Annotated in this window: 102 protein-coding genes, 3 pseudogenes and 1 riboswitch; of the genes and pseudogenes, 53 read left to right on the forward strand and 52 right to left on the reverse strand. The window is 69.4% G+C overall.

All coding sequences use genetic code 11. From position 1 onward, the window contains the following. Positions 1-208: 208 nt before the first annotated feature. The 3 genes from MKK58_RS17915 to MKK58_RS17925 all read right to left on the reverse strand — a co-directional run bounded on the left by MKK58_RS17915 (position 209) and on the right by MKK58_RS17925 (position 5,018). Positions 209-3,649 (reverse strand): PAS domain S-box protein, encoded by a 3,441-nt coding sequence (locus MKK58_RS17915; protein ID WP_243913478.1) that lies wholly within the window; start codon positions 3,647-3,649, stop codon positions 209-211. Next, the gene (locus MKK58_RS17920) at positions 3,636-3,830 is read right to left on the reverse strand and encodes a type II toxin-antitoxin system ParD family antitoxin (protein ID WP_056093467.1); all 195 of its coding nucleotides are present in this window, start codon (positions 3,828-3,830) and stop codon (positions 3,636-3,638) included. The genes MKK58_RS17915 and MKK58_RS17920 overlap by 14 nt, the downstream gene beginning before the upstream one ends. A gap of 324 nt (positions 3,831-4,154) precedes the next feature. Next, positions 4,155-5,018: a helix-turn-helix transcriptional regulator gene (locus MKK58_RS17925; protein ID WP_243913479.1), complete on the reverse strand. Its 864-nt coding sequence runs from the start codon at positions 5,016-5,018 to the stop codon at positions 4,155-4,157. A gap of 98 nt (positions 5,019-5,116) precedes the next feature. Between MKK58_RS17925 and MKK58_RS17930 the strand changes: the two genes are divergently transcribed. The 6 genes from MKK58_RS17930 (at position 5,117) to MKK58_RS17955 (ending at position 13,631) form a co-directional block, all read left to right on the forward strand. Then, positions 5,117-6,019, forward strand: a complete 903-nt coding sequence (locus MKK58_RS17930; RefSeq protein WP_243913480.1) for an SDR family oxidoreductase — start codon at positions 5,117-5,119, stop codon at positions 6,017-6,019. Positions 6,020-6,301: 282 nt separating this feature from the next. Further along, positions 6,302-6,904: a TetR/AcrR family transcriptional regulator gene (locus tag MKK58_RS17935; protein WP_243913629.1), complete on the forward strand. Its 603-nt coding sequence runs from the start codon at positions 6,302-6,304 to the stop codon at positions 6,902-6,904. Positions 6,905-7,081: 177 nt separating this feature from the next. Next, positions 7,082-7,765 (forward strand): type 1 glutamine amidotransferase domain-containing protein, encoded by a 684-nt coding sequence (locus tag MKK58_RS17940; RefSeq protein WP_243913481.1) that lies wholly within the window; start codon positions 7,082-7,084, stop codon positions 7,763-7,765. 102 nt (positions 7,766-7,867) lie between these two features. Next, on the forward strand, positions 7,868-9,277 hold the full coding sequence (locus tag MKK58_RS17945) for an amidase (protein WP_243913482.1): 1,410 nt from the start codon (positions 7,868-7,870) through the stop codon (positions 9,275-9,277). Positions 9,278-10,080: 803 nt separating this feature from the next. Continuing rightward, entirely contained in the window at positions 10,081-11,586 is a 1,506-nt protein-coding gene (locus MKK58_RS17950; protein ID WP_243913483.1) for an ATPase domain-containing protein, read from the forward strand. Then, entirely contained in the window at positions 11,583-13,631 is a 2,049-nt protein-coding gene (locus tag MKK58_RS17955) for an ATP-binding protein (RefSeq protein WP_243913485.1), read from the forward strand. Before MKK58_RS17950 ends, MKK58_RS17955 begins: the two co-directional genes overlap by 4 nt. A 468-nt stretch (positions 13,632-14,099) precedes the next feature. Here MKK58_RS17955 and MKK58_RS17960 read toward each other — a convergent pair whose 3' ends face one another. The 3 genes from MKK58_RS17960 to MKK58_RS17970 all read right to left on the reverse strand — a co-directional run bounded on the left by MKK58_RS17960 (position 14,100) and on the right by MKK58_RS17970 (position 16,549). Continuing rightward, positions 14,100-14,978, reverse strand: coding sequence for an isocitrate lyase/phosphoenolpyruvate mutase family protein (locus MKK58_RS17960; protein ID WP_243913486.1), 879 nt, complete (start codon positions 14,976-14,978; stop codon positions 14,100-14,102). Continuing rightward, positions 14,879-15,547, reverse strand: a complete 669-nt coding sequence (locus MKK58_RS17965; protein WP_243913487.1) for a GNAT family N-acetyltransferase — start codon at positions 15,545-15,547, stop codon at positions 14,879-14,881. Before MKK58_RS17965 ends, MKK58_RS17960 begins: the two co-directional genes overlap by 100 nt. 84 nt (positions 15,548-15,631) lie before the next feature. After that, complete coding sequence (locus MKK58_RS17970; RefSeq protein ID WP_243913488.1) at positions 15,632-16,549, reverse strand: DMT family transporter; 918 nt, start codon at positions 16,547-16,549, stop codon at positions 15,632-15,634. A 90-nt stretch (positions 16,550-16,639) separates the two neighbouring features. On the opposite strand from MKK58_RS17970, the gene MKK58_RS17975 reads away from it, so the two are divergent. Further along, positions 16,640-18,121 (forward strand): PLP-dependent aminotransferase family protein, encoded by a 1,482-nt coding sequence (locus MKK58_RS17975; RefSeq protein WP_243913489.1) that lies wholly within the window; start codon positions 16,640-16,642, stop codon positions 18,119-18,121. Positions 18,122-18,205: 84 nt separating this feature from the next. Here the strand turns inward: MKK58_RS17975 and MKK58_RS17980 are convergent, their stop codons facing one another. Beyond that, on the reverse strand, positions 18,206-19,078 hold the full coding sequence (locus tag MKK58_RS17980; RefSeq protein ID WP_243913490.1) for an NmrA/HSCARG family protein: 873 nt from the start codon (positions 19,076-19,078) through the stop codon (positions 18,206-18,208). Positions 19,079-19,182: 104 nt separating this feature from the next. Between MKK58_RS17980 and MKK58_RS17985 the strand changes: the two genes are divergently transcribed. Next, positions 19,183-20,076 carry a LysR family transcriptional regulator gene (locus MKK58_RS17985; RefSeq protein WP_243913491.1) on the forward strand — a complete coding sequence of 298 codons (894 nt, stop codon included), beginning with the start codon at positions 19,183-19,185 and terminating at the stop codon, positions 20,074-20,076. 30 nt (positions 20,077-20,106) lie between these two features. On the opposite strand, the gene MKK58_RS17990 is transcribed toward MKK58_RS17985, so the two are convergent. The 3 genes from MKK58_RS17990 to MKK58_RS18000 form a co-directional block, all read right to left on the reverse strand. Then, positions 20,107-20,487 (reverse strand): glutathione S-transferase N-terminal domain-containing protein, encoded by a 381-nt coding sequence (locus MKK58_RS17990; protein WP_243913493.1) that lies wholly within the window; start codon positions 20,485-20,487, stop codon positions 20,107-20,109. Between the two features lie 67 nt (positions 20,488-20,554). Next, positions 20,555-21,601, reverse strand: a complete 1,047-nt coding sequence (locus MKK58_RS17995; protein ID WP_243913495.1) for an LLM class flavin-dependent oxidoreductase — start codon at positions 21,599-21,601, stop codon at positions 20,555-20,557. Between the two features lie 111 nt (positions 21,602-21,712). Further along, positions 21,713-22,111 (reverse strand): DoxX family protein, encoded by a 399-nt coding sequence (locus tag MKK58_RS18000; RefSeq protein ID WP_243913497.1) that lies wholly within the window; start codon positions 22,109-22,111, stop codon positions 21,713-21,715. A gap of 124 nt (positions 22,112-22,235) precedes the next feature. Here MKK58_RS18000 and MKK58_RS18005 point away from each other — a divergent pair, with 124 nt between their 5' ends. Further along, the gene (locus MKK58_RS18005; protein WP_243913499.1) at positions 22,236-23,126 is read left to right on the forward strand and encodes a LysR family transcriptional regulator; all 891 of its coding nucleotides are present in this window, start codon (positions 22,236-22,238) and stop codon (positions 23,124-23,126) included. 458 nt (positions 23,127-23,584) lie between these two features. Here MKK58_RS18005 and MKK58_RS18010 read toward each other — a convergent pair whose 3' ends face one another. Then, positions 23,585-24,169: an NAD-binding protein gene (locus MKK58_RS18010; protein ID WP_243913501.1), complete on the reverse strand. Its 585-nt coding sequence runs from the start codon at positions 24,167-24,169 to the stop codon at positions 23,585-23,587. A 16-nt stretch (positions 24,170-24,185) separates the two neighbouring features. On the opposite strand from MKK58_RS18010, the pseudogene MKK58_RS18015 reads away from it, so the two are divergent. Further along, positions 24,186-25,247 (forward strand): annotated as a pseudogene (locus tag MKK58_RS18015) (IS1380 family transposase); the annotation flags it as partial. Positions 25,248-25,288: 41 nt separating this feature from the next. On the opposite strand, the gene MKK58_RS18020 reads toward MKK58_RS18015, so the two are convergent. Both MKK58_RS18020 and MKK58_RS18025 read right to left on the reverse strand, forming a co-directional pair. Continuing rightward, positions 25,289-25,480 carry a hypothetical protein gene (locus tag MKK58_RS18020; RefSeq protein WP_243913503.1) on the reverse strand — a complete coding sequence of 64 codons (192 nt, stop codon included), beginning with the start codon at positions 25,478-25,480 and terminating at the stop codon, positions 25,289-25,291. A 179-nt stretch (positions 25,481-25,659) separates the two neighbouring features. Next, positions 25,660-25,974 carry a hypothetical protein gene (locus tag MKK58_RS18025; protein WP_243913505.1) on the reverse strand — a complete coding sequence of 105 codons (315 nt, stop codon included), beginning with the start codon at positions 25,972-25,974 and terminating at the stop codon, positions 25,660-25,662. A gap of 247 nt (positions 25,975-26,221) precedes the next feature. On the opposite strand from MKK58_RS18025, the gene MKK58_RS18030 reads away from it, so the two are divergent. The 5 genes and pseudogenes from MKK58_RS18030 (at position 26,222) to MKK58_RS18050 (ending at position 31,335) form a co-directional block, all read left to right on the forward strand. Then, entirely contained in the window at positions 26,222-27,046 is an 825-nt protein-coding gene (locus MKK58_RS18030) for a hypothetical protein (protein WP_243913507.1), read from the forward strand. Between the two features lie 223 nt (positions 27,047-27,269). Further along, positions 27,270-28,109, forward strand: coding sequence for a hypothetical protein (locus MKK58_RS18035; RefSeq protein WP_243913509.1), 840 nt, complete (start codon positions 27,270-27,272; stop codon positions 28,107-28,109). A 249-nt stretch (positions 28,110-28,358) separates the two neighbouring features. Continuing rightward, positions 28,359-30,062, forward strand: coding sequence for a DUF927 domain-containing protein (locus tag MKK58_RS18040; RefSeq protein ID WP_243913511.1), 1,704 nt, complete (start codon positions 28,359-28,361; stop codon positions 30,060-30,062). 705 nt (positions 30,063-30,767) lie between these two features. Beyond that, positions 30,768-30,944, forward strand: coding sequence for a hypothetical protein (locus MKK58_RS18045; RefSeq protein WP_243913513.1), 177 nt, complete (start codon positions 30,768-30,770; stop codon positions 30,942-30,944). Between the two features lie 164 nt (positions 30,945-31,108). Next, a pseudogene (locus MKK58_RS18050) lies at positions 31,109-31,335 on the forward strand (hypothetical protein). A 337-nt stretch (positions 31,336-31,672) separates the two neighbouring features. Here the strand turns inward: MKK58_RS18050 and MKK58_RS18055 are convergent. After that, positions 31,673-31,924, reverse strand: coding sequence for a hypothetical protein (locus MKK58_RS18055; RefSeq protein WP_243913515.1), 252 nt, complete (start codon positions 31,922-31,924; stop codon positions 31,673-31,675). Between the two features lie 320 nt (positions 31,925-32,244). On the opposite strand from MKK58_RS18055, the gene MKK58_RS18060 reads away from it, so the two are divergent. After that, positions 32,245-32,472 (forward strand): hypothetical protein, encoded by a 228-nt coding sequence (locus tag MKK58_RS18060; protein WP_243913517.1) that lies wholly within the window; start codon positions 32,245-32,247, stop codon positions 32,470-32,472. A 15-nt stretch (positions 32,473-32,487) separates the two neighbouring features. Here the strand turns inward: MKK58_RS18060 and MKK58_RS18065 are convergent, their stop codons facing one another. Beyond that, positions 32,488-33,336 carry a DUF4336 domain-containing protein gene (locus tag MKK58_RS18065; protein WP_243913518.1) on the reverse strand — a complete coding sequence of 283 codons (849 nt, stop codon included), beginning with the start codon at positions 33,334-33,336 and terminating at the stop codon, positions 32,488-32,490. 259 nt (positions 33,337-33,595) lie between these two features. Beyond that, positions 33,596-34,018 carry a hypothetical protein gene (locus MKK58_RS18070; protein WP_243913520.1) on the reverse strand — a complete coding sequence of 141 codons (423 nt, stop codon included), beginning with the start codon at positions 34,016-34,018 and terminating at the stop codon, positions 33,596-33,598. A 193-nt stretch (positions 34,019-34,211) separates the two neighbouring features. On the opposite strand from MKK58_RS18070, the gene MKK58_RS18075 reads away from it, so the two are divergent. Both MKK58_RS18075 and MKK58_RS18080 read left to right on the forward strand, forming a co-directional pair. Then, complete coding sequence (locus MKK58_RS18075; RefSeq protein ID WP_243913523.1) at positions 34,212-35,138, forward strand: histone deacetylase family protein; 927 nt, start codon at positions 34,212-34,214, stop codon at positions 35,136-35,138. Between the two features lie 61 nt (positions 35,139-35,199). Further along, positions 35,200-36,009 (forward strand): endonuclease/exonuclease/phosphatase family protein, encoded by an 810-nt coding sequence (locus tag MKK58_RS18080; protein ID WP_243913525.1) that lies wholly within the window; start codon positions 35,200-35,202, stop codon positions 36,007-36,009. On the opposite strand, the gene MKK58_RS18085 is transcribed toward MKK58_RS18080, so the two are convergent. From MKK58_RS18085 to MKK58_RS18095, 3 genes are all read right to left on the reverse strand, one after another. Next, positions 35,927-37,372, reverse strand: coding sequence for a phospholipase D-like domain-containing protein (locus tag MKK58_RS18085; RefSeq protein WP_243913527.1), 1,446 nt, complete (start codon positions 37,370-37,372; stop codon positions 35,927-35,929). The two genes, MKK58_RS18080 and MKK58_RS18085, sit on opposite strands and share 83 nt — an antisense overlap. Positions 37,373-37,604: 232 nt before the next feature. Next, complete coding sequence (locus tag MKK58_RS18090; protein WP_243913529.1) at positions 37,605-38,630, reverse strand: catalase family peroxidase; 1,026 nt, start codon at positions 38,628-38,630, stop codon at positions 37,605-37,607. 234 nt (positions 38,631-38,864) lie between these two features. Then, positions 38,865-40,214, reverse strand: coding sequence for a dicarboxylate/amino acid:cation symporter (locus tag MKK58_RS18095; protein ID WP_243913531.1), 1,350 nt, complete (start codon positions 40,212-40,214; stop codon positions 38,865-38,867). Between the two features lie 361 nt (positions 40,215-40,575). On the opposite strand from MKK58_RS18095, the gene MKK58_RS18100 reads away from it, so the two are divergent. After that, positions 40,576-42,474, forward strand: coding sequence for an ATP-binding protein (locus MKK58_RS18100; protein ID WP_243913533.1), 1,899 nt, complete (start codon positions 40,576-40,578; stop codon positions 42,472-42,474). Then, on the forward strand, positions 42,471-43,829 hold the full coding sequence (locus tag MKK58_RS18105) for a sigma-54-dependent transcriptional regulator (RefSeq protein WP_243913535.1): 1,359 nt from the start codon (positions 42,471-42,473) through the stop codon (positions 43,827-43,829). The genes MKK58_RS18100 and MKK58_RS18105 overlap by 4 nt, the downstream gene beginning before the upstream one ends. A gap of 25 nt (positions 43,830-43,854) precedes the next feature. Here the strand turns inward: MKK58_RS18105 and MKK58_RS18110 are convergent, their stop codons facing one another. Both MKK58_RS18110 and MKK58_RS18115 read right to left on the reverse strand, forming a co-directional pair. Then, complete coding sequence (locus MKK58_RS18110) at positions 43,855-44,493, reverse strand: DNA-3-methyladenine glycosylase family protein (protein WP_243913536.1); 639 nt, start codon at positions 44,491-44,493, stop codon at positions 43,855-43,857. A gap of 62 nt (positions 44,494-44,555) precedes the next feature. Further along, positions 44,556-44,825, reverse strand: a complete 270-nt coding sequence (locus MKK58_RS18115) for a hypothetical protein (protein ID WP_243913537.1) — start codon at positions 44,823-44,825, stop codon at positions 44,556-44,558. A gap of 190 nt (positions 44,826-45,015) precedes the next feature. On the opposite strand from MKK58_RS18115, the gene MKK58_RS18120 reads away from it, so the two are divergent. The 4 genes from MKK58_RS18120 (at position 45,016) to MKK58_RS18135 (ending at position 47,874) form a co-directional block, all read left to right on the forward strand. Beyond that, on the forward strand, positions 45,016-45,456 hold the full coding sequence (locus MKK58_RS18120; protein WP_243913538.1) for a hypothetical protein: 441 nt from the start codon (positions 45,016-45,018) through the stop codon (positions 45,454-45,456). A 111-nt stretch (positions 45,457-45,567) separates the two neighbouring features. Beyond that, complete coding sequence (locus MKK58_RS18125; RefSeq protein WP_243913539.1) at positions 45,568-46,845, forward strand: MFS transporter; 1,278 nt, start codon at positions 45,568-45,570, stop codon at positions 46,843-46,845. Continuing rightward, entirely contained in the window at positions 46,842-47,591 is a 750-nt protein-coding gene (fhuF, locus tag MKK58_RS18130; RefSeq protein WP_243913540.1) for a siderophore-iron reductase FhuF, read from the forward strand. Before MKK58_RS18125 ends, fhuF begins: the two co-directional genes overlap by 4 nt. A gap of 73 nt (positions 47,592-47,664) precedes the next feature. Beyond that, a complete protein-coding gene (locus MKK58_RS18135; protein WP_243913541.1) occupies positions 47,665-47,874 on the forward strand; it encodes a hypothetical protein in 210 nt (69 codons plus the stop codon). A 39-nt stretch (positions 47,875-47,913) separates the two neighbouring features. Here MKK58_RS18135 and msrA read toward each other — a convergent pair whose 3' ends face one another. The 4 genes from msrA to MKK58_RS18155 all read right to left on the reverse strand — a co-directional run bounded on the left by msrA (position 47,914) and on the right by MKK58_RS18155 (position 50,891). After that, positions 47,914-48,432: a peptide-methionine (S)-S-oxide reductase MsrA gene (gene msrA, locus MKK58_RS18140; RefSeq protein ID WP_243913542.1), complete on the reverse strand. Its 519-nt coding sequence runs from the start codon at positions 48,430-48,432 to the stop codon at positions 47,914-47,916. 308 nt (positions 48,433-48,740) lie between these two features. Further along, a complete protein-coding gene (locus MKK58_RS18145) occupies positions 48,741-50,036 on the reverse strand; it encodes an arsenic transporter (protein ID WP_243913544.1) in 1,296 nt (431 codons plus the stop codon). A gap of 35 nt (positions 50,037-50,071) precedes the next feature. Beyond that, positions 50,072-50,530 (reverse strand): arsenate reductase (glutaredoxin), encoded by a 459-nt coding sequence (arsC, locus tag MKK58_RS18150; protein WP_243913546.1) that lies wholly within the window; start codon positions 50,528-50,530, stop codon positions 50,072-50,074. After that, positions 50,523-50,891, reverse strand: coding sequence for an ArsR/SmtB family transcription factor (locus MKK58_RS18155; protein ID WP_243913548.1), 369 nt, complete (start codon positions 50,889-50,891; stop codon positions 50,523-50,525). The genes arsC and MKK58_RS18155 overlap by 8 nt, the downstream gene beginning before the upstream one ends. 47 nt (positions 50,892-50,938) lie before the next feature. Between MKK58_RS18155 and arsH the strand changes: the two genes are divergently transcribed. Next, positions 50,939-51,766, forward strand: coding sequence for an arsenical resistance protein ArsH (gene arsH, locus MKK58_RS18160; protein ID WP_313899295.1), 828 nt, complete (start codon positions 50,939-50,941; stop codon positions 51,764-51,766). Here the strand turns inward: arsH and MKK58_RS18165 are convergent. After that, positions 51,697-52,746, reverse strand: coding sequence for a hypothetical protein (locus MKK58_RS18165; RefSeq protein ID WP_243913549.1), 1,050 nt, complete (start codon positions 52,744-52,746; stop codon positions 51,697-51,699). The two genes, arsH and MKK58_RS18165, sit on opposite strands and share 70 nt — an antisense overlap. Before the next feature lie 25 nt (positions 52,747-52,771). Then, on the reverse strand, positions 52,772-53,125 hold the full coding sequence (locus tag MKK58_RS18170; RefSeq protein ID WP_243913550.1) for an ArsR/SmtB family transcription factor: 354 nt from the start codon (positions 53,123-53,125) through the stop codon (positions 52,772-52,774). A gap of 107 nt (positions 53,126-53,232) precedes the next feature. On the opposite strand from MKK58_RS18170, the gene MKK58_RS18175 reads away from it, so the two are divergent. Beyond that, positions 53,233-53,979, forward strand: coding sequence for a glucose 1-dehydrogenase (locus MKK58_RS18175; RefSeq protein ID WP_243913551.1), 747 nt, complete (start codon positions 53,233-53,235; stop codon positions 53,977-53,979). 16 nt (positions 53,980-53,995) lie between these two features. On the opposite strand, the gene MKK58_RS18180 is transcribed toward MKK58_RS18175, so the two are convergent. The 5 genes from MKK58_RS18180 to MKK58_RS18200 all read right to left on the reverse strand — a co-directional run bounded on the left by MKK58_RS18180 (position 53,996) and on the right by MKK58_RS18200 (position 59,639). Then, positions 53,996-54,523, reverse strand: a complete 528-nt coding sequence (locus MKK58_RS18180) for a gamma carbonic anhydrase family protein (RefSeq protein ID WP_243913552.1) — start codon at positions 54,521-54,523, stop codon at positions 53,996-53,998. A gap of 34 nt (positions 54,524-54,557) precedes the next feature. Further along, entirely contained in the window at positions 54,558-55,343 is a 786-nt protein-coding gene (locus MKK58_RS18185) for an enoyl-CoA hydratase (RefSeq protein ID WP_243913553.1), read from the reverse strand. Beyond that, on the reverse strand, positions 55,340-56,563 hold the full coding sequence (locus MKK58_RS18190) for a CaiB/BaiF CoA transferase family protein (RefSeq protein WP_243913555.1): 1,224 nt from the start codon (positions 56,561-56,563) through the stop codon (positions 55,340-55,342). Before MKK58_RS18190 ends, MKK58_RS18185 begins: the two co-directional genes overlap by 4 nt. Positions 56,564-56,882: 319 nt before the next feature. After that, positions 56,883-58,175 (reverse strand): MFS transporter, encoded by a 1,293-nt coding sequence (locus MKK58_RS18195; RefSeq protein WP_243913557.1) that lies wholly within the window; start codon positions 58,173-58,175, stop codon positions 56,883-56,885. A gap of 288 nt (positions 58,176-58,463) precedes the next feature. Further along, complete coding sequence (locus MKK58_RS18200) at positions 58,464-59,639, reverse strand: pyridoxal-phosphate-dependent aminotransferase family protein (RefSeq protein WP_243913559.1); 1,176 nt, start codon at positions 59,637-59,639, stop codon at positions 58,464-58,466. 182 nt (positions 59,640-59,821) lie between these two features. On the opposite strand from MKK58_RS18200, the gene MKK58_RS18205 reads away from it, so the two are divergent. Continuing rightward, positions 59,822-60,559 (forward strand): GntR family transcriptional regulator, encoded by a 738-nt coding sequence (locus tag MKK58_RS18205; RefSeq protein WP_409565269.1) that lies wholly within the window; start codon positions 59,822-59,824, stop codon positions 60,557-60,559. 24 nt (positions 60,560-60,583) lie between these two features. On the opposite strand, the gene MKK58_RS18210 is transcribed toward MKK58_RS18205, so the two are convergent. Then, positions 60,584-61,627 (reverse strand): threonine aldolase family protein, encoded by a 1,044-nt coding sequence (locus MKK58_RS18210; protein WP_243913561.1) that lies wholly within the window; start codon positions 61,625-61,627, stop codon positions 60,584-60,586. 107 nt (positions 61,628-61,734) lie between these two features. Here MKK58_RS18210 and MKK58_RS18215 point away from each other — a divergent pair, with 107 nt between their 5' ends. After that, on the forward strand, positions 61,735-64,707 hold the full coding sequence (locus tag MKK58_RS18215; RefSeq protein ID WP_243913563.1) for an FAD-binding and (Fe-S)-binding domain-containing protein: 2,973 nt from the start codon (positions 61,735-61,737) through the stop codon (positions 64,705-64,707). 97 nt (positions 64,708-64,804) lie between these two features. Here MKK58_RS18215 and MKK58_RS18220 read toward each other — a convergent pair whose 3' ends face one another. After that, entirely contained in the window at positions 64,805-65,143 is a 339-nt protein-coding gene (locus MKK58_RS18220) for a hypothetical protein (RefSeq protein ID WP_243913565.1), read from the reverse strand. A 456-nt stretch (positions 65,144-65,599) separates the two neighbouring features. On the opposite strand from MKK58_RS18220, the gene MKK58_RS18225 reads away from it, so the two are divergent. The 9 genes from MKK58_RS18225 to MKK58_RS18265 all read left to right on the forward strand — a co-directional run bounded on the left by MKK58_RS18225 (position 65,600) and on the right by MKK58_RS18265 (position 74,685). After that, a complete protein-coding gene (locus tag MKK58_RS18225; RefSeq protein ID WP_243913567.1) occupies positions 65,600-65,923 on the forward strand; it encodes a hypothetical protein in 324 nt (107 codons plus the stop codon). A gap of 114 nt (positions 65,924-66,037) precedes the next feature. Next, on the forward strand, positions 66,038-67,351 hold the full coding sequence (locus MKK58_RS18230) for an NAD(P)/FAD-dependent oxidoreductase (RefSeq protein WP_243913568.1): 1,314 nt from the start codon (positions 66,038-66,040) through the stop codon (positions 67,349-67,351). 101 nt (positions 67,352-67,452) lie between these two features. Next, complete coding sequence (locus tag MKK58_RS18235) at positions 67,453-68,991, forward strand: formyl transferase (protein WP_243913569.1); 1,539 nt, start codon at positions 67,453-67,455, stop codon at positions 68,989-68,991. 132 nt (positions 68,992-69,123) lie between these two features. Continuing rightward, positions 69,124-70,449, forward strand: a complete 1,326-nt coding sequence (locus MKK58_RS18240) for an MFS transporter (RefSeq protein ID WP_243913570.1) — start codon at positions 69,124-69,126, stop codon at positions 70,447-70,449. A 5-nt stretch (positions 70,450-70,454) separates the two neighbouring features. After that, positions 70,455-71,570 (forward strand): metallophosphoesterase family protein, encoded by a 1,116-nt coding sequence (locus MKK58_RS18245; RefSeq protein WP_243913571.1) that lies wholly within the window; start codon positions 70,455-70,457, stop codon positions 71,568-71,570. Between the two features lie 50 nt (positions 71,571-71,620). Next, positions 71,621-72,889 (forward strand): arsenic transporter, encoded by a 1,269-nt coding sequence (locus MKK58_RS18250; protein WP_243913572.1) that lies wholly within the window; start codon positions 71,621-71,623, stop codon positions 72,887-72,889. 56 nt (positions 72,890-72,945) lie between these two features. After that, a complete protein-coding gene (locus tag MKK58_RS18255) occupies positions 72,946-73,875 on the forward strand; it encodes a DMT family transporter (RefSeq protein WP_238281882.1) in 930 nt (309 codons plus the stop codon). 304 nt (positions 73,876-74,179) lie between these two features. After that, positions 74,180-74,404 (forward strand): hypothetical protein, encoded by a 225-nt coding sequence (locus MKK58_RS18260; protein WP_055956977.1) that lies wholly within the window; start codon positions 74,180-74,182, stop codon positions 74,402-74,404. A gap of 23 nt (positions 74,405-74,427) precedes the next feature. Further along, positions 74,428-74,685 carry a BrnA antitoxin family protein gene (locus tag MKK58_RS18265; protein WP_243913573.1) on the forward strand — a complete coding sequence of 86 codons (258 nt, stop codon included), beginning with the start codon at positions 74,428-74,430 and terminating at the stop codon, positions 74,683-74,685. A gap of 46 nt (positions 74,686-74,731) precedes the next feature. Here the strand turns inward: MKK58_RS18265 and MKK58_RS18270 are convergent, their stop codons facing one another. Beyond that, a complete protein-coding gene (locus MKK58_RS18270) occupies positions 74,732-75,214 on the reverse strand; it encodes a YaiI/YqxD family protein (protein ID WP_243913575.1) in 483 nt (160 codons plus the stop codon). After that, positions 75,211-76,275 carry an adenylate/guanylate cyclase domain-containing protein gene (locus MKK58_RS18275; protein ID WP_243913578.1) on the reverse strand — a complete coding sequence of 355 codons (1,065 nt, stop codon included), beginning with the start codon at positions 76,273-76,275 and terminating at the stop codon, positions 75,211-75,213. The genes MKK58_RS18270 and MKK58_RS18275 overlap by 4 nt, the downstream gene beginning before the upstream one ends. A 273-nt stretch (positions 76,276-76,548) precedes the next feature. On the opposite strand from MKK58_RS18275, the gene MKK58_RS18280 reads away from it, so the two are divergent. Together MKK58_RS18280 and MKK58_RS18285 are read left to right on the forward strand one after the other, a co-directional pair. After that, positions 76,549-77,388, forward strand: a complete 840-nt coding sequence (locus MKK58_RS18280) for an aldo/keto reductase (protein ID WP_243913580.1) — start codon at positions 76,549-76,551, stop codon at positions 77,386-77,388. Positions 77,389-77,472: 84 nt separating this feature from the next. Next, the gene (locus tag MKK58_RS18285) at positions 77,473-78,735 is read left to right on the forward strand and encodes an OprO/OprP family phosphate-selective porin (RefSeq protein ID WP_243913582.1); all 1,263 of its coding nucleotides are present in this window, start codon (positions 77,473-77,475) and stop codon (positions 78,733-78,735) included. A gap of 36 nt (positions 78,736-78,771) precedes the next feature. On the opposite strand, the gene MKK58_RS18290 is transcribed toward MKK58_RS18285, so the two are convergent. Next, positions 78,772-80,982: a transglycosylase domain-containing protein gene (locus tag MKK58_RS18290; RefSeq protein WP_243913584.1), complete on the reverse strand. Its 2,211-nt coding sequence runs from the start codon at positions 80,980-80,982 to the stop codon at positions 78,772-78,774. Between the two features lie 323 nt (positions 80,983-81,305). Between MKK58_RS18290 and MKK58_RS18295 the strand changes: the two genes are divergently transcribed. After that, positions 81,306-81,677 carry a hypothetical protein gene (locus MKK58_RS18295; RefSeq protein ID WP_243913586.1) on the forward strand — a complete coding sequence of 124 codons (372 nt, stop codon included), beginning with the start codon at positions 81,306-81,308 and terminating at the stop codon, positions 81,675-81,677. A gap of 162 nt (positions 81,678-81,839) precedes the next feature. Here the strand turns inward: MKK58_RS18295 and MKK58_RS18300 are convergent, their stop codons facing one another. Beyond that, positions 81,840-82,022, reverse strand: a complete 183-nt coding sequence (locus MKK58_RS18300) for a hypothetical protein (RefSeq protein ID WP_243913588.1) — start codon at positions 82,020-82,022, stop codon at positions 81,840-81,842. Between the two features lie 359 nt (positions 82,023-82,381). Here MKK58_RS18300 and MKK58_RS26870 point away from each other — a divergent pair, with 359 nt between their 5' ends. Then, positions 82,382-85,471, forward strand: coding sequence for an autotransporter domain-containing protein (locus tag MKK58_RS26870; RefSeq protein ID WP_279578442.1), 3,090 nt, complete (start codon positions 82,382-82,384; stop codon positions 85,469-85,471). Between the two features lie 265 nt (positions 85,472-85,736). Here the strand turns inward: MKK58_RS26870 and MKK58_RS18315 are convergent, their stop codons facing one another. Together MKK58_RS18315 and MKK58_RS18320 are read right to left on the reverse strand one after the other, a co-directional pair. After that, positions 85,737-86,186 (reverse strand): GNAT family N-acetyltransferase, encoded by a 450-nt coding sequence (locus MKK58_RS18315; protein ID WP_243913589.1) that lies wholly within the window; start codon positions 86,184-86,186, stop codon positions 85,737-85,739. Positions 86,187-86,249: 63 nt separating this feature from the next. Next, positions 86,250-86,573 carry a hypothetical protein gene (locus MKK58_RS18320; RefSeq protein WP_243913590.1) on the reverse strand — a complete coding sequence of 108 codons (324 nt, stop codon included), beginning with the start codon at positions 86,571-86,573 and terminating at the stop codon, positions 86,250-86,252. Between the two features lie 176 nt (positions 86,574-86,749). Here MKK58_RS18320 and MKK58_RS18325 point away from each other — a divergent pair, with 176 nt between their 5' ends. After that, positions 86,750-86,959, forward strand: a complete 210-nt coding sequence (locus tag MKK58_RS18325; RefSeq protein ID WP_243913591.1) for a hypothetical protein — start codon at positions 86,750-86,752, stop codon at positions 86,957-86,959. 41 nt (positions 86,960-87,000) lie between these two features. On the opposite strand, the gene MKK58_RS18330 is transcribed toward MKK58_RS18325, so the two are convergent. Further along, entirely contained in the window at positions 87,001-87,294 is a 294-nt protein-coding gene (locus tag MKK58_RS18330; protein ID WP_243913592.1) for a hypothetical protein, read from the reverse strand. A gap of 120 nt (positions 87,295-87,414) precedes the next feature. On the opposite strand from MKK58_RS18330, the gene MKK58_RS18335 reads away from it, so the two are divergent. Next, complete coding sequence (locus MKK58_RS18335) at positions 87,415-88,272, forward strand: type 1 glutamine amidotransferase (protein ID WP_243913594.1); 858 nt, start codon at positions 87,415-87,417, stop codon at positions 88,270-88,272. Positions 88,273-88,275: 3 nt separating this feature from the next. On the opposite strand, the gene MKK58_RS18340 is transcribed toward MKK58_RS18335, so the two are convergent. From MKK58_RS18340 to MKK58_RS18350, 3 genes are all read right to left on the reverse strand, one after another. Beyond that, positions 88,276-89,361, reverse strand: a complete 1,086-nt coding sequence (locus MKK58_RS18340; RefSeq protein ID WP_243913637.1) for an acyltransferase family protein — start codon at positions 89,359-89,361, stop codon at positions 88,276-88,278. A 162-nt stretch (positions 89,362-89,523) separates the two neighbouring features. Then, on the reverse strand, positions 89,524-89,898 hold the full coding sequence (locus tag MKK58_RS18345; RefSeq protein WP_243913596.1) for an HNH endonuclease: 375 nt from the start codon (positions 89,896-89,898) through the stop codon (positions 89,524-89,526). Positions 89,899-89,908: 10 nt separating this feature from the next. Further along, on the reverse strand, positions 89,909-90,763 hold the full coding sequence (locus MKK58_RS18350; protein ID WP_243913597.1) for an alpha/beta hydrolase: 855 nt from the start codon (positions 90,761-90,763) through the stop codon (positions 89,909-89,911). Between the two features lie 314 nt (positions 90,764-91,077). Between MKK58_RS18350 and MKK58_RS18355 the strand changes: the two genes are divergently transcribed. The 3 genes from MKK58_RS18355 (at position 91,078) to MKK58_RS18365 (ending at position 92,605) form a co-directional block, all read left to right on the forward strand. Then, positions 91,078-91,836 (forward strand): site-2 protease family protein, encoded by a 759-nt coding sequence (locus MKK58_RS18355; RefSeq protein ID WP_243913598.1) that lies wholly within the window; start codon positions 91,078-91,080, stop codon positions 91,834-91,836. 150 nt (positions 91,837-91,986) lie between these two features. Further along, positions 91,987-92,220: a hypothetical protein gene (locus MKK58_RS18360; protein WP_243913600.1), complete on the forward strand. Its 234-nt coding sequence runs from the start codon at positions 91,987-91,989 to the stop codon at positions 92,218-92,220. 130 nt (positions 92,221-92,350) lie between these two features. After that, positions 92,351-92,605 (forward strand): hypothetical protein, encoded by a 255-nt coding sequence (locus tag MKK58_RS18365; RefSeq protein ID WP_243913602.1) that lies wholly within the window; start codon positions 92,351-92,353, stop codon positions 92,603-92,605. A gap of 111 nt (positions 92,606-92,716) precedes the next feature. On the opposite strand, the gene MKK58_RS18370 is transcribed toward MKK58_RS18365, so the two are convergent. Then, positions 92,717-93,445, reverse strand: coding sequence for a BA14K family protein (locus MKK58_RS18370; RefSeq protein ID WP_243913604.1), 729 nt, complete (start codon positions 93,443-93,445; stop codon positions 92,717-92,719). 149 nt (positions 93,446-93,594) lie between these two features. Next, positions 93,595-93,703: riboswitch (TPP riboswitch) on the forward strand. A gap of 78 nt (positions 93,704-93,781) precedes the next feature. On the opposite strand from MKK58_RS18370, the gene thiC reads away from it, so the two are divergent. Beyond that, a complete protein-coding gene (gene thiC, locus MKK58_RS18375) occupies positions 93,782-95,674 on the forward strand; it encodes a phosphomethylpyrimidine synthase ThiC (RefSeq protein WP_279578443.1) in 1,893 nt (630 codons plus the stop codon). 37 nt (positions 95,675-95,711) lie between these two features. Here the strand turns inward: thiC and MKK58_RS18380 are convergent, their stop codons facing one another. After that, on the reverse strand, positions 95,712-97,235 hold the full coding sequence (locus MKK58_RS18380; protein WP_243913606.1) for a Y-family DNA polymerase: 1,524 nt from the start codon (positions 97,233-97,235) through the stop codon (positions 95,712-95,714). Further along, on the reverse strand, positions 97,153-97,854 hold the full coding sequence (locus tag MKK58_RS18385; RefSeq protein ID WP_243913608.1) for an ImuA family protein: 702 nt from the start codon (positions 97,852-97,854) through the stop codon (positions 97,153-97,155). Before MKK58_RS18385 ends, MKK58_RS18380 begins: the two co-directional genes overlap by 83 nt. Before the next feature lie 370 nt (positions 97,855-98,224). On the opposite strand from MKK58_RS18385, the gene MKK58_RS18390 reads away from it, so the two are divergent. From MKK58_RS18390 to MKK58_RS18400, 3 genes are all read left to right on the forward strand, one after another. Next, positions 98,225-99,103 (forward strand): collagen-like protein, encoded by an 879-nt coding sequence (locus tag MKK58_RS18390; RefSeq protein WP_243913610.1) that lies wholly within the window; start codon positions 98,225-98,227, stop codon positions 99,101-99,103. Positions 99,104-99,246: 143 nt separating this feature from the next. Continuing rightward, a complete protein-coding gene (locus MKK58_RS18395; protein ID WP_243913612.1) occupies positions 99,247-99,972 on the forward strand; it encodes a molecular chaperone DjiA in 726 nt (241 codons plus the stop codon). Continuing rightward, the gene (locus MKK58_RS18400) at positions 99,969-100,745 is read left to right on the forward strand and encodes an N-acetylmuramoyl-L-alanine amidase (RefSeq protein WP_243913614.1); all 777 of its coding nucleotides are present in this window, start codon (positions 99,969-99,971) and stop codon (positions 100,743-100,745) included. The genes MKK58_RS18395 and MKK58_RS18400 overlap by 4 nt, the downstream gene beginning before the upstream one ends. Positions 100,746-100,894: 149 nt before the next feature. Here MKK58_RS18400 and MKK58_RS18405 read toward each other — a convergent pair whose 3' ends face one another. Next, positions 100,895-101,920 (reverse strand): TerC family protein, encoded by a 1,026-nt coding sequence (locus MKK58_RS18405; protein ID WP_243913616.1) that lies wholly within the window; start codon positions 101,918-101,920, stop codon positions 100,895-100,897. A 187-nt stretch (positions 101,921-102,107) separates the two neighbouring features. Between MKK58_RS18405 and MKK58_RS18410 the strand changes: the two genes are divergently transcribed. Continuing rightward, the gene (locus tag MKK58_RS18410) at positions 102,108-103,370 is read left to right on the forward strand and encodes a TIGR03862 family flavoprotein (RefSeq protein ID WP_243913618.1); all 1,263 of its coding nucleotides are present in this window, start codon (positions 102,108-102,110) and stop codon (positions 103,368-103,370) included. A gap of 88 nt (positions 103,371-103,458) precedes the next feature. Here the strand turns inward: MKK58_RS18410 and MKK58_RS18415 are convergent, their stop codons facing one another. Then, entirely contained in the window at positions 103,459-103,728 is a 270-nt protein-coding gene (locus tag MKK58_RS18415; protein ID WP_243913620.1) for a hypothetical protein, read from the reverse strand. Between the two features lie 205 nt (positions 103,729-103,933). On the opposite strand from MKK58_RS18415, the gene MKK58_RS18420 reads away from it, so the two are divergent. Beyond that, positions 103,934-104,572, forward strand: a complete 639-nt coding sequence (locus MKK58_RS18420; protein WP_243913622.1) for an urease accessory protein UreE — start codon at positions 103,934-103,936, stop codon at positions 104,570-104,572. A 66-nt stretch (positions 104,573-104,638) separates the two neighbouring features. On the opposite strand, the gene MKK58_RS18425 is transcribed toward MKK58_RS18420, so the two are convergent. Then, positions 104,639-104,932 carry a hypothetical protein gene (locus tag MKK58_RS18425; protein ID WP_243913624.1) on the reverse strand — a complete coding sequence of 98 codons (294 nt, stop codon included), beginning with the start codon at positions 104,930-104,932 and terminating at the stop codon, positions 104,639-104,641. A gap of 446 nt (positions 104,933-105,378) precedes the next feature. Between MKK58_RS18425 and MKK58_RS18430 the strand changes: the two genes are divergently transcribed. Beyond that, complete coding sequence (locus MKK58_RS18430) at positions 105,379-106,200, forward strand: outer membrane protein (protein WP_243913626.1); 822 nt, start codon at positions 105,379-105,381, stop codon at positions 106,198-106,200. A gap of 167 nt (positions 106,201-106,367) precedes the next feature. Here MKK58_RS18430 and MKK58_RS18435 read toward each other — a convergent pair whose 3' ends face one another. Continuing rightward, positions 106,368-107,510 carry a hypothetical protein gene (locus tag MKK58_RS18435; protein ID WP_243913628.1) on the reverse strand — a complete coding sequence of 381 codons (1,143 nt, stop codon included), beginning with the start codon at positions 107,508-107,510 and terminating at the stop codon, positions 106,368-106,370. 50 nt (positions 107,511-107,560) lie between these two features. Next, positions 107,561-107,685, reverse strand: a pseudogene (locus MKK58_RS18440) (IS630 family transposase); the annotation flags it as partial.

The following is a 107,685-nucleotide window of genomic DNA, read 5'->3' on the forward strand; positions in this document are numbered from 1 at the left end:
GGGCGGGATCGATCGCCGGCGATCGCGGCAAGCGCTGACTGGGTGGCGGCGTCGAGGAGCACGCAGACGGTCTGAGCCATTGCCCAGACTCGCATGCATCGCCCGCCTCGTGAATCCTCTGACCGCGTCAGTGCACTAGCCGTAGAGCAGGCTGGCGGACGTTGACCCCGAGCGGTCGGTACCAAGCGTTAGGTTTCAACTACTCGTTTCAGGGCTGCTCGTAATGATCGGGCGCCGCCCGGCGTCGCCGACGTTTGGAGGCGGCCCGGCGGAGGATGCGCGACAACGCCTCGACCGAATACGGTTTCTGAAGGAGCTCGAAGCCGTGGTCGGTTTCCTCGGCCAGCACGTGACTGTAGCCGCTGGTCAGCACCACCGGCAGGCCGGGATACAGCCGTCGCACCTCGCGTCCGAGTTCGACGCCGTTCATGCCCGGCATGACCACGTCGGAGAACACGACATCGTAGCCGCCGGGGCTTGCTGCCAACGCCGCCAGGGCGTCGTCGGCGTTTGTTACCCAATGGGTGCCGTAGCCGAGTTCCTGGAGGGTCTGGGTCGAGAAAGTCCCGACCTCGCGGTTGTCCTCGACCACGAGGACGTGGGTCCCGCGTCCGTCGACGACCTTGTCAACGGACGCGGTTTCTTCAGGTACGCCGGAATCGGTGTCCGCACGCGGGAGGTAGAGCGAGAAGGTGGTGCCGCGTCCGACCTCGCTCTCGACCACGACCTCGCCGCCCGACTGCTTGGCGAAGCCGAACACCTGGGATAGGCCGAGGCCGGTGCCCTGGCCGACGCCCTTGGTCGTATAGAACGGCTCGAAGATCCGGTCGATCTGGTCGGCCGGGATGCCGGAACCGGTGTCGGTCAGCGCGATCCGGACAAAGTTACCGGTCCGCTCGGAATGAGACCGCATCGCCGGCACGAGGCTTGCCGCCTCCACGACGATGTCGAGTCTCCCTTCCCCCTCCATCGCGTCACGGGCGTTGACCGCCATGTTGACGAGGGCGGTGTCGAGTTGGCTCGGGTCCGCGTTGATATGGCAGGGCTCGTCGCCGACGCAGATCGCGACTGCGATCCGAGCGCCGGTGAGGGTGCCGACCATCTCACCGATGGCCCTCACGCTGCGGCCGGCATCGAACACCTCAGGCCGCAGCGCCTGTCGGCGGGCGAAGGCGAGGAGCTGACCCGTGAGCTTGGCCGCCCGGTCGACGGTGTCGGAGATCGCGCCGACGTACCGGGCCCGCCGATCCTCGGAAAGGTTGGGGCGCTTGAGCAGGTCGGTCGATGACTTGATGACCGTGAGCAGATTGTTGAAATCGTGCGCGACGCCCCCGGTCAACTGACCGACGGCCTCCAGCTTCTGAGACTGCCGCAACGCCTCCTCGGCCTGCAGCAGGCTGGCGGCGCGCTCCTTCTCCAGGGTGACGTCGCGGGAGACGCAGTAGAGCAGCCCTTCCACTGGAACGGCCGTCCAGGACAGGGTTCGATACCCTCCGTCGCGCGCCCGGAAACGGTTCTCGAATGCCAGCGTGAGCGCACCGTCGGCGAGGCGCTCGACCTCAGCCCGCGTCCTCTCCCGATCCTCGGGATGTTCGAGCCACTCCGACGTCTTTCCGACGATGTCGTGGTAGTCCCATCCCAGGATACGGTGCCAGGCTGGGTTGATGCTCACCCAGATCCCGTTCGCGTCGGCGACGCCGAGCATGTCCTGGCTTACGTGCCAGATGCGGTCTCGCTCCTTGGTACGCTCGGCGACCTGGGCCGCCAGCGTCTCGTTCAGAGCCCGCAGCGCGCCCTGGGCGCGGACGCGCTCGACGGCGTCCCAGATCCGGGCCGAGACCTCCTCGACCAGCGAGACCTCGTCGGGCGTCCAGGCCCGCGGCTCGCGTTGGTTCACGTAGACGATGGACCGGAGGCGTCCCTCGTGGACCTGGGGTACGGCGACGATGGCGCCGATGCCGAAGGCTTCCATCCCCAGGCCGGCCGTGTCCGCATCCGCCTCGACGTCGGGATAGACCGACGTCCGACCCTTCTTGAGGTTGGCGATGTTGCCAGGCCCGAACGCTTCGAGGGGGTAGGTGTCGGCGAGCGTCGCGACGCCGTCGACGTACTCGGTGCCTAGGGTGACGGATACGCCGTCCCCCTCGACGAAGCCGTAGCCGACCCGGCTCGCGCCGAGGTGGCGTCCGAGGGCGTCCACCGCCGCCTGCATCCGCCCACGCGGGCCGCCCTGGTCGCGAAGGGTATCGGTCAGGTCGAGCAGGAAGCGTTGCCGCGTCTCGGATGCGTGCTGCTCCGCGACCCGCCGCTCCAGTTCGGCGTTGACCTCCCTGAGGCGACGCTCGTCCAGGCGCCGGCCGGTGACGTCGGAGACGGTGAGCACGGCTCCGACCACCGTCCCGCCCTGGAGGACGGGGGCGTTTGAGCAAACGACCTCGATGGGCGTCCCATCGCGATGGAAGAACGTGGCGTCGCGCTGCCGGAGGGTCTTCCCCTCTCGGATGGCGTGCACGAAGCCGCATTCCGACGCCGGAAACGGGCGCCCGTCCGGATGGTGGTGGTGGGCGGCCTCGTGCAGGTCCTGCCCGACCAGGGTACCGGCGTCCCATCCGAGCAGGACATGCGCCGTCGGGTTGGCAAAGGTGACTAGACCGTCGCGGTCGAGCTGGAACACGGCCTCGCTGACGTGGTCCGTGACGGTCTGGAGCAGGTCGGTCTGCCGCTTGAGCGCCTCGGCGGCTAGGCGTTGGTCCGTCCGGTCCCTCAGGATCTTGAGATAACCGACATGCGTGCCATTGTCGGCGCGGAGCGGCATCATCTCGCCCAAGCCGAAGAACCGCGAGCCGTCCTTGCGCACGTGCCAGCGCTCGTCGTTGCCGCGCCCGTCCTGGCGACTGACGCGCATCTCGCGCTCGGGCGCGCCGTCCACAGCGTCCTCTTCGGTGAAGAACAGCCGTGCCGGCCTGCCGCGCATCTCGGCCTCGGACCAGCCGAGGATGGCCTCGGCGCCGGCGCTCCAACCGGTCACGAGGCCGTCGAGGTCAGTGGTCACGATGGCGTAGTCGCGGGCGCTGTCGAGGATCTGGCCGTGGCGGACGTCCGCCTCCCGGGCTGTGCGCAGGGCATCGTCGCGCGCCGCCATCGACCGGCGCAATTCCATCTGCGCCATGACCTGCCGCCCCAACGCCTCCAGGGCCTCGGCCTGTTCGGGCGTCAGCCCCCCGGGGCGGGGCTTCCCGTCGATCACACACAGGGTCCCAAGCGGAAGGCCCTCCGGCGTCTCCAGCCGCGCGCCGGCATAGAACCGCAGCCGGGGCTCCCCGGTGACCAGCGCGTTGTTCCGGGTCCGAGGGTCGGCGGCAAGATCCGGGATGACCAGCAGGCCGGGCTGCCGCAGGGCGTGGGCGCAGATCGATTGCGACAGCGGGGTCTGGCAGGAGTCGAAACCGACGCGGGCCTTGAACCACTGCCGGTCGCCGGCGACGAGACTGACCAGCGCGGCCGACGTGCCGCAAATCCGGGACGCGAGCAGCACGATGTCATCGAAGCCCCGCTCGGCCTCGGTGTCGAGGATGCCGTAACCGGCGAGCGTCGCGAGCCTGGCCGGATCGCGGGCGGCCTCCGCGACGACGTTCTCAGACCCGGCCATGGGCGGACCTGCTCGGTGCAGCCACACGATGGGCCTTCGCCTCGTCGTGTGCGATCAGAAGCCGAAGCGCCGACCTGACGACCTCACTGATGGATGTGTAGTCCCCCTTGGCGACCTGCCCTTCGACGTAGGCAATCAGCGGTTCGGTCAGGGCGATGTGTCGGGAGTGTTTGGCGGCCATCGGGTGCCACTAGCAGCTCCCCGGGACGGTGTCGCACCTGCGACACCCCTATTCGCGCAGCTGCGTCGTCACACCTGTTCTTGGCTGAGGATATCGTGACTGCCGGGATTTTATCTCTCGATCAATGACTGGGGAGAGATTGTGAGCGGCATTGCGGCGACTCCAATCGAGGGTCCGGAAGTGGCGCAAACCTGCGCACCTCCGATACCGGGCTGAACAGCTGCTTTTTTCATTCTGCATTGCGAAAGCGGACCGGCAAAAATCCACCCAGGCCGGACGTTGAGCAGAGTAGTAGGTCCCGGGCTGCCACCAGCCCATACGCTGCTAGAGGGGCTCCGTAAGGGGGCATTCGGTCTCGACCCTCTCGTGAGTACCGCGAAGGAGTGTGACGATTCCATCCCGAACGCTTTGCATAACGGGGTTGTAGACGATCATGCCGAGATCTGGACGGCCGTCCACGGAGAAGGCCGAGAATTCCAGCTCGATGGAGCCCAGGATCGGATGCCGGAGCCGCTTGATCCCGTCCGTGTGCGCCCGGACGTCGTTCTCCTGCCACAGGGCTGCGAACTCCGGGCTGGTGCAACTGAGTTCCTCTGCCAGTGCGTTGACCTCGGATGCTGCGCCCGCCCGCACCGCGTCAGCCCGGAACGCGCCGACGACGTAGCGGGCGACACTATACCAATCATGCTGAGCCGCTTGCACCGTCGGGTCGCCGAACATGCGGCGCAGGATGTTACGCTCGCCGGGAGGGACCGTGTCCCAGTCGGTCAGCACCACGGCGGCAGCGCGGTTCCAGGCGACCACTTCCCAGGTCGCCGTCTTGATCAGCGCAGGGCTGACCTCCAGCGTGTCGAGCAAACGCTGCAGGCGCGGCGTGATCCCTTCCTTCGGCGTGTAGCGGACCTCGGGCGGACGCCCAAGGGCGAGCATGAACATGTGCTCGCGCTCCGGCTCGGTTAGCATTAGCCCGACCGCGATGCGGTTCAGGACGTCAGCCGAGGGCGCTCCGCCACGCCCCTGCTCCAGCCAGGTGTACCAGGTGGCGCTGATGTTCGAGCGTTGGGCGACCTCCTCCCGACGCAGGCCGGGCGTGCGTCGGCGGCCCGAGAACCCGAGCGCGGCCGGATCGAGCCTGGTCCGCCGGTCCCGCAGGTATGCTCCGAGCGAGGTTTCCGGGCTGGCAAGCATGGCGATCCTATTAGTCGGTATACCGGGATACGGTCACTACTTTAATGGCATCAACCCTGAGTGGATAGTTGGCGTCTGGACCCAACGGACCGCTCTCCATGCTCATCTTCCTCACCGGCGCCACCGGCTTCATCGGCTCGGCCATTGTCCCTGAACTCCTCTCCGCGGGACATCGGGTCCTTGGGATGACACGGTCGGAGGCTGGGGCACGAGCCCTTGCCAAAGCCGGCGTCGAACCGCTCCTTGGCAACCTGGAGGACGTCGACAGCCTCCATCGCGGCGCCGCCCAAGCGGACGGGGTCATCCACACTGCCTTCGACCACGACGACTTCTCGAACTTCGTCGCCAACTGCGAGAAGGATCGGCGCGCCATCGAGGCTCTGGGCTCGGCACTCAAGGGGTCCGACCGCCCCCTCCTCATCACGTCTGGGGTCGGCTTCGGTTGCTCAGCCCCGGGGATGCCGGCACGCGAGGACGTCTTCAACGCCGAGTACCCGAACCCCCGTGTGGCCTCGGAACTCGCGGGGGTTAAGCTCTTGGACGAGGGCGTGAACGTCTCGGTGATGCGCCTCCCGCAGGTCCACGACACGGTCGAGCAGGGGCTCGTCACCTACCTGGTCGAGCTCGCGCGCGCCAAAGGCGTATCGGCCTATGTCGGGGAAGGGGCGAACCGCTGGGCGGCGGGTCCCGTCCTCGACGTCGCGCGCCTCTATCGCCTCGCGGTGGAAAAGGCGGATGCGGGGGCTCGCTACCACGCGGTCGCCGAAGAGGGTGTCAGCGCCCGCCACATCGCGGAGGTCGTCGGCCGCGGCCTGAAGGTGCCGGTATCTGCCATCTCGTCGGAGGAGGTGGCCGGACACTTCGGGTGGCTCGGCCTGTTCGCCGGACACGACATGTCAGCGTCCAGTGTCTGGACGCAGGATCAGCTCGGCTGGCGTCCGACCGGACCGGGCCTGCTGGCTGACCTTGAGCGGATGGACTACTCCCGTGCCTCGTCTTGAGAAGGTGGACGACGCTTGAGAACGGTCTCTTCGACGCCTTCACCTGTCGACCGCAGAAAGTCGCAAACCCATCCGACCGAAACGTGGAGCGGACGGACGGGTCCCGACCCCATTCGGCCGAAGCAAGCGATGAACTCGCTTCCGGAAAGCAGACGCCAGCGAGGAAACGTGCGGCGGGGTCGTCCTTAAACCGCGAGCTTCCCAGCTTACTCCCATGCTCCTTCCGACAAAAAGATGCGAATGCATCTAGACGACCGGTCTAATTTGTTCTATCTCATCGTCATGGCACGCGTCACCGCACATACCGACACTCGCCAGGGGATCCTCGACACCGCCTACGGCCTCGTCGGTGCGAAGGGGTTCTCTGGGGTCGGGCTCAACGAGATCCTGACTTCGGCTGGCGTGCCGAAGGGGTCGTTCTACCACTACTTCGGCTCCAAGGAGGCTTTCGGCGAGGCCCTCCTGGCGGACTACTTCGAAACCTATCTCGCCGACCTCGACACGACGCTTGCCGAGCCGGGGCTGCGGCATGCCGAGCGCCTGATGAACTACTGGCGCAAATGGCAGGCCACGCAGGGCAGTATCGACGACCAGCGCAAGTGCCTCGCGGTGAAGCTTGCGGCGGAGGTCTCGGACCTGTCCGAACCGATGCGCCTCGCCCTCAAGGGCGGCACGGCCGCGATTATCGAACGGCTGTCGCGGTCCATCGCGGCGGGCGTGGCGGAGGGCTCGTTCACGATCGAGAGCGAGCCGCATACGACCGCCGAGGACCTGTACCATGTCTGGCTCGGTGCGAGCCTGATGGCCAAGATCGTCCGGACCGACGCACCGTTCGAGGCTGCCATAGGGACGACCCGGCGCATCCTCGGCCTCGGGTCACCCTGATACATCGCGTTCCAAACTTGCTCCGAACGATCTCTCCGTCGCGCCAAGTTACGAGACGACCGGTCTACTTAGGATAAAACCGACCACCTTCCCCGGGACGGTGTCCCGCGGACCCAGCGAACGGCCCGATACGCGAAGATTTCCCCCTCACCCAAGCGAAAGCCCCGGAGAACGACGATGAAGATCCTGATGGTGCTGACCTCGCACGACCGCCTCGGCGACACCGGCCGGAAGACCGGCTTCTGGCTGGAGGAACTCGCGGCCCCCTACTACGTGTTCAAGGATGCGGGGGCGGGGGTGGTCCTGGTGTCGCCCGAGGGCGGCCGTCCGCCGCTCGATCCGAAGAGCGCCGAGCCGAGCTTCCAGACCGACACGACGCGCCGCTTCGAAGCCGACGCGGCGGCCATGGCGGTGCTCGCCGAGACGGGCCGGCTCGACGCCGTCGGCCACGAGGGCTTCGACGCCGTGTTCTATCCCGGCGGGCACGGGCCCCTCTGGGACCTCGCCGAGGACTCGGCCTCGATCAGGCTGATCGAGACGACGCTCGGCGCCGGCAAGCCCGTGGCCCTGGTCTGTCACGCCCCCGGCGTCCTGCGCCATGCCAAGAGGCCTGATGGGAAGCCCCTGGTCGAAGGCCGGAACGTCACCGGCTTCACCAACACCGAGGAGGAGGCCGTTGGCCTCACCGAGGTGGTTCCGTTCCTGGTCGAGGACGAACTCAAGCGGAACGGCGGCCTCTACGCCAAGGGTGCCGACTGGGGACCCTTCGTCGTGACGGACGGCCTGCTCATCACCGGCCAGAACCCGGCCTCCTCCGGCCCCGCCGCCGAGCGTCTCGTCGCCCACCTCGCAAACCGCTGAGGACGCGGGCGCCCTCGGCGGCGCCCGCCCCCCACCCATGATCGTCGCCCGGCCGCGCCGGGGCGGTCCGCCCGCATCGGCGACCTCGAAGGATCCCAGCCCATGACCACCGACATCGTCTTCTCGGACGCGACACGGCTCGCCGAATTGATCCGCACCCGGCAGCTCTCGCCGGTCGAGGTCGTGCAGGCCCACCTCGACCGCATCGCGGCGGTCGACCCCAAGGTCAACGCCATCGTCACGGTCGCCGAAGGCGCGTTGGCAGCCGCGAAGGAAGCCGAGGCGGCCGTCATGGCGGGCAGGGAACTCGGGCCCCTGCACGGCGTGCCCTTCACCGTGAAGGACTCCATCGACACCGCTGGCGTGATGACCCAGCGCGGCTCGCCCATCTTCCGGGGCCGCGTGCCGCATGCCGACGCGACCAGCGTGGCCCGCATGAAAAGCGCCGGCGGCATCCTGCTCGCCAAGACGAACCTGCCCGAGTTCTCCTACTGGATCGAGAGCGACAACCTGCTCTCGGGCCGCTCGAACAACCCCTGGAACCTCGACCGGACGCCGGGCGGTTCGAGCGGCGGCGAGTCCGCGGCCATCGCGGCGGGCATGTCGCCGCTGGGCCTCGGCACCGACCTCGCCATCTCGGTGCGCGGCCCCGCCGCCCAGACCGGCATCGTCTCGCTGAAAGCTACCCACGGGCGCGTGCCGATGACCGGCATCTGGCCCCGCGCGCCCCGCCGCTTCTGGCATGTCGGCCCGATGGCGCGCAGCATCCGCGACCTCGCGCTCGCCTTCTCGCAGCTGGCAGGCCCCGACGGCCTGGATTCCTTCGCGACAAGCACTGTCCCGTTCGACGCCGGCATCGGCGCCGCACCGGACCGCAAGCTTCGCGTCGGTTGGATGGTCGGACCGGGCTTCGGGCCCATCGACACGGAGGTCGCGGCGACGGTGCGCGCAGCAGCCGAGGCCCTCAAGGGCGAGGGCCACCACGTGGAGGAGGTGCGCATCCCGGCGTTGGAGCGCGACTTCGCCCTCGACGTGTTCAACAAGCTCCACGTCATGGAGATGAAGCCCGCCTTCCGGGAGGCGATTGCGGGCCGTCCCGAAGACGAGATCTACAAGATGGCGAGGACCATGCTGTCGCTGCCCGACACCTCAATGGAGGACTACGTCGCGGCCGAGCAGGCGGCGGAGCGGCTTCGGGACGGCTATGCCGCCTACTTCCGGGACCACGATGTCCTCCTGACCCCGGTGCTGCCCGTCCCAGCGCACGAGCACGGCATCAGCGAACTCGTCGTCAATGGCGAGACCGTCGACCTGACTTACCTTCAAGGCGCCACGGTGCCCCTCAACGTGACGGGCCTGCCGGGCTTGTCGATGCGCTTCGGGACGAGCCGCGAGGGTCTGCCGATCAACGTGCAGCTGGTGGGCAGCTGGCAGGCGGAGACCACGATCCTTCACGCCGCTTCGGTGCTGGAAGGCGTGAGCCCAGTCCGCGGCCTGCACCCGAGCCTCTGAATGGCGGAACCTGCCGGGGGGCGCTTCGTGGCCCCCGGCCATGAGCGCACGCCGAATGGCTGAAATGGGAGCGTCGCGGCAACCCCGCCGCTTCCGGCGCTAAAGTCCGCTTCTTGTATCTTGCTTCCCGAGACCAGACAGGCAGGAAACCACCCGACTTGGTCGTAGAGCAGTCCAGCCGGACTCGACCCAGTGTGGTCATTCAACCCGGTCTGCCGGCTGCCCGTAAGCGGACTTTTCCGAGATTCTGCTCGCGCGGGGCTCCGCCTCGGTATCCGGCGCCGTCTCGGCCTCGACGGCGGACCTCGCCGCCAGCCTGGGCAAGCTCAACTCGCGCGCAACCCGCGTACCGGGAACCGTGTCGTAGCTGGAGCGGATGTTGCGCAGCGGGATGGCCCGGGCCGAGCATACCCTGGATCATCCAGAGCGTCGGGCTTGTTCCAAGATGTATCGCCCATCCTCAACACGCGAACATCTGGGTCCCCGCGTGGACGGTTGCGTCCTCCTCGTCGCGCACCCGGATCGTGAGCGCGTGTAGGTTGCCGTCCATCGGGCGGTTTCCGGCATCGCACGCGTGGCCTCGCTCACGACCGCCTCGCACCCCTTACCGACTGTATCCCGTGGGAATGCCACACGGGCCGACCGTCTCGAAACGGGCATGCCGCGATCCGCCTGGGCCGGCGATGCCGTGGGCTTGCGATGGGACCAAACCGCCAAGCGAGAGTTATCGTCGGAACACGTTTCCCAAGGTACCCCAAAGCCCACGCCACGGGCATCGGTTGCCGACGACCGGATGCCGCCCGATGACCGAGTCCGCCACGACGCATGCCCCAAGGGCTCGCGACATCCTATCGACGGGTATCACCGGCCTCGACGAGATCCTCGACGGCGGTTTGACGCGCGGTCGCCTCTATCTGCTTGAAGGAACGCCGGGGACCGGCAAGACGACCGTCGGCCTGCAATTCCTTCTCGACGGCGTCGCGCGGGGGGAGAGGGGTCTCTACGTCACCCTGTCGGAGAGCGCAGACGAGCTTGCATTCGCCGCCGGGACGCACGGGTGGTCGCTTGACGGCATCGAGGTCTATGAACTCGTCAACGAACTCGGGCTTGATCCGGACAGCGAGCAATCCGTGCTGCATCCCTCCGAGGTCGAACTTGGGGAAACGGTGCGGGAGGTGATCGACCGGGTCGACAGCCTCAAGCCGCAGCGGGTGGTGTTCGACAGCCTGTCGGAGCTACGCCTGCTCGCCCAGAACCCGCTCCGGTACCGGCGTCAGATCCTGGCCCTGAAGCAGATGTTCGCCTCCCGGGAATGCACCGTCTTCCTGCTGGACGACGGGACCGCCGACGTCCAGCTCCACAGCATCGCCCACGGGGTGATTATGCTGGAACAGGTCCGACGCGGCTTCGGTGCCGCGCGCAGGCGCCTCGACGTCCTAAAGATGCGCGGCGTCAAGTTCCACGGCGGGCTGCACGACTTCGTCCTGGATACCGGTGGCGTCGAGGTGTTCCCCAGTCTCGTAATTGACGACCATACCGCGGAGTTTGACATGACGCCGGCCTCGACCGGCTCCAAGGAACTCGACCTCCTCCTGGGCGGAGGGCTGGCCCCCGCGACCAACACCTTGCTGCTCGGACCCTCAGGGGTCGGCAAGACCACCACGGCGGTCCGGTGCATGCTTGAGGCGTTGGACCGTGGGGAGAAAGCGACCTACTTCCTGTTCGACGAGGGCCGCCAGACCATGCTCACACGCGCCAGGGCGCTGGGCATGGATCTCGACGCCCATCTTTCGAGCGGCAGCCTCGTCATCGACGAGATCGAGCCGGCCGAGTTCTCCCCCGGCGAGTTCGCCTGCAGGGTCCGCAACACCGTGGAGACGCGTGGCGCGAGCTTCATCGTGTTCGACAGCCTGAACGCGTACATCCACGCCATGCCGGGCGAGGAGTACCTCATCCTGCAGATGCACGAACTCCTGAATTACCTGAATCAGAAGGGCGCCACGACCCTTTTAGTCCTCGGCCAGCACGGCGTGATCGGCGACGTCCGGTCGGATATCGACCTGAGCTACCTCAGCGACGGCATCCTGCTGTTCCGGTACTTCGAGGCCAACGGTGCGGTCCGGACCGCCCTGTCGGTGGTGAAGAGCCGGGTCAACGCCCACGAGCGCACCATCCGGGAACTCAAGCTCTCTCCCATAGGCCTCCAAGTCGGCACCGCGCTCTCCGACTTCCAGGGCATCCTGTCCGGATTGCCGACATACGACGGCAAGGTCGCGCTGATCCCGGGCGCCGCCGAGCCGGCGATATGACGCCGGCATCCGTTCCCGATGGGGAAGTCGTCCTGATCCTCGCCCCGCGCGGACGCGACGCGGTCGTCATGGCGCAGCTCATGGTCAAGTCCGACGTCGGCGTCACCGTCTGCGCCAACGGCGTTGAATGGCTCGATGGCCTTCGTACGTCCGCCGCCACATCCATTGTGACCGAGGAGGCGCTCCTCGACGTCGATGCGGCATCGCTGGACGCCTGGGTCTCGTCCCAGCCGCCGTGGTCGGACTTCCCGTTCATCGTGCTTGCGACGCGGCAGGCCGGGCGACGTTCGACCAAGGCTGCCGCCGTGATCGAACGCCTCGGCAACGTCGTCCTCTTGGAACGGCCCATCAACGCCGAAACGCTTCTCAGCGCGGTCTCCTCGGCCCTGCGGGTCCGTCGGCGCCAGTACCAGGCCCGTCAGTACATCCGGGAGCGCGAGGAGGCCCAGGAGAGGCTGCGCATCGCGAACGAGACCCTTGAGCGTCGCGTCGAAGATCGGACGCGCGAGGTCGAGGCGGCGCGCGAGACCCTGGCCTTCGCCCTTGATGCCGCCGGAATGGGGTCTTGGGATCTCGATCTCGTCAAGGACACGGCGCGGCGCTCCCATCGACATGACGCGATCTTCGGCTACGACGAACCGGTCTCGACGTGGGGCAGGGCCGAATTCCTGGCTCACGCCGTGCTGGAGGATCGGCCGATGGTCGAGGCCGCATTCGCCCTGGCGGTCGAGACCGGAACCTTGGACTTGGAGTGCCGGATATCGCGGACCGACGGGGCAATCCGCTGGATCGGGGCCAAGGGCAAGGCCGAGTACGGCGAGGATGGGAGCCCCGTCCGCATGGCGGGCATCGTCGTCGACAGGACCGAGCAGCGCACCACCGAGGAGGCCTTGCGGCAGGCCCAGAAGATGGAGGCTATCGGGCAGCTGACCGGCGGCGTGGCGCACGATTTTAACAACCTTCTGACGGTCATCGTCGGCGGCCTCGACATGATGCTGCGCAAGCCGGAGAACACTGAGCGCGTCGTCCGCCTGGCGGAGGCCGCGATGAACGCGGCGCGGCGCGGCGAGCAACTCACGCAGCAACTCCTGGCCTTCTCCCGCAGGCAGATGTTGCGGCCCCAGACCATCAACCCCAACCGCTTGCTCTTCGAGTTCAAGCCGCTGGCCGAACGGGCGGCGGGCGCCGCCGTGGAGCTCCTACTTGATCTCGACCCCACCATCGACCCGATTCGGATCGACCCGGCGCAGTTCGAGGCGGCGGTACTGAACCTCGTCGTCAACGCCCGGGACGCGATGGACGGACGTGGCTCGCGGATCGTCGTGCGGAGCCGGAACGTGCACCTCGACACCGCGGCGGTGGCTGACAGGGGCGTGCCGCCGGGAGCCTATGTCGAGGTCTCAGTGACCGACCAGGGCAGCGGGATCTCCCCGGAGGCCCTAGCTCGGGTGTTCGAACCGTTCTTTACTACTAAGGAAGTCGGCAAGGGAACGGGCCTCGGCCTATCGCAGGTGTACGGGTTCACCCGCAGCGCCGGTGGCTTCGTTGGTATCGAGACGGAACTTGGCTTCGGCACCACCTTCCGCCTTCTGTTCCCCCGCTCAGCCGAACCGGCCGGCGAGGAGGCAGGCACCGGCAGCGGTCCCCTTCCGCTCCGCCGGGCAACGGAAGGCGATACCGTGCTCCTGGTCGAGGACGATGAACAGGTGCTCGGCATGGCTGTCGAGAGCTTGGAGGAGCTCCACTACCGCGTGGTCGTGGCCCGCAATGCCGCGGAGGCCCTCGTCCATCTCCAGGGCGTCGAGCGGATCGACATCCTGTTCTCCGACGTGATGATGCCAGGCGGGATGAACGGATCGCAGCTCGCCGTTGAGGCGCAACGCCTTCGTCCGGGCCTTAAGGTCCTCCTGACCTCCGGGTACGTCGCCAACCTCGAAGAGGGCCAGGTGATCGGGCGGGGCGATCTTCCGGTCCTCAACAAGCCCTACCGGCGCGACGAGCTGGCTAAATCTCTTCACCTCGTTCTTGGAGGGAAGCGTACCTAGGCGAGCATAAAGGAACCTCGGACTCCATCGTATCCCGATGATCTGGTCCGGGGCGACCCCGGCTTCGGGTGTGGTGCGAGAAGTGGGACGAACCCCTCAGCTCGGACATCGGCTGGGTATCGGATCTGGTGCGTATCGCCGGCGGCAACAACGTCTTTCCCTAGCTTGCCTGCCAAGCTGCCGCCCAGGACCACATCGCATTGTCCGACGGTGCTGGCGGCCGCGCTCAAAGTCTGCCTCGCGTCATGGGTAGGGAAGGAAGTCGTGCCGTTCCGCATCACCCCCCCCGGGCAATCGTGGCGATTTCCGATGGGCTACAGCTGCTTCTCGATGATATCGAGCTGCAAGCGGACTGGCCGAAAGCCACCCAACCCAGTCGTAGAGCGGACCGGCTGATGCCAACCCAACTACGACGTAGCCAGGGATTCGGTTGTCGCTCGAAAGCAGACGCTCCAATCTGCGCGTTTGTCAGCACCCATCGCCTGCTTCGTAACTCTTGAGGACCTCTGCAGCGGCATCGAAGGCCGCCCAGGTCTTTCGAGCGAGGCTTCCACCCACGCTGCAACGACGAACCCCGAGCTCGGCGAGCACCCGGATGCCCGCGTCGTACTGGTGCACGACGACGTTGACGGGCTTTGGGGCGACCGCCGCGACGAGTTCCGCGACGGCAACGGGATCGAGGATGAAGGGCACGAAAAGGCAGTCGGCGCCGGCCTCCGCATAGGCGACGGCGCGAGCGATGCTCGCACTGACTGACATGCCGGGGACACGGAAGTTCTCGTTTCGACCGATGAGCATCACCGTGGGATCGATGGCGTCGATGGCCCTGCGCGCGGCAGCGATCCGTTCGACGGCGTGACCCGTCTCGTACATCGCGGTTCCCGACCAATCCTCTATCGACAGGGCAGCCACACCCATGTCGACGGCCAGGGCAACATTCCGCGCAAGATCGTCCGGACGGTCGGCGAAGCCGTTCTCGAAATCCGCGTTGACCGGCAAATGGGTGCTGGCAACGAGCATTCTCAGGTGGTCGAGGATAGCCTCCAGGCCGAGTTCCCCATCCTGCCGGCCGGCGGACCAAGCCGCACCCGCACTCGTCGAGGCGAGGGCCTTGAAGTCGAGATTGGCGAGCCGAACGGCGCTGCCGCGGTCCCAGGCATTGGGCAGAAGGAAGAAGCCGCTCTCGTGAAGGCTCCGAAAGGCCCTCCGCTTCTCCGCCGTTGTGATCATCGGTTGACCCATCGTCATCAGGCCCTGAGATCGTCCAGCCGACGTCGCTGTTGGCCAGCCTCGTCGAAGTTCGAGGGCGCGAGCCAAGCGGTCAACGCTGCCGAGATCGGGGGCCATTCAGGGCTGATGATCGAGAACCAAGCCGTATTTCGGCTCTCACCCTTCACCATCATGTGCTGGCGAAAGATGCCCTCGAAGGTGAAACCGAACCGAGCCGCCGCGTTCCGCGATGGTGCGTTCCGGCTGTCGCATTTCCATTCGAACCGTCGGTAACCGAGTGTCTCGAACGCGTAGGCGGCGAAGAGGGAGAGCGCTTCCGTCGCCACCCGTGTCCGGGCGATGGCCGGTCCCCAGAGAATGTTGCCGATCTCAATGACGCCGTGGGTCGGATCGATGCGCATCAGGGCTTGGCGCCCTTCGGCCCGTCCCGTCGCTTGGTCGATCACGGCGAAGAATAGTGGATCGTGCGACGTCGATGCCGTCTCCAGCCAAGCGGCAAAGCTTGGCTCATCCACCGGCGGTTCATCGAAGAGGTAGCGGAAGCGATCCTCGGCGCCCGGTCGGAGCGCCGAGTGAAAGAGCGCCGGACCGTGTCGCGCGGGGCTCAGCGGCTCGAGGCGCGCGTAACGCCCTTCCAGCACGCAAGATCCGGGCTTCGGGACGCCGGTCCAGTTCTGTCGATCCATGGCTTTCAGTAATCCATCTGAGATGAGGGAGTATTGGATAAGGCAAGCCTGATCCGTTCAGCAGTGTCCGGACGGTCTTGCCACTCAGAAGGCAATCCCGAGAGCGACGCCGGCCAGAATCGCGAACGCAGAGAGGATGAGAACCGGGTCGAGCCCTTCACCGAGGAAGACGGCGGATAGGCCGATCCCGAGAACGGGCGTCGCCAGGAGGCCAAGAGAGGCCTTGGCTGCCGGAAGGCGGCGGCTCACGACGGTCATTGCCCAGAAGCCGAGTGCCGTCCCAATCACGCCGTTATAGGCAAGTGCGATGAGGACGGGAGCGCATATCCGCGCGGATGGCGCACCGTCGACCAGAAGTGCGAGCCCGACGAGAACCGAGCTAGCCAGCAGGCACTGCCAGGGCATGAGTTGAAGCGGCGTCGCCGTCCGGCGGTGGCCGCGCGAATAGACGAGGCTGACGGACCAGGAGAGAGCGGCCAGAACCAGCAGGCCATTGCCGTAGAGGGCTGCTGGGCTTCCCCAATCCAGACCACGCGGTCCAAGGAGGAGAAGCAGTCCGGAAAGCCCGATGGCGATGCCAATCGCCTGACGCGTCGTGATGCGCTCCCCAAGGAACAGGAACGCAGCGGGCGCCACCCAGAGGGGCGTGGTGTAACCCAGGACGATGGCGCGGCTCGCGGGAACGAATGTCATGCCCACCGTCATGAGCGCCGCGAAAGCGACCATGTGGAACAAGGCGATGACGAGCACGACGGGCAGGTCAGCGCGGGGCGGACGGACGAGATGCCCCGTGGCCAACAGCGCCGGAAACAGGACCAGGGTAGCCAGAACGGTACGGATGGCCACGGCCCAGAGTGGCGTGATCTCCCGAACGGCGACCTTGATGACAACCCAGTTGAGGCTCCAGGCCACCACCACGAAGGCGAAGAGACCAAGCGTCGAGAGAGCAGAGGCCGGAGACGGTTGGCGTCCAAGAACGGTGGTGGCGGAGCTGGACGTCATGCCTAGAGGGTCCCTGAGAGCACCTTACCCTCGTCTCAAAATGGTTTAGCGTGGAGTGCCATTATCGGTGTTTTCGGCTAGTCCACTTGGATGCCGAAGCAGCGAACGACCATCGTGATCCCCTCCCTGAGAGCCTTCGAGCGGCGCGACGGCCACCTCGGCCGCCAGATCGCGCAGCGCCTGCGTGATGCTGTGGCGAGTGGCGAACTGAAGCCAGGAGAGCGGCTTCCATCGACCCGCACGCTGGCTGCCTCCCTTGGGGTTGCCAGAGGGTTGGTGGTCGAGGCGTTCGACCAGCTCAGGGCGGAAGGCTACCTCGACGCGCGCGTCGGTGCGGGTACCCGTGTCGCGTCGACGCTCAGCGACGAGCCGCTGGTCACGCCGCCAGAGTCGAGCCTACATCCGGTATCCCATGAAATGGTCTTGCCGCCTGCGGCGGAACGACTGGCCGCCTTCGCCCGTGCCGTCGCGTCACAGCCCCAGGTTCCCTTCGCGGTCGCCGTGCCGGCGGCCGGCATTGCCCCCGACGACACGTGGCGAAAGCTCGGCAATCGTGTCCGGGCTTCCAGTCGCTCCGCACCGGCGGGCTACGCCGATCCGTACGGACTACCCGCGTTGCGAGCGGCAATCGCCGATCACGTACGCCGCGCACGCGCGGTTCGGTGCGGGATGGAGAACGTCATCGTCACGTCCGGCACCCAGCAGGGCCTCTACATGGCCGGTCGGGTGCTGCTGTCGCGCGCCGATGCGGTCTGGGCGGAGGACCCGGCCTATCCGGGCTTGCGGGCCGTGCTGGAAGACCTCGGCGTCCTCACGCACCACCTGCCCGTGGATGAGCAAGGCCTCGACGTGCAACGCGGCCTATCAATCTGCCCGACGGCCCGCGCCGCCTTCGTCACCCCCTCGCATCAATATCCGGTCGGGATGCCGATGAGCATGGCCCGGCGCCAAGCCCTCGTCGCGTGGGCCGAGCGTAATCAGGCTTGGATCGTGGAGGACGATTACGACAGCGAGTTGCGCTACGCGGGGCATCCCTTCCCGGCCATCCAGGGGCTCAGCCCAGCGCGGGTCATCTATCTCGGCACCTTCAGCAAGGTGCTGTTTCCTTCGCTGCGGCTTGGCTACGTCATCGCGCCGAGTTCGCTGGTCGAGGCGTTCGCCGGTGCCCGAGCGATGCTCGACCGACACTCCCCCACGGCTGATCAGCACCTGCTGGCCGCCTACATGCAGGACGGTTCATTCGAGGCCCATGTCCGGCGCATCCGCGGCCTCTACGCCGAGCGCCGGGCCGTGCTGCTGGAAGCGCTCACGCCAGCCCTGCCGGAGGGCTGGTCCATTCAGCCGAGTGACCAGGGCATGCACATCGTGCTGTGGCTGCCGGAAGGGGCGGACGATGTGCAGGTTGCCGCCCGGGCGCAGGCCATCGGTTTAGTGATGCGTCCGATCTCGCCGATGTACGCCGAGCTACCCGGACGTCCGGGACTGATGCTCGGCTTCGGCGGGTTCCCGCCCGAACAATTGCGCGACGCAGTCAGGCGACTCGCTACCCTATTCGTGCTGCCTCCGCTGTAGCTCGTTCAGGATAGCCTATGCGAGCTGATGGAGGCAGCTTCTGCGAACCATGGGTCGCCGACTTCGATGGTTTGCGAAAGGATTTCAGGCGGTCGCCGCGGCCTGGGAAGCGAAGTCGCGATAGGAACGCAGGGGACGGCCCAGCAACGCGGTGAGGCGGTCGGCATCTCCAGCGTCGGGTAGCATTCCCACGCTGTAGAAGCGCTCACACATCAAGCGCATGTCGAAGGCCATCCAGCTCGGCACGTGCTTCTGCCGGAGGTTCTGCTCGAAGGCTGCGGTATCGTCGCCACCGTAGTTGATCGGACGGCCCAGGACGTCGGACCAGATGGAGGCGACGTCCGAACCTGTCAGCGTCTCAGGCCCGACAACATTGATCCGCTCGAAGGGGAGCGGGGTTTCGGCCTGCTCCCGACGGATGAGTTCGAGGGCCGCGATCTCCCCAAGGTCGGCGGCGTCGACCATCGCGAGGCCCTTGGCGCCGATGGGCATCGGGTAGACGCCGTAGTCGCGCACCACGTCCTTCACCATGACATCGTTGTTCATGAAGTAGGCCGGGCGCAGGACGGTGGCGTGAAAGCCCATCGCCTCGATCATCCGCTCGACCGCGAACTTGCCCGCGAAGTGCGGCACGTTCACGTAGAGGTCGCTGTGGATCACCGACAGGTAGACGATCCGCTCGATGCCGGCCTCGCGGGCGAGGTTGAGGGCGATCAGGGCCTGGGTGACCTCGTCGGGCACCACCGCGTTCAGCAGGAACAGGGTTGAGACACCCGACAGGGCGTTCCGCATGGCGTCGACGTCGAGCAGGTCTCCCTGGACCGCGGTGACGCCCGCCGGCAATTTGGCCTTGGCGGTGTCACGGACCAGGGCGCGCACGTTGGCGCCGCGCTTCACGAGGTGTTCGACAACATGGCCGCCGACGGTGCCGGTCGCGCCGATAACGAGAATGGTCATGGGGGTAACTCCTGGTTTGCCTCTAGAGACATCCAGAAGATGCTCGATCCACTCGCGACCCGGGAGATGGCCTGTTAAAACAGTCCGTCTCGCTGGTGGAACACATGGACCTCCTCGCCCTCGCCGATTTCAACCTCGTCGCCCGGCATGGTGGCTTCGGACGAGCAGCCCGCGCCGCCGGACGCCCGAAGGCGACCCTGTCCCGCCGTGTCGCGGAACTGGAGGCCGACCTCGCCCTGCGCCTTTTCGAACGCGGGGCGCGCGTCCTGAAGCTGACCGAGGAAGGTCGGGCGCTCCACGAGCGAACGAGGGTGCTACTCACGGAGCTCGACGAGACCGCGGCGGCCATCGCTTCGGGCGGGGGCAAGCCACGGGGCCGGCTGCGCATCAGCGCGCCCGTGTTCTTCTCTCAGTCCGCCATGGGAAAGCTCGCCGCGGGGTTCGCCCTAAAGCACCCCGAGGTCCGGCTTGAGGTCACCACGGAGGACCGTGCCGTCGACATGGTGGAGGAAGGCTATGACCTCGCAATCCTGGTCAATCCCGATCCGGATGAGAGCCTGGTCGGACGGATCTTCCTGAGGGACCGTCTGGTCGTCGTGGCGGCTCCGAGCATGCCTCGGCCGGAGGGCGATGCGGCCGTGCCCGCCGTCGTGCGCGGGTCGATGGGGGGCTCCATGACTTGGCCCGTGCGATCACCAGCGGGCAAGTCGAACGTCACCGCCGAGCCCGTCCTCGGCCTTCCATCGCTGATGATGGTCCGCGATGCCGTCCTGGCTGGCGTCGGCGCCGGGCGTCTTCCCATCTCCCTCGTCAGCCATGACTTGGCTGCCGACAGGTTGGTCCTCTTGGGCGATCTCGACAGACCCGAGATCGCCCTCTGGACCCTTTACCCGTCACGGCGGCTTCTGAGCGCGCGGGTGTCCGCGTTCCTCGACCACCTGAAGGAGGCGTTTCCGATGGGAACCGCCGATGAACTGGCCGCCCATATCAGCGGATGACGGGCCAGACTGGATGCAAGTGGCCGGGTATCAGGCCGATTCTGCCTGTTTCTTGAGTTGCAGGTTCTCTCGGAAGAGCGATTGCATGCCCTTGTAGACCCCGTCGAGATAGGACCGGTAGGTCGGAAGGACGTCGGGATCGACGCCGGCCAGATTGGCGAAATGGGCGACGATGGCGTCGGACTCGGTCGTGAACCGGCCAGGCGTGAGTTCGGCCGTCGGGAAGGTGACCGTCTCGACGGCGGGCGCGAGCAGCTCGCGGATTGTGGTCTCCTCATCGTCGCCGGGCACGAACTCCCGCAGACAGGCCTGATCGAGTTGGCCAGCTTCGAGCAGGAAAAGGCGGACCTTCAGGCAGAACGGGCAACCGGCCTTGAGGTAGATCGTCGGCTTGAACGTGGCATCGGTCATGGTCGTACGTCTTTCGGATTGGTCGATTGGTCTCTCCGGCGGTCATCGGCCGGGCGGGTGATGTCGGTCACGCCGTCTGCACGAGTTGCGCCTTGACCCGCGGGATCACCTCGGTGCCTAGCAACGTGATCGACCGCCGCATGGCGTCGGGCTCCTGCATCGCCGAACTCATTTGGAATGTCAGGCGGGAGATGCCTCCCAACGCTTCGCTGGCTGCAAGCGTCTTCGCCGCGACCGTTTTCGGGGAGCCGATGAGGTAGGCGCCGTAGGGACTGCACATCGCCTCGAACTGCTCGCGCATTCCCGTGCTCGGCCAGCCCCGTTCCGCCCCGATCTTCCCAAACAATTGCGCCCACCCCGGAAAGAACGCCTCCTGGGCATCCCGGTCCGTATCGGCGACGAAACCGACCGCGTGCACGCCCACCTTCAGGGTCTCCGGGTCATGGCCAGCCTGACGTCCGGCCTCGCGGTAGAGGTCGACTAAGGGACGGAAGCGCTGGAAGCTACCGCCGATAATGGCGACCATGAGGGGCAAGCCAAGGGTGCCCGCACGGGCGAAGGAGGTCGGGGTTCCGCCGACGCCGATCCAGACCGGGAGCTTGTCCTGGTGCGGGCGCGGGTAGACACCCTGGCCGGTCAGCGGCGGGCGGAAACGGCCGCGCCAGGTGACGTGGGTCCGGTCGCGCAGCGACAGGAGCAGGTCGAGCTTCTCGACGAACAGCGCATCGTAATCTTCGGGGGCGAAACCGAAGAGCGGGTAGGCCTCGCCGAAGGAACCGCGCCCGACCACGATCTCGGCCCGCCCCTTGGCGATCAGGTCGAGGGTGGCGAACTCTTGGAAGACGCGGACCGGATCGGCGGCGCTGAGCACCGTGACGGCACTGGTCAGGCGGATGCGACTGGTGCGGGCCGCCGCAGCCGCAAGGATGATGGCGGGCGCGGAATCGAGGAATTCCGCCCGATGGTGCTCGCCAATGCCGAAAACGTCGAGCCCGGCGCGGTCGGCGACCTCGACCTCGTCGAGCAGCCGCTCCATCCGTTCCGTCGCCGTGACAGTGCGGCCCGTCTTCGGATCGGGAAGCGTGACGGCGAAGCTGTCGATACCGATTTCCATGGCGGATGACCTGTGGTGCGTAACGCGGGACCAAGGGGACGTGTTGGGTTGTTCGTCCTTGGACGAGGGAGGCCGAGGCGGGCTGGCCGCGACCTCCCAGCCGGCAAGGGCTCAGGGGCGACCGAGAACCGCGAGGATCTGATCCCGGCGCAGCCAGGCCAAGGTCGCCGTCAGGGCGAGAAGCACCGCGGCCGGAGCGGCGGGCGTGGGCAGGACTGTGAGATGGGCCAGGATGGCGCCCGCCATGGTGCAGGCAAGCCAGAGCGCGGCGAAGGCGGCGTATCCTGGGATCAGCAGCGCGACGGCGCCGGCGACCTCCACGAGGCCGGTGACGATGCGGAACCACTGACCGACGCCGATGAGGTCGTAGACCTGCACCATCATCGGCACCCCGGCGAGCTTGGCGCCTCCGGCGGCGAGGAACACCAGGGCGAGCAGCACCTGCAGCGACCAGGCGACGATGTTGAGTTTACGCGACGGGGCGGTCGAGGCCGTGAGGGTCTGGGACATGATGGGCATCCGGCTTTAGGCGGCCGACCGCGGATGCGGCTTGGCTGTGAACCCAGACCTAATGCCCTTCCATCCCCCCTCGAAGCCTCTATCTTTCGATGCGTCCCATCATCTGGACAGATGGATGCTCGATCAGCTCACCCTCGACCAGTTGCGGACCTTCGTCGCCGCCGTCGACACCGGCAGCTTCTCGGCGGCCGGGCGCAAGCTCGGGCGAGCGCAGTCCCTCGTCAGCCAATCGATGGCCAATCTTGAGGCTCAGTCCGGCATCAAGCTGTTCGACCGCTCCAACCGCTATCCGGTCCTGACCGAGGCCGGCGGCGTGTTGCTGGCCCATGCCCGTGCGACCGTGGCGGCCGCCGAGACCTTCAAGTCGCACGCCAGGGACCTCGCCGGTGGCCTGGAGCCGGAGGTGAGCATCGTCCTCGACGTCCTGTTCCCTATCCAGGTGCTGACGGCTGCCGTGGTCGCATTCCAACCGGCCTTCCCCACGACCCCCTTGCGCATCCAGGTCGAGACCCTCGGTGCGGTGATCGCGCCGGTTCTCGACGGACGCTGCGCCTTCGCGGTCGCTGGCGCCACGCCCCTGCTGCCCCCCGAGCTCGCGCGCGAGGCGTTGTGCCAAATCGAGTTGGTGATGGTTGCCTCGCCCGCGCATCCGCTCGTCCGCCGAATCGGGACGATCCCGACGTCCGACCTGGCCGAGCATGTCCAGTTGGTTCTGACCGACCGGAGCGACCTGACCAAGGGGCGCGAGTTCGGCGTGTTCTCGCCGAAGACCTGGCGGTTGGCCGATCTCGGGGCCAAGCACGCCTTCCTACGCTCGGGGCTCGGTTGGGGCGGGATGCCCCTCGACGTCGTCAAGGATGATCTGGCCAGCGGCCAACTCGTACGGCTGGACATCGCCGCCCTGCCCAAGGGCGGCCTGTTCCTGCCGATGTGGGCCGTCTACCCCATCGAGCGCCCGCCGGGCCCGGCGGGCCGATGGCTGATCGCAAAGCTGGCCTCACCGTGAACAAGTGCACTCCGTCCCGGTCCGTGGGTCGATCTGGCTGAGGGCACGGCTTAACTCGTCGTGCGTCTCGCGGATGAGACGGCCCGTCAAAAATCGTTGGCCTGCCGAGCGGACTCGGGAAACGTACCTTCCGAATGGAAGGAGAAACCCATGTCCCAGTCCGATGAGGCTCGGGTTCACCCGATCCGAACGGCAGGCAAGCCATCGATAAGTTGCTGCAGGGCGGCCACCGTCGGCTTCTGCGTTTCGTCGACGAGGACGAAGAGCGCCTCAGCCGAGACCGCCGTATGGGGCGGAGGATTGCTGTGGGGCTGCCCTTGCGCATCGGCATAGCCAACTGGCGTGCCGAAGTTCGCTTCCAGAATGGCGGTTACGATCTTCGACCAGATCAGACCCCGGACTGTGACATCGAAGCGGAGGCACTCGTCCCCCTCGCTGGAAAACAGACGCTCGATGATCTACTTGTTGCCGGGCGCAACGATGGCGCGAACGATTATCTCAGGGTAGCCCCGCAGCGGGCGCACGATAGCCGATGCACCTGCACGCTTCAGGCGCTCACGGTTCATATCGTCCACGCACTCGGCCACGATGCGGGCGGTGATGCCGCGCTCGCGCAAGCGATGGATGATGTCGAAGGTTCGACTGTCGGAGAGACGCTCGCCCTCCTGTTCGGCTAGGATAACGAGCACCCGGGCACCATCGACACCAGCTGCCTCCAGCGCCGCCGGGTCATCGAAGCGGCCTTTGAGCTGCACGATAAGCGGATCGTCCTCCAGGTCCGGCGGCAGCCCATCCGGGAAGGCTTCCGTCAGATTTAGCGACGGCACGTTGGCGAAGTTGGCGTGCGAGCGGTGCAACTGATCGAGCAAGCGCCGGAGGTAGTCGCCGGGCTCATCGGCGGGGGCGTTCACGAAAACAATGTGGTCGCGCATAAACCACCTCCACTCGCCGCGCCGCTTGCGCTCGCGCCGCAGGATCCTGAATTCGAAGAAGGCGCCCCCGGCCTGGGTGAGCAGGAAGATGCCCGACAGGTAAATCAGCACGATGGTGGACGCACGGCCCGCCTTCAAGCTCGCCTGCGGGCGGCTGCCCGAGAGCGGTGCGGACCTGATGAGCCAGCCGACCGTCTCGCGGATGGAGAACACCCCCGGCCTGCGCGACCTTATCCAGCTCGGGCGGGTGCTGGTCGACGTGTACTGTGCCAGCTACGTCGTACCGCCCGCCGCGGTCACCTTGGACGTCGACGACACCTGCGACGTGGTGCACGGCCAGCAGCAACTGTCGCTGTTCAACGCCCACCACGACGCGCGCTGCTTTCTGCCGATCCACGTCTACGACACCGCCACCAGCGGTCCCGTCGCGATGATCCTGTGGCCGGGTAAGACGCCCTCGGGCCGCGAGGTCCGGGGCCGGCTGCACCGGCTCGTCCGGGCGATCCGCCGTCACTGGCCGACGACCGCGATCACCATCCGTGGCGACGGCCACTACGGGCGCCCCGAGGCGATGGACTGGTGCGAGGACAACAGCGTCAGCTATGTCTTCGGCCTGAACGGTACCAAGGCGCTCGCCGCCAAGGTCGAGCCGACCGCCGATCACATCCGGGTGGTGCGGGCCATCGGTGACAAGGATGCGGTGCGCGGCTTTGCCGAGACCACCCACGCCGCCAAGTCCTGGCGGCAGACGCGCCGTGTCGCCGCCCACATCGAGGCCACCCGCCTCGGCCTCGACATCCGCTACGTGGTCACGAACATCGCGACCGGCACGCCGGCATGGCTCTACGCCGAACTCTACTGCGCCCGCGGCCAGGCCGAGAACCTGATCAAGCTGCACAAGGGCCAGCTCGCCTCCGACCGCACCTCCTGCCGGCATCCGGCCGCCAACCAGATGCGGCTCGTCCTGCACACCGCAGCCTACTGGCTGATGCTCACCGTGCGAGACGCCATCCCGGCCAGCCATCGCCTCGCCAGGGCCGAGTTCACGACGATCCGGCTGCGCCTGCTCAAGCTCGGCGCCCGCATTCGCGAGACCGCTGCCCGCGTCCGCCTCGCCTTCGCCGCCGCCTGCCCCGAGGCCGACCTGCTGCGCCACCTCGCGACCGTGCTCGCCCCGGCGCCGACTTGAACGGCGGGACCGTGACGCCCCGACGAACCCGCTCCCATCCCTCAAACACCGATGCAACGATCCGAATCCATACGCGTCACAGTGGACGCGCGATCCCGCTCGACGTCAGACCAAAACACGTCGTCAGCCAAGCCCCGGTGAATAAAACGGGTTAGTGCGTCAGTCTCGGGCTCGATCAGCAGGGCCACGCCCGACACCGACACGCGATACGAGAAGACCCCTGCCAGCTTCATGAGCGTCCTCTACCTCGCAGCCGCCCTCGATTGGCTCAAGATATAGCACGCCATAGCATTTTATCAGTGTCCACTATCGTACTGGAGCATCAGGATTGATCTATCTCTGATCCAGATGTTAGAAGCATTCGAAGAGCCGAGGCTTCAGCCCCGGCCCCTCGCAAGATTGGCTCGAAGAGTTATTCGCCGAGAACTTTGGCCTTCGCGCCTGTCAGCATCGGGGCGTACGCGGACCGGTTCGCCATCCAGTCGAAGAACGCGATCAGGCGGTCGTAGACCCAGATGCCGTCCTCGAGCGCCCCGTCGATACCGTCGCTATGGTTGATCGGCGTCGGGCAATTGTCATTGCGCAGGCAGAAGGCGATGCTATCCGGCGTCATGCTGAGTTCGTACGCCATTTCGACCAGATCTTGGTAGCTCACGAGGATCGGCTCCCCGCTGGTGATCGTCACGCGATACTTGTTCGCATCGAGCTTTTGGTGAAAAATGTTCATTTTTGCTCCGTGATCATGTTGTGTCATGTGAGCATGACAGTTGTCGCCCGCGCGGATGTGTCCGAACGACCCGGAATCAGGTATCACCAGCCTCGCGCTAGAATAGGCGCAGGCCGCGTTTCAGCGTCTCGATTACGCTACCCGATCAGACGGACTGGCACCGGCTTACGAACTAGACCGGTTGCGCGGAATCGTGGACGAGGCAGTCCCAGCCTCAGACCCGTCGTGAGAGGGGAGCCAACACGCTATGGCCAATGACGCCTTCGTTCCGCTGCGCTTGTCCGGAAGCCCGGTCAAAACGCACGTCGACTACCTGCGATTGGAGGATGCGCTCAACGCGCTCGGCCGGCAGGACTATGCGGCCGAGTGGGGCTGTCTGCCGGGCTGGTCGGAGATGCCTTTCCGGTGGGTCAGCAAAGACCAGCGATACGTCCGCCATGAACTGCGGCTGATGGGAACGCGAGCCCGGCTGCGGCGCATCCCGGTCGAGCTCGCGCTGACGAAAGCCGAACGGCAGGCCTGCACGCAGTTGTTCAAAGAGGTGCGCACGACGATGCGCGAGGCGTTCGAGACCGGCAGGCTTACAGCGCAAGCAGTGCATCACGCCACCGGGGCGCTGACACCCATCCTCGCGCCAGGCGTCTGGCTGAAGCAGGCAGGGCCGATCTTCTTCACTGGCCGCACGGTAATCCGGGAACCGGGAATGCCCGATCTGCTCGCCGACGTAGTGATTGACCAAGCTGATTTCGGCCGCTGGATGAAGGGGCGCGGGAAGGAGCACGCGAAGACCGCGAGCGAGGCAATGCTGCGGCGCGCGGGCGAGACCATCGGTGATCACAAACGCAAGCTCGACTATGGCATCACGCGCGACGAAGCGTTCGATTTAATCGTCGAGGCGGCGAGGGAGCACGGCAAGGAGGTGTCCGAGCGGCAGTTCAAAAAGTTTGTGTGGGAAGAGCGCAGGTCCAAGGCCGGTCGCCGGACGAAGACTCAGAAGGAACTGTTCACTCAGCATAGGTCGGATTTGGCTGCACAGCTCGCAACGCTCTTCGGAAAATCGTTGACTGCGTGAGAACGTGAGGCCGGTGAGACGGATACGCAAAGCTCGCGGCCGATTCTACAATGCCTCACTTCTCCCTGCATCAATTACTTCTTGCATTGATTTCTGAAAAAGCGAGTTGATACAATGACATAAATCAGAACGGGTAATCGCGGCGGAAAGTTTTCTACCCTCGCTATTACCCCGAGACGGACCCGGTAAATGAAACGGCCACGCAGCATCAGCGAGGCCGTCCATGCCCCCTCCCAAGCCCCCCGACACCTACCAGCGAGACCGTGAGCACGAGCTCATGGATGCGCTCGGTCTCCCTGATTTCGAGACGGAGGAGGCGTGCCACAAGCGGCAGCAGCGCATGGTGCGCGCCTTCCAGCGCGCAGGGGCGCCTGGCCGTCTGACCCGTGGCCTCATGAGCTGTACGGCGGACGTTTGCGGCCTCCGTAATCGCTGCCGCGACGGCTGCCATCACGGTCAGCGCAACCTGCGCGCCATGCTTATCCCGCAGGCTGACGAACTCCTGCGCGGCCAAACGGGCCCTTTGCTTGCCCTCACCCTTGTCCACCCCCTCTGGGAAGTACCCTACGAAGAGGGGCCGGAAGCAATTTCGATCCCGGCCGTCAAGCAACTCGTCAAGCGACGGTTCACGCGTCTGGCCGCCCACATCGAGACTCACCCGATGGCGGTCGGGGCCTTCGAAGTCTGTCTCAATCGCGATTTGGCGGGAACGAAGACCTGGGCCGGGCAGGTGCACCTGATCGTCACGGGCGCTACGCGACACGAGCTCCATGCGGCCTTGGCCGTTGGAGCTCGTTACATCCTGCCGCCCTACGCGAAACCCCTTGTCGTCGAGGAAGTGAGCAACACGGCGCGCCAGCAAGCCTACGCGCTAAAGCGTTTCGCCGAGCAGCGCATCGCCTACATCGCCAAGAACGGTCGCCAAGCGCGCAACCACAAGCCGCTCGATGCTGCTGATCAGCGCCGGTTCGACCGTTGGCTCTACGAGCTGAGCATCGGGGAACGCGTGTTCCTGTTCGGTTGCAAGCGTCTCAATGGGCACCTGGTGGGGGTGGCTCAATGAGCAATGAACTCACGAGTACTCGTCATAAACCGCCATGAACACGTGTTTCTAGCTAGAATTTCCTCAAACTAGACCGAGAAAACACTCAAAACAGCTAAAGCTGCAAAGGAACGCTCCATGCCAACCCACAAGCGTCACCCCAAACCTTCCCCGGCCCCGACTAGCTGCTCCGACCGCGTGAGACGGCGAGGCGGTGAAACGGACCTGTCTCGCCGGGCTCACACCTCTCATGCGAACGAGGGCACGGGCGTGACCATCAAGGTCGCCCGCCTCGCGCGGCGCGCTATTGCTCGCACTCCCGACGCGCCGATCCGCATCGTCCGCATCCGCAAGGAGAATGACCACACCCTGCACTTCCTCGTGACCGTCGACCTCGGCCGCAGCCGCACGACGACCCTGACGATCAGTCAGACGAATTCCCTCGGCCAAATCGCCAAGGCCATCGCCGGCGTCTCGGAACACCTCTCTCGCGACCCGGACATCGCGAAGGATCAGGTCGCTGCGCTCATCGCCGCCGCCCCTGGCGAGGCGGCGACGGCGGTCGAGCACGGCGGCTGGAAGGAGCGCGAGGCCTATATCGGCCCCGGGCTGCGCCGCGGGCGCGGCTGGAACCGTTATGTCTGGATGGGCACGACCGCGCCAAGCGTACTTCTGGCGGCGGGTACCTTCGGGGGCTGGTTGCACACCGTGGCCGCCCTGTGCGCGGAGTCGAGCTACCTCGCATTCGCGCTGCTCGTGGCGCTCGCCGGCCCGATCTTGGCTTGGGCCGACCTCCCAGAAGGAGTCGCGTTCCACTTCGCGGGCGAATCCACGACCGGCAAAACCACGACCGCGCGCGTCGCCGCCACCCTCGACGGCCCGCCCGGCAGCCACGCGGACTGGCGCCAGAGCGACCGCAGCTTCGCCGAGACGACCGCGGCGCGCTGCGACCGCGTCGCGATCTTCAACGCGGCCGAGAAGGCCAAGCTCAAGGACGTCAGCGAGATCCTCCCGGGGATCACGCACGGCCTCGTGGAGGGCGGAGCCAAGAAGTACGCGGCCGCGGTCAAGGCGAGCCTACCGGACCTGCGCATCCGCTCGCCAATTCTCAGCAACGGCAACCGGTCCGGGGCGGAGATAGCGCGGATCGCCGGCCTGTCCTGGGACGAGCAGGAGGCGGCCCGCTTCATCACCATCCCCGTCCCAACCCGCGAGGAGGGCGGTATCGTCGACCGGCCGAAGGGCACGGGGTCGGACTACGCGGTCGACCTCGTCAAGCGGCTGGAAGCGGGCATGAAGCGCCACCACGGCAAGGTGATGGGGCGCTGGCTCGACCACGTCTGGTCCAACCGCGAGCGGGTCAACGGGCTGATCGAAGCGTTCGTGGCGACCGTGCAGCCGGCCAACGTCTACGAGGCCCGCATCGCGGCAAAGTTCGGGCTGATCTACGCCACCGGCACCATCGCCGTCGACACCGGTTTCCTGCCCTGGCCGGCGAGCCTACCCCAGCACGTAGTCACCCGTCTCTACCGCCGGGCTCTGGCGGCCCTACAGGAGGGCTGCCCGGTCGAGGCGCTGGTCGCGCTTCGCACCGCGCTCGACGACCCCGCGGTGTTCCCGGACATCGGCGCGGCGCGCGAACTCGTCCTCAACGATGCGCGTGTGGCGGGCTTCCGCTTCGGCCGCGCGGAGGGCGATTACGTGGCCATCCGCCAGGAGTGCCTGGGCGCGATTCTCGGCAAGACTACCGAGCCGGCGGCGCTGATCGGGGCACTGGAGGAAGCCGGCGTGATTGAGGCTGGGCACGGCGCGCGCCGGGGCAAGCAGCTCCATGTGCGGCTTATCAACCGCGACAACGGCTGCATCGTTACCAAGCCGCGCTGCCTAGTGATGAAGGCGGGCGCGCTCGCGGCCTTCCTCGAAGCGGCTGGCCGCGGACGGGCTGCTACCGAAGACGCCATCGTCATCAGCTGAGTTCCTCCGAGGCGGGGCAACCCCGCCTCGATCAGGAAGGCCGCCGCCCGCGTGCGAACAGGATGGGGGCGGCATCACCATAGAATGAGGCTTTTATCATCGGCTGTGAGGAGCCCGGGAGAACGAAGCCGCCCCATCAGCAGAAGAGTCTTTCCGATGGTACGGAGGGGTGGTACAAACGAAGCATGATACGGCGGTGGAAGTATCTGATTTTGCAGCACTTCGTTTGGAAAGCGCACAATCCTTTCCTGGGCACCACTTGATTTCTAGTCTTCAGAAATCAAATCGTTTTTCGGGTTTCATCCCGCACTCGGGTCTCCGGTGCGGGATTTATTTTGGGCTCAGGCGCCACCAGCCGGGCCCGGTTCGCCATCCGTGTGTGGACGGCGCTTTCGCGGCTTCCACCGACCTCCGAACAGGGCGTTGAGCCGCGCCTTCGCGGCGTCGGGAGGCGTAGCGTGCCTGCTTGCGCTTTCTCGGCCTGCCTCATCGAGAGCTTCAGCCCGGCACAGGGAGCGACCCGACCGATCCGGAGCGGAATCGATCGGGCGTGGACCCTGATGATCTCCGCCAGCGTCCGGCGTGATGGCGCGGGGAGGCCGAGGCTCGGCGCGATCCGGAAATTTACTGCGCAACCGCCATGCGCCCGGCAGCATTATGCAGAGACGCCCCATCGTCCCGATCGGGGCAAACGGAGTGAGAGAGATGAGTGCTGGCTATCCACTTCTGTTCCTGGCGCTGGGAACGCTGGGAGGCATCGCCTTCCTCGCCCTCGGTGCCCGCAAGCAGGTCGCCGATCTGAAGAACGACCCGCAGCGTTCGAACATCATCAAGGACCACGGCGGCACCCCGAGACCGAACATGCCGGGGACCGAGCACTGACGATTTCGTCAGGTGCTTGCGAACCGCACCCGATCCGGTGTCGGCGCGGTTCCAGGGCATGACGGAACCGCCGCCGCCACCGACCGTCCGTGAAGAGAATTGGAACTGATCTCCATTCTCAACGGGAGGCGGCTTCGGCGACCGCCGCGACCTGAGCCTTCCCCATGACGGGTCATGCGCATTGCGAGCGCCGCACGGTCTTCGACGGCACAAGGTGAACGGCGCTCAGGCGTTTGGGGACGAGGGCCTTTGGCGCCTCAACCCGCTGGTGACACAGCCCGCTCCCGGGTCGAAGGGTCTGTGGCCGGTGGTGGCCACCGGCGATTGCTTCGGTCACTTCGCGCCCGACAGGAGCGACGCCGAGTCGGCGCACCGTCTCACCGCACCATAGGGGCCAGCTTTCCTTCGCTGCGTCGGGCTGGCTCGCCCCCCGAACCGCGCAAGCCAAGCCCGTGGGTTTTCTGGATCCGTGCCAGCGCGTTGGGCCGTAGCAGGCCCCCGCACCACGATACGTGCCGCGTGATGGCACTCCACCCGCGCCGAGGTGTGTCGTGTCGCCCTTCATCGCCGCTCGGAGCGACCGCGCACCGAGGCGCTGCAGGGTGTTGTCCGGGCGCCGCTCGTGCGGCACCGAGTGAGGCGGGGTCACGGGCGACGCCGCCGGGGGCTTCCTTTCCGCCGTGGCGAAACGCTACGCCCGCAGGTGGCAGGCGGCGCAGCGTCGATCGTCAATCCGGCTCCAGACCATACTCCGCTAGGAGCGCTGCCCGCTTGCCACGAAGTTCGAGCGCTCTGACGGCGTGCCTGCGCCCGGTGCTGCGGATCGCGTCGATCATCCCGCTCCGAGCGTCGTGCGTCACGTGCGCGAGCTCGGCGAGTTCCGTCGCGGCCGCCTCCTCCGACGCGATGCTCTCCCGGAGGGTGTCGAGCACGGCCTGCACCATGGGAATGAGTTGGAAGTCGCGGGCGCCGTTCCTCATCCGCGGGGCCTTTCGTGCTGTGCCCATGCGAGCGTTTCGGCGAACCATACCATTCCGGCCGTACCGTTGATCCCCCCGCGATGTGCGACAGGGTGGCTGTCCTCCCGCTGCGCGTCGACGCCGAGCGCCTGGCGCGGCACCAAGGTGGCGGTACGGATGGTCCAGGCGGCCCGATCTCGGAGGGGCGCGCGATCCCGAGGCCCGTGGCAAGGAAGGCTCGACGCGAAGTCTCGCCCTCCGGTCGTTCGCCTGCGGTCCGGCAGGAACACGCCGCACCCGCCCCTGGTTGGCCCTTCACGTCACCCGTCGAGGATCATGCCATGAAGACCACGCTCGCACTCACCGCCAGTCTCGCCCTCGGGCTTCTCGCCACCGTCACGACCGCCGAGGCCAAGGGCTGCATCAAGGGTGCGGTCGTCGGCGGGGTCGCCGGAAAGATGGCCGGCCACGGCAAGATGGGGGCTGCCGCCGGATGCGCGGTCGGCCACAGCCGGGCCAACAAGAAGGATGCGCAATCTCAGGGTGGCGGGCAGCCCCAGGGCCAGTAAGGCGGTTCGGCCGCGTCAGCGGCGGCGGGCATACGCGATGGCCGCGACCATGGCCGCCAGCGCCGCCCCCGCGAGCCAGGGGGCGAGGCCGGACCGGCGCGGCCCGATAAGCCGTTCCGCACCGCTCTCCGGCGCGAGGAGCCATGCCAGGGCGCGGCGCAATTTGTTGGTGGCGTCGCGGGCGAACCATTGGCCGTGCGCGAAGAGGACCCGGTCGGGCGCGAAATCGATCAGACGCTGCGCGGCCCGTGCGGCCTCGGCCCGGCTCAGGCTCAGGAGCAGCCGAAGGTAGAGCGGCGCCCGCCCGTCCGGCGCGACGATCCCGAGGAGGCGGGCCAGGGCGCGCGGGCCGAGCGGAAGCAGGTCGGCCTCCAGGTTCACGACGAGGTCGGTCAGCACCAGCGTGCCGCTGGGGCGATGGAAGAGGCAGACTTCCCGGAACACCGGGCCCGCCACCAGCACCGTATCGATCGCGCCACCCCAGGCGCGCGGTGGCCGGTCCCCGAGTTCCCCGTCGATCCGGATACCGGCGCGGCGCACCGGCCGCCGGTCCTCGAGGCCCGGCACTGCCCAGGTGATCGCGTTCGGGCAGGCGGCCTGCCAGCCCGCCAGGAACATCCAGTGGCCGATGCTCGGGGCGACGAGGTGGCCGATACGGCCGAGCCCTTCCAGGGCCCGCTGCAGACCCGGATCGTGCGGAACCGGCGAGTGCAGGAGCAGTTCGCCCCCCGCCAGCCGCAGCACCGTCATGCGGATCGGCAGCTCCAGGCCGCCCGCATGGACCGGCGCGGCGTCGACGATCCAGACGCCCTTGGCCACCGGCTTCGGCGTGTTCAGGGGCGGATAGCTGATGTCGTGGGTCACACCGTGCCGTCTCCTGTCCGCGCGGACGGGAACGCCGCCGACGGGGCCGAGGGTCCCCGAGGTGTCGCGGGCTTCCCTGAGACTGCAGCCGCCGCGAGGGGATGCGCCGCCCGAACCGACCATCCGGCGATGGTGCGGGGTCGTGTCTCCCCCCGATGGTTCGAGAAGGCGAACGTCATTCCGCCGCCGACACCCAGAAGCGCCGAGCCGCCACCGGATCGACGATCACGGACGCCCCGTCCGGAACGGCCGGCGGCGCTCACGGCCGGAAGCGCGCGGTCAGCTTCCGCGCGGCGTCCCGATCGACCCGGTGGAGCCGTTCCAGGGCCTGGGTCGCGTCGCGCTCCACCGCCGCCGCGTAGGTGTCCTTCACCCGCTTCACGCGCTGGATCAGATCGTCGAGACTCTCCAGCGGGGTCATCGCGCGCGCGGTGTCCGCCGCGTCGGCCGAAGGCTCGGCGGGCTCGGGCGGGAGTTCGCCCATCTTCACGGCGAGATCCCGGACGGCTTCCGAGATGATCCCGAGCTGTTTGCCGAAGCTGCCGACCTCCCGGATGATCGCGATCTCGATCTCGGGAACGCCCTGGTAGGGGCCGGTCTCGATGTCCTGGTTCACGGCACCGCTGAGGGGTGCGAAGAACGGAAAGCTGAACCACGAGTTCCACGTTGGGCTGCCGGACATCACGGGGTCTCCTGCACGGGCGAGGCCCCGAGAATCCGGGAGATCGGTTCGGCCCTCAAGCCGGTCCTCGTGGCCGCGAGGCCGGAAATCTCGTGATGCGCGACGAGCCGAGCCCCGAGCCGGATTCCCAAGCCCCTAGCCGGACTTCGGCGATCTGGTATACCAGCGTGAGACGAGGCCCCTGGAGCGCCCCATGACCATCCTGTTCAGCCACGAGGCCGCCCGCGCGCATCGCACCCCGCTTGGGCATCCGGAGCGGCCGGAGCGCATGCAGGCGGTCCAGGACGCCCTGGCGCCGGAGGCCTTCGCGGTTCTCGACCGGCGTTCGCCCGAGCCCGCCAGCCTGGAGACCGTGGCCCTCGCGCATCCCGAGGAATGGGTGCGGGCGATGGTGAAGGCGGCCCCGGCCGAGGGGCTGGTTCACGTGGATTCCGACACCGTGCTGTCGCCCGGCACCATCGACTGCGTGCTGCGCGGCGTCGGCGCCGTCGTGGCGGGGGTGGATGCCGTGATGGCCCGCGAGGCCCGCAACGTCTTCTCGGCCATGCGCCCGCCCGGCCACCATGCCGAGCGCACCCGCGCCATGGGCTTCTGCCTGTTCAACAACGCCGCCATCGCGGCCCGGCACGCGCGGGTGGTCCACGGGGCCGAGCGCGTCGCCATCGTCGACTGGGACGTGCACCACGGCAACGGCAGCCAGGACATCTTCTGGGACGACCCGTCCGTGTTGTTCTGCTCGACCCACCAGATGCCGCTCTATCCGGGCACCGGCGCGGTCTCGGAGGCGGGCGAGCACGACACCATCGTCAACGCGCCCCTCAAGCCCGGCGCCGACGGGGAGCGCTTTCGCGAAGCGTTCGAGGCCCGCGTCCTGCCCCGGCTCCGCGATTTTCGGCCGGACCTCATCGTCATCTCGGCCGGCTTCGACGCGCATTGGCGCGATCCGCTCGCCAACCTGATGCTGGAGGCGGAGGATTTCGCCTGGGCGACCCGGCAGGTCATGGCAATCGCCGATCAGGCTTGCGACGGGCGCATCGTCTCGGTGCTGGAGGGCGGCTACGATCTGCGGGGCCTGGGCGAATCCACCGCCGCGCACGTGGCGGCCCTGATGGAGGCGTGAGGCCCTGCAAAGCCGCGCCGTCGGGCTTTCCGTGGCGCGCCGCTGACCCACCTATGGGCCGATGCTGAACGATCGCCGCCTCGCGCGCCTGACCGCCCGTGCCCTCCAGACCTCGCAGGGGCGACCCGGTCAGGACAGGCCGGGCATCGCCAAGATCGTGAGCTGGAACCTGCTGCGACAGGTCGGGGCCAACGTCGCCGGCATCGCCGCGCTGATCGAGCGCGAGCGGCCCGATCTCGTCCTGATGCAGGAGGCCACCCGGGACATCGAGGCGCTCACGACCAAGGTCGGGGGTCACTATGCCTGGGCGCAGATGCCGGGGCGCATCCACGGCCTCGCCGTCTGGAGCCCGACGCCCTTCGCCGTCCCCCCGAAGGCGATCGCGCTGCCGGCCGGCACCCTGTTCGACCGGGTCGCCCAAGTCATCGATCTCGGCGCGTTCGGTGTGGCCAACGTGCATCTCTCGCACGGGCAGGTGCTCAACCGGCGGCAATTGCGCTGCATCGAGCAGAGCCTGCCGGAGCGCGCCGCCGTGATCGGCGACTACAACCTCGTCGGGCCGCCCCTTCTGCCCGGCTTCCACGATGTCGGGCCGCGCCTGCCCACCCACGCCATGGCGCGGGTGGTGCCCCTGCGGCTCGACCGCTGCCTCGTGCGGGGCCTGGCCTGCCACGGGCGCAGCGTGTTGCCGCGCGGGGCGTCCGACCACCGGCCGATCATCGTCCACCTCGCCCCGACCCAGGAGGCCGTCCAGCGCGCGGCGGCCGGCCGGCTGGCTGAGGGCGAGGCTAGAGGTATGGCAGCAGTAATCGGACGCCTGCGTCGCGCAGCCGGACGGGGAGCCCGCGCTGCGCTAGCGTCTCGCGGGTGAGGCGCAGGGTCATCTTCTCCCGCATGAAGGCATCGAGGCGCCCGGCGAGGTCCGTGTCGTAGACCTCGACGTTGAGTTCGAAGTTCAGGCGGAAGCTGCGCGTGTCCCAGTTGGCGCTGCCGATGAAGCACCAGGCATCGTCGACCACGAGGAGCTTGGCGTGGTCGAAGGGCGGATCGTCGAGCCAGATCCGCACGTCGCTGGCCAGCAGCGGGTCCACGTGTGCCCGCGTCGCCCAGTCCACCACCGCGTGGTCGCTCGCCATCGGGATGATGACGTCGACGGTGATGCCCCGCAGGGCGGCGAGGGAGAGCGCGCTCACCAGCACCTCGCTCGGCAGGAAGTAGGGCGTCATCAGGCGGATGCTGCGCTCCGCGCAGGAAATCGCCTCCAGCACCACGAGCTCGATCTTGCGCAGGTCCGCGTCCGGTCCGGAGGTGACCACGCGCGCCTGCGTCCCGCCCTGCGGTTCGAGGGCCGGAAACCAGTCCGGCCCCTCGATCTCCTCGTCCATCACGAAGGCCCAGTCGGCGGCGAAGGCCGCCGTGAGCTGGGCCACCACCGGTCCCCGGATCCGGAAATGCACGTCGCGCACGGGCTCGGGCGGGTTCAGGGCCACCCGGTTCTCGTCCGCGATGTTGATGCCGCCGGTAAACGCCAGCGTCCCGTCGACGATGAGCAGCTTCTTGTGGGTGCGGAGATTCAGGAACGGCATCCGCCAGGGCAGGACGGTGTGCATGAAGCGGCCCGAGGGCAGGCCCCGGCGGCGCAGGCCCCGGTAGATCGCGTCGATGAAATAGCCGCTGCCGACGCCGTCCACGAGGACGCGCACCGCGACGCCCCTTCCTTGCGCCGCCTGCAGGGCGTCGAGGAAGTCGCGCCCGATCCCGTCCTTGCGGAAGATGTAGCTCGACAGGGCGACGGAGCGGGTCGCGCCCGCGATCGCCTCCAGCATCGCCGGATAGACGGCGTCGCCGTTGCGCAGGGGCTCGATGCAGTTGCCGGCCTGCAGGGGCAGGGCGGTGATGCGCCGGACCGCATGGTCGAGGGGCCGGAAGCGCGCCGGCAGGGCGGGGCCGGCGGGGGCCCGGTCCCCGTCCGCCGGGTTCGGCTGGGACGGCTTGATGCGCAGCTTCTGCGCCCGGCGCGTGACCCGGTTGATGCCGAAAAAGGCGTAGAGCGCGCTCCCGAACAGGGGCGAGAGCCAGACGAGGCCGATCCAGCCGATCGCCGCCCCGACCTCGCGCTTGCGCAGCAGGATGTGGATCGTCAGGAGCCCGGACAGCCCGGCGCCGACGAGCCAGAGGATCTCGGTCCGGATCGACGCCAGCCCGCCGAGCCATGACAGCAATGCCTGTTCCAACGCCGTGTCCGATCCCGCAAGGTCGCCGGGGGATACGTCAACGCAGACGGAAGCGCCAATGCGGATCGGCAACGCGAAAAGGGCCGCGGCGGCCGGAGGCTCAGGTGCGCGTACATCCGGCGTCACCTGGCATCCGGGCACCGTGGCCCCGTCCGGTCCGCCTTCGCGGTCCGGCCTGATCCGACCATGCGGCGTTCAGGGTTAACGAACCCTCAACGCCGCTCCGGAATCCTCAGTTCGTGCGGCGCGAGAGCGAGATCGCGTAGGCCGGCGAGCGGATCGCGAACATCGGGTCGTCGGTCGGGCCCGCGACCCCGGCGGGCAGGTCGACGACAGGATCGAAGGTGGCGCCGTCGCAGGTGGCGGCGAGCTCCAGGGCGGTGATCGCCAGGGTGCCGAGCTTGACCGACTTGCGGCTCTCCTCGGGCCAGAGCACCGTCGGATCGTTGGTCGGGTCGCCGGCCTCCCCGAGGATGGCCGCGAGGTCGAAGCGCGCCGGTCCCTGCGCGAGGCGCTCCTTCAGCTCGTCGGCGTAGAAGGCGTCCGGCTTGGCCTTGACCTCGTCGTCGCTGAGGCCGAGCTGGCCCGCCGCCGCCACGGTCTTGAGCTTGGCCACCGTCGCGGTGCCCTTGGCGTCGGTCAGCGTGTAGGCGTGTACGCCCCAGTAATCGACGCCCGCATAGCTCGCCGGCACGGGCCGCGCGTTGAGCCAGGCCGCCTGCCGGGTTGTCTCGGGGTTGGCCGCCCCGAACGCCTTGATCTTCTCCGCGTCCGGCTTCCCGTCCGGACCGGGCGCGCGCACGGTGGCGAAGTCGAGGAGCTGCTGCGGGGTCTTCGTGCCGAAGACCGGCGCGGAGATGAACACGAACACCATGTCGCCGGCCGGGTCCGCGATGCGCATGGAGAAGCCGCGCGTCACCGGCTTGGCCTTGTCGGAGACCTTCGGGTTGCTGCCGCCCATGGAGAATCGGGCCGTCATCGGCAGGGGCTTCTCGGCGTTGGCCTTGGCGAAGTGCGGAGCCTTGGAGAGGCCCGGCGCCTCGGCCGAGGGGGTGAAGGTGCCCTTCACGCAGACGCCCTTGGCGCCGCTGCCGCGCACGTTCGCCTGGTTGCCGCCGGCCTTGAACAGGGCGTCAACGATGGCCTGGGTGTCGACCTCCTGGGCGCCGGTCGGCGCGGGGGCATTCTGGGCGGAGGCAGCGCCAAGGCCCGCGAGGAGCGACAGGGAGGCGGCGAGCGGAATCAGGCGGATCGACATGTCGGGGCGGACTCCGAATCGGGGCGGGCGGATGAGCATCGGGCCGGCACGCTGCGGTCTGGCGCGCAGTTTGGAAAGGCTTCAAGGCGCGCCGCGACGGGCGGCCCTCTCACAAACCCGTGAAGCGAAACGAAAAACCCGCCCGGGCGACGGAGCTTGGTGCTCCTCCTGCCCGTGCGGGTTCGTGGTCTTGGGTCGGGACCGGCCCCTGCGGGCCGACCCCGGTGTTTCGTCTCAGACCGCCGGCTGCAGGGCCGGAGCCGGGAGATCCGAATCCAGGGGCATCGGGTTGCCGCCGAGGGCCGCGTCGAGCTTGGCCATGTCGACCTCGCCTTCCCAGCGGGCGACCACGATGCAGGCCACCGCGTTGCCGATGAAGTTGGTGAGCGCGCGGCACTCGGACATGAAGCGGTCCACGCCGAGGATCAGCGCCATGCCGACGACCGGCACCGAGGGGACCACCGCCAGCGTCGCCGCCAGGGTGATGAAGCCGGAGCCGGTGACGCCAGCCGCACCCTTCGAGGAGAGCATCGCCACGAGGAGGAGGAGGGCCTGCTCGCCGTAGCTTAGGGGGGTGTCCGTGGCCTGGGCGATGAAGAGCGCCGCCATCGTCATGTAGATGTTGGTGCCGTCGAGGTTGAACGAGTAGCCGGTGGGGACCACGAGGCCGACCACGGGCTTGGAGCAGCCGGCGCGTTCCATCTTCTCGAGAAGCGAAGGCAGGGCCGACTCGGAGGAGGAGGTGCCGAGCACGAGGAGCAGCTCTTCCTTGATGTAGCGGATGAGCTTGATGATCGAGAAGCCGTTGTAGCGGGCGACGAGACCCAGCACGCCGAGCACGAAGATGGCGGAGGTCAGGTAGAAGGCGCCGACGAGGTAGGCGAGGTTGGCGAGCGAGGCGATGCCGTACTTGCCGATGGTGAAGGCCATGGCGCCGAAGGCGCCGATGGGGGCGACCTTCATGATGATGTGGACGACGCCGAAGACCGCCTCCGACAGGATCTTGATGAAGTCGAGGACCGGCTTGCCGCGATCGCCCAGGAAGGCGAGGCCGAAGCCGAACAGCACGGAGAAGAACAGCACCTGAAGGATCTCGCCGCCCGAGAACGCACCCACCGCCGTGGAGGGGATGATGTTCATGAGGAAGTCGGTGATCGTCTGCGTCTTCGCCTTGTCGGCGTACATCGCGATCGACTTCGGATCGAGGGACTTCGGATCGATGTGCATGCCCGCGCCCGGCTGGACGAGGTTGGCCACGATCAGGCCGACGATCAGCGCGAGCGTCGAGAAGGTGATGAAGTAGATCAGCGCCTTGCCGCCGACGCGGCCGACCTTCTCGAGGTTGGTCATGCCGGCGATGCCGGAGACCACGGTGAGGAAGATCACCGGCGCGATGATCATCTTGACGAGCTTGATGAAGGCGTCGCCGAGCGGCTTCATGTCCGCGCCGACCTGGGGATAGAAGTGGCCGAGCGTGATGCCGATGATCACCGCGACGATCACCTGGAAATACAGGGTCCGGTAGATCGGCTTGGGCTTCGGCGGGGCGTGCGGAGCGGTGAGGGGCAGTGGTACGGCAGCCATGTGGGCGTTCTCCCGGTGGGTGTCTCGAAGGGTCGGCGGTTCGGCGCCGGGGCATGGCCCCGTCTCCGTCAGCTCTTGGTCTTGGCGCCTCGGGGTCCGGGCCGTCCCGGTCGCGCCCCGGCGGGTCGCGATGACGGGAGGCCGAGCCCTCCGGCAAACAGCTCTGCAAAGCGTGCAGGGCTGCGATACCCTCTCGGAATGGCAACCGGCGTGCCAGCCCGGGAACCCGTGAAACTTTTTCTTAAATACCTGAAAACAGAATGGTTTTTTCCGTGATGCCGGCACTCTCCCGAACCCGCTTGGCGAAATTCCGGACGTGGGGCCGGAAATCCGTCCGGGAATTCGCAGCGGCTTGCGGCGCATGAGGCCGCTGGCCCCATCCGATGCGCTGCGCCGTGTGCGGGCGCATGTGCCCGACCGGCAGAGCCTGTTCTTCCTGGCGAGCCTCGCCGCAATCCTGCTCGCGGCCTGGGCGGCCGGACGGGTCGCCGCGCGCTGGGCCATGGAGGACCTCCAGCGCACCGCGCAGGCGGCCCTCGCCCTCCAGGTCGGGGCGCTCGGCGCCGAGATGCAGAAGCAGACCTCCCTGCCGCTGGCGCTGGCGGCCGACCCCGAGATCGCCGCGGCGGCGCAGGGTACGTCCGACGCCGGTCTCGTCGCCCGCGTGAACCGGCGCCTCGCCGAGGTGGCCAACGCCACGGGCTCGGCCGTGATCTACGTGATCCGCCCAGATGGGATCACCGTGGCGGCGAGCAACGCGGAATCTCCGGGCAGCTTCCTCGGCCGCGACTACGCGTTCCGGCCCTACTTCCGGGAAGCCATGCGGGACGGGGCGGGCTCGCAATTCGCCCTCGGCACCGTGAGCGGGCGCGCCGGCCTCTACCTGTCCCGCCGCATCGGCGCCGCCGGCGGCGTGGTCGTGGTCAAGATCGAATTCGACGCCGTCGAGGCGGGCTGGCGCGCGGCCGAGGACGCGGTCTTCGTCACCGATGCGCGCGGCATCGTCCTCGTGGCGAGCGACCCGGCCTGGCGCTTCACCACCCTCCGGCAGATCGGCGACGCCGAGCGCCGCCGCATCCGCGAGGCGCTGGATTTCGGCGACGCGCCCCTCGGGCCCGTGCCGCTCCATCCCGTCCCGGGCAGCGAGGAATTGGCGCGGGCGGGCCGGGGCGCGCAGCCCGCCCGCGTGGTCCTGCGCCTCGACGCGCCGATCCCCGGCACCGGCTGGCGGCTCCACACCCTGACGCCCCTCGGCGGCACGGTGGAGCGCGAGCGGGTCCAGGCCTGGATCATCGCCGGCCTCCTCACGGGCCTCGCCTGCCTCGGCCTCGGCGCGCTGGCGGGCCGCGGCCGGCGCAACCGCGAACGCCTCGTGCGGGCCTCCGCGCAGCGGGACGCCCTGGAGGCCCGGGTGCGGGAGCGGACCCTGGAACTCACCGACGCCAACCGGCTCCTGCGCCTCGAGATCGAGGAGCGCCAGCGGGCGGAGGCCGAGCGCGAGCGCCTCGGCCGCGAACTCGCTCAAGCCGGGCGCCTCGCGGCTTTGGGCCAGTTCGCCGCCAGCATGGCCCACGAGATCAACCAGCCGCTGGCCGCCATCCGCTCCTACGCCGACAACGCCGCCATCCTGGTCCGGCGCGGCCGGGGCGAAGAGGCGGCGGAGAACGCCGTCGCCATCGGCCGGCTCACCGACCGCATCGGCGGGCTCACGCGCCAGCTCAAGGGCTTCGCCCGGCGCGCCTCGGCCAAGCGCGAGCCCGTGGCGCTGGCCGGGATCCTGCGCAACAGCCTGGAACTGGTGGAGGCGCGGGCCGCGTCCGCCGGTCTGCGCCTCGCCGTGGAGCCCGGCGCCCCCGACCTGGCGGTGCTGGGCGACGGGCCGCGCCTGGAGCAGGTGGTGGTGAACCTGCTCCAGAACGCCCTCGATGCCGTGGCGGGCCGCCCCGGGGCGCGGGTCGGCCTGCGGATGCGCGAGGCCGAGCCCGGCCGCATCGCCGTGGAGGTCCACGACAACGGGCCCGGCATGCCCGAGGCGGTGCGGGCGCAGGTGTTCGACGCCTTCTTCACCACCAAGTCGGACGGGCTCGGCCTCGGACTCGCCATCGCCCGCGGAATCGTCGAGGATTGCGGCGGAAGCCTCACCGCCCTGGACGATCCGGCGGGGGGCACGATCTTCCGCATGGATCTGGCGAAGGCCCCGGCACAAGGGGCCGCCGAGACGGGCGGACCGGCGGCTGCGCCGGTGGAGGAAGCGACGTGAGCGAGACAGGGGCAGGGCCGTCCTCGGCCGAACGGGTCGTCTTCATCGACGACGAGGCGGAGGTGTGCCGGGCCAACCGGCAGAGCCTGGAACTCGACGGCTACCGGGTTGAGACCTTCGGGGCCGCCGCACCCGCCCTGACGGCGATCCTGGCCGATCCGCCCGGCCTCGTGATCACCGACGTGCGCCTGCCAGACCTCGACGGGAACGCCCTGTTCGCGCGCCTGCGGGCCATCGACCCGGAACTGCCCGTGATCCTGATCACCGGCCACGGCGACATCCGCATGGCGGTGGCGGCGATGCGCGACGGTGCCTACGACTTCCTGGCTAAGCCCTACCCGGCCGAGGCCCTGCTCGCCTCGGCCCGGCGCGCCCTCGACCGGCGCCGCCTCGTTCTGGAGAACCGCCGCCTGCGCGCCCGCCTCGACGCGGCTCTGGAGGAGGACCCGGCCTTCCTCGGCGTCTCCCCCGAGATCGTGCGCCTGCGCAAGCTCGTGCGCGAGGTGGCCCAGGCCGATGTCGACGTCCTCGTCTTCGGCGAGACCGGCTCGGGCAAGGAGGTGGTGGCGAGCGCCCTCCACCGCTGGAGCCGGCGGGCGAAGCGCAACTTCGTGGCGATGAATTGCGGCGCGCTGCCCGACAGCGTGGTGGAGAGCGAATTGTTCGGCCACGAGGCCGGCGCCTTCACGGGGGCCCTGAAGCGGCGCGTCGGCCGCATCGAGCACGCGCAGGGCGGTACGCTGTTCCTCGACGAGATCGAGAGCATGCCGCTCGGCCTCCAGGTGAAGATCCTGCGCGTGCTCCAGGAGCGGGTGGTGGAGCCGCTGGGGAGCAACGACATCCTGCCCATCGACATGCGCGTGGTGGCGGCCACCAAGGTGGATCTCGGCCAGGCGGCGGCGCAGGGCACCTTCCGGGACGACCTCTACCACCGGCTCAACGTGATCACGATCGCCATCCCGCCCCTGCGCGACCGGCGCGAGGACGTGATGCTGCTGTTCCAGGAGTTCCTGCGCCGCGCCTCGGCGCGCTTCAAGCGCGAGGTCCCGGCGGTGAGCGCGCACGCCATGGACCACCTGCGCCGGCACGACTGGCCGGGCAACGTGCGCGAACTCGGCCACTTCGCCGAACGCTACGCCCTCGGGCTCGGGCAGTCGGACTTCTCGGCGCCGGACCCCGTGGCCGCTGGAACGCTCGCCGAGCAGGTCGACCGCTTCGAGCGCGGGCTGATCCGGGAGGAGCTCATCGTGGCCGCCGGCGACGTGCGGCTCGCCGCCGAATCCCTCGGCACCCCGCGCAAGACCCTCTACGACAAGATCGCCCGCCACGGCCTGACGCCGACGGATTACCGCTGATCCAAGGTCGGTGTCGTGGCAGCGCTCAGGCCGCCGCCGGGCCGGGTACGGACAGCCCGATCTTCAGGTCTTTTATTCGCCAAGCGTAGCGCGCCAGCCGGGAGCGGTGGGGCGCGAAGGCGGCGGCGAACGTCGTGGTGTCGTCGCAGCCCGTCAGCCGGCGCAGGGACCCGACCGCGGCGACGTCGCCCACCGGCCAGATATCGGGGTCGCCGTAATGGAAGATGCCGATCATGTCGGCGGTCCAGGGCCCGACACCCTTAATCCGGCACAGGATGGCGGAGCGCTCGGCATGGGACATCGTGGCGAGGCCGTCATCGAGATGTCCCGCCGCCTCGGCCGCGCGGATGGCCTGGAGCGCCCGGACCTTGTTGCCCGAGAGGCCACAGGCCCGTAAGCGATCCGTGTGTTCGGGAACGAAGAGGTCGCGCGGCACAAGCCCACGTCCGGCGGCAGCACCCTCGATCCGGGCCCAGATCGCGTTGGCGGCGCGGATGGAAAGTTGCTGGTTCACGACCTCGACACAGAGGCGCGCGGCGACCTCGATGTGGATCGGGGGCTCGATCGTCAGGGGACCGACCGCCGCGATGGCTTCGGCCAGGGGCGGGGAAACGCGCGCCGCGATGGCCAGAACGTGGTAATGCGAGTGGTCAGGATCGTGCACGGTGTCGCCCCGCGCATGCCGAGCGGGTGCCCGGCCCCGTGGGGCCGGGCGTCGGGTCCGCCTTAGCGGTCGCGGCGCTCGCGACGCTCCATGCGCTCCTCGCGGCGCTCCATGCGGTCCTCGCGACGGTCCGGATCGACGCCGAGGACACCGCCGACCGTGCCGGTCGCCGCACCCACGGCACCGCCGACGATGCCGCCCACAGGGCCGGCGGCGCGGTTGCCGTCCTCGGCGCCACGCTCGGCGCCACGCAGGGTGCCCTGCGCCTGGGCGGTGCCCGAGAGGGCGACGGGGGTGAGGATGAGGGCGGCGGCGATGATGATGTTTTTCATGAAATGACTTCCTTTATCTCGTGAAATCACGCCCGGCAGGCCGGGCAGGCATGCCGGGTCAACGGCCGAGCGCCGGAAAGGTCCCATCGCGGATGGATTTCGTCGCCCGCGGGCTTGCGCCCACCCCGGCCGCTTGCACCGGGCCACGCAAGCGGACAGGCTCCGGCCTCGTAGCAACGGGGGCGACGCGATGCGCGGAATCTCGGCCATTGCGGGGCTCATCCTCCTGATCTGCGGACCGGCCCGTGCGGCGGAAGCGACCGACTCCCGGACCCCGATCGATTCCTGGGCACAGATGCGGTCCGCCCTGGTCGGGTGCTGGACCGTTCCGGCCGGGACCGAAGGCTCCGTCATGGCGTTCCGGTTCCTGCTGGCGCCGAACGGGGGCCTGCGTGGTCCGCCGCGCATCATGGCGCGGATCCTCAAGGGCGACGAGGCCGCGCGCCGGGCCTACGAGGCCTCCGCCTACGCGGCCCTCGACCGCTGCCTGCCCTTCGACCTGACGCCGCACTTCAAGGCGATCATGGGCGAGACCCTGGTGCAACTGCGCTTCGTCAATACGCCGCGCGAACCGGCCCTGAACCTCGGCTCGGCGATCACCATCTTCGCCGAGGAAGCGCAAAGGCCATGAGGCGACTCCGCGTCGGCAGGCATCCGATCGGTCGAGGGCCAGTTTTTAACCGGTCCAGTTAAAGTATTGAATCGTTGATCTGCGAATAGACCTTCGCCATGGTCGCCGCCGATGCGACCGGGCCCAGTCACGCACACGCGAATCCGTTCCGGCCCGTCCGCGACCACGCGGGCCGGCGCCGCCCTGGCGGAGATCCGGCCCCTGGTGCCGTTCTTCTGCCTCTACGTCTCGTTCGGTGCCACCCTCGGCTTCCTGTCCGGCGCCGTGCCGCTGATCCTGCGGGCGCAGGGGTTGGATCTGACGGAAGTCGGCCTGCTGCAGCTCATCAACCTGCCGGTCGGCCTCACCTTCCTGTGGGCGCTCGCCCTCGACCGCGTTCGCTTGCCGGTCCTGCCGCATCGGACGGGCTGGATCGCGGCCGCGCAGGCCGTGACCATCGGGCTGCTCTGCCTGCTGTCGCTGGGCGCGCATTGGCCCCTGGCGGCGCTGCTCGGAATCGCCATCGCGGCCTGCGCGGGCAGCGCCACCATGGACATCGCCCTGGAGGCCCTGGTGGTCGAGACCGTGTTGGCGGAGCGGCGCGCCTTCATGGCCTCGGCCAAGCTCTGTGGTGCCTCCCTGGGGGGCATCCTCGGCGTGGGGGTTCTGGTCGGCGCCTACGAGATCTTGGGCTGGCGCAACGCCGTCCTGGCCTGCGCGGCACTCGACCTCGCCTGCCTCCTGCCGATCCTGCGCTACCCGGAGGCGCGCCTGCGGGGTTCGAGCGCGCGCGACCGGGCGCCGGAGCGCCTCTCCGGGGCCCTGTCCCGCCTGCGCACCCTCGTGCCCCGCATCCTGGCGCTCGGGGCCTACTTCGCCGCGGCCTATCTCATTTCCGGTCCCAACACCCTGGCGCTCCTCGACCTCGGGGTGAGCCTGCCGCAGGTCGGCTTCCTCACCGGTACCGTGCTGCCGGCCGTGAACCTCGTCATGGCCCTGGTGGCGGGCGGCCTCGCCGCGCGCTTCGGCACCCTCCGGCTGATCGCGGCGGGCGGCCTCGGCGTGCTCGCCACGGGTGGCCTGATGGCGGCGGCCTGTGCCGCCGAGGCGGCCTGGCTCGCCGTCGCCGCCACCGTCCTGAACTTCCTCTGCGGAGGCATTCTCGGGGTGCCGGTCTTCCGGATGATCTACACCTGGGCCCAGGGGCCGCGCCCGGCCACGGACTACGCCCTGCTGTTCGGGGCGGCCTTCTTCGCCGCGATGCCCCTGCGGGTCGCCGCACCGGCCATCGCGGGCGGCCTCGGCTGGCCGGGCTACTTCGCCGCCGCCCTGCCGGTCTACGCCCTCGCGGTCGCTTGGCTCGCGGTCACGATCGCCCGCACGAGGCCGGAATCGGGGGCGGCGCCATGATGCCCGACGTCATGATCGCCGAGGTCGCCGCCCGGGTGCCGGACTCCCTCGGCGCCTACCGGGGCAGCGTCGCGGTCGGCCCCGGCGGACCCGGGGCGCGGTCCCTGACCGCCCTGCGGGACCCGGCCGCGTTCGACGCCACCCTCGCGGCCTTCGGCGCCGGCTTCGGGGTGGTCGACCGCCGCATCCTCGTCTCGTACTGGAGCCAGTTCTACTTCGCCGCGCTGGCGACCCCGGCGCTGACCGCCCTGGTGTGCCTCGGCCGCGCCCTGCCGCTCGCCTTCGAGACCACCAGCCTGGAACTCGACGATGCCGGCCGGCCCGCCCGCCTGCTCGTTGCGGCCGACGCGGCGCAGGCGCCCTGTGGCGTCGCCCCCGGCCTCGGCGGCCTCGTCGCGGCGCACCTCGCCCCCTTCGTGGCCCTGTGCCACGGCCAGTGCGGGCTCGCCCCCCGGGTGCTGTGGGGGAACGCCGCCGTGATCCTCGACCACGTGGCGGGGGAACTCGGAGCAGGGAAACTTGGGATGGAACTCGGCCGGGACGCCCCGGCCTGCGCCGAGATCGCCGCTTGTCTGGGCCGTGGCGCGCCGCCGTGCGGGCCGGGCGTGATGCCCTTGGCCCGGGCACTCTGCCCGGGGGCGGGGGGCTGCCGCCGGCGCCGGGTCTGCTGCCTGCGGTCCGGCCTGCCGGGCGTGCCGTCCTGCGGGGCCCTCTGCCCGCGCGAATGCGGCGCCGGCGCGGGCTGAGGCGCCGGAACCAGGCCGGATGCCGGAACTTGGTCCGGTAAGGCGGCCGATCGGCCGGCTCGGAGGATCCCCCATGTCGAGCGATACGGACACTCACCGCGACCTCATGGCCGCGCTCAAGGCGGCGGCCGGGCAGGGCGGCGACGCCTTCGAACAGGCCACGATCCGGGCCTTCGAGCACGTCTTCGCCCATCTCGAGCGCCTCAACGCCCACGTCTCCCAGGGCGGCCCCGACGGCGAGGACCGCCCCCTTGCGGCGGGGGAATCCGCTACCCTGCGGTAGGGACCCCCGCCGGGCGAGCGCGGAGCGGTTCGCCCGCGCTCACGCCTCCTGGCGGGCGGCCTCGCGCACCGGCAGGGTCCAGTTCGGACGCACGTAGTGGCAGGTGTATCCGTCCGGGCGCCGCTCTAGGTAGTCCTGGTGTTCGGGCTCGGCCTCCCAGAACGGACCCTCCGGCGCCACCTCGGTGACCACCTTGCCGGGCCAGAGGCCGGAGGCGTTCACGTCCGCGATGGTGTCCTCGGCGACCCGGCGCTGGGTCTCGTTGGTGTAGTAGATCGCCGAGCGGTAGCTCAGGCCCCGGTCGTTGCCCTGGCGGTTCGGCGTGGTCGGGTCGTGGATCTGGAAGAAGAACTCCAGGATGCGCCGGTAGCTCGTCTGCGCCGGGTCGAACAGGATCTCGATACCTTCCGCGTGAGTGCCGTGGTTCCGGTAGGTGGCGTTGGGCACGTCGCCGCCGGTATAGCCGACGCGGGTTGCGACCACGCCCGGCTGGCGCCGGATCAGGTCCTGCATGCCCCAGAAGCAGCCGCCCGCGAGGATCGCCTTCTCGTTGCTCATGGTCTTCGGTCTCCTTTGGGCAAACCCGGCGCGCGGGTCGAGCCCGTCCGATCTGTCCGCCTCAGATAGGCATCGCCGAGCCGTCCTCCCACCGCCTGCGCCGCGATGGCGCGCGGATTTCGCCGGTCTCATACTGGTGCCGGTTGAATCGTTCGGGTTCTGGCGCGGGTTCCCTCTCCTTCGGGAGAGGGACAGGGTGAGGTGTGTGACCTCTCCGGAGACGGACTACACCTCACCCCAACCCTCTCCTTTCAGGAGAGGGCGCGCGTTGCGTGCAAGTAGACCGAAGCCATTACCCGGTCATCGTCTCAGCCCGGACCGAGACGCGGCAGCCAGGCGGCGAGGGCCAGCAGGCTCGCCAGGAGCACCGGCGGGGTGAGGACGAGGCCGACCCGCATGTAACGGCTCAAGGTGATGCGCTGGCCCTTGGCCGCCAGCACGTGCAGCCAGAGCAGGGTGGCGAGGCTGCCGATCGGCGTGAATTTCGGGCCGAGGTCGCAGCCGATCACGTTGGCGTAGATCATGAGTTCGCGGGTCTGCGCCGGCAGGTCCGGGGCCTGCTGGATCGCCAGGGCGCCGATCAGCACGCTCGGCATGTTGTTCATCACCGAGGACAGGAGCGCGGCGGCAAAGCCCGTGCCGAGGGTGGCGGTCCAGGGCCCGAACTGGCTGAGCCGGACAAGCCCCCCGGCGAGCCAATCGGTCAGGCCGGCGTTCCGCAGGCCGTAGACCACGAGGTACATGCCGAGGCTGAACAGCACGATCTGCCAGGGCGCCCCGGCCAGCACACGGCGGACCGGGATGACCCGCCCCCGCAGGGCGAGGCCAAGAAGGAGGGCCGCGCCCGCGCCCGTGACGACCGAGACCGGCACCCCGAGGGGCGCGGTGAGCACGTAGGCCGCCAGCAGGGCCCCCAGCAGCGGGAACGCCGCCCGGAACACGGCCCCGTCGCGGATCGCCGCGCGGGGCTCCTCCAGGGTCTGCACCGCATAGGTCGCCGGCAGGTCGCGCCGGTAGAACAGCCACAGCACCACGAGGGTAGCGGCCAGGGAGGCGAGGTTCACCGGCCCCATCACGGCGGCGTAGCGCGCGAAGCTCAACCCGAAGAGGTTGGCCGAGACGATGTTGACGAGGTTGGAGATCACGAGCGGCAGGGAACCCGAATCCGCCACGAAGCCACAGGCGACGATGAAGGCCATCGCGGCCTCGGGCCGGAACTCCAGCCGCAGCAGGATCGCCAGGACAATCGGTGTCAGCAGCAGGGCCGCCCCGTCATTGGCGAACAGGGCCGCGATCGCCGCCCCGAGCAGGATCACCAGCGGAAACAGCCGGCGGCCGCGCCCGCCGCCCCAGCGGGCCACGTGCAGGGCCGCCCATTGGAAGAACCCGGCCTCGTCGAGGAGCAGCGAGATCAGGATCAGCGCCACGAAGGTGAGGGTGGCGTCCCAGACGATGTGCCAGACCACGGGCACGTCGGCGGGCTGGATCACCCCCGTGGCCAGCGCCACACCGGCTCCAGCCAGCGCGCTCCACCCGATCCCGAGCCCCCTCGGCTGCCAGATGACGAACAGGAGGGTGACGAGAAAGATGGCGAGGGCGAGCATCGGGCGGGTTTCGTCTTCTCGGGGGCGGGGGAGGCTCAGGGGCCGGTGACGCGGTGCCCGTGCGCGTCCACGACAGGCTCACCGTCTTGCCTGGCGAAGGCGCCCCGCTGGGGCGGCAGCAGATCCAGCACGGCCTCGGACGGGCGGCACAGGCGCACGCCCCTGGGCGTGACCACCAGCGGCCGGTTGAGCAGGATCGGGTGGGCGGCGATCGCGTCGAGCCGGTCGGCATCCGTCAGCGACGGATCGCCGAGGTTTAACTCCGCGTAGGGCGTGCCCTTCTCGCGCAACACGTCGCGGACCGTGAGGCCGGCGCGGTCGAGCAGGGACACCAGCAGCGCCCGCGCGGGCGGGGTCTTCAGGTACTCGATCACGTGCGGCTCGAGGCCGGCGTTCCGGATCATCGCCAGGGTGTTGCGGGACGTGCCGCAGGCCGGATTGTGGTAGATCACGACGTCGAACGCCGCGGGGGCGATCGGGGACGGTTCAGTCATGGCTTCGGTCTCCGGCTCCGGCGGGGGAACAGCAGGCCGTCAGGGCCTCGACTGCCGGGGCACAGACCTCCGGCCGCCCCTGGCAGCAATCGCGCATCAGGAATTCGATGAGGCCCGACAGGGCCGGGTAGGCCGCGCTGTAGCGGATCGAGCGCCCGTCCCGCCGGGACTGGATCAGCCCGGCATGGGCGAGCTCCTTGGCGTGGAACGACAGGTTGGTGCCGGACACGCCCACCGACCCCGCCAGCACGCCGGCCGACAGGCCCTCCGGCCCGGCGGTGACCAGGGCGCGCACGATGCGCAGGCGGTGCTCCTGGCCCAGGGCCGCGAAGGCCGCGACGGCTTGCCGTTCGTCGATCATCGATGCAATATCTCAACTCTTGTTGAAATGTACCGGAGTTCGACGCCGTGGACAAGCCGCCCCCGCCCTTCACCGACGGATTGCCGAACCTGAGCCCGGCGCATTTCGTGGTGCCGACGAGCCGGGATCTCGGCCTCGACGAGGGGTTCGCGCACCCGCCGCGTTTCCTCATCCTGTACGGTTCCCTGCGCCCGCGCTCGTTCAGCCGGTTCCTCGCCCACGAGGCCGCGCGGCTCCTCACCGCGATGGGCGGCGAGGTGCGGATCTTCGACGCCGACGGCCTGCCCCTGCCCGACGACGCGCCCGCCGAGCACCCGAAGGTGCAGGCGTTGCGGCAGCTCTCGCTCTGGTCGGAGGGTCAGGTCTGGGTCTCACCCGAGCGCCACGGCACCCTCACGGGGGTGATGAAGGCCCAGATCGACTGGCTGCCCTTGAGCGAGGGCAGCGTGCGCCCGACCCAGGGGCGCACCCTCGCGGTGATGCAGGTCTCCGGCGGCTCGCAGAGCTTCAACGCCGTCAACGCTCTGCGGGTGCTCGGCCGATGGATGCGGATGATCACCATCCCGAACCAGTCCTCGGTGCCGATGGCCTACCAGGAGTTCGACGCGGACGGACGGATGCGGCCGGGGCCGCTCTACGACCGGGTGGTAGACGTGTGCGAGGAGCTGATGCGTTTCACCCTGCTGACCCGGGAGCGGGCCGACCGGCTGGTCGACCGCTACAGTGAGCGCAAGGAGCGCGAACCCGAGCGGCTGAAGGCTGTGGCGGCCGAGATCGGCTTCACCCGCAGCGACGGGTCGGGGGTTCAGGCGTCGACCTTCGCCGCCGTCGCGGATTCGGCGGCCGCGCCGGGGTCCGGTTCGGGGAGCGCGTAGGCCGCCGCGATGCGCGAGAATTCGGGCGTTCGCAGGTATCCGTAGGACTTGTGGTGGTTCGGCTCTCCGTCCGGGCGGCGGTAGACGTTCGCGACCCGCCGGTCCGCGAGGGCGATCCCGGCGGCGCTCGCCGCGTAGTCCGCGCCGAGTTCCCCCATGATCGCCACCACGTCCTCGCCGTCCGCGAGGTTCGTCCAGGCCGAGACGTTGTCCGGCACGCGCAGGACGCCGTGCTCGGCCTCGAACTTGAGCTTCACCTTGGCGAGCCCCAGGGGGGCCGCGGCCGTGACGAGGTGGTCGATCCGCAGGCCGGGCTCCTCCCGCTCCAGCAGGCGCAGCACGTCGTAGGCGATGACCGCGCCCATGGAATGCGCGACGAGCAGGATGCGGCGGTCCCGGAACGCGCGCAGGCGCTCGGCCAGGCGGGCGCGGACCCGGCGGGCGAAGTCCTGCTCGGCATGGTAGTGCCAGAGGTCGTCGAAGCGGTATTCCAGGATGGCGTCGTCCACGAGGGTGACTCCGGTCGCCTCCTCGAGGGTGTCGATTCCCGCATAGACGGGGGCGAGCACGTCGTTGGCGGTCAGGCTCGGTGCCGTCTCGCCCTCGGGGAGCGGGCCCGTGCCGGCCTCGGGGCGGTAGGGCTCGCGGTTGCCGTCCTCCGAGAGGGGCGCGTCGTAGCGCAGGTCGGCCCAATAGACGAAATCGAAGCGGAACGCCGGATCGGCGAGGCCGGCGTTGCGGGCCATGCCCTCGGCGATGGCCGCCTTCCACCAGCGCGTCTTCTCGTCCGCCGGCGGCTTGTTGGCCAGGCCGTGGATGCCGATGACGATGCCGCCGCGCTCCGGGGGGCCGGAGGATTCCCGTCGAAGGTCGCGCGCCGTTCCGTCCACCGCATCCCGCACGTCGCTGCGCCCGCACGGGGCCGATCCGTCACCGAACGCGGCACCCCCGGATTCGGATGCGTCGCCCGGGGTGGCCACGGAGCCGCAGGCCGGCGTCGCGGCCCTACGTGCCCGCTTCGCGCCCCGCTGCCTCGGCCTGCGCGGCGTAGGCCCGGATGATCCCCGCCAGCAAACCCGGGAAGCGGGCTTCCACCTCCTCCCAGCGCGCATGGTTGCGCATCTCGACGCCGTGGCGCTCGCTGCGGATCAAGCCGGCCTCGCGCAGCACCTTGAAGTGGTTCGACAGGGACGAACGCGGGATCACCCGGTCCCCCAGGGCGGCGACCGCCGAGCAGGCCTCGACGTAGCCCGCGCGCATGATGCTGGCGAAGATCGCGGCGCGGTTCGGGTCCGAAAGGGCGTGCAGGATCGCCTCCGGCCGGACGTCCTCGATCGCGGGATGGAACAGGGGCCTCATCTTTTCGTCACATGGGGTCTTGATCCGTACGCCCATAGTTCTGAATTACCGAACTATGGGACTAAGGCGACCACCCCGGGGCCGTCCCGCAGCGGAGTTTAGCACACATGTCGAAGCTTCAGGGCAAAGTCGCCGTCGTCACGGGCGCCTCGAAGGGCATCGGGGCCGGCATCGCCAGGGCGCTGGCGCGGGAGGGCGCCGCGGTGGTGGTCAACTATGTGCAGAGCCGGGCCGGGGCGGACGCCGTGGTCGAGGTCATCACGACCGAAGGCGGCCGGGCCGTCGCGGTCCAGGCCGACGTCACCGACGCGGAGCAGGCGCAGGCGCTGATCGCGGCGGCCGTCGCGCAGTTCGGGCGCCTCGACGTCCTCGTCAACAACTCGGGCGTCTACGAATTCGCCGCCCTCGAGGAGATCACGGAGGCGCATTACCGCCGGCTCTTCGACGTCAACGTTCTCGGCGTCCTTCAGGCGAGCCGGGCGGCGGCCCGGCACCTCGGGGAGGGCGGCAGCATCGTCAACATCTCCTCGGCCATCACGCACGTCCACACGCCGACCGCCGCGGTCTACGCGGGCACCAAGGGCGCCCTGAACGCGATCTCGGGCGTTCTCGCCAACGAATTGGCGCCGCGCCGCATCCGGGTGAACGTGGTCAGCCCCGGCTACGTGGTGACGGAGGGCACCCACACCGCCGGCATCGTCGGTTCCGAGATGGAGACCGGGCTCGTCGCGCAGACGCCCCTCGGCCGCGCCGGCCGGCCCGACGACATCGCCGAGGTCGTCGCCTTCCTCGCCTCCGACGAGGCCCGCTGGCTGACGGGCGAGAACATCACCGCCAGCGGCGGCATCCGCTGAAGGCGCGGCGCCGGCGTCAGAGCGCCCGGAGGTCGGCGGCGAAGCGGCGGCCGTTGCCGACGTAGCTCTCGGCCGTGCGGGCGAGCCTGGCGGCGGCCTCCGGGTCAAGGGTGCGGGCCACCCGGGCGGGTGCGCCCACGATCAGGCTGTTGTCGGGAAACGCCTTGCCCTCCGTCACCAGGGCGTTGGCGCCGATCAGGCAGTTGCGGCCGATGCGGGCGCCGTTGAGGATGGTGGCGCCCATGCCCACCAGGGTCCCGTCCCCGATGGTGCAGCCGTGCACGATAGCGCGGTGGCCGATCGTGACGTCCGCGCCGATTTCCAGGGGAAAGCCGGGGTCGGCGTGCAGCACGGCCCCGTCCTGGACGTTGGTACGCACGCCGATCCGGATGGTGTCGTTGTCTCCCCGGATCACGGCCCCGAACCAGACCGACACGTCGAGGCCGAGATGGACCTGCCCGATCACGTGCGCGCCGGGGGCGATCCAGAGGCGGGCGGCGTCGGCGATCTGCGGTTCGTGGGCCCCGAGGGCGTAGAGGGTCATGGCGCGTCCTTGCGGGGTCGGGGGCCGGGCGGCCTCAGGTGCCGGTCCAGGCGGCGGGGCGCTTGGCGAGGAAGGCCGCCACCCCCTCGGCGAAGTCGTCGCTGCCATAGCATTCCGCGATGAGGTCCGTCGCCTCGGCGGCGGAATCGCGCTCCAGGCGGCGCAGCATCGCGCGGGTCACCCGCATGGTCACGGGGGCGTGGCCGAGCAGGCGCTCGCAGACCGCCGCCACCTCGGCGTCGAGGCGCCCCGTCTCCACCACGGCGGCGAGGTAGCCCAGCGGCGCCAGGGTCTCGGCGGTGGGCATCTCGGCCAGCAGCATCATCCGGGTGACGAGGCCCTGGCCCAGGGTCGCGGTCAGCCGGCGCAGGTTGGCCGGCGAGAGGCAGTTGCCGAGGGTGCGCGCGATGGGCACGCCGAAGCGGGCTCCGGCCTCGGCGATGCGCAGGTCGCACGCATTGGCGATGGCGAGGCCGCCCCCCACCGCCCAGCCCTCGATGACCGCCACGGTCGGCACCCGGCAGCGCTCCAGTCCGGCGACGTAGCCCTCGATCCGAGCCTCGTAGGCGACGCCGTCCGCCCCCGTGAAGCCGACGAACTGCTCGATGTCGGTGCCGGCCACGAAGGCCTTGCCGCCGGCGCCCCGCAGCACCGCCACCCGCACGGCGGGGTCGGCCTCGATCCGCACCAGCGCGTCCGCCAGGGCGTCGTACATCGCAAAGGTGAGCGCGTTGCGGGCGGCCGGGCGGTCGAAGGTCAGGTGGGCGACGCCGCCCGCGACGCGGTAGCGGACGGCGCCGTCGTCGATCGGGGCGCTCATGCGGCGAAGGCCCCCTCCGCGCGCAGGCGCTCCACGGCCTCGTCCGAGAGGCCGAGTTCGCTCAGGATCTCGTCGGCGTGCTCGCCGAGCAGGGGCGCGTGCCGGCGCACCCGGGCGGGCGTGCCCGAGAGCTTCACCGGAAAGCCGATGTTCGGCACGCTGCCCTCGATGGGGTGGGGCACCTCGATGCGCATCTCGCGGTGGCGGCCATGCGGGCTCTCGAAGGCCTCCGGGTAGGTGTTCATGCGTCCGGCCGGAATGCCGGCGGCGAGGAGTTCCGTGACCCAGGTCTCCGCATCCTTGGCGGCAAAGCTCGTCTCCAGCTCCGCGATCAGGGCCTCGCGGTGGCGAAGGCGCCCGGCGATGTCGCGGAAGCGCGGGTCCGAAAACAGGTCCTCGCGGCCGAGCACGTCGCAGAGCAGGCGCCAGAGCTTCGCGTTCGTCGCCCCCATCACGAAGTAGCCGTCCGCCGCTCGCACGGCCTGGTAGGGTGCGCTCATCCGGTTGGCGGTCCCCAGCGGCTCCGGAACCTGGCCGGTGCCCCAGTACTCGCACGTGTCCCAGATCGAGAAGGCGAGCGCCGAATCGAACAGCGAGGCGTCGATGTACTGGCCCGCGCCGCTGGTCTGCCGGCCGATATAGGCGCTGAGGATGCCGTAGACCGCGAACAGCGCGCAGCCGATATCGGCGACGGGCACGCCGGCCTTCACCGGCGGCCCGCCGGGATGGCCGGTGACGCTCATTACGCCGGACATGGCCTGCGCCATGAGGTCGTAGCCCGGGCGCTTGGCCCAGGGGCCGGTCTGGCCGAAGCCCGAGATGCTGGCGTAGATCAAGCCCGGATTGCGTGCCCGCATCGCCTCGTAGCCGAGGCCGAGGCGCGCCATCACGCCGGGGCGGTAGTTCTCGACAACGATGTCGGCGGTCTCGGCCATGTCGAGGAGGAGGTCGCGCCCGGCCGGGCTCTTCAAATTCAGGGCGAGGCTGCGCTTGTTCCGGTTCATGTTGAGGAAGCCCATGCTGTCGGGCCCCTTCATCTTGAACCCCATGGCGCCCCGGGTCTGGTCACCGGTGCCGGGCGGTTCGATCTTGATCACGTCCGCCCCGAGATCGGCCAGCAGCATGCTGCAGACCGGCCCCGCCATCACCTGCGTGACGTCGAGGACGCGCAGGCCCGAGAGGGGGAGGGGACGGGATGTGTCGTGCACGGGTTCGTCCATCGTGCTCAGGTCCTGTGTGTTGCTGTGCCGTCGAACGGGTAGGCTGGTCGCGTCGATGGGTTGAGGTGTCCCGCCACGCCTCGTGCGCAACCCCTCGCCCCGCTTGCGGGGAGAGGGCCGCGACGACCCTGTCGTCGACGCGGCAAGGCGGCAGCCGAGGGTGAGGGGGCTTCGTCGGAAGAGGCTCGTCCGGAGGCGCCCCCTCACCCTCGCTCCGCTCGTCACAGGCACGACGGGGTGCCTGTGACCCTCTCCCCGCGCGCGGGGAGAGGGGGATGCGCTTTGGTCTCGGCGCGAAACCGGCGCCGTCAGGCGCGGTTCACTCCGCCGGTACGGCCCGGCCGAGCGGCACCTCCGGCTCCTCCACGAAGGGCCGCTCGGGGTGCATGGTGAAGGCGAGGCCGGCGCCGAGCAGGCAGAGGCCGATGGAGCCGACGAAGGGCAGGGTCCACGAGCCCGTGGCATCGACGATCATGCCGAAGACGATCGGCGAGATGATCGCCGCCACCGCCGAGCCGGTGTTCATCAGGCCCGAAGCGGTGCCAGAGTATTTCGGCGCGATGTCCATGGGCACCGACCAGATCGGGCCGATCACCAGTTCGGCGAAGAAGAACCCTGAGCTGAGCAGCAGCGCCACCAGGGTGAGGTCGCGGGTGAAGAACACCCCCGTGAGGCTCGCCGCCGCCCCGAGGAAGCCGACCACGATGACGCTGAGCCGGGCGAGCTTGAGGTCGCCGGTCTTCTTGAGGATGCGGTCGCTGAACACGCCGCCGAGCGTATCGCCGACGACGCCGGCGAAGAACACGCCCGAGGCGAACAGGGCCGAGTTCTTCAGATCGAGACCGTAATTGAGCTTGAAGAAGCTCGGCAGCCAGCCGAGGAACAGCCACAGGGTCCAGCCGTAGCAGAAATAGGTCAGCGTCACCGGCAGCATCCGCCGGGTCAGGCGGCCCCAGGGCACGCTCTGCTTGGCGCCGACCTTGCTCGCCGTCGGCAGCACCGCGAGTTCCTCCGGGGTGATCGCCGGGTGATCTTTCGGGTCGTCGCGAAAATAAGCGTACCAGACCACGACCCAGGCGAAGCTCGCCACGCCCAGGATGACGAAGCCGAGGCGCCAGCCGACCTGGTAGATCAGGAAGGCGACGATCGGCGGGGCCACCGCGTTACCGAAACGCGCGAAGGCGTGGGTGATGCCCTGCGCGAAGCCGCGCTTGCCCGGCGCCGTCCAGTTCTGCATGGCCCGGGTGGCGGTGGGGAAGGTCGCGCCCTCGCCGAAGCCCAGCAGCACGCGGGCGAGGAACAGGCTGACGAGCCCGCCCACGAACCCGGTGAGGATCGTGGCCGAGGCCCAGATCAGGCCGCAGACGAGGAGGGTGCGGCGCGCCCCGAACTTGTCGCCCACCGAACCGCCGATGACCTGGAAGATCGCGTAGGGATAGGCGAAGGCGGACAGGATCAGACCGAACTGCGTGTTCGTCATCCCGAGATCTTTCATGATCTCGCCGCCCGCCGTCGCGATGTTCACCCGGTCGAGATAGGTGACGAAGTACATCAAGCAGAGCAGGAACAGGACCATGTTCGACGCGGACACGCGTCTCTTGGCTGGCGTCATCGGGGTTTCCTCCGGTTGAACGCTTGCCCCCCGCCCGATCTGATCGCCGGGCTGTTTTATGGGGGTGCGTGGGGGTGGTGTGATGAGGGCGTCGGGTCTTCGTCTCTCCGAGGGGGTCGCCTTCGGCACTCCGTCATCCTGGGGCCGCGCAGCGGAGCCCGGGATCCAGAACCGCAGGTCTCATCGCGTCCGGCACCGTCGGCGGATCTGCATTTCGGGCTCGCCTTCGGCGCCCCGGAATGACCGTCTGTCAGACCCCGATCTGTCGGGTCCGCCGGAGGTGGCTCCTCAATCGTCCAGCCCGGACCGCAGGGCGTCCATGGCTGCCAGAACGCCGCCGCGGGCATGCGGCACGCCGCCGGCCTTCAGGCCCATCTCGACGCCCGACAGGGCGGCCATCAGCGTGAGGTCGTTGGTCTCGCCGAGATGGCCGATGCGGAAGACCTTGCCGGCGACCTTGGCGAGGCCGGTACCCAGCGACAGGTCGTACTTGTCCAGGATGAGATTGCGCAGGGCGTCGGCGTCGTGGCCCTCCGGCATCACCACGGCGGTGAGCACGGGCGAGTACTCGGACGCCTCCTGGCAGAGCACTTCGAGGCCCCAGGCCTCGACGGCGGCGCGGGTGGCGGCGGCCAGGCGCTGGTGGCGGGCGAAGACCTGCGGCAGACCCTCCTCAAGCAGCATGGCGATGGCCTCGCGCAGGCCGTAGAGCAGGTTGGTCGCCGGCGTATAGGGGAAGTAACCGGCGGCGTTCGGCTTGAGCATGTCCTGCCAGTCCCAGTAGGAGCGCGGCAGGGTCGCGGTCTTCGTGGCGGCGAGCGCCTTGTCCGAGAGCGCGACGAGGCCGAGGCCGGGGGGCAGCATCAGGCCCTTCTGCGAGCAGCTCACCGAGACGTCGACGCCCCAGTCGTCGTGGGCGTACTCGGCCGAGCCGAGGCCCGATATGGTGTCGACGAGGAACAGGGCAGGGTGGTTGGCCCGGTCGATGGCCCGGCGGATCTCCGCGATCCGGCTCGTGGCCCCCGTCGAGGTCTCGTTGTGCACCACCATCACGGCCTTGATCGACTTGGTGCGGTCCTCGGCGAGGATCGCCTCGACCCGGGCCGGGTCGACGCCCCGGCGCCAGTCGCCCGGCACGAACTCGACCTCGATCCCCCAGCGCGCCGCCATGCTCCGCCACAGGGTGGCGAAGTGGCCGGTCTCGAACATCAGCACTCGGTCGCCGGCCGAGAGCGTGTTGACGATGGCGGCCTCCCAGGCCCCCGTGCCGGAGCCCGGATAGAGGATCACCGGCGCCTTGGTCTGGAACACCGTCTGCGCGCCCTCCAGCACTGCCCGTCCGAGCTTGGCGAAGTCGGCGCCGCGATGGTCGATCACCGGCATGTCCATGGCGCGCAGCACGCGCTCGGGCACCGGGCTCGGCCCCGGAATGTGCAGGAAGTGGCGTCCGGTGCGTGTCGTCATCGTGGCCTCGCGGGCATTCGGAATGGGATGCATCGCCGCCGGGCGACGCCGCGATCGTCGGCGATACGATGCGTGATCGGGTTGGGCGACCAAAAATTTGCATTCATTTTTGGATGATGCAAGCATTATTCTGCGCGCGATCACCCTCGACCCCAGGGGTTCGGACTGGTAAAGGCGGAACGATGATGCTTGATGCCGGGATGGAATCCGCGATCGACGCCGGCGCCGCGATCGCGCCGCATGATGCAGTGCCGAGTGCAACGGGCGCTGCAACGCTGCACGGCACTCTGCTGGCGCAGCTGCGCGACTACGTCGTCGAGGGCAATCTTGCCCCCGGCGCCCGGGTGCCGGAGCGCCTGCTCTGCGAGCGCTTCGGCATTTCCCGTACCCCCTTGCGCGAAGCCCTCAAGGTGCTGGCTTCGGAGGGACTGATCGATCTCCTGCCAAACCGGGGGGCCCGGGTTCGCCAGCTCGGCCACGACGAGATGGTGGCGCTGTTCGACGTGATGGGCGGCCTCGAGGCCCTGGCCGGCCGCCTCGCCTGCGAGAAGATCACCGAGGAGGCCTACGCCGAGATCGAGCGCCTGCACCACGCCATGTACGCGTCGTATCTGCGCCGCGACCTGCATGGCTACTTCGCGGCCAACCAGGGCATCCACGACCGGATCGTGGCGGCGGCCGACAACGCGCCGCTGGCGGCGACCTACGCCAACTTCGCCGGGCGCCTGCGCCGGGTGCGCTACGCGGCCAACCTCGACAAGGACCGCGACCGCTGGGGCGAGGCCATGCGCGAGCACGAGGAGATCCTCGACGCCCTGCGCCGCCGGGCCGGCCCGGAACTCAGCGACATCCTGTTTCGCCACCTGCGCAACAAGCGCCGCGCCGCGGCCACGCAGGAGAGTGCGGCGGCCGGCGCCTGAGCCGGCCGCATGCTCAAGCCCATCTCAGTGCTGTCCGGACAGGCGCGTCGCCTCGGCGCGGATAACCTCCGCCGCCCGCAGGATGCCGGCCTCGTCTACCTCGAGATGGGTGGTGGCGCGGATCTGGTGCGCGCCGATCGCCCGGACCCGAACCCCTTGATCGAGACAGGCTTTCGCGAACGTGGAGGCCATCACCCCGAGGGGCTCCACCGAGAAGCACAGGATGTTGGACTGGGCCGCGCCGGCCGGGATGGCGAGGCCGGGTGCATCCGCGATCCGGTCGCGCAGGAGGGCCGCGTGGGCGTTGTCGCGGCCGAGCTGGTCGATGTGGTGGTCGAGGGCGTAGAGCCCCGCCGCAGCCAGGATGCCGGATTGGCGCATGGCCCCGCCGAGGCGGTACTTCCAGCGCCAGGCCTCGGTGATGAAGTCCTGGCGCCCGCACAGGACGGCCCCGACCGGGCAGCCGAGGCCCTTGCTGAGGTCGATCCAGGCACTGTTGAAGCCCTCCGCGTAGTCCCTGGCGGCGATTCCGGTGGCCGCCACCGCGTTGAGGAGCCGGGCGCCGTCGATATGCGCCCGCAGGCCGCGCGCGTGGGCGATGTCGCGGATCCGCCGCATGTCGGGAAGCGCCCAGACCGACCCGCCGGAGAAGCTCGTCGTCTGCTCGATCGACACGAGGGCCGAGCGGGGCGCCGTGCGGGCGGACGGGCGGATCGCGTCCGCGAAGGCCTCCGGCGTGTAGACGCCCGCCAGGGTCTTCAGGGCCGTGACGGAGACCCCCCCGATGGCGGCCGAGCCCGCGGCCTCGGTGTTGTAGATGTGGGACTGGTCGTCGACGATGATCTCGTCGCCCGGCCGGGTCTGGACCAGGATCGCCACCAGGTTGCACATCGTGCCGGAGGGCATGAAAACCCCGGCCTCCTGCCCGAGCAGGTCCGCCACCCGGGCGCAGAGCGCGAGGGTCGTGGGGTCCGAATCCGACTGTTCATCCCCGACTTCGGCCCGCGCCATGGCGGCCCGCATCCCCTCGGTCGGCCGCGTCTGGGTGTCGCTGAACAGATCGATCATCGTGCGGGCCCATCTGTATACAAAATATCGGCGCCATCTTAGCTCTGAGCGGCCTGTCCGCCAGCCCATCCGGCTTAAATCGACACCCTATTCGAGGACGATGAAGCATGACCGCCACGGCTGAGCCATCGACCACGCCCCGCGAGGCCAACCCTACGCCCCGCGCGGCGACCCGTCAGAACGCTGGGCTCGCCCGCCGGCTGGCCGAGGCTCTTCAGGGCGAAGCCCGCTTCGACGCCTTCACCCGCGGACGCTACGCCACCGACGCCTCGATCTACCAGATCATGCCGGCCGGCGTGGTCCTGCCGCGCTCGGCGGCCGACATCGCCGCGACGCTGAAGATCGCGGCCGAGCACGACGTACCCGTCATCATGCGCGGCGGCGGCACCTCGCAGAACGGCCAGCCGATCGGGCACGGCCTCGTGGTCGATTGCTCGCGCCACTTCAACGGCATCACCGCCTACGACCCCGAGGGCGGCACCGTCACGGTCGAGCCCGGGATGGTGCTGGAACGCCTCAACACCCGGGTGAAGGTGGAGGGCTGGTTCTTCCCCGTCGAGCCCTCGACCGCCACCCGCTGCACCATCGGCGGCATGGCGGGCAATAATTCCTGCGGCGCCCGCTCCCTCCGATTCGGCAAGATGAGCGACAACGTCCTGGCCATGCAGGCGCTGTTCCCCGATGGCACCCCCTTCGGCTTCGGTCTCACCGGCAACGACAGCAGCGGCGTCACCGGCCCGGACCGGGCCGAGCACCTCGCCGCCGCAATGCGAGCACTGGCCGAGTCGGAGCGCGACGAGATCCTGGCGCGCTTTCCCCAGGTGCAGCGGCGGGTCGGTGGCTACAACCTCGATGCCCTGATCGAGCCCCGGCCGAACCTCGCCCACCTCCTCGTCGGCTCCGAGGGGACGCTGGCGGCCACCACCGGCGTCACCCTGAAGCTGTCGCGCCTGCCCGCCCACCGGGTCATGGGCGTCTGCCACTTCCCGTCCTTCCGCTCCGCCATGGAGACCACGAAGGCGCTGGTCGACCTCGGTCCGGTGGCCGTCGAGCTCGTCGACAACAACGTCCTGGTGCTCGGGGCCGACATCCCGCTGTTCCGCACCACATTGGCGGACATCACCCGCGGCAAGCCGAACTGCCTGCTGCTGGTGGAATTCGCCGGCGACGACCGGGACGCGCTGCTGGCCGACCTCAGGCGCCTCGACGCCTGCATGAGCGACCACGGCTTCCGGAACGCCGTGGTCGAGGTGCCCGAGCCGGTCCGCCAGAAGTCGGTCTGGGAGGTGCGGGAAGCCTGCCTCAACATCATGATGTCCATGAAGGGCGACGCCAAGCCGATCTCCTTCATCGAGGATTGCGCGGTGCCCCTGGAGCATCTCGCCGACTACACCGACACGGTCACGGAGGTCTTCACTCGGCACGGCACCCGCGGCACCTGGTACGCCCACGCTTCGGTGGGCTGCCTCCACGTGCGCCCGATCCTCGACATGAAGCAGGGCGGCGACGTCGCCAAGATGCGGGCCATCGCCGAGGAGGCCAGCGCCGCCGTCCGCCGCTTCAAGGGCTCCTATTCCGGTGAACACGGCGACGGCATCTCGCGCTCGGAATACATCGCACCGATGTTCGGGGCGCGGCTCACCCGTGCCTTCGAGACCGTCAAGGACGGCTTCGACCCGAACAACCGCCTGAACCCCGGCAAGATCGTCAGGCCCCTGCGCATGGACGACCGCGCGCTGATGCGCTTCCAACCCGGCTATGCGGTGACGCAGCCCGGCACCACGGCCCTCGATTGGTCGGACTGGGGCGGGTTCGGCCCGGCTGTGGAGATGTGCAACAACAACGGCACCTGCCGAAAGCTCGCCGGCGGCGCCATGTGCCCCTCCTACCGCGTCACCAAGGACGAGCAGCACCTCACCCGGGGTCGGGCCAATTCCCTGCGTCTTGCGATCTCTGGTCAGCTCGGGCCGGACGCCTTCACCAGCCCCGAGATGAAGCGGACCCTGGATCTCTGCGTCTCGTGCAAGGCCTGCCGGCGCGAATGCCCCACCGGCGTCGACATGGCCAAGATGAAGATCGAGTTCCTGCACCATTACCACGCCCGGCACGGCCTGCCCCTGAAGGAGCGGCTGGTGGGGGCGCTGCCGCTCTACGCCGGCACGGCGGCGTGGCTCGCCCCTCTCCTCAACCTGCGCGATCGGTTGCCGGCGCTCGCCCGCCTCTCCGAGCGCGTCGCGGGCCTCTCGGCGCGCCGCACCCTGCCGCAATGGCGCCGGCCCTGGCGCGAGACCGGCGAGCCGGCGCACCCGAGCGACGTGACCGGCGACTTCCGCGACGTCGTCCTGTTCGGCGATACCTTCAACCGGGCCTTCGAGCGCGAGAACCTGGAGGCGGCCGAGCGGGTTCTGATCGCGGCGGGCTACCGCCTGCACCGGGTCTTCCCCCATCGTGGGCGCCGCCCGCTCTGCTGCGGGCGCACCTATCTCGCCTCCGGCCAGACCGATCGGGCCCGGGCGGAAGCCCGGCGGACGCTGACGGCGCTGCTGCCCTACGTGCGAGCCGGTGCGCGCATCGTCGGCCTCGAACCCTCCTGCCTGCTGACCTTCCGCGACGAGTTCGCGTCGCTGCTGCCGGGCGCCGAGGCGGCCGAGTTCGGCAAGGCGAGCTTCCTGTTCGAGGAGCTTCTGGCCATGCATCTCCAGGCGGGGCGCATCGCGCTGCCGCTAAGCGACCAGCACGGGCGGGTGGCACATCTGCACGGTCACTGCCACCAGAAGGCGTTCGCCGCGATGGGTGCGGTGGAGACGGTGCTGCGCGCGGTGCCGGGACTCGACCTGCGCGTAATCGAGTCGAGCTGCTGCGGCATGGCCGGCGCCTTCGGCTACGGCGCCGAGACCATCGACGTGTCCCTGGCGATGGCGGAGCTGTCCCTGTTTCCGGCGCTCCGCGAGGCCGGCCCCGACGATATCGTGGTGGCCGACGGCACCAGCTGCCGCCATCAGATTCACGACGGTCTGGGTCTCAATGCACGCCACGTGGCGCGGGTACTCGACGAAGCCCTGTCGTGCAGGCAGGCGTGACGGGCGGGGTCGTTCAGAACGGTCGCGGGTCCGGCGAGAACGGAGGTTGGTCCTCCCGCTTCGTCGAACCGGCGTCTTCGTCGTTCTCGGTCGTGGCTCAGTTGCTCACGGCGAGCGCGGCGCGCGTGACCGGGAGGCTCGGCGGCGTCGCATCGGCGACCTGATGGGAGGAGCGATGAGCCGTAGTTGGCACCATCCAGTCCGACGCAATTTGCACTGACAGCATCAGCACGAATGCGGCGATGAGCGCATGTGCGGCGATCCGGAAGGGCTTGGCCGCCTGCTGGACGGAACGTAGGATCTCGTCCGAGCCCTTGTTCCCGGAAACGCGTCCATCCGAGATCGGGAGCAGCCACGGCTCGCTCGGCAGTGCGTGAACGCCACCCATCTCGTGGGCGCCGGGTAGGTTCTGGAATAGTCCGCTCGACATATCCATCCTCCTGGATCGGTTGCGGCAGGCCAATCTGGCGACCGTTCGTTCATGTTCAGTTAATCTGAAAATTTGTTCATTTCAAGTTCAGGTGGGCCGCGCGCCCTCCGCACCGCCGCTCTCCAGTGCCTTCGAAGGGCCTGTCGAGAGACCGGCCCGGCCTGGATTTGGGGTCCCGATCGGGTCCCTCGGCCTCGATCGATCAGACTCTCCCATCGATTGGCTGGGTTTCTCTTGGCGTAGTGCGTCCTCGGCGGCGCGTTGCTGCGCGGGGTGGTCGTCCGCCTGTTTGGGGCCGGTCCCATGGGCCGACGCAGTCCCGGCCCTCGACTTGCGGAGTGCCGTCGCGCACGCAGGTCCGCCGCCTCCCGGTTTGGAATCGGGGGCGTAACATCCGCACGCACGGCGGAAACATGGGACGCCTACAATCCTTCGCTCCCCCAGTTCCACGAGGGCGAAACCATGAAACGCATCGTTGCCGCCGGTCTCATCAGCCTGTTCGCCATCGCCACCTGCGCGGCGGAGCCCGCGCCGGGCGGTCCGCCCAACCCGAACCCGGGAATGGCGGACGGAAATCGACCCGAAGGCCCGCGCCGGGGGCCGCCGGAGGGTGATCGCGACGGTGGTTGGCGCCGCCATCCGCCCATGCTGGGTATGAAGGGCGGTCACCTGCGTTTTCGCAAGGGCGAGACCGGGATCGACTTCAAGTGCGCGGCCGATGACAGCACGAAGGCCTGCGTCGATGCCCTGATGCCCCTCGTGGACAAACTTCTCCAGGCGCGCTGAAGCCGCCCCCGGCGTGTGTCCGCGGCTCCCTCTCGATCCCCGGGATGATGCCTGATACGCGAACGGCACATCGCACCGCCGGGGCGGCGCGGGAGGAGCCGGAGAAGAAGTCCGATGAGCATCGTCGCGCCCGAGACCGAGATGGACGTTGCGGTGATCGGCGGCGGCATGGTGGGCCTTGCCTCCGCCCTCGCGCTGCGGGAGCGGGGCTTGCGCGTTGTGCTGCTCGATCCCGGCGAGGCCCGCGCCCGCACGTCCTACGGCAATGCGGGCGTGATCAGCCGGGGCTCGATCTTCCCGATGTCGAGCCCGGCGCTCTGGGCCAAGCTGCCGTCCTACCTGCGCAATGCCGATCGCGGTCTGCGTCTGCGCCACGCTCATGTCGCCCGGGTCATCCCTTGGACGGCACACTTCCTGGCGGCCGCCCGCACCTCGGCCTGGGAGCGGGCGGCCGCCGCGCTGCTCCCGCTGACGAGTGCCGCGCTGGCCGAGCATGCACGCCTGGCGGACCGGGCGGGCGCAGCGCACCTGCTGAGCCGGCCCGGCTGGATCAAGCTCTATCGCACGGACGATGCATTCGCGGCGGCCGAACTGGAGCGGGCGATCCTCCGACGGCATGGCATCGCCCTCGATATTCTCGATTCCGACGCGATCCGCGAGGTCGAGCCAGCGCTGGTCCGGACTTATGCGCGGGGCATGCTCCTGCCCGAGACGGGCGCCGTCAGCGATCCCGGCGCCCTCGTCGAGGCCTATGAGCGCCTGTTCCTGGATCTCGACGGGGAGATCCTCCGGCAGGCGGCCCTGCAATTGGTGCCGGTCGAGGACGGCTGGCAGATCCATCACGCGGCCGGCGTGGTGCGGGCGCGTCAGGTGGTGCTGGCGGCGGGGGCGGCCTCGGCCGAGATCGCGCGGGGCCTCGGCTATCGCTTCGCCTTCGCGGCGGAGCGGGGTTACCATCGCCACTTCGCGCTGCATCCCGACAGTCCGCCGCTCACCCGTCCGGTCCTCGATACCGGCGCGGGCTCGATCCTGGCACCGATGGGAGACGGGCGCGTGCGCGTCCTCTCCGGCGTGGAACTCAATGCCCGTGCGGCGCCCCCGGACTATCACCAGATTGAGGCGGCCTCCCGGGAAGCCGCCGGGACGCTGCGCCTCGGCGCGCCCCTCGACAACCGGCCCTGGATGGGCGCGCGGCCCTCGACACCGGACGGCATGCCGGTGATCGGCGCGGCGCCCCGCCATCGCGGGCTGATCTTCGCCTTCGGTCACGGGCATATCGGCCTCTCCACCGGTGCGATCACGGGGCGCCTGGTGGCGGACCTCGCCACGGGCGCTAAGCCCGCGATTCCGCTGGCGCCGTTCGCGCCACAACGGCTGCTCGGCTGGCCGCGCTGGCGCCTCTCGAAGGAGGAACCGCGCTCCGCGTGAAACGCGGATTGACGACCCTTGCCCCAGCCGCCATGCGAACGGATGGCACGCTTCGCCACGCCGCCGACTTTTAATCCCTTGCGCGAAGGATCTCGCATCTCATGCGCGTGAGCGTTCGCCTCGACGGGCGCATGCCCCGCCGCTGGCACCTCCGGCTCATCGAACGCATGACGCACCGCTCCGGTGTGACCGTGTGCGTGGACGCCCGAACGGGACCCGGCGCCCTGCCGGACAATGCCGCCCTGCTGTTCCGGCTCGAGGCGATGCTCCGGCGCCTGCCCGGCGACGGTCCCTCGGCGCCCGTCGACCGCGCGCGGATCGATGCGGCCGGTCCGGCGGCGTCCGGCCCACCCGACCTCATCCTCGACCTCTGTGGCGATGTCGAAGACGGTCGCGTACCGGTCTGGCGCCTGGCCTTCGACGACGCCCCCGGGGAGGCGGCCCTGCTCGCCGCCCTTCTGGCCGGGCGGCGGCCCGTGGTGACGATCCGCGAGGGCGAGCGCCTCCTGGCCTCCGGACGGGTCGGGACCGAGGCGCGCAGCATCATGCTGACGGCCTTCGAGGATGCCCTGGTGCGGACGAGCAGCCTCGTCCTCGCCGCCCTCGACGGAACCGGGCCGCGCCTCGACGGCACTGACCTGCCGCGCCGACACAGGCAGGGCTTGTCGGCGCTGGATCTCGGCGCCCGCGCCGCGCGCCTGGGTGCCCGCATGGTGTCCCGCCGTCTCCGGGCCCTCTGCATCCGGGCGCCCCACTGGCGCACGGGGTGGCGCAGCCTGTCCGGCCCGGACGTCATCGACCTGCGGGCGCATCCCGCCTCCGGCTGGAACGTCCTGCCGGACGACGAACGTCGCTTCTACGCCGATCCGTTCCCCATCGACGATCACGAAGGCACGGTGCTGTTCGTCGAAGACTATGTCTACGGGCAGGAGAAGGGTGTGATCTCGGCCGTACGCTTCGGCGCCGAGGGTCCGCGCGGAACGCCGGTCCCCGTGCTGGAAGCCGGCCATCACCTGTCCTACCCGTTCGTCTTCCGCGACGGGGGCACCCACTGGATGGTGCCCGAGAGCGGATCGGCGGGCACCCTGGATCTCTACCGGGCCACGGCCTTTCCGGGCGGGTGGGTCAAGGAGTCGACGCTTCTCTCCGGCCTCAATGCCAGCGACCCGACCCTGTTCAGGCAGGGCGACCTTTGGTGGCTGTTCGCCACGGTGCGGGACGACGGCGAGCACGGCGGCCCCTTCGCCGGCTGGGGCTCGTACTCGGACAGTCTGCATCTCTGGTCGGCCCGCGATGTCCGGGGACCCTGGAAACCGCACCCGATGAACCCGGTCGTCGTCGACATCGCCTCCGCGCGTTCCGGTGGGCGGATCGTCGAACGCGGCGGGGCGCTGTTCCGGCCCGTTCAGGACTGCACCGAAACCTATGGCGGCGCGCTGGGGCTGGCGCGGATCGAACGCCTGGATGAGGCAGGCTACGCGCAGCGCGTCGAGACGATCCTGCGCCCCGGCCCTCTGTTTCTGGGCACCGGCCTCCATACCCTCAATCGATCCCGGACCTTCGAATTCATCGACGGCGCCGGACCGGCGCTGCGCCGGTTCGGCGCTTCGTCGCGGGCCGATCTCGCACGCGCTACGTGATCACGCCGAAGTTAATCCCGGCCCTGGAACAAAGCGTCGCGCCTCCACTTAAGGCAGCACTTGAAAGGGTCGTGCGTCCCGTTGCGCCGATCGTTTCCGGTTCACGAACCTGCCTTTCAACGGAAGCTCTCTATGGCCGAGACACTTGCCCCCCGGTCCTCCGTCACGCGTGCGCCATCGACGCGCGTCCTGCGCGGCCTCGACGCCCTAAACTTCTTCCTCGCCGACGTCCGCGACGGGCTCGGTCCGTACCTCGCGATCTACCTGATCGCCGTGCGCGGCCCCGACCAGGGCTGGAACGAAGCGACCACCGGCCTGATCATGACCATCGCGGGTATCGCCGGCCTCATCGCCCAGACGCCGGCCGGGGCGCTGATCGACCGGACCAACCACAAGCGCGCCATCGTCATCGCCGCAGCGATCGCCGTGACCGCGAGCTGCCTCGTCCTGCCGTTTATCTCCAACTTCTACGCGGTCGCCGCCACGCAGTCGGTGGCCGGCATCGCGGGGGCGATCTTCCCGCCGGCGCTGGCCGCCATCACCCTTGGCGTCGTCGGCCCGAAGATGTTCGCCAAGCGCATCGGCCGCAACGAAGGCTTCAACCACGCCGGCAACGCGGCCTCTGCGGCGATCGCGGGCGGCACCGCCTACTTCTTCGGACCGATCGTGGTGTTCTGGCTGATGGCGCTGCTAGCCCTCTGCAGCATCGGCGCCATGCTGATGGTGCCGGCCGATGCCATCGACGACGACCTCGCCCGCGGCCTCGACCAGACCGAGACCCAGGCCCGCACCGAGGGGCAGGAGGAGCCCTCCGGTCTCACCGCGCTCCTGAAGAACAAGTACCTACTGCTCTTCGCCGTCCTGGCGGCCCTGTTCCACCTGTCGAACGCCGCGATGCTGACCTCTGTGGGGCAGCTCTTGACGAAGCTCTCCGGCAAGGACAACGCCACCTCGCTGATCGCGATCTGCATCGTGGCGGCACAGCTGGTGATGGTGCCGGTGGCGGTCTTCGTCGGCGCCAAGGCCGACGCGATCGGGCGCAAGCCGATCTTCCTCGCCGCCTTCAGCGTACTGGCGATCCGCGGCGTCCTCTACACTCTGTCGGACAACCCGTTCTACCTCGTGGGCGTCCAACTCCTCGACGGCATCGGCGCCGGCATCTACGGCGCGCTCTTCCCCGTCATCGTCGCCGACCTGACACGCGGCACCGGTCGGTTCAACGTCTCGCAGGGCGCGGTCGCGACCGCCCAGAGCCTGGGTGCGGCGCTGAGCGCGACGCTTGCCGGCCTCATCATCGTGTCGGCGGGCTACTCCACCGCCTTCCTGTCCCTGGCGGCCATCGCCGCCCTCGGCTTCGCCCTCTACCTCTTCGCGATGCCGGAAACGCGCGGCTACGAGCCCGGCCGCTCCGGCGCCGATGACGGCGGCCTGACGCCCGTCCCCGTGCCGGCGGCCTGACCGCCATGAGCGCCGCCGACGACATCCTCGCCTTCGCCCATATCGGCGACCTGCACCTCACCGCCGCGGACACCGACAACGCCCGCGATTTCCGCGCCATCGTGGACCAGATCAACGCCGTGGACGGACTCGATTTCGTCTACGTGCCCGGCGACAACGCCGACAACGGCACGCCGGAGCAGTACGCCCTAGTCCGGGCCGGGCTCGACCGCCTGCGCCGGCCGGTCCACGTGATCACCGGCGACCACGACATGGAGGGCGGAAGCCTCGACGCTTTCTATACCGGCCTCGGCGCCCCGCGCCTGCCCTATGGGGTGACGGTGTCGGGCACCCGCTGCCTGTTCCTCGACATGTGCGGGCCGGGCTCCGGCGGACCGGATTTCCGCCTCGGCGCCGAGCAGATCGCCTGGCTCCGGCGGGAGGTGGACGCCGCCGAGGCGGAGGGACACGACTGCGCCCTGTTCATGCACAGCTACCCCGCCGACCTCAAGAGGGAGGGCGAGGCCGAGACCGTCGCCGAGATCGTGCACCGCTCGCGCATCCGCCTCGTCGAGATGGGGCACACCCATTACAACGAGCTCGCCAATGACGGCCGGACCATCTACGCGGCGACCCGCTCGACGGGCCAGATCGAGGAAGGGCCGGTCGGCTACGCGATCGCGGCGATCGACCGGGGCGTGGTAAGCTGGCGCTTCAAGGAACTGGCGCAGGGCTGGCCCTTCGTGGTGATCACCGCGCCGGCCGACCGGCGCCTCGCCCATGCCGAGGACCACATCGTCTCGGGCACCACCGAGATCCGCGCCCTGGTGCTCGGTGCCGGCCGGATCGCGGTCTGCGAGTTCAGCATCGATGGCGGTCCCTGGCGCCCCATGCGGCGCGCCGAGGGCGAGCGCCGCTTCCGCGCCACGGTCGACTGGCCGGTGGGAGGCCGTCGCCTCGCCGTCCGGGCGCAGGATTCCGAGGGCGGCGTCGGCGAGGACCGGATCGAGCCGGCCGGCGACGTCGGTGCCCTCGTCCGCTCCAAGGGCCTCGGCAGCGACGCCGATTCCGTCGGTGCCTGGCCGGACCGGGGCATCCTCGGCACCCAGCTCGGCCCGAACCGCAACGGGCGCCACTGGTAGGGCGCATCCGCCCTGCCCGACTTTCTTTCCGACCAAGGATTCCGAGCCCGATGGGTGCGCTGACGCTGACCCCGAACCTCGTCACATGGGTGATCGCCGCCGTGGCCACCTTGGGGGTGATCACCCGGCCCTTCTCCTGGCCGGAGGCGATCTGGGCCGTGCTGGGCGCCGCCGCCCTCGTGGTCTTCGGTCTGATGCCGGCCGGGACCGCCTGGGAGGGCGTCCTCAAGGGCACGGACGTCTACCTCTTCCTCATCGGCATGATGCTGATGTCCGAGGTGGCGCGGAAGGAGGGGCTGTTCGACTGGCTCGCCAGCATTGCGGTGCGGGCGGCCAAGGGTTCTCCCACCCGCCTGTTCACCCTGATCTACATCGTCGGCACGGTGGTGACGGTCTTTCTCTCCAACGATGCCTGCGCGGTGGTGCTCACCCCCGCCGTCTACGCCGCCACGAAGGCCGCCAAGGTCGAGAACCCGCTGCCCTATCTCCTGATCTGCGCCTTCATCGCCAACGCGGCGAGCTTCGTTTTGCCGACCTCGAACCCGGCCAACCTCGTGGTCTTCGCCGAGCACATGCCCCCGCTCACGCAGTGGCTGGCGATGTTCGCGCTGCCCTCGGCGCTCGCCATCGTCGCCACTTACGCCACCCTGCGCCTGAGCCAGAACTCCGTCCTGCGGAGCCAGCAGGTCGCCACCGATGTCGAGGCCGTGCACCTGTCGCGGACCGGGCTCGTGGCCGGGCTCGGCATCGTGGCCACCGGCGGCGTGCTCATCGGCGCCTCTGCCCTGGGGCTCGACCTCGGCCTGCCCACCTTCGTGGCCGGCGGTCTCACCACGGCGGCTGTCCTCCTGATGAAGCGCGGCGGCCTCGTCGAGGTCGCCAAGGACGTCTCCTGGAGCGTGCTGCCCCTGGTCGCCGGCCTGTTCGTGCTGGTCGAGGCGCTGGAAAAGACCGGCGTACTGCGAATGATCGCCGATGGGCTGAAGCAGGCGGCCGCCGCCTCGCCCGTCGAGACCGCCTGGGGCGCCGGCACCCTGATCGCGGTGCTGTGCAACCTCGTCAACAACCTGCCGGCCGGCCTGATCGCGGGTGCGGCGGTCCAGACCGCGCATGTGCCCGACAAGGTGGCGGGCGCCGTGCTGATCGGCGTCGACATCGGCCCGAACCTGTCGGTGACGGGTTCGCTCGCCACCATCCTGTGGCTGACCGCGATCCGCCGCGAGGGCCAGGACGTCGGCTTCTGGCGCTTCCTCAAGCTCGGGCTCCTGGTCATGCCGCCCGCCCTCCTGCTCGCGCTGGCCGGCCTCCTCCTCGTCTGATCCCTCGCGTCTCAGCCCGAAGTTCCCAGCCCGAAGTTCCCAGCCCAAGGTCGCCCGTGAACGCCGCACTGCTCTATCCCTTCATCCTCGTCGCGGGCGTCCTGCAGGCGCTCGGCAATTCGATGAACGCGCAGCTGCGCGGCCGGCTCGTGAACCCCTGGCTCGCCGCCTCGGTCTCGTTCCTGCCGATCGTGTTCGTGTTCGCCACGCTGTTCCTCGTGATGCCGACGCCGCTGCCCACCCTGGAGACCCTGGGCAAGATGCCCTGGTACGCGCCGCTTGGAGGCGTGGCCGGCGCGGTGGCGGTGTTCGGCGGGCTCGCCTTCATCGACAAGGTCGGGGCCGGCCCCTTCAACGGCCTGACGCTCACGGCCAACATCCTGGCCTCGCTCGCCATGGATTCCTTCGGCCTGTTCGGCCTCCAGGGCGGCGGCTTCAAGCTCATGCCCTGGCTCGGCGGGCTGCTGATGGCGATCGGCGTGTTCTTCATCGCCCGCACGACCGCCGACAAGGGCGGGGACAAGGATGGCGGGCACGGCCTCAACCCGAAGCTGCTCTACCCCTTCATCGTGGTCGCCGGCATCCTCCAGGCCGTCGGTGTCGTCTGGAATTCCCAGCTGCGCGGCGCCCTGGTGAACCCCTGGCTCGCCGCCACGGTATCGTTCCTGCCCGTCGTGTTCGTGTTCGTGCTGGTGTTCCTCGTGCGGCCGACGCCGCTGCCCACGCGGGAGGACGTGTCCGGGGTGCGCTGGTGGATGCCGCTGGCCGGCATCACCGGGGCGGTCGCGGTGTTCGGCGGCCTGCTCTTCGTCGACAAGGTCGGCGCGGGCGCCTTCAACGGGCTCCTCATCACCGCCAACCTCCTGACCTCGGTGGCTCTCGACCATTTCGGTTGGGTGGGCATGAAGCAGGTCAAGGCCGGTCCCGCCCGGCTCGGTGGTGCCGCCCTCATGGTCGCCGGCATCGTCCTCATCTCGGTGTTTTGAGCGGCCCCTGCCTGTTCGAAAACGCGAAGCTTGAGGACAAGCAGTTGCAGCCGCCGGGAAACGTTGGCCTTTTCGGCACCCGGCGTGCTAGACCCCTGACGATCCCGCCCGGAGCCGATCCGCGTCAAGGGTGTGTGGACAGCCTCTCGTGCCGCCCGATTGCCGGCTCCCGGTCTAGTCCGGCGCGCGTCACGACCTGATCGGTCACCGGAATCCGGCGCCCGGACCGCCCACGCGGCCGCGCCGACGGGCATCCACGACGCCGTGCCGTGCGCGTGCGGGAGGGTTCAAGGACAGGAATGCGATGAGCGACGAGACCGACGCCCGGACCCGATCCGAGGAGCGTGCCGAGCGTGCCGAGCGGATGGCCAAGGAAGGCGCCCAGGCCATGGCCGAGCACCTCGCCTCGGTGAAGGCCGTGGACGAGCGGACGGTGAAGCTGCGGGCCCTGCGCCTCGCCAAGGAGGCCGCCGACGCCGAGGCGAAGGCCGCCGCCCCGCCGCCCGCGCCCAAGCGCAAGCGCTCCTGAGACGGCCCGGCGGAGGAGAAGCCATGGCATTCGATCGCTCCCGTCGACCGAGCGACCCGCGACAGGCCGCCGAGGCGGCCTTCAAGGCCGCCACCACCAAGCCCGTCGAGACCGCCAAGCCGGTCGCCTCCGCTCCGGCGGCACCGGCCTCGGCCGTGCCCGGCGCCCGCGAGATGGTGAGCCTGCGCATCGACCGCGCCGTGCTCGAGCATTTCCAGAAGGATGGTCCCGGCTGGCAGGACCGCATCAACGCGGTGCTCAAGGTCGCCGCCGGCCTCTAGGCGGAGCGGCGCATTGCGGCGTCTGCACCGGGTCGGCCGACGATGACTAGCCGAACCCGCCCCGCTTCAGCCGCATCACGGTCCGGTCGAGGGCACCGAGGAACGCGGAGCGGTCGCGGGCCGAGAATGGCTTTGGGCCGCCGGTGATCGCGCCGGCCTCGCGCAGGTCCTGCATCAGGTTGCGAGTTGCGAGCGCCATGCCGATCCCGCTCTCGCTGAACGGTTTGCCGGTGGGCGCGAGCACCTCCGCACCCGCCTTCACGCAGCGGCTGGCCAGGGGCACGTCGGCCGTGACCACGATGGCGCCGGGCCGCGCCCGCTCGGCGATCCAGTCGTCCGCGGCATCGAACCCGTCGCTGACCACCACCCGTTCGATCCAGGGCTCGCGCGGCAGCGCCAGGAAGCTGTTGGCGACGACGTAGACGTGGAGCCCGTAGCGGCCGGCGACGCGGTAGGTCTCGTCCTTCACCGGGCAGGCATCCGCGTCGATATAGACCACGATGCTGCGCGATGTCTCGACTTCGGTCATTGCGCGGCGACCGCCCGTGGCAGGGCGGCGTCCACGTCCCCCGCCCCGATCCGCTCCAGGGTCGAGACGCTGAGCGGCTGGCCGCGCCCGCGTAGGGCGTGGGCGCCGAGGGAGCGGGCGCGGATGCCCGCGGGCAGGCGCGCGATCCGGGCGAGGAGATCGTCGGAGACCAGGATTTCGGTGCCGAGGGGCCGGCACAGGGATTCGATGCGCGCTGTCACGTTCACCGCATCGCCGAAATACGCGATCTTGTGCCGGTCGACGCCGACTTCCGCCGTGACGATCGAGCCGCCGTGCAGGGCGGCGCGCAGGCGCGGCACGGTGCCGAACCGCGCCGTCCAGGCCTCGGAATCCGCCTCCAGCCGGTCCATCACGTCGAACACGCAGGCCACGCAGCGCGCGTCCTTGAGGCCGCGGGCCATCGGCCAGGTGATCATCGCCATGTCGCCGATATAGTCGTCGATGGAGCCGGCGTTGCGCCGGACCGGCTCGGCGAGTGCCGCGAAGACCGCCCCGAGATAGGCCTGGGCCTTGAGGTCGCCGTGCGTCTCGGCGAAGGCGGTCGAGCCGACCACGTCGAGGAACAGGAAGATGCGCTCCTCGCGCACCGGCTGGTGATAGCGCCCGACGAGGAAGTTCACGAACACCTCGCCGCCGATCAGGTCGCGCATGCGGATGACGAAGACGAGCATCGCCGAGACCGCGAGGCAGTAGGCCAGCACCCGGGGCGTGATCCGCACGGCGTGGCTGAGGTCGTCGTTGGTCAGTCCGAGGGCCCAGACCAGAAGTCCGCCGAGCGCGATGCCCGCGGCGATCATCAGCACATAGGCGAACTCCGCCGCCGGCACGTAGAATTTGGCCGGCATCCGGCGCATCCGCGCCTGAAGGCCACCGAGGATCATACCCCGGTCGAAGGCCAGGGTCGTCGCGCCCACTGCGAGGCCGTAGGTCAGGCCGGCGAGGGGGGTCGCGCCGCCGGCGAACAGCACGTTGTAGAGCAGGCCCGCTCCGCCGCAGGCGATGAGGATGAGGAGCCAGAACCAGCGGTGCTGCGGCAGCATCAGCGGCGTCCCCCGTGCGGCGCCCCGGCGGGGGCCGGCGGCGGCGATCCGGCAGGGATTGGGGAGGGAGCAGCGCTGCGCAACGGATGAGCCCCTTCGGGGATGGGCCCGAAGGCGGCGCAGCCCCTTGGCGCACCGAGCTTCGAACCCCGTCCTGATCACCGTCGCATGATGGCGCGAGTAAGGCCAAGGTGACGCAGGCAGCCGGATCGGGGACCGGTGTGGCTGCCGTGCGTTGGCAGGGTGGATCACCATCATGCGAGGACGAGGCCGATGCGGAGCAGGATTTTCGGTGCGGCGGACCGGGCGGTGCCCGTCATCGGGCAGGGCACCTGGCACCTCGACCAGGCGGACCGCGCGACCGCCGTCGCGACGCTGCGGGCGGGCCTCGACGCCGGCATGACGCATATCGACACCGCCGAGATGTACGGCGAGGCCGAACCCCTAGTGGGCGAGGCCATCGCGGGCCGGCGCGCCGAGGTGTTCCTGGTGTCGAAGGTGGTGCCGGGCAATGCCAGCCGGGCAGGCGTGGTCGCGGCCTGCGAGCGCTCGCTCAAGCGCCTCGGCACCGACCACCTCGACGCCTACCTGCTGCACTGGCCCGGCCGCTATCCGCTGGAGGACACCATCGCGGGGTTCGATGCCCTGAAGCGCCAGGGCAAGATCCTGTCCTGGGGGGTGAGCAACTTCGACGTCGCCGATCTGGACGAGGCCCTGGCGATCGCCGGCCCGGGGCAGATCGCCTGCAATCAGGTCCTCTACCACCTGCAGGAGCGCGCCATCGAGCACACGGTCCTGCCCTGGTGCCGGCGCAACGGCGTCGCCCTCGTCGGCTACTCGCCCTTCGGCAGCGGCGATTTCCCCGAGGCCGGAAGCGCCGGGGGCCGGGTGCTCGCACGCCTCGCGGAGGCACATGGCACGACGCCACGCGGTATCGCCGTCGCGTTCCTGACACGCGAGGAGGGCACCTTCACCATTCCAAAGACGGCGCGGCCGGAGCGGGCACGCGAGAACGCGGCGGCGGGGGCGATCACCCTGACGCCGGAGGATCTAGCGGCCCTCGATGCGGCCTTCCCGCGCGGTCCGCGCCCACGCAGCCTGCCGATGCTGTAGCGGACCGGGCGAAGTTGTGGCCAATGGCCGGGAACGATCTGGAGCGGACGGTCCGCGCCGGAGCCGGTGTGCGGAGTGCGAGCGATGGCGCGATGGCGGGGTTCGGCATGTCTCGGCCTGTGCTGCCTCGCCGGGGCGCCGGCCCTGGCCGAGGAAGCGAAGCCCGACAGGCGCAATCCGGATCAGCCCAACGGCGAGACCCTGACGATCGACGAGAAGGGCATCACCCTGACCTTCCCCGATGTCGCCAAGCTGCGCATCGGCGGCAAGCTTCAGCTCGATTACGGGGCGGCGGCCATTCGGCAGGCCGGCTTCCCGGAGCCGTTCCCCGAGAACTTCGCGGTGCGCCGGGCCTGGATCGAGAGCTACCTCACCCTCGGCAAGAGCCTGGAACTCGCCTTCCAGTACGATTTCGCCGACCCGATGCGGCCGATCAACGATGCGGCCGCCGCCTATACGGGCTTCGAGAACACCCTGCTGACGGTGGGCAACATGAAGGAGCCCTTCAGCCTCGACCAACTCACCGGCGACAACACCACCCTGTTCACGGAGCGCTCGCTGGCCGACGCCTTCGCACCGGCCCGCAATCTCGGCTTCGCGCTGGGCCACCACGGGGAGGACTGGACCGTGGTCGCCAGCGTCTTCGGCGGCAATGCCAACACCGGGGTGGGCAGCGAGGGCGTGGCCGCCACGGCGCGCGCCACCTACGCGCTCCTCCACGAGGACGACCGCGTTCTGCATCTCGGCCTCGCGGGAAGCTTTCGCGATCTGCCCCGCGACGGGCAGGGGCTGTCCCTGTCGAGTCGCTCCGAGGCGTTCCTGTACCAGCGCAATTTCGTCGATACCGGCGACATCCGCGATGCGTTGAGCGTCGGCCGGATCGGCCTGGAGGCGGCCTATCGCGAGGGGCCGTTCCTGATCCAGGCCGAGTACATCCGCACCGGGGTGGAGCGCACCGGCGGCGCCCGCGCGGTGAGCTTCCAGGGTGGCTACGTCCAGGCCAGCGTCGTCCTCAACGGCAAGGGCCGGGCCTACAAGCTCGCCCCAGATTACGGCGCCACCTACGCGACCTTCTCCGGCGTGCAGGTGGCGGAGGCCGACCGGGTCTCGCGGGGCGGGATCGGCGTGTTCGAACTCGGCACCCGCTTCAGCGCCATCGACCTCGATGACGCAGGCATCCGCGGCGGCATCGAGCGCGACGTCACGGTGGGACTGAACTGGTATCCCGACCGCAACATCCGCATCGTGGCCGACTACGTCCGCTCCCATACCAGCCCCTCGGCGGTGCAGGGCGGCCGCGCCATCGACGCCGACGCCTTCATCGGGCGGTTTCAGCTCTACTGGTGACGCGATGTCCCGGCCGGGGAACGCGCGGTCGGACCGCTACTCGCCGACCCCGAACAGCTTCTCCAGGAAGTTGCGGTCGTCCTGGCTCGGGCCACGGCTCGCATCGGCGTGCCGGGCGGCGCGGGGGGCGGGCGCGGGCGCGGCGGCCTGCGGCTCGCCGAGCAGCGCACCGATGAGGCCGCCCGGCGTGCTGTTGGTGACGGCGGGTTCGGCGGGCGCGCGGTTGCGCCAGTTCTTGGCCCCGGGGAGCATCGCGGGGGTCTGGCCCTTCAGCGCTACGGTCATGTAGGCCTTCCAGATCTCGCCCGGCAGGTTGCCGCCCGAGACCTTTTTCGTCGGCTCGCCGTCGTCGTTGCCGAGCCAGACGCCGGTCACCAGGGTGGCGGAGTAGGCGATGAACCAGGCATCGCGAAAGTCCTGGCTGGTGCCGGTCTTGCCGGCCAGATCCCAGCCCGGCACCTCGGCCTTCTTGGCGGTGCCGGTGACGAAGGTCTCGTGCATCATCGCGTTCATCATGGAGACTGCGTTGGGGTCGATGACCCGGCCGAGCCCGCCCTCCTTGCGCTTGTACAGAACCTTGCCGTCGGCGCTCTTCACGCTCGCGATGACGTAGGGGATCACCCCCGTTCCGCCATTGGCGAAGGCCGCGTAGGCGCCCACCATCTCCAAAGGCGTCACCTCCGAGGTGCCGAGCGCGATGGAGCCGTTGGCCTGGAGCGGGGAGGAAATCCCGAGGCGCTGGGCCGTCTGCACCACGGACTTGGGCCCGACCTCCTGGCCGAGGCGCACCGCCACGGTGTTGAGGGAGAGCGCGAGGGCGTCGCGCAGGGTCACGGGTCCCCGGTAGTCGCGCGAGTAATTCTCCGGGTTCCAGCCCTTGATGCTGATCGGCGCGTCGTCCCGCACCGTATCCGGGGTCAGGCCGTGCTCGACCGCCGCAAGGTAGACGAAGGGCTTGAACGACGAGCCGGGCTGGCGCTTGGCGGTGGTGGTGCGGTTGAACTGGCTCTGGGCGTAGTCGCGCCCGCCCACCAGGGCACGGATGGCGCCGTCGGGCTTCATCGACACGAGGGCGCCCTGGGCGACGTTGTAGCGGCCGCCCTTCTGGTTGAGCTCGTCCACCAGCGCCTTCTCGCCGGCGGCCTGGAGGCCGGTATCGACGGTGGTGTTGATGACGATGTCGCTCTCGAACTTGGGCAGGAAGTCGTCGAGGACATCCATCACCAGGTCGGCGACGTAGTTGGCCGAGCCGCCGCCGCGCACGCTGGCGGGCCGGGCCGGGGTCGCCAGGGCGAGCTTCGCATCGGCGGGCTTGGCGAAGCCAAGCTCCTCCATGGCGGCGAGCACCTGAGCGGCGCGGGCCTGGGCGGCTGGCAGGTTGCGGTTCGGCGCCAGGCGCGAGGGTGCCTGCACGAGGCCGCCGAGCATCGCGGCCTCCGCCAGGGTCACGGATTTCGCCGGCTTGCCGAAGTAGCGCTGGGCGGCGGCCTCGACGCCGTAGGCGCCGGCCCCAAAGTAGACGCGGTTCAGGTAGAGCTCGAGGATCTCGTCCTTGCTGTACTTGTGCTCCAGCCACAGGGCGAGGATCGCCTCCTGGATTTTTCGCGAGGCCGAGCGCTCGGGCGTCAGAAAGAGGTTCTTGGCGAGCTGCTGGGTCAGGGTCGAGCCGCCCTGCGACACGCCCCGGCGGGTGATGTTCTGGGCGACCGCCCGGGCGATGCCGACGGGGTCGACGCCGAGATGGCTGTAGAAGCGCCGGTCCTCGATCGCCACGAAGGCGCGCGGCAGATAGGGCGGCAGCTCCTTGATGCTGACGACCCGGCCGCCGGTCTCGCCGCGATTGGCGAGCAACGAGCCGTCGCTCGCCAGGATCGCGATGTTGGGCGGCCGCTTGGGCACGGCGAGCTGGTCGATCGGCGGCAACTGTGAGGCGTGGTAGGCCACGAGCCCCGCGACGCCGATCACGCCCCAGAGGCCGAGGACGAACACACCGTAGACGAGGCGTCCGAGGATCGAGTGGCGCGCCCGGCGCGGCGCCTTGCGCAGCGCCCGCGCTGGCGGTGCGGCGGAAGCGCGACCCTTCGCGCCGCGTCCGCCCTTCGAACCTGACTCGCCTCGTGCCACGCCGCCCCCCGCGCGATCGGCGCGCGACAGCCGCAGATCGAGGTCGGCCGGGTCCCCGGCGCGCCCCTCGGGCACGTCGAAGTTCGGCTCCCCCCTGCCTCCGCCTGCGCGTCCCTTCGCCATGCGTCCCGTCTGCCCCCAGGTTCGTTCGTGCTTCGATCGACCCCGCTTGCGCACGGTAAATGCGGCGGGTTTAAGGGGTGTTAACCGGCCTGCCGCCAAGTATTTGATATCTTAGGTGATTTTTAAGACGTTCCGACGTCGTTCCGGCACACGTTCCCGGCCCGTTCAGGACGCCTTCGCACGCCGAGAACGACGGGCTGTCGCGCACCGACGATGGACCTCCAGTCTTTCCCGATCGTAAACCTCGGCACTCGTGGTGCTCTTCGTGTGACCCGCCACCTTTTGCGCCGTCGTCGTTCGTCGCACCGCCGCCGCGTGCCTCGGTGAGCAGATACCCACTGGCGCAGGGCGGTCTCGAACTGGATCGCGTTACAGAGGGCGGCGCTGCGCCGGTCGAGCGCCAGGGCGGCCTCGATGGCCTGGGCGACCTCGCCCGCCGTGGCGGCGTGCTTGCGAGGGCGCGAGCCGGGCAGGCGCAGTCGATGGCGTCGTGCCGCATCGTGCTCGGCATCGGCATGGACATCACCGTGATGGGCATCTACATCGTGCTCCGGAGCCGGCCGCACAGTCAGTCTCGTGGATCGCCGGGGACGCGCCATGCGCGGCTGGTTCGCCTGATGCGCTGGGCCTTCCAGGACGCCACCGGCCTCTCCATCCTGCTCGCCGGCCCCATCGGGCTCAACATCGGCGGGTAGCTCGGCGATCGGGGACGGTGGCCGCCATAGGCAGTTGCGCGGCTATGATCCCCCATATGTCGGACGCGCCACCCGGCCGACCTGCTACGAATCAGGCCCCTTGTCCCCGAGGGCGCGCCTGACCTTCACCCGCCCGGCTCCGGCCGCGGCGGGTTTTTCGTTTCAGCGCGCGAGTCCGCGCTCGCCCACGCGCCCTCGGCGGCCGTCCTTGGTCTGGATCCCGATCTCGGCCGCGCAACTGATCGCATCCGGCCCCGGGTCGTCGTGCCAGTAGCAGAGCGGGTTCATCTTTGGGCCTCGCTTCAGGTCCACGGCCTCGCGCAGAATCAGCCGCAGCGGAAACACGCCGCCACGTTGACGCTTACATCACGCCACTCGGCCGAGAGGCCGCCACGTCCATCAACGATCACTGGGGCGACCTTGAGTTTCGATGGTCGACACAGCGGTGATCAACTAATACTTCCATTTTCTCGAATGGACCGGTGGGCCGGACATCGACCGATCAGCCCAGATACGCGTCATTTCGGATATTGATTTTACCTATTGTGAGATTCATATTTGCCGCCTACTTGCATAGTGTGTTGTTATAAGATCACATAAGACAAAACGGTAATTTATATATGGATTATGACAAATAATAGGTCATGAATTTGGCTAGGACTGCCCCGTCCGCCGTCGAGAACGGCATATAAAGGGGGATAATCATGGACTTTAAGCAAGGTGTCTCGATCATCGCGGTGATGGTCGCGGCGTTTGGATCGACAGTCGCGCAGGCGCAGGCGCAGACCGCCACCGTCACACCCGCCGACGCCAACGTTCTGAACCTGCTGTCCCCGTTTCTCGGTCTGAATGCGACCGCGATCGGGCAGCAGACGCTGCGCGACAACCTCCAGCAATCGATCGCGACCAACAGCGCGGCGACCCCGCAGCAGCAGCGGCTGGCAATCAGCGACAAGTCTGGCATCGTCGCCGAAGGGCTCGGTCCTGTCCTGGGCGGAATCCACACTGCGGCCCTTGCCCAGAGCTCGAACGCGTCGAACGCTCCGATCCGCCAAGTCGACGCGTTGATGTCGAGGACGCTGGTGCTGACGGCATCCGCCGTCACGACGACGAAGAACTACTTCGCCAACGGCGCGGCCATCAATCCCGGCACCGTGACCGCCAATTACGTACCCGTCCGAGCCGTGGCACCCGCCGGCTACACCCTGCCGACCTTCGGCGATCTGCCGAACGCCCGCGACAGCGTGTACGATCTCGCCTACGGCGTCTCGAACCGGCAGCCGGGCCAGAACGTCTACGGCAACTCGCGACCGCTGCAGGTCTCGAGCCAGATCAATCAGTTCGACCCGACGGCCATCAATTCCGTCGCCGTGAGCTCGGCCTTCCCGAGCGGTCACACCACCTACGCCTACACCTACGGCACCCTGTTCGCGATGCTGGTGCCGGAGCAGTTCCAAGGCGTCCTGTCGCGCGCCGCCGAATTCTCCAAGAGCCGCGTCGTCCTGGGGGTGCACTACCCGCTCGACCTCGTCGCCGGCCGGTCCCTCTCGCTCTACAGCCTCGCCCAGGCCTTCACCAACCCGCTCTACATCGACAACGCGGCGACGACCGGCACGGCGCTCAACCTGCCGAGCCAGTTCACGGCGGTCCAGGCCCCGTACCGGAGCAGCCTCGCGCAGCAATGCGGCGACACCGTCGCGGCCTGCGCCGCGAGCGCCGCCAACACCGTGAACAACCCGTATGCGGTCTCGGCGGCGAACCAGGCGGCCTACCGGCAGGGCCTCACCTTCGGCCTGCCGACGCTGACCTTCGCGCAAGCCCCGCGCGAGGCGGCGCCGGCCGGCGGGCCGGACCCGTCGATCCTGCTCGCGACCCTTTACGGCGGCAGCACCGCCGCCGCGCGGACGATCGCCCCGAACGGCGGCCTCCACGGCCAACTCGCGACGGACACGATCAACCAGATCGTCGTCAACACCCAGACCAATGCCCTCGCGGCCTTCTACGGCACGGCGCTGAGCTACTGGAGCCGGATCGACCTCTATTCGGCGGCGGGCTATTTCGGGAACGTCACCGGGACGCTCCGCATGGACAATGCGGATCGGCTGACGACGAACGCGACCATCGGGGGCGGCGGCGCCCTTTACGCCAACGGAACCATCACGGGCCTCGCTACCGTCGGCGCCGGCGGCCTGCTCGGCGGCACCGGCACGGTCGGCGGCGTCAGTGCGCTCTCCGGCGGCACCGTCGCCCCGGGCAATTCGATCGGCACCCTGAGGGTTGCCGGCAACGTCGCCTTCGCGGCCGGGTCGACCTACCAGGTCGAGGCGAACGCCGCCGGCCAGTCCGACCGGATCGCGGCCTCCGGCGCCGCGGCGCTGAACGGCGGCACCGTGCAGGTTCTGGCTGCCGGCGGGACCTACGATCCCCGCACCCGGTACACGATCCTCACCGCGGGCAGCGGCGTGTCCGGCCAGTTCGCGGGCGTGACCGCAAACTTCGCCTTCCTCAGCCCGAGCCTGCGCTACCAGGCCAACGAGGTCGACCTGACGCTGACCCGCAACGACATCCCGTTCGCCACCATCGCGCAGACCCGCAACCAGGCCGCGGTCGCGACGGCGATCCAGGCCGGCGGGGCAGGCACCGGCGCCTACGACCGCACCATCGGGCTCACCACGCCGGAGGCCGTGGGTGCGTTTCAGGCGCTCACCGGCGACATCCACGCCAGTGCGATCGGGGCCGAATTCGAGACCGCGTTCTTCGTGCGCGAGTCGATCCTCGGCCGGATGCGCTGGGGCGCGTCTCCCGGCGACACCGACGGGACCGATTACGGCCGCCTGCCGGCGTCCTACACGGCGGACCTTCCGGGCCGTCGGGCGGCCCCCGTCCCGGTGCCGGTCCGCGTCCTCGACCCGCGGGTGTTCGGGGTCTGGGGTCAGGGCTTCGGCAGCTTCGGGCAGGCCCGGACCGACGGCAACGCGGCGAGCCTGTCGCGCCAGACCTCGGGCTTCGTGCTCGGCGCCGATGCGCGCGTCGAGAGCGGCTTCCGATTCGGCCTCGCCGGCGGCTACACCGTGACGAACCTCGACGCGGGCAACCGCCTGCAATCGGGCGCGATCGAGAGCGGTTTCGGCGGTCTCTACGGCGGCTACGAGCGCGGACCGGTCTCGCTGCGCCTCGGCGCCGTCTATGCCGACAATTCGGCGCGCTTGCGCCGCACGGTGCTGTTCGCCGGGGTCTCCGATTCGCCGACCGCGCGGACCGGCGGCGCGACGATCCAGGGGTTCGGCGAACTCGGCTACAAGGTCTTCCTCGGCGGCGCGGCGGCGCCGAACGGCAGGGAGTCCGGGCCGGTGCCCGTGACGGCACCGTCCTACATCGAGCCCTTCGTCGGCGGCGCCTACGTCTCCATCCGCCGCGACCGCTTCGCCGAGACCGGGGGTGTCGCGGCGCTGACCGGGGTCGCCCGCGACTACGACCTCGGCACGGCCACCGCCGGCCTGCGGGCGCAGACCAGCTTCGACCTCGGCTTCGGGGTTCCGGTCTCCACCCACGGCCTGCTGGGCTACCGCCGCGCCTTCGGCGACGTGGTTCCGACGGCCCTCCTCGCCTTCGGTGCGACCGGACCGACCTTCCTGACGGCCGGCCTCCCCATCGACCGCGACGCCCTCGTGGCCGAAGCCGGCCTCGACCTCCGGGTCTCGGCCAACGCGACGCTCGGCGTGGCCTATGCGGGTCAGGCGGGACGCCGCGCCGAGGACCACGCGGTGAAGGGCAACTTCACCTACCGGTTCTGAGCCGACGCGGGCGCCCGGCCGGGGAGATCGGCCGGGCGCTCGCTGGCGCGTCGTATCTGCTTCAGCCAGGGCTGTAGACACGATCGCGCGTTTTACGATGAGGGTGACCGCTTGCCCCGGGGATCGAGAAGCGCAGCCCGCGCTACACCACGCAGGTCGGCGAACTGCCAACGGCACATGCTTGATCAGGCTTCATCCGGCCGCGGCATCCGGATCGCGACGCGGAACTGGCCGATCCAGGAGCGGTCCGGGGCGCCGAACCGGCTCAGCCCTTCTTGCGCAGGGGCCTGACCGACACGGCGCCCTGATCGACGAATCCGGTTGCGGCACCGAAGGCTTGAAGGTCCGTCTGTCCGGGACCGGTGATCAGCTGAAGGTCGCCGCATCCGGCCGAGCGGGCCGCCTGCGCGGCCGCCTTGAGAAGCAAGCGGCCGATGCCGCGCCGCCGTGCGTCGGGCGCGACGAGCAGGGTGGTGACCTGCGCCGTCGGCAGGTTGGCGGCCAGGGACGGATACCAGTGCAGGACGACGAGGCCACTCGGCGGCCCCCACTCGACGGCGACGAGGGTCGCGCCTGGGCCGTGCCGCAGGGCTTCGATCCGCTCGGCCAGGGCTTCGGGAGCGACGGGGTAGCCGCAGGCGCGCAGGAGATCGGCTATGCCGGCCGCGTCGCCACCCGTCGCCGCCCGGATCTCCAGCCCGTAACGGCTCGCCACACATCGCTCCGATCGGCCCCGCCAGGGGTGTCCGGCGGAGCGAGGGTCATCTGGAAGTCAGGTCTAGTCCCGGCGCATTAGGCCGAACAGGGCGAAACCCGCGAGCGCCGCCAGACCGAGCGCCAGGGAGCGATTGTCCTGCAAGTGCCGGGCGGCGGCCTGCCCCGCCTCGCGCAGGTCGTTGCCCAGGGGCGAGCCGGTGAGGATGCGCTCGGCACGATCGTGATTGTCCGGCCGGGTCGCAATCGAGACGGCGAAGGCGTCGTCGTCCAGGCGGTCGATCTCGACGCTGTTGCGCGCAAAGCCGGCCCGCGACAGGCGATCCCGCGCCGCACGGGCGGCCCTGAGAGACGGGACGGTCACGGACGCCAACACGCTGTCAGACATCGAGTTTTCTCCTTGGGTTGCTGCGGGTCAAACCGAGCCCGTACCGGAGTGGTTCCGTGGCGCCCGGCGCCGCTCCCGGGGGGCGCCCCTTAAGCTCCCGGCAACCGACCGGGCCCTAAGCCGGGTCCGACCCGCCGGGCCGGGCCCCGGACCACCGTCCCAGGAGCTTGCCGAGCTTGCGTGATCCGTTCGTGCCCGACGCCCTCGCCGACCGTCTGCGCGAGAAGCGCCGCAGGACCCGGCCCCGCGCGGCTTTGGCCTACGAGCCGGCAAAGCCCGTCTTCGCCGAACTGCTCGACACGCGCGGCCACGGCACCGGACAGTTCGTGCGCCTGTCACAGGGCATGGTCGAGGCCATCACCCGCGGTGCCAGGGAGGAAAGCTGACGGTCTTGATCCCCGACTCTGATTTTCTGGCTTTCAGGGATCTAACGATCGCAGCCGATGCAGATGTCGCGGACCACGCGCTGCCGGCCCACGCCCGTGCGCTGGTTGGGCAGGTGCCCGTCGAAGGCGTGGTCGGCAGGACGCGCGGCGGGTGGTACGGGCTTGCGAGGCTCCGGGGCGATGGCGCTCGGTGTGTCCGGCCTCGGCGGCACGGTCAGGGCCATGTACTGGGCCGAGGCCGGCAGGGGAGCGATGCCAATTCCGAGGGCGCAGACCAACCCCATCGACACCCGGAATGGGCCGATGGCAGGCCGAGCGAGACGTCGCGTATCCATTTCCGCGCCTCCGGGTGAGGTGTCCGGGTGTGGCGATCGGGCCTGCACCTCGGCTGGAACGAGGGGGAGCACGGATCGTTCCCCGTCCCTTTCGCCGTCACCCGGCCAGGACCCAGAATCATGTTGCATCTCCTCGTCGCGGACGGGAACGACCGTGAGGGTCGGGCCAGCCACGTCGCGGGCACCGGCGTCACCTCGGCGGAGGCCTATGCGGCGATCCTGCGCCAGCTCGCGCCGGGCAGCGCCTGTACGCTGATCAATCCCGCGGATGCGGACGAGGCCTTGCCCTCAGGGGCGGGGCTCTCCGATTACGATGCGCTCGTCGTCACCGGCTCGACCCTGCACGTCCGCGACGGCGGCGACGCCGTGCGCCGCCAGATCGACCTCATGCGGCATGCCCTCGAATCCGGTTTGCCCGTCTTCGGCTCGTGCTGGGGGGTTCAGGTGGCGGCCGTTGTGGCCGGCGGCGAGGCGGGGCCCAATCCGAAGGGGCCGGAATACGGGTTCTCGCGGGATCTCGTGCTCACCGAGGCCGGTCGGAGCCATCCGCTCCTCACGGGCCGGGGCCGGCGCTTCGACGCGCCCGCGATGCATCTCGACGCCGTCGTCGCGCCGCCGCCTCAGGCTACGGTGCTTGCGGGCAACGGTCTCCTGTCGGTCCAGGCCATCGAGATCGTCCACGGGCCCGGGGTTTTCTGGGGCACGCAGTACCACCCGGAGCTCGACCTCGACGCGCTGGCCGCGATGCTCAGGTTGAGCGAAGAGGACGTGGTCGAGGCGGGTGCCTTGCCGGACCGCGCGGCGGTGGAGGCTTACGCCGCCGACCTCTGCGCGATTCACGCCACGCCGGGGGCGCATCCCGGCCTCGTCGCGCGCCACCGGCTCGGGCCTGATCTCCTGGAGCCGGCCCGGCGGCGCGCCGAGATCGGCAACTTCCTCGAACACCTCGTGCGCCCGCGGGTCGAGGCGGCGGCCTGAGTTTCAGGCCGTGCGCAGGGCGCCGGTGGCCGGCCTGGGCCGCGTGCTCACGATGTGGAAGGCCCGCGGACGCTCGAAGAGGAAGGCGAGCCTGGTGTTCCGGACCATCCGTTCCAGAGCCAGGGGCACCAGCACCGCCGCCGCCGTGACGGCGAGACTCGCGACGCCGATGTCGGTGATCGCCCCGGTCTTGGCGATGAACGTCCGGGTGAATGCCATCGGGAGGAAGAAGGCGAGATAGATCACGATGGAGCGCTGGCCGCAGGTCCGCAGGAAGGCCGTGACGGGTCCGCCCGCCCGGGTCAGAAGGGTGCCGACGGTGATGATCGCCAGGGCCCCGGCGCCGCCGAGAAGCAGGCTCAGGCCGGGCAACTGGGCGAGGGTCGGTGCGAAGGAGAGATGCGTCTGCGTGAAGGCCATCACGGCGTTGACGACCGCCCAGAGGGCGAGGCCGGTCAGGGCCGCGCTGGCGTTGCGCCGCACCCAGTCGGCGAACGTGAAGATGCGCTCGGCGAAGAGGTAGCCCAGCAGGAACCAGACGTAGCGGGCGCAGAACTCGTCCACGAGGTTGCTGCCGCTGCTGACCGGTACGCTCTCCAGGAGGATCGCGAAGCCGAGGAGCAGCGGCGCCGGCACCCGGCGCAGCAGCTTGGTGCAGACCGAGAACACCGCCAGGACGTAGATGAACCACAGGGTCGAGTAGGGTTCGACCACCGCCATCGCCAGGTGGCTGAGGAAAGCCGTCGGCCCGGCCCCGTCGACGATCTGGCCGTACTTCGCCACCGACTGGATCAGCACCCAGAGCACGTAGAAATACGCGAAGTGCACGAGGCGGCGATCGAGGAAGAGGCGCCAATCGCGGTCGATCACCCGTCCGAGGAACAGGCCGGACAGGAGGAAGAAGTCCGGCATCCGGAACGGCTTGGCGAAGGCCACGACGGTGTGGAGGAAGCCCTCGCCCCCGAGGGTCACACCGGTGCTCAGGGTGGAGTGCATGATCACCACCAGGACGATGCAGAGCCCCTTGGCGACGTCGACCCAGGCGAGGCGGTTCGCCTCGTCCGGGCCCGCCCGCCCGATTGCCCCCATTTCGAATGCCGACACGGTCGCGCTCCCTTCACATCGCCGGTCACCCTCCGGCGGGAAATCTTAAGGAGCGGATACGGGATCGGAACCGGCGCGGATCATGCCGAAGAACGGGTAAAAGCCATGCCGCCAAACCGGCGACATCCCTGGTGTATCGCCGCCTCCTCAGGCCGGATCGCGCTTCGGGCCCCTGCGCCCGCGGCTCATCCGCGTCGCGGCGTGGAAGTCGTCGGGCTTGGTTCGGACCCAGGCCAGGAACCGCGCCATCTCGGGTTCGGCGCGCAAGGACTCGACGTTGGCGAGGCGCCGGGCGATCTCGGCCTCGCTGAAGCGGGCATGGATGGCCGAATGGCAGATCTGGTGCAGGCGCACCGTGCCGGCCCGCGCACCGCCCTTCAGCTTCGGGACGAGGTGATGCAGGCTGGACTTGGCGCGCGGCGGGATCGGGCGCTCGCAGAGCGGGCAAATGACCGGAGATGTCACCGCCGGCCCGTGGGTCGTCGGATCGTCGTCACGCCAGAGGCGGTCTCGTCGTCCCATCTCGGCTCCCCTAAGGCGCATCCGCCGCGAGGGTCTTGCGGCACGGCGAGACCGTGGCGTTCCCCGGTCGGAACAGGGCCTCCGCCTCCCGGTCCCGCGCGCCCAGGATCGAGACGTGGTCGCCATCGAGGATGGTCAGCCGGGCACGCGGACCGGCCCGCTCGGCCAGATGTCGGGCGTGCGCCAGGGGAACCACCCCGTCCCGCGTGCCGTGCACGATGAGAACCGGGCCGCCGGTGCCGGTGATCCGTTCGTCGGAACGGAAGGTGTCGCGCAGGAACAGGCCGGTGGGCAGGTAGGGGAAGCGGGACGCGGCCACTGCCGCCAGGGAATCGAAGGGCGCCTCCAGGTAGAGGCCGAGATGAGACACGCTCACGCCTACGGCCACCGCCACGGCGGCTCCGAGGGAATGCCCATGCAGCAGCACCGGCGCCCCGGGTGCGCGTGCCGCGACCGTCCGGTAGGCCGCGTCCGCATCGGCGATCAGGCCAGCCTCGCTCGGGGATCCTGTCGAGCCCGGATAGCCCCGGTACGCGATGGCCAGGACGCCCCAGCCCTCCGCGCGCCAGGGATCGGCCGCGAAGCGCGCCGCCGCCGGCTCGGGCCGCGAGCCGTTCCCATGGAAGCTGAGGACGACGGCGCAGCCCGGCGCGGGCGGACGCCAGAAGCCGAGGAGGCGCTCACCGTCGGCGGTCTCGACACGGATCGCCTGCGTGCCGGCGGGCGCCTCCCGCGGGGTCGGGGCCGTCTGATTTCGGAAGGCTCCCGGATAGATCAGGTGCCTCTGAAACAGGGCCAGGAGGAGGGTCGCACCGACAAAGAGCGCGAGCGGCGCCGCAACCAGCATCGAGAGGAGAAGGCGCATGCATCCGAACGTGTGTGCCCGCGGTGGGATGTCCCGACCCGTGAGGCGATCCGCAAACACCCGGTTCCGGGCTCGGCGAGGTTTGAGGCCGCGGTGACCGGGGTGTCGGCTGTCCGTGGCAAGGTAGCACTGGACTTTGGCGTGTCACCAGCGATGTTGCGTCGCGTGAAAGCCCACCGTCCCGCCCCCCGTCCGCGACCGGTCCCGCAGGGCCGACGCGGGTCTTTTACGCGCGCCGCCACCTTGTCCGCATCGTCGGGAGGGGGAAATCCGGGGCGTGCCCGCCGCCGTGGCGTCGCCCCGCCCCGTCTCGCATGACGGCGATCCGGGACGACGGGAGCGGTACGGGCAGGCCTGTCCTCAGCACCAACATCCTGCTGATCACGCTGATCTTCAGCGGCCTCGGTTTCGGGATCGGGGCCGAGGCGCTGGAGGGTTCGGGCGCGGCCTTCGCCTTCGTGATCGCCGGATGGGTGCTCGGCCTGTGCCTGCACGCGTTCGGCCACGCCCTCGTGGAGGTGCGGTCCGGTCTGTCGGCGGGCGGGAGCCTCACGCTCGATCCCCTGCGCGCGCCCGATCCGGCGGCGACGATGCTGCTGCCCGTGGTCTTCACGATCCTGGCGGGCCTGGGTTTTCCGGGCGGTGCCTCGCCGGGGGACGCGGCCGAAGGACTGAGCCGGGGGCGCCGGTCGGCCGTTGCGGCGGCCGGTCCTGCCGCGAGCCTCGGCTTCCTCATGGTACTCGTCCTGCTCTACACCCTCGCCAGCCCGGATTCGGAGGTCCTGCGGGCCGTGCTCGCGGTCTCGGTGCTGTTCCAGGGGACCGCCCTCGTCCTCGGACTGATGCCGGTCCCCGGCCTCGACGGCTACGGCATCCTGAGGCCCTGGCTGCCGGGCGACTGGTCGTGGACCGATCGGATGGCCCGGCACGCGAGTCTCGTCCTGCTCGGGTTGTTCCTGCTCTCGGGCGCTTTCTCCCGTCCGCTGTTTCGCGCGAGCCTGCGCCTGACCGCGAGCCTCGGCATCGACCTGTCCGACGTGATCGCCGGGTATCGACTCATTCGGCTCTGGTGATCATAAGCTTATCGCAACCTGAGGTTGGTAGGGTGGGTAATGTCAGATCACGAATACGTGTACGAGACCGGGGCGTCTCGTACACGTATCGGCGTGTTGCCTGTGTTTCTTTGGTTTGGTGAAGATCGGGTTCGCCCGATCGTGGCTCCCATGAACGAGGAGGTGAGTTGTTTGGTCATGACGGACGCGACGCTACCGAAGCCCTATCGCATTCTTCTGTTGGATACTGCCGGACGCGTGCTCCGCACCAAGGTCTTGTCCGTTCACGAGGAAGCGGATGCCATTGAGCGGACCCGTGCACTCATGGATGGACGCGCGGTGGAACTCTGGGACGGTGATCGGCTCGTGCTGCGCCTGGATCCGCCCGATACGCCTTCAGCCTGAGCACGCTTCGCATCCCTCAGGCGCTGCGACCTTCGGGCCCCCTGTCCGCCGGCGGGGACTTTCGTGCTAGGTGCGCTCCGTGTCCGGACCGGGAGCCATCATCGGCGCGGCAGCCGGCGGAGACTCGTTCATGGCCCTCAAGACGACCTTCCTGGTCCAGACCTTCGTGCTCAAGCGCAAGCGACTTACGCCCGGCGACCGTGAGATCGCGGTGACGGAGAGCGGCGCCCTCAAGAAGGCCGAAGCCATGGCCGCGCGGTTTCCCGGGACGGCGGCGATCAGGGTCGTGGCCGACGACGAGACCGGCGAGTTGGAGAGCGCCACCATCCTGGCCAGCTTCGGCGAGGTGCCGGACGATTTTGCCGAAAGCCTCCAGGGCTCCTGACGCAGGCGCGAGACGGGACCTCGTAGAGACGCACGGCCGCACGCCAAACGGGAAAGGCCCCGCCTGCGCGGAGCAGGCGGAGCCTTTCGGACTGTGATCGGGTGTCAGGCCTTATGGGCAGGCGTGGCGCAGGCCGTCGTTGCCCAAGTAGGTCCCGGTGCGGCGGTCGTAGGACCGGAAGCGCTGGACGCAGTATGCGACGTCGTTCCCGCCCGGTGCGACCTCGACGGTCTCGGTGGCATAGCCGGCCGGTGCATAGCCGCCGCCATACGCGCCGTAGCCGCCGCCATAATAGGCCGGCGCGTAGCCGCCGCCGTAGTAATCGTCGCCGTAATACGCGCTGCCGAGACCGTAGCCGATGCCGGCACCCGCCAGACCGAGGCCGATGCCGAGCCCCAATCCGCCGTAGCCGCGACGGTATCCGTAGCCCCGTCCGCCGTAACCCGCACGGTTGAAGCCGCCCCGGTCGTATCCACCGCGAACGAAGCCCGCGCCGCCGCCCCGGTAGCCGTTGGCTGCCACCAGACCCGTGCCGGCACCGGCATTGCCGATGACGCCCCGGTTGAAGCCGCCACGATTGAACCCGCCCTGGGCGAGGCCGCCGCGGAAGCCGCCACCGCCGAAGTTTCCGCCCCGGAAGCCGCCTTGAGCCATGCCCCCGCGGAACCCGCCGCCACCGAAATTGCCGCCGCGGAATCCGCCGCCGCCCATGCCGCCACCATGGAATCCGCCGCCGCCGCCGCGGAAGCCACCGCCGCCGCCCGGACGGGCATCGGCGGACGCGGAAATCATCGAAAGGGCACCGACCAAAGCGGCCGAGGCCAGGACTATGCGCTTCATGGGAAAACCTGTCGTTCGCGTGCCGATCCCGAGGACCGGACTTCTGGTAACCGAACGCCCGGGCTGACGATAAAGTTCGTTTCTCACCCGGTTCTGCGTCGGTTTGCCGGAGCGGTGATTGACAAAACGGTCGCCGACCTCGAACCTGGAACCATTCCGAGGGGGGCTCCGAGTGCGGGAGCTGAGATTGGGCGCGTCGCCCTGACCCTTGAACCTGATCCGGTTCGTACCGGCGGAGGGACGGGAATCTCAAAGACGGCGCGTATCCTCAAGCGTCATCCCATCCACCTCCACCGCCTATGAGTCGGATCGCCTCCAACGCCAGGAGCGAACCCGATGAATGCACCCGTTCTCCCGAAGGATCTGCCGCAGGGCCAGCCGCATGCGGTGACCACCGACCCGATCATGGGCTCGCGCAAGGTCTACGCGGCGGTCGCCGGACACGACGACATCCGGGTGCCGTTCCGCGAGATCACGCTCAGCGATCCGAAGGAGGCCCCGGTGCGGGTCTACGATCCGTCGGGTCCCTACACGGAGACGGACGCCAAGATCGACCTCCATGCCGGCCTGCCGCTGGTGCGCGAGCCCTGGATCGCCCGGCGCGGCTACGCCACGGTGACGCCCCGCGCGGTCAAGCCCGAGGACAACGGCTTCGTGCCGGAAGACAAGCTGGTGGCCCCGTGTCCGGCCACCCGCGAGATCCGCAAGGCCGGCCCCGGCCAGCTGGTGACGCAGTACGAGTTCGCCCGCGCCGGGATCATCACCGAGGAGATGATCTACGTCGCCAACCGGGAGAACCTCGCCCGCCAGACGATGCTCGAGGGTGCCGAGGCCGCGCTCGCGGACGGCAACAGCTTCGGCGCCGCCCTGCCGGCCTTCATCACGCCCGAGTTCGTGCGCGACGAGGTGGCCCGGGGTCGGGCGATCATTCCGGCCAACATCAACCACCCCGAGGTGGAGCCGATGGCGATCGGCCGCAATTTCCTCGTGAAGATCAACGCCAACATCGGCAACTCGGCCGTGACCTCCTCGGCCGCCGAGGAGGTCGAGAAGCTGGTCTGGGCGACCCGCTGGGGCGCCGACACGGTGATGGATCTCTCGACCGGCCGTAACATCCACAACATCCGCTCGTGGATCGTGCGCAACTCGCCGGTCCCGATCGGCACGGTGCCGATCTACCAGGCGCTGGAGAAGGTCGGCGGCGATCCGCTAAAACTTGATTGGGAGGTGTTCAAGGACACCCTCATCGAGCAGGCCGAGCAGGGCATCGACTACTTCACCATCCACGCCGGGGTCCGCCTCGCCCACGTGCCGCTCACCGCGCGCCGGGTCACCGGCATCGTTTCCCGCGGCGGCTCGATCATGGCGCGCTGGTGTCTGGCCGGGCACCGCGAGTCGTTCCTCTACGAGCGCTTCGACGAGATCTGCGACATCATGCGGGCCTACGACGTCTCGTTCTCCCTCGGCGACGGCCTGCGCCCCGGCTCCATCGCGGATGCCAACGACGCGGCCCAGTTCGCCGAACTCGAGACGCTGGGCGAACTCACCAAGATCGCCTGGGACAAGGGCTGCCAGACCATGATCGAGGGCCCCGGCCACGTGCCGATGCACAAGATCAAGGTGAACATGGAAAAGCAGCTCGTGGAGTGCGGCGAAGCGCCGTTCTACACCCTCGGCCCGCTGACCACCGACATCGCCCCCGGCTACGACCACATCACCTCCGGCATCGGCGCCGCGATGATCGGCTGGTTCGGCTGCGCGATGCTCTGCTACGTCACGCCGAAGGAGCATCTTGGGCTGCCCAACCGCGACGACGTGAAGGAAGGCGTGATCACCTACAAGATCGCGGCCCATGCCGCCGATCTCGCCAAGGGCCACCCGGCGGCGCAGCTGCGCGACGATGCCCTCAGCCGCGCCCGGTTCGACTTCCGCTGGGAGGACCAATTCAACCTGTCGCTCGACCCCGACACGGCGCGTGCCTACCACGACGAGACCCTGCCGAAGGACGCCCACAAGGTCGCGCATTTCTGCTCGATGTGCGGGCCGAAGTTCTGCTCGATGAAGATCACGCAGGACCTGCGCACCGAGGTGCTGGCGATGGAGGCGGCCGGCCAGGTGCTGGGCGAGGCGACGCCGATGAGCCAGGCCGAGCGCGAGGCCGGCATGGCGGCGAAATCCGCCGAGTTCCAGGCCGAGGGCGGCAAGCTCTACGTCGACGCGGCGGAGTAGAGTCGCCGGCCCCCGTGACCCGGCCGGGTCACGGGGATCACGCGAACAGCCCGTGCACGAACCAGCGCGCGGGCGTCTCCCGCGTGGGGAATCCCTCGCGATAGACCCAGAGGCGGCGGCCGGCCTCGTCCTCCACCACGTAGTAGTCCCGCGCCGGACCCGGCGCCTGCCACCACTCGTCGGCGATGCGCTCGGGCCCGTCCGCATGGGCGACGCGGTGCAGGCGCCGGCGCCAGCGGAAGCGGTGCGGCGGCCCGTCGGGGGCGAGGGCGATGACGTCCTCGGCGGCCTCGCCGCGGCCGAGCAGCACCAGCGGCCGCGGCGGAAGGTGCGGCCGGGCCGCCTGCGCGGGCAGGCTCGCGCGCCAGGGTTCCGCGATCTCGGCACGCTCGGGCAGGTGGCTCGCCCGGAAGCCGAGCCGCATCATCCGCCGGCCGAGGCGCTGGCGCAGGGCGTCGCCCAGGTGCTCGGCCCCCGCGCCGTCGGGGGCCTCCACCAGCATGCCCTGACGCGCCGCGATCGTGCCGGTGGCGGTGACCGCGAGGCCGATCGTCTCGAAGCCGAAACCGGCATCGAGGGCCGGGCCGAGGCGGTCGAGGCGCAGGGTCAGCAGGCGCTCGATCTGCGCCGGGCAGCGGGTCGGCAGACTCATCCCGAGGTCGAGGGTGCGCACCACTCCGTCGACGCGGGTCAGGGACAGCCGCACCGCGCGGGCCCCGAGTCCGGCCGCCTCCAGCCGGGGCGCCAGCCCCGCCATCAGGCGCGTGGCCGTGGCGACGATGGTCTCCGGCCGCCCGACCGGTTCGAGGAAGCCGCGCACGGCCTCGAATTCACGTGGGTCCTCCGTGCAGACGAGGGGTTCCGGCCGGTGGCCGAGGGCCTGATCGAGGCGCAGCAACAGGGTCTCGCCGAAGCGCCGGGCCAGCGGCGCGCGGGCTGCTGCGGCGAGATCGCCGATCCGGCGCAGGCCGAGGCGGGCGAGCGCCTGCGCCATGGCCGGATCGAGGCGCAGGGCCGAGACCGGCAGGGTCCGTAGGGCCTCCGCGTTGCCTCCGGGCGCCACGAGGCCACCCCCGCCATGCCGGGCCAGGGCGAAGGCGCAGGCCGGGGTATCGGCGAGGGCGATCCGGGCCGGGATCGCGCCCTCGGACAATCGCCGGACGAGGTCCGACACCAACTGCGCCTCGCCGCCGAACAGGTGGCTCGCCCCCGCGATGTCGAGGAAGAACCCGTCCCCGCCCTCCGCCGGGCCGAAGGGCGCGACGACCGGGGTATAGCGCTTGGCCCAGAGGCAGAGCCGGTGCAGGGCGGCGGCGTCGGCCTCCGGGTCGGCGGGATGGACGGAGACGGGCGTGCCGATGCGGGCGCGGGCACGGGCCAGGGTCTCGCCGGGTTCGAGGCCCAGCGCCCGCGCCTGCGCGTCCACCGCGATCAGGCGCAGGCCGCTGGCCTCCATCGCAGCCACGACCATCGGCCCATCATCCCGAGCGCTGGACGCGCCCGCCCGCCTCAGCCGCGTGACCGGCCAGTGCTCCAGCCAGACCGAAACGATGCGCGGCATGATCCCACTCCAGAAGCCAGTGTCCGGTCCGCCCGTTGCGGCTTCGGTCGAGGGTCGCTTGCCAGCACGGCCGCTCGATGCAGCCGAAGCGGTCGCGCAGGGCCTTGCCGGCGGCGATCCGCCAGCGGGTCGCCGCCACGTTGGGGCTCTCCGCCTCCGGGGGCCGCAGGACGAGGAGGAGCCGGTCGGTTCGCCCGGCCGCGAGGTGGAGCCGGCGGCTCTGGGCCAGGGGCAGGGCGGCGTCGACGAGTCCCGCCACGGCCGCCAGGCCTTGGGACCGCAGCGATTCCTCCAGCGCCCGGTAGGCGTCGGCGTCGCTGGCGACCTCGAACAGCAGCAGGCGGGCCGGGTCGAGGCCGAGGCCGGCGAGCCCGTGCCCGTAGGGGAGGGGATGGCCCTGGCCCACCACCAGCAGGGCCTCACCGCGCACCCGGGCGAGGTGGCGCGCCACCAGGGCGAGGGCGAAGCCGAGGGCCGCCGGCTCGTCGCCCGCCTGGGCGGGGGCGATCTCGTGCAACTGCCCGAGGGCGAGGCCACCCTGCGCGAGACGCGAATCGATGTCGTGGATGCCCAGCGGAAGGGCACCCCGGAGGACCGGGGCACCCCCGCGTCCGGCCACAAGGTCGCGCAGGGCCGCCAGGTTCGAAGTGGAAGAGGCTTGAGGCGCCGTCTCGCGAGAGGGCGGGGCCAGGCCCGGTTGGACCGCAGACGGATTATCGGTCTGCGCATCGGGAGGGTCTTCAGGGCTTTGTCTCATCGGCTCCGCTCCATCCCGCTACGCTAAGAACAAAACAGGAACATACTCAATCGGTTTCCGGGGCCATGCGGAATTTCGCCCATGATCAAGGGCTTGGCCTGTGGACGGCTGTGGAGTGCTGTGGACGGCGGCCTCAAGCCGACATCTTCGCCACGCTTGACCGTTCGGCGAGGTCAGGGCAGCACTCCCCACCTGCCGCGCTCAGCAGACGCGGATCAGACCGGAGAAATTCATGCGTCTCGCTCGTGCCCTCGTGGTCCTGTCGGGCCTGATCACCGTGGCGGGCGGGTTCCCCGCCGCCGCGCAGACCGCGGCCCAGCCCAGGGGCGAGGCGGCCAAGGCGCGCAAGCCGCAGGCCGCGTCGCAGCCGATCCAGGTCTACGACGCCCGCTTCGAGAGCGGCGACCTGCGCATCTCCGGCAGCGTGCGCAAGCCCGGCACCGTGGTGGTGCTCGACGAGGACATCTCGATCATCGCCGACAGCCGTGGCCGCTTCGTCTTCCGCCTACCCTACGTGCCCACCAACTGCATCGCCACCCTGAAGGCGGGCGAGGACGAGCGCGAGGCGGTCATCGCCAATTGTGGCCCCGCCGGCCAGCCCGGCCCGAAGGGCGAGACGGGTCAGAAGGGCGACACCGGCGACAAAGGCGAGACCGGCCCCGCCGGCCCGCAGGGCGTCGCCGGTCTGCCCGGTCCCCAGGGGCCGAAGGGCGAACCGGGTGCCAAGGGCGAACCGGGTGTGAAGGGCGAGACGGGCGCTCGTGGTGAGGCAGGCCCGAAGGGTGAAGCCGGGCCGAAAGGCGACACCGGCCCCAAGGGCGAGCTGGGAGCACGGGGACCGGCCGGCGAGCGCGGGCCCGCGGGGGCCAGGGGCGAGGCCGGTCAGGCCGCCCTCGCGGCCGCCGCACCCGCATCCCCGTTCCGTGTGGTGCGCCAGGACACCTGCCCGGCCTCGGGCTGCGCCATCACCTGCGAGAGCACCGAGATCCTGGCCTCGGCCCTGTGCCTGAAGGGGGGCAGCGCCATCGTGACGGCGGGGGCCGACGGCACCCTGAGTGCGGCCTGCCCCACCGAGGCCCAAGGCATCGTCGGCCTCTGCGCCCGGCGCTGAGGGACGGGACGACCCGAGCGATCGCCTCTCGCCGAAACGGAGCCGTCCGGTGTAAGGACGCGCTTCGTTTCGCGCCGATCATCGATACCGCCCATGCCGTTTACCCCTTCCAGCCCCGTTCCCAGCGCCCGCGGGGCCTCCCGATGAGCGTGGGCATCTGGGGCAAGCTCGGGGGCGCCGGCCTCGGCCTCGCCATCGGCGGACCCCTCGGCGGCCTCGTCGGCGGGGTGGCGGGGCATTTCCTGGTCGACCGCGAGGGCGCCCTGTTCGGCACCACGCCGCGCGACGTGGTCTTCACCACCGGCCTCGTGGCGCTCGCCGCCAAGATGGCCAAATCCGACGGCGTGGTGACGCCGGCCGAGGTCGAGGCCTTCGCCAAGGTGGTGCAGGTGGACGAGCGGGCCCGGCCCGGGGTCCAGCGCCTGTTCGATCTCGCCAAGGGCACCGCGAACGGCTTTGAAGCCTACGCACGGCAACTGGCCAACACCTTCCACGACGAGCCGGCCCTGCTGGAGGACGTTCTCGACGGCCTGTTCCACATCGCCAAGGCGGACGGGGCCATCCACGAGGCGGAGGAGCGCTACCTGCGCGCGGTGGCGGAGACTTTCGGCTTCGACGAGGCCGCGTTCCGTCGCATCGCCGCCCGGCATGTCCGCCTCTCCGACGATCCCTATCTCGTTCTGGGCCTCGAACACGACGTCGACGATGCCGGGCTGAAGGCCGCCCACCGGGCCCTGGTGCGGGAGAACCACCCGGACCGGGCCATCGCCCGCGGCCTGCCGCCGGAGGCGGTGGCCATCGCCACCCGCCGGCTCGCCGCCATCAACGCCGCCTATGACCGGATCAGCGCCGAGCGGGGCCTCACGTGAAGCCGACCCCCGAGAGTCCCGTCGCCACCAGCGCCCACCCGTCGCCCAACCACGGTGAGCGGCGGACGGGTCCGGTCGATCTCCTCATCCTGCATTACACCGGCATGGAGAGCGCGGCGGCGGCCCTGCAGCGCCTCGCCAATCCCGTGGCGGAGGTCTCGGCCCATTACGTGGTGCTGGAGGATGGCCGCGTGGTGCAGATGGTGCCCGAGGGGCGCCGCGCCTGGCACGCGGGCCAGGGTTCCTGGGCCGGGATCACCGACGTGAACTCGCGCTCGCTGGGCGTCGAGATCGTCAATGGCGGCCATGCCGGCGGATTACCGGCCTATCCGCCCGCGCAGATCGAGGCCGTCATCGCCCTGTGCGGCGATCTCGCTAAGCGCTGGAACCTCGCCCCGCACCGGATTCTCGCCCATTCGGACATCGCGCCCGAGCGCAAGGAGGATCCCGGCGAGCATTTCCCCTGGGCGCACCTGGCATGCGCCGGCATCGGGCACTGGGTCCCGCCGGCCCCGATCCGCGACGGCCGGTTCTTTGCAGAGGGCGATGCCGGACCGCCGATCGAGGCGCTGCAGGCGATGTTCGCTCTCTACGGATACGACCTGCCGGTGAGCGCCACCTTCGACGCCCGCATGGGCGCGGTGGTGACGGCGTTCCAGCGCCACTTCCGCCCGGCCCGCGTCGACGGCGTCGCCGACACCTCGACGATCACCACGCTGCGGGACCTGATCGCGGCGCTGCCGGGGCGGTTGGGCCGTACGACTTCGGGATAGGACGCATCTCTCCCTGTGTGGGGAGAGCGCAGGGGTGGCGCCACTGGCCTCGATCGGCTGAGGGTCACCCCATCAACCCGACCTCCCCACACGCCCGGCGGATCTCGAGCTGACCCGAGATCCGCCGGGGTGGAAGGCAGGCGCGCGCGTCAGGCCCGATGCTGGACCGCCTCGCCGGCATGCCCGTGCGCGTCCTCCGTCACTGTCCCCCGGGTGCGCCACAGGCTGTAGGCGATGCCCGCGATGAGAAAGACGACGGTGACCGCAAGGGAGACCCACGGTGGCACGTGGACGAGATCGAAGGTATCGGCGACCACGATCTTGCCGCCGATGAAGATCAGGATGAAGGCCAGCGCCGTCTTGAGATAGGCGAAGCGGTCCACCATCGCAGCTAACGCGAAGTAAAGGGCGCGAAGCCCCAGGATCGCGAAGATGTTCGAGGTGTAGACCACGAAGGTGTCGGTGGTGATGGCGAAGATCGCCGGCACGCTGTCGACGGCGAAGATCACGTCGGCGCCGTTGACCAGGATGAGCGCCAGCGCCAGGGGCGTCAGCCAGAGGGCGGTCTTGCCCGTCTTCGGGTCGGCTTTTCGCACCATGAAGCGCTGCCCGTGCAGTTCGGGCGTGATGCGCAGCACCCGCTGCAGCAGGCGTACGGCCCGGTTCTCGCGGATGTCGCCCGGCTCTTCCTCCTTCGAGACCAGCATCTTGACGCCGGCGAAGATCAGGAAGGCGGCGAAGATCGACAGCACCCAGGCGGCCTGGTGCACGAGAGCCGCGCCGAGGCCGATCATCAGGCCGCGCAGCAGCACGGCGGCGAGGATGCCCCACACCAGGACCCGGTGCTGGGACGTGCGCGGGATGCCGAGGGAGGTCAGGATGACCGCGATCACGAAGACGTTGTCCATCGACAGCGACTTCTCGACGACGAGGCCGGCCACGTATTCCTGGCCTGCCTGCGGTCCGAGATACCACCAGACCCAGCCGCCGAAGATCATGCCGAGGGTGAAGTAGAAGGCCGTGAGGAGCAGACTCTCCTTCACGCCGATCTCGTGGTTCTTGTCTCGGTGCAGCAGCCCGAGGTCGAAGGCCAGCAACCCGGCGACCAAGGCGTGGAAGCCCAGCCACATCCAGACCGGCTTGCCGAGCCACTCGTAATACAGAATATCAACCATGACGCGGACCGTCGATGCTTCTTGAGGAGAGAAAGCACCGGCTCCGACATCACGGAACGCAACACGAAGCATCCCGCCAGAGGGGCCCGCAGCCGATGAGGCGCAGTTGGGACTCGGAACGGGGCGAATCAAGGGCATCGACCCGTCCCGCTTGACAGGGCCTGTCCCCGCCGGCTTCCCAGGACGCATGACAGACACCGAGCGCAAAGGCCGGGACGCGGACGGCCCCGCCATGGTTGGCGGCCCCGCCGTGATCGGCGGCGGCCCCGCCGGCCTCGCGGCCGCGGAGGTGCTGGCGCGGGCCGGCCACGCCGTGACCGTCTACGACCGGATGCCGAGCGTGGGGCGCAAGTTCCTCATCGCTGGGCGCGGCGGCCTCAACCTCACCCATTCCGAGCCCTTGCCGGCGTTCCTGGCGCGCTACCAAGCCGAGAGCGGCATGCTCGCCGAGGCCATCGCGGCGTTTGCGCCGACCGACCTGCGGACTTGGTGCCACGATCTCGGCCAGCCGACCTTCGTGGGGTCGAGCGGCCGCGTCTTCCCCGCGAGCTTCAAGGCCTCGCCGCTCCTGCGGGCCTGGCTCCAGCGCCTCGACGGGTTGGGCGTTCGCATCCGCACCCGCCACCGCTTCACAGGGTGGTCGGCCTCCGGCGGCCCGGTCTTCGAGGCCCCGGAGGGGCGGGTCGAGACCGCTCACCGCCCGGTGCTCCTGGCCCTCGGCGGCGCGAGCTGGCCGCGCCTCGGCTCCGACGGGGCCTGGGTGTCCCTGTTCGAACGCGATGGCATCGCGGTGGCGCCGCTCAAGCCCGCCAACGTGGGGTTCACCGTGGCGTGGTCGCCGGTCTTCGCCGAGCGCTTCGCCGGTACGCCCCTGAAGCGCATCGCCCTCAGCCTCGAGGGGACCCGCGTGCGCGGGGAGGCGGTGATCAGCGTGGACGGGATCGAGGGCGGAGCGATCTACGCTCTCGCCCATCGGATCCGGGCCGCCACCGAGCGTGGCGCTGCCCGGCTGCACCTCGACCTGCGGCCGGATCTCGACGAGGCCGCCCTGACGCGGGCACTCAGCGATCCGAAGCCCGGCCTGTCGCTCGCCAACCGCCTGCGCAAGGGCGCGGGGCTGACCCCCGTGGGCATCGGCCTCCTGCGCGAGGCGGCTCACCCGCTGCCCGTGGCCGCCGAGGCCCTGGCGGCCCTGATCAAGGCGGTGCCGCTCCGCCTTCTGGCACCGCGCGGCCTCGACCGGGCGATCTCGACGGCGGGCGGGGTCCGCTTTCGCGAACTCGATGCCGGCTACATGCTGGCGCGGCGCCCCGGCACCTTCGTGGCCGGCGAGATGCTGGACTGGGAGGCCCCGACGGGGGGGTATCTCCTCCAAGGCGCCTTCGCCTCGGGCCGCGCGGCGGCGGTGGGCATGCTGGGCTGGATGGAGCGGGCCGCGGCGGGTCCATGACCCGAGGGCCCACGAAAAAGGCTCCCTCCCGGGGGAGAGGGAGCCTGATGGTCCGGCGCGGCCGTTCCGGGCCGCGCGGCGTCGGGTCTCAGCGGCAGTACACGTCGCCGTAGGCGTCGCGGTAGGTGCCGTAGGGGCAGCGCGGGGCGGTGGAAGCGCCCACGATGGCGCCGCCGGCGCCGCCGATGGCCGCACCCGCGAGCGCGCCGCCGGCGCGGCCGGTGGCGGCTCCGCCGATGGCCGCACCCGCGAGGGCGCCGAGGCCGGCGCCGCCGAGGGCGCGGTCCTGCGGCGTGTTGCAGGCGCCGAGCGAGAGGGCGAGGGCGCCCGCGAGGGTGGCGGCGATGAGCTTCTTCATGGTTCCGAGACTCCCTTGTGCGATGTGACGCGGCCTTGGGCCGTTCGTTCGGTAGCGCCCGAGCTTAAGCATTCCGCGTCACAAATGCACGCCGTATGGTCAAGGTTCCGCCATACCTTTCCGTTTGCCGGAAAAACCCTCTAGTGATGCGCTCATCGGAGCCCATCGGGGCGGCGTTGCCCGCCCATCCCGACACGAGGATCTCATGCAGCGCGCCACCGCCATCGTCCGCAAGGTCGCCGTCCGCAGCGACGCCGTCGTCGACACGATCGTCCTCGACCACGCCGCGCGGCAGGCGCCGCCGGACAGCCTGACGGGGGAGGGCGGCCTCAGCCTCACCCTCGCGCTGGCCAAGGCCGCGACCCTGGAGGATGGTGACGCCCTGCGCCTGGAGGACGGCCGCCTCGTGGCGATCCGCGCCGCCGGGGAGCCGCTCCTCGAAGTCCGGGCCGAGAACCCGGTCCGGCTGCTGCGCCTCGCCTGGCAACTCGGCGGCAGCCACGTGCCGGCCGAGATCGCCGCCGACGCCCTCTACGTGCCTCGCAGCGCCGCCGAGCTCGTTCGCGGCCAGGGCTGCGCCGCCATCCCGGTGACCCGCGCCTTCAAACCCGAGCGGGCGGCCCACGACCACAGCCAGTGCGGCCACGATCACCACGATCACCACGATCACCATGCGCACGACGTGCACACACATGACGCGCATACCCACGATTCCCATGCGCACGATCACGGGCACGACCACCATCATGCCCCCGCGGCGCACGACCACGGCCCAGCCCATGGTCATTCCCACGCGCATGATCACGGCCACGTCCATGGCCCGGACTGCAAGCACGATCATTGAGCTGATCGGCTTTTGCGACGTACGACTGTGCCGAACCGAAATGTCCGCGGCTCGATCGTTCCTGGCTCAATCTTTCTTGGGCCGGAAACGACGATCGGGCTGCGGCGGCGATTGACCGGGCGTCTTCTTCCAGCCTGAACGACCCTCGGCCAATCCGTATTCCAGGAAGTGAAGCAGAGGGTTGACGGCGACCTGGGAGACATCGGGGTTGCCTTCCAGATAGCCCCTCGTACTGAACTCGTCACTCGGATCTCTGCCTTCCCGCCATCCCACGAAGAGATAGTGCCCCAAGGCTCCATCGACGTGCGACTTCGCATCGGGATACGCGGCGAGATAATACTCTTCGTCGAAGTATCGCATGGGTCTCACCTCGGCCAATCCATCTGCGATGCGACCCCCGTGCGGCAGGTCTCGTGATCCGATAGATAGGCGATGACGGTCGGTATAAACAAACTGTCATGCGTCGCCTCGGCAGTGCCGTCTGGCTGTCGGGACACGGCCCGGAAGCTGCGCAGCCTGGAATCCGGGCGTTCCTCAGAGGCCAAAGTTTGCTGCTGTTCGATGCGGGTGCGGAGTCGGTCGCCATCCTTCCCGGAAAGGTGACATCGGTCGAACGTCACGTCCCTCCCAGGTCGACGAGGCGCGGTATGCGTCGGCTGTAATAAAAATCCCACTCCTCTGAGATCTTGATCATACCTATCCAATCAGCGAGGCGCCAGACTGAGCGCAGCGATCTACTAAATATTGATCGTCCTGATCGCTGATTCGCCATCTTCAACAAAAAGATCAGGCTGGGGTATGAAATCATGATCAATCGATCGATTGCCGCAGCTGCGGCTATGCTGACACTATTTGATTTGGCCGCGGCGTCCGCTGCAGATTTGCCTGTACGTTCCGCGCCGCCGGTCTTTACGGCACCGGTGCCCGAGTGGACTGGATTCTATATCGGCGCCCAGGGCGGCTACCGTTTTGATGAAGTCCGTGGCACAGGCTTCTTGGCTGATCCGACCGCGAGCGGCATCGACACGCGGTCCGCTCGTCTAAACCTCGATAGCGTTGTTGGTGGCCCGCGCATCGGCTACGATCTCCAGGTTGGCCAGTCCTTCGTGGTCGGCGTTGTCGGCGATTTCTCCTTCGGCGGAGGCCGCGGTTTAGCATCGGGAACCGGCATTGCGGGCGGAGTCATCCCACCCGGCCAGAACCAAGCGTTTGGGCTGGCGGCGCAAGGTTTTGACGGTGTCATCATCGCGCCGGGCCGCACCGTCGCTGGCTCCGTATCCGTACATCACGCATGGGACGCAACGGTTCGCGCACGAGTCGGCTACCTGTACGCAAACAACGTGTTGCTCTACGCCACCGGTGGTCTCGCACTGGCAAACGAGCGGCTGTCGGCAGCCTTCACTGTAAACGGCGTACCCGGCGGCGCGTTCAGCAAGTCACAGACGCGAACCGGCTGGACGGCCGGAGCCGGTATCGAGTACGCCATCACCGAGCATTGGCGGACGCATGTCGAATACCGCTACGCCGATTACGGCTCAAGCAACTACAACTGGGCCAGTATCGGAGCCACGGCGAAGGCCAAGTTTTCGACCAACACGGTTCTTGCGGGCGTCAGCTACAAGTTCTGACCCGATCCCCATCCGCTGGATCGACGTGCCGCCGAGGATTCAAGCCCTCGGCGGGATTATCATTTCATCTCAATCTCACATCGTGATGGGCCTGACTCATCACGATGCGGTCGCGCGACGGCGCGGCGGCAATCGTCCGCCGGACCTCAGGGAGCCTGACCGATGGGTCAGGCTCCCTGAGGCCGGGTATCGGGATGTCCAGGTTCTACCGGGCCAACGAAAGACAACGTCTCTTCGAACTTGCCGCTGGGCGAAGCAGGCAAGTGATCGACGGGCACCAGCACGGTGTTCAGACTGGGATCGAACGCTGTGCGAACGAAGTTCTGGATGGCCGCCTCGTCAGGAGGCTGTTCTGATGCAGGCACATATCGGATCTCTATCTGGTCGTAGGCAACCTGAACAATCTGCACTTGGCTGAATGACAAGACCGCCGAAAGGCCATTTGCGTTGGCGTAGGGTGTGAGCACGCGGCCGTCTCCGAGGTGGAAGACATTGCGGTAGCGTCCGACGATGGCGCGCAGCGACCCCAAGGGTCGGCCGCAAGCGGCATGTTCCGGTCCCCGGATGGCGTAGTCGCCAATCTCGTATCGGATCAGCGGCATGGCGTAGCCGTAGAGGGGCGTCACGACGGTGCGACCGAGTTCGCCGTCACTGCAGGGATTGCCGTCCGGACGTAGGACTTCGACTCGCATGGTCTCGTCGCAGGTATGATAGAAGCCGCAATCGGGGAATTGATGGGCGATCAGCCCCGTCTCCGACGCGCCGTAGAAGTCGGCGATTTCGGCCTTGAAGACGCGCCTCGCTGCACCTCTGGTACTCTTATCGATCGCCGTTCCGGTTGACAGAATGCGGTCGAACCGCAGCCGCGTGCCGCGGCGTTCCGCCCGCTCGGCAAGTGCCGTGATGTGAACCCCACCCCTCGCAAACAGGTAATCGGGCCGGATTTTGGCCAACCAGTCGAGCTGGGCGTCAACGTCGATCATCAGCTCGAGGATGTGCCGGGTACCCTCGGGGACGCCGTAGCGCCAGCCTCCGCGTTGCTTGCCCTCACGGCCGGCGAGGTCGTCGTAGCTCGACATGAACGTTGCAAGCGCCTTCCGGCCATCGAGTCCCCACCGTGTGAAGGCCCGGTCAGTCTGTGCACCGGAGGCGATATCGAGCAGATCCTCATGCCGGTAGCGCAGCGGGCGCCCGGTCGATCCAGATGTCGCACCGTCACGAACCCGTCCGGCGAACGGTGGGATCTGCGAAGCGTGGAGCGCAGGGCCCTGCTGCTGAACCTTGGAGCGGGTGATCACAGGCAGCCGCATCCAAGCTGCTTCGTCGAGACCTTGAAGATCTATGCTAGAGCGTTTTCCACTTACTCCGGATCGTAGCCGGCGGCAGCGAAGTAGTTTGCGCACTCGGTTGGTGTGAAGGCGTCGAGCAGATCGCCGACGACACTCCAGAGCCGATTGACCGTGCGCTCGGCCGCTTTGCGCAGCA

This window comes from Methylobacterium sp. J-078, from assembly GCF_022829285.1.
Taxonomy (GTDB): Bacteria; Pseudomonadota; Alphaproteobacteria; order Rhizobiales; family Beijerinckiaceae; genus Methylobacterium.

Coding starts and splice junctions, on each gene's coding strand:
- MKK58_RS17915 (WP_243913478.1), bottom strand. CDS start 3,649: ATGGCCGGGTCTGAGAACGTCGTCGCGGAGGCCGCCCGCGATCCGGCC.
- MKK58_RS17920 (WP_056093467.1), bottom strand. CDS start 3,830: ATGGCCGCCAAACACTCCCGACACATCGCCCTGACCGAACCGCTGATT.
- MKK58_RS17925 (WP_243913479.1), bottom strand. CDS start 5,018: ATGCTTGCCAGCCCGGAAACCTCGCTCGGAGCATACCTGCGGGACCGG.
- MKK58_RS17930 (WP_243913480.1), top strand. CDS start 5,117: ATGCTCATCTTCCTCACCGGCGCCACCGGCTTCATCGGCTCGGCCATT.
- MKK58_RS17935 (WP_243913629.1), top strand. CDS start 6,302: ATGGCACGCGTCACCGCACATACCGACACTCGCCAGGGGATCCTCGAC.
- MKK58_RS17940 (WP_243913481.1), top strand. CDS start 7,082: ATGAAGATCCTGATGGTGCTGACCTCGCACGACCGCCTCGGCGACACC.
- MKK58_RS17945 (WP_243913482.1), top strand. CDS start 7,868: ATGACCACCGACATCGTCTTCTCGGACGCGACACGGCTCGCCGAATTG.
- MKK58_RS17950 (WP_243913483.1), top strand. CDS start 10,081: ATGACCGAGTCCGCCACGACGCATGCCCCAAGGGCTCGCGACATCCTA.
- MKK58_RS17955 (WP_243913485.1), top strand. CDS start 11,583: ATGACGCCGGCATCCGTTCCCGATGGGGAAGTCGTCCTGATCCTCGCC.
- MKK58_RS17960 (WP_243913486.1), bottom strand. CDS start 14,978: ATGGCCCCCGATCTCGGCAGCGTTGACCGCTTGGCTCGCGCCCTCGAA.
- MKK58_RS17965 (WP_243913487.1), bottom strand. CDS start 15,547: ATGGATCGACAGAACTGGACCGGCGTCCCGAAGCCCGGATCTTGCGTG.
- MKK58_RS17970 (WP_243913488.1), bottom strand. CDS start 16,549: ATGACGTCCAGCTCCGCCACCACCGTTCTTGGACGCCAACCGTCTCCG.
- MKK58_RS17975 (WP_243913489.1), top strand. CDS start 16,640: ATGCCGAAGCAGCGAACGACCATCGTGATCCCCTCCCTGAGAGCCTTC.
- MKK58_RS17980 (WP_243913490.1), bottom strand. CDS start 19,078: ATGACCATTCTCGTTATCGGCGCGACCGGCACCGTCGGCGGCCATGTT.
- MKK58_RS17985 (WP_243913491.1), top strand. CDS start 19,183: ATGGACCTCCTCGCCCTCGCCGATTTCAACCTCGTCGCCCGGCATGGT.
- MKK58_RS17990 (WP_243913493.1), bottom strand. CDS start 20,487: ATGACCGATGCCACGTTCAAGCCGACGATCTACCTCAAGGCCGGTTGC.
- MKK58_RS17995 (WP_243913495.1), bottom strand. CDS start 21,601: ATGGAAATCGGTATCGACAGCTTCGCCGTCACGCTTCCCGATCCGAAG.
- MKK58_RS18000 (WP_243913497.1), bottom strand. CDS start 22,111: ATGTCCCAGACCCTCACGGCCTCGACCGCCCCGTCGCGTAAACTCAAC.
- MKK58_RS18005 (WP_243913499.1), top strand. CDS start 22,236: ATGCTCGATCAGCTCACCCTCGACCAGTTGCGGACCTTCGTCGCCGCC.
- MKK58_RS18020 (WP_243913503.1), bottom strand. CDS start 25,480: ATGAAGCTGGCAGGGGTCTTCTCGTATCGCGTGTCGGTGTCGGGCGTG.
- MKK58_RS18025 (WP_243913505.1), bottom strand. CDS start 25,974: ATGAACATTTTTCACCAAAAGCTCGATGCGAACAAGTATCGCGTGACG.
- MKK58_RS18030 (WP_243913507.1), top strand. CDS start 26,222: ATGGCCAATGACGCCTTCGTTCCGCTGCGCTTGTCCGGAAGCCCGGTC.
- MKK58_RS18035 (WP_243913509.1), top strand. CDS start 27,270: ATGCCCCCTCCCAAGCCCCCCGACACCTACCAGCGAGACCGTGAGCAC.
- MKK58_RS18045 (WP_243913513.1), top strand. CDS start 30,768: ATGAGTGCTGGCTATCCACTTCTGTTCCTGGCGCTGGGAACGCTGGGA.
- MKK58_RS18055 (WP_243913515.1), bottom strand. CDS start 31,924: ATGAGGAACGGCGCCCGCGACTTCCAACTCATTCCCATGGTGCAGGCC.
- MKK58_RS18060 (WP_243913517.1), top strand. CDS start 32,245: ATGAAGACCACGCTCGCACTCACCGCCAGTCTCGCCCTCGGGCTTCTC.
- MKK58_RS18070 (WP_243913520.1), bottom strand. CDS start 34,018: ATGTCCGGCAGCCCAACGTGGAACTCGTGGTTCAGCTTTCCGTTCTTC.
- MKK58_RS18075 (WP_243913523.1), top strand. CDS start 34,212: ATGACCATCCTGTTCAGCCACGAGGCCGCCCGCGCGCATCGCACCCCG.
- MKK58_RS18080 (WP_243913525.1), top strand. CDS start 35,200: ATGCTGAACGATCGCCGCCTCGCGCGCCTGACCGCCCGTGCCCTCCAG.
- MKK58_RS18090 (WP_243913529.1), bottom strand. CDS start 38,630: ATGTCGATCCGCCTGATTCCGCTCGCCGCCTCCCTGTCGCTCCTCGCG.
- MKK58_RS18095 (WP_243913531.1), bottom strand. CDS start 40,214: ATGGCTGCCGTACCACTGCCCCTCACCGCTCCGCACGCCCCGCCGAAG.
- MKK58_RS18100 (WP_243913533.1), top strand. CDS start 40,576: ATGAGGCCGCTGGCCCCATCCGATGCGCTGCGCCGTGTGCGGGCGCAT.
- MKK58_RS18115 (WP_243913537.1), bottom strand. CDS start 44,825: ATGAAAAACATCATCATCGCCGCCGCCCTCATCCTCACCCCCGTCGCC.
- MKK58_RS18120 (WP_243913538.1), top strand. CDS start 45,016: ATGCGCGGAATCTCGGCCATTGCGGGGCTCATCCTCCTGATCTGCGGA.
- MKK58_RS18125 (WP_243913539.1), top strand. CDS start 45,568: ATGCGACCGGGCCCAGTCACGCACACGCGAATCCGTTCCGGCCCGTCC.
- fhuF (WP_243913540.1), top strand. CDS start 46,842: ATGATGCCCGACGTCATGATCGCCGAGGTCGCCGCCCGGGTGCCGGAC.
- MKK58_RS18135 (WP_243913541.1), top strand. CDS start 47,665: ATGTCGAGCGATACGGACACTCACCGCGACCTCATGGCCGCGCTCAAG.
- msrA (WP_243913542.1), bottom strand. CDS start 48,432: ATGAGCAACGAGAAGGCGATCCTCGCGGGCGGCTGCTTCTGGGGCATG.
- MKK58_RS18145 (WP_243913544.1), bottom strand. CDS start 50,036: ATGCTCGCCCTCGCCATCTTTCTCGTCACCCTCCTGTTCGTCATCTGG.
- arsC (WP_243913546.1), bottom strand. CDS start 50,530: ATGACTGAACCGTCCCCGATCGCCCCCGCGGCGTTCGACGTCGTGATC.
- MKK58_RS18155 (WP_243913548.1), bottom strand. CDS start 50,891: ATGATCGACGAACGGCAAGCCGTCGCGGCCTTCGCGGCCCTGGGCCAG.
- MKK58_RS18170 (WP_243913550.1), bottom strand. CDS start 53,125: ATGAGGCCCCTGTTCCATCCCGCGATCGAGGACGTCCGGCCGGAGGCG.
- MKK58_RS18175 (WP_243913551.1), top strand. CDS start 53,233: ATGTCGAAGCTTCAGGGCAAAGTCGCCGTCGTCACGGGCGCCTCGAAG.
- MKK58_RS18180 (WP_243913552.1), bottom strand. CDS start 54,523: ATGACCCTCTACGCCCTCGGGGCCCACGAACCGCAGATCGCCGACGCC.
- MKK58_RS18185 (WP_243913553.1), bottom strand. CDS start 55,343: ATGAGCGCCCCGATCGACGACGGCGCCGTCCGCTACCGCGTCGCGGGC.
- MKK58_RS18190 (WP_243913555.1), bottom strand. CDS start 56,563: ATGGACGAACCCGTGCACGACACATCCCGTCCCCTCCCCCTCTCGGGC.
- MKK58_RS18195 (WP_243913557.1), bottom strand. CDS start 58,175: ATGACGCCAGCCAAGAGACGCGTGTCCGCGTCGAACATGGTCCTGTTC.
- MKK58_RS18200 (WP_243913559.1), bottom strand. CDS start 59,639: ATGACGACACGCACCGGACGCCACTTCCTGCACATTCCGGGGCCGAGC.
- MKK58_RS18205 (WP_409565269.1), top strand. CDS start 59,822: ATGATGCTTGATGCCGGGATGGAATCCGCGATCGACGCCGGCGCCGCG.
- MKK58_RS18210 (WP_243913561.1), bottom strand. CDS start 61,627: ATGATCGATCTGTTCAGCGACACCCAGACGCGGCCGACCGAGGGGATG.
- MKK58_RS18215 (WP_243913563.1), top strand. CDS start 61,735: ATGACCGCCACGGCTGAGCCATCGACCACGCCCCGCGAGGCCAACCCT.
- MKK58_RS18220 (WP_243913565.1), bottom strand. CDS start 65,143: ATGGATATGTCGAGCGGACTATTCCAGAACCTACCCGGCGCCCACGAG.
- MKK58_RS18225 (WP_243913567.1), top strand. CDS start 65,600: ATGAAACGCATCGTTGCCGCCGGTCTCATCAGCCTGTTCGCCATCGCC.
- MKK58_RS18230 (WP_243913568.1), top strand. CDS start 66,038: ATGAGCATCGTCGCGCCCGAGACCGAGATGGACGTTGCGGTGATCGGC.
- MKK58_RS18235 (WP_243913569.1), top strand. CDS start 67,453: ATGCGCGTGAGCGTTCGCCTCGACGGGCGCATGCCCCGCCGCTGGCAC.
- MKK58_RS18240 (WP_243913570.1), top strand. CDS start 69,124: ATGGCCGAGACACTTGCCCCCCGGTCCTCCGTCACGCGTGCGCCATCG.
- MKK58_RS18245 (WP_243913571.1), top strand. CDS start 70,455: ATGAGCGCCGCCGACGACATCCTCGCCTTCGCCCATATCGGCGACCTG.
- MKK58_RS18250 (WP_243913572.1), top strand. CDS start 71,621: ATGGGTGCGCTGACGCTGACCCCGAACCTCGTCACATGGGTGATCGCC.
- MKK58_RS18260 (WP_055956977.1), top strand. CDS start 74,180: ATGAGCGACGAGACCGACGCCCGGACCCGATCCGAGGAGCGTGCCGAG.
- MKK58_RS18265 (WP_243913573.1), top strand. CDS start 74,428: ATGGCATTCGATCGCTCCCGTCGACCGAGCGACCCGCGACAGGCCGCC.
- MKK58_RS18270 (WP_243913575.1), bottom strand. CDS start 75,214: ATGACCGAAGTCGAGACATCGCGCAGCATCGTGGTCTATATCGACGCG.
- MKK58_RS18275 (WP_243913578.1), bottom strand. CDS start 76,275: ATGCTGCCGCAGCACCGCTGGTTCTGGCTCCTCATCCTCATCGCCTGC.
- MKK58_RS18280 (WP_243913580.1), top strand. CDS start 76,549: ATGCGGAGCAGGATTTTCGGTGCGGCGGACCGGGCGGTGCCCGTCATC.
- MKK58_RS18285 (WP_243913582.1), top strand. CDS start 77,473: ATGGCGCGATGGCGGGGTTCGGCATGTCTCGGCCTGTGCTGCCTCGCC.
- MKK58_RS18290 (WP_243913584.1), bottom strand. CDS start 80,982: ATGGCGAAGGGACGCGCAGGCGGAGGCAGGGGGGAGCCGAACTTCGAC.
- MKK58_RS26870 (WP_279578442.1), top strand. CDS start 82,382: ATGGACTTTAAGCAAGGTGTCTCGATCATCGCGGTGATGGTCGCGGCG.
- MKK58_RS18320 (WP_243913590.1), bottom strand. CDS start 86,573: ATGTCTGACAGCGTGTTGGCGTCCGTGACCGTCCCGTCTCTCAGGGCC.
- MKK58_RS18330 (WP_243913592.1), bottom strand. CDS start 87,294: ATGGATACGCGACGTCTCGCTCGGCCTGCCATCGGCCCATTCCGGGTG.
- MKK58_RS18335 (WP_243913594.1), top strand. CDS start 87,415: ATGTTGCATCTCCTCGTCGCGGACGGGAACGACCGTGAGGGTCGGGCC.
- MKK58_RS18340 (WP_243913637.1), bottom strand. CDS start 89,361: ATGGGGGCAATCGGGCGGGCGGGCCCGGACGAGGCGAACCGCCTCGCC.
- MKK58_RS18345 (WP_243913596.1), bottom strand. CDS start 89,898: ATGGGACGACGAGACCGCCTCTGGCGTGACGACGATCCGACGACCCAC.
- MKK58_RS18350 (WP_243913597.1), bottom strand. CDS start 90,763: ATGCGCCTTCTCCTCTCGATGCTGGTTGCGGCGCCGCTCGCGCTCTTT.
- MKK58_RS18355 (WP_243913598.1), top strand. CDS start 91,078: ATGACGGCGATCCGGGACGACGGGAGCGGTACGGGCAGGCCTGTCCTC.
- MKK58_RS18360 (WP_243913600.1), top strand. CDS start 91,987: ATGAACGAGGAGGTGAGTTGTTTGGTCATGACGGACGCGACGCTACCG.
- MKK58_RS18365 (WP_243913602.1), top strand. CDS start 92,351: ATGGCCCTCAAGACGACCTTCCTGGTCCAGACCTTCGTGCTCAAGCGC.
- MKK58_RS18370 (WP_243913604.1), bottom strand. CDS start 93,445: ATGAAGCGCATAGTCCTGGCCTCGGCCGCTTTGGTCGGTGCCCTTTCG.
- thiC (WP_279578443.1), top strand. CDS start 93,782: ATGAATGCACCCGTTCTCCCGAAGGATCTGCCGCAGGGCCAGCCGCAT.
- MKK58_RS18380 (WP_243913606.1), bottom strand. CDS start 97,235: ATGCCGCGCATCGTTTCGGTCTGGCTGGAGCACTGGCCGGTCACGCGG.
- MKK58_RS18390 (WP_243913610.1), top strand. CDS start 98,225: ATGCGTCTCGCTCGTGCCCTCGTGGTCCTGTCGGGCCTGATCACCGTG.
- MKK58_RS18395 (WP_243913612.1), top strand. CDS start 99,247: ATGAGCGTGGGCATCTGGGGCAAGCTCGGGGGCGCCGGCCTCGGCCTC.
- MKK58_RS18405 (WP_243913616.1), bottom strand. CDS start 101,920: ATGGTTGATATTCTGTATTACGAGTGGCTCGGCAAGCCGGTCTGGATG.
- MKK58_RS18410 (WP_243913618.1), top strand. CDS start 102,108: ATGACAGACACCGAGCGCAAAGGCCGGGACGCGGACGGCCCCGCCATG.
- MKK58_RS18415 (WP_243913620.1), bottom strand. CDS start 103,728: ATGAAGAAGCTCATCGCCGCCACCCTCGCGGGCGCCCTCGCCCTCTCG.
- MKK58_RS18420 (WP_243913622.1), top strand. CDS start 103,934: ATGCAGCGCGCCACCGCCATCGTCCGCAAGGTCGCCGTCCGCAGCGAC.
- MKK58_RS18425 (WP_243913624.1), bottom strand. CDS start 104,932: ATGCGATACTTCGACGAAGAGTATTATCTCGCCGCGTATCCCGATGCG.
- MKK58_RS18430 (WP_243913626.1), top strand. CDS start 105,379: ATGATCAATCGATCGATTGCCGCAGCTGCGGCTATGCTGACACTATTT.
- MKK58_RS18435 (WP_243913628.1), bottom strand. CDS start 107,510: ATGCGGCTGCCTGTGATCACCCGCTCCAAGGTTCAGCAGCAGGGCCCT.